Origin of the sequence: Aliihoeflea sp. 40Bstr573, assembly GCF_024105655.1 — a bacterium.
In the GTDB taxonomy this organism is placed as follows: Bacteria; Pseudomonadota; Alphaproteobacteria; order Rhizobiales; family Rhizobiaceae; genus Aliihoeflea.
This window is the reverse complement of record NZ_JAAAMH010000012.1, coordinates 1-113574: the sequence shown is the minus strand read 5'-3', so window position 1 is coordinate 113574 and position 113574 is coordinate 1. Positions and strand designations below refer to the sequence as shown.

General features: G+C 63.1%; 105 protein-coding genes, 2 tRNA genes and 2 pseudogenes (1 of these 109 only partly in view). 58 read left to right on the top strand and 51 right to left on the bottom strand.

Annotated features, from left to right (window positions below; genetic code table 11):
• A protein-coding gene (gene ppk2 / locus GTK01_RS15155) for a polyphosphate kinase 2 (protein ID WP_252927350.1) crosses the window boundary here: on the bottom strand, positions 1–52 show its 5' portion. 851 nt of this gene lie to the left of the window's left edge; the window shows 52 of its 903 coding nt (coding positions 1–52); it begins with the start codon at positions 50–52; its stop codon lies off the left edge, out of view.
• Between the two features lie 80 nt (positions 53–132).
• Here ppk2 and GTK01_RS15150 point away from each other — a divergent pair, with 80 nt between their 5' ends.
• Together GTK01_RS15150 and GTK01_RS15145 are read left to right on the top strand one after the other, a co-directional pair.
• Positions 133–1410, top strand: a complete 1278-nt coding sequence (locus GTK01_RS15150) for an ATP-binding protein (protein ID WP_371924357.1) — start codon at positions 133–135, stop codon at positions 1408–1410.
• Positions 1410–2234, top strand: coding sequence for a transporter substrate-binding domain-containing protein (locus tag GTK01_RS15145; RefSeq protein ID WP_252927346.1), 825 nt, complete (start codon positions 1410–1412; stop codon positions 2232–2234). The genes GTK01_RS15150 and GTK01_RS15145 overlap by 1 nt, the downstream gene beginning before the upstream one ends.
• A 1-nt stretch (position 2235) precedes the next feature.
• Here GTK01_RS15145 and GTK01_RS15140 read toward each other — a convergent pair whose 3' ends face one another.
• Positions 2236–2694, bottom strand: a complete 459-nt coding sequence (locus GTK01_RS15140) for a tellurite resistance TerB family protein (RefSeq protein ID WP_252927343.1) — start codon at positions 2692–2694, stop codon at positions 2236–2238.
• 163 nt (positions 2695–2857) lie between these two features.
• Here GTK01_RS15140 and GTK01_RS15135 point away from each other — a divergent pair, with 163 nt between their 5' ends.
• Complete coding sequence (locus tag GTK01_RS15135; RefSeq protein WP_252927340.1) at positions 2858–4513, top strand: lysine--tRNA ligase; 1656 nt, start codon at positions 2858–2860, stop codon at positions 4511–4513.
• On the opposite strand, the gene GTK01_RS15130 is transcribed toward GTK01_RS15135, so the two are convergent.
• From GTK01_RS15130 to GTK01_RS15085, 10 genes are all read right to left on the bottom strand, one after another.
• Complete coding sequence (locus GTK01_RS15130; RefSeq protein ID WP_252927337.1) at positions 4514–5197, bottom strand: thermonuclease family protein; 684 nt, start codon at positions 5195–5197, stop codon at positions 4514–4516.
• Position 5198: 1 nt separating this feature from the next.
• Complete coding sequence (locus tag GTK01_RS15125) at positions 5199–5834, bottom strand: helix-turn-helix transcriptional regulator (RefSeq protein WP_252927334.1); 636 nt, start codon at positions 5832–5834, stop codon at positions 5199–5201.
• Between the two features lie 66 nt (positions 5835–5900).
• Complete coding sequence (locus GTK01_RS15120; protein WP_252927331.1) at positions 5901–6518, bottom strand: 2-hydroxychromene-2-carboxylate isomerase; 618 nt, start codon at positions 6516–6518, stop codon at positions 5901–5903.
• A gap of 23 nt (positions 6519–6541) precedes the next feature.
• Positions 6542–7084, bottom strand: coding sequence for a thioesterase family protein (locus tag GTK01_RS15115; protein ID WP_252927329.1), 543 nt, complete (start codon positions 7082–7084; stop codon positions 6542–6544).
• 64 nt (positions 7085–7148) lie between these two features.
• Positions 7149–9365, bottom strand: coding sequence for a 3-hydroxyacyl-CoA dehydrogenase NAD-binding domain-containing protein (locus tag GTK01_RS15110; RefSeq protein ID WP_252927326.1), 2217 nt, complete (start codon positions 9363–9365; stop codon positions 7149–7151).
• 22 nt (positions 9366–9387) lie between these two features.
• Positions 9388–10596 carry an acetyl-CoA C-acetyltransferase gene (locus GTK01_RS15105; RefSeq protein WP_252927324.1) on the bottom strand — a complete coding sequence of 403 codons (1209 nt, stop codon included), beginning with the start codon at positions 10594–10596 and terminating at the stop codon, positions 9388–9390.
• Between the two features lie 19 nt (positions 10597–10615).
• Entirely contained in the window at positions 10616–11071 is a 456-nt protein-coding gene (locus GTK01_RS15100) for an OsmC family protein (protein WP_252927323.1), read from the bottom strand.
• Between the two features lie 9 nt (positions 11072–11080).
• Complete coding sequence (locus tag GTK01_RS15095) at positions 11081–12187, bottom strand: acyl-CoA dehydrogenase family protein (RefSeq protein WP_252927410.1); 1107 nt, start codon at positions 12185–12187, stop codon at positions 11081–11083.
• Between the two features lie 166 nt (positions 12188–12353).
• Positions 12354–14150, bottom strand: coding sequence for an acyl-CoA dehydrogenase C-terminal domain-containing protein (locus GTK01_RS15090; RefSeq protein ID WP_252927321.1), 1797 nt, complete (start codon positions 14148–14150; stop codon positions 12354–12356).
• 187 nt (positions 14151–14337) lie between these two features.
• The gene (locus GTK01_RS15085) at positions 14338–14790 is read right to left on the bottom strand and encodes a MerR family DNA-binding transcriptional regulator (protein WP_371924356.1); all 453 of its coding nucleotides are present in this window, start codon (positions 14788–14790) and stop codon (positions 14338–14340) included.
• Between the two features lie 376 nt (positions 14791–15166).
• On the opposite strand from GTK01_RS15085, the gene GTK01_RS15080 reads away from it, so the two are divergent.
• The 3 genes from GTK01_RS15080 (at position 15167) to GTK01_RS15070 (ending at position 20489) form a co-directional block, all read left to right on the top strand.
• On the top strand, positions 15167–18601 hold the full coding sequence (locus GTK01_RS15080) for a peptidoglycan-binding protein (RefSeq protein WP_252927319.1): 3435 nt from the start codon (positions 15167–15169) through the stop codon (positions 18599–18601).
• 178 nt (positions 18602–18779) lie between these two features.
• Positions 18780–19703 carry a TSUP family transporter gene (locus GTK01_RS15075; RefSeq protein WP_252927317.1) on the top strand — a complete coding sequence of 308 codons (924 nt, stop codon included), beginning with the start codon at positions 18780–18782 and terminating at the stop codon, positions 19701–19703.
• Positions 19704–20489, top strand: coding sequence for a TIGR02186 family protein (locus tag GTK01_RS15070; RefSeq protein ID WP_252927315.1), 786 nt, complete (start codon positions 19704–19706; stop codon positions 20487–20489).
• On the opposite strand, the gene pdeM is transcribed toward GTK01_RS15070, so the two are convergent.
• The 3 genes from pdeM to GTK01_RS15055 form a co-directional block, all read right to left on the bottom strand.
• Positions 20486–21196 (bottom strand): ligase-associated DNA damage response endonuclease PdeM, encoded by a 711-nt coding sequence (pdeM, locus tag GTK01_RS15065; RefSeq protein WP_252927314.1) that lies wholly within the window; start codon positions 21194–21196, stop codon positions 20486–20488. The two genes, GTK01_RS15070 and pdeM, sit on opposite strands and share 4 nt — an antisense overlap.
• Positions 21193–23673 carry a ligase-associated DNA damage response DEXH box helicase gene (locus GTK01_RS15060; protein WP_252927405.1) on the bottom strand — a complete coding sequence of 827 codons (2481 nt, stop codon included), beginning with the start codon at positions 23671–23673 and terminating at the stop codon, positions 21193–21195. The genes pdeM and GTK01_RS15060 overlap by 4 nt, the downstream gene beginning before the upstream one ends.
• A 79-nt stretch (positions 23674–23752) precedes the next feature.
• Positions 23753–24724 carry a methyltransferase domain-containing protein gene (locus GTK01_RS15055; RefSeq protein ID WP_252927311.1) on the bottom strand — a complete coding sequence of 324 codons (972 nt, stop codon included), beginning with the start codon at positions 24722–24724 and terminating at the stop codon, positions 23753–23755.
• 107 nt (positions 24725–24831) lie between these two features.
• Here GTK01_RS15055 and GTK01_RS15050 point away from each other — a divergent pair, with 107 nt between their 5' ends.
• Entirely contained in the window at positions 24832–25842 is a 1011-nt protein-coding gene (locus tag GTK01_RS15050) for a ligase-associated DNA damage response exonuclease (protein ID WP_252927308.1), read from the top strand.
• A complete protein-coding gene (locus GTK01_RS15045) occupies positions 25842–27446 on the top strand; it encodes a cisplatin damage response ATP-dependent DNA ligase (RefSeq protein WP_252927306.1) in 1605 nt (534 codons plus the stop codon). The genes GTK01_RS15050 and GTK01_RS15045 overlap by 1 nt, the downstream gene beginning before the upstream one ends.
• On the opposite strand, the gene GTK01_RS15040 is transcribed toward GTK01_RS15045, so the two are convergent.
• Positions 27447–28481, bottom strand: a complete 1035-nt coding sequence (locus GTK01_RS15040; RefSeq protein WP_252927303.1) for a hypothetical protein — start codon at positions 28479–28481, stop codon at positions 27447–27449.
• Positions 28482–28653: 172 nt separating this feature from the next.
• Between GTK01_RS15040 and GTK01_RS15035 the strand changes: the two genes are divergently transcribed.
• Positions 28654–29607, top strand: a complete 954-nt coding sequence (locus GTK01_RS15035) for a nitronate monooxygenase family protein (RefSeq protein WP_252927301.1) — start codon at positions 28654–28656, stop codon at positions 29605–29607.
• Positions 29604–30518: a DMT family transporter gene (locus tag GTK01_RS15030; RefSeq protein ID WP_252927299.1), complete on the top strand. Its 915-nt coding sequence runs from the start codon at positions 29604–29606 to the stop codon at positions 30516–30518. Before GTK01_RS15035 ends, GTK01_RS15030 begins: the two co-directional genes overlap by 4 nt.
• Before the next feature lie 39 nt (positions 30519–30557).
• On the opposite strand, the gene GTK01_RS15025 is transcribed toward GTK01_RS15030, so the two are convergent.
• From GTK01_RS15025 to GTK01_RS15015, 3 genes are read right to left on the bottom strand one after another with little or no spacing between them, the layout of a single operon-like run.
• The gene (locus GTK01_RS15025) at positions 30558–31358 is read right to left on the bottom strand and encodes a xanthine dehydrogenase family protein subunit M (protein ID WP_252927298.1); all 801 of its coding nucleotides are present in this window, start codon (positions 31356–31358) and stop codon (positions 30558–30560) included.
• 11 nt (positions 31359–31369) lie between these two features.
• Positions 31370–33724, bottom strand: coding sequence for a xanthine dehydrogenase family protein molybdopterin-binding subunit (locus GTK01_RS15020; RefSeq protein WP_252927296.1), 2355 nt, complete (start codon positions 33722–33724; stop codon positions 31370–31372).
• Between the two features lie 57 nt (positions 33725–33781).
• The gene (locus GTK01_RS15015; RefSeq protein ID WP_252927295.1) at positions 33782–34273 is read right to left on the bottom strand and encodes a (2Fe-2S)-binding protein; all 492 of its coding nucleotides are present in this window, start codon (positions 34271–34273) and stop codon (positions 33782–33784) included.
• 265 nt (positions 34274–34538) lie between these two features.
• Between GTK01_RS15015 and GTK01_RS15010 the strand changes: the two genes are divergently transcribed.
• Positions 34539–34614 (top strand) — tRNA-Thr (locus GTK01_RS15010).
• 146 nt (positions 34615–34760) lie between these two features.
• Here GTK01_RS15010 and GTK01_RS15005 read toward each other — a convergent pair.
• Entirely contained in the window at positions 34761–35330 is a 570-nt protein-coding gene (locus GTK01_RS15005) for a BA14K family protein (RefSeq protein WP_252927293.1), read from the bottom strand.
• Between the two features lie 333 nt (positions 35331–35663).
• Between GTK01_RS15005 and GTK01_RS15000 the strand changes: the two genes are divergently transcribed.
• The 7 genes from GTK01_RS15000 (at position 35664) to GTK01_RS14970 (ending at position 44315) form a co-directional block, all read left to right on the top strand.
• Entirely contained in the window at positions 35664–37241 is a 1578-nt protein-coding gene (locus tag GTK01_RS15000; protein ID WP_252927291.1) for an ABC transporter substrate-binding protein, read from the top strand.
• A 234-nt stretch (positions 37242–37475) separates the two neighbouring features.
• A complete protein-coding gene (locus GTK01_RS14995; protein WP_252927289.1) occupies positions 37476–38453 on the top strand; it encodes an ABC transporter permease in 978 nt (325 codons plus the stop codon).
• A gap of 31 nt (positions 38454–38484) precedes the next feature.
• Positions 38485–39438 carry an ABC transporter permease gene (locus tag GTK01_RS14990; protein WP_252927403.1) on the top strand — a complete coding sequence of 318 codons (954 nt, stop codon included), beginning with the start codon at positions 38485–38487 and terminating at the stop codon, positions 39436–39438.
• 5 nt (positions 39439–39443) lie between these two features.
• Positions 39444–40421, top strand: coding sequence for an ABC transporter ATP-binding protein (locus GTK01_RS14985; protein ID WP_252927287.1), 978 nt, complete (start codon positions 39444–39446; stop codon positions 40419–40421).
• A complete protein-coding gene (locus tag GTK01_RS14980) occupies positions 40418–41419 on the top strand; it encodes an ABC transporter ATP-binding protein (protein WP_252927284.1) in 1002 nt (333 codons plus the stop codon). Before GTK01_RS14985 ends, GTK01_RS14980 begins: the two co-directional genes overlap by 4 nt.
• Positions 41420–41497: 78 nt before the next feature.
• Positions 41498–42049: a DUF924 family protein gene (locus GTK01_RS14975; RefSeq protein ID WP_252927282.1), complete on the top strand. Its 552-nt coding sequence runs from the start codon at positions 41498–41500 to the stop codon at positions 42047–42049.
• A gap of 175 nt (positions 42050–42224) precedes the next feature.
• Positions 42225–44315 (top strand): long-chain fatty acid--CoA ligase, encoded by a 2091-nt coding sequence (locus GTK01_RS14970; RefSeq protein ID WP_305883893.1) that lies wholly within the window; start codon positions 42225–42227, stop codon positions 44313–44315.
• A 41-nt stretch (positions 44316–44356) separates the two neighbouring features.
• Here the strand turns inward: GTK01_RS14970 and GTK01_RS14965 are convergent, their stop codons facing one another.
• Both GTK01_RS14965 and pgi read right to left on the bottom strand, forming a co-directional pair.
• Positions 44357–45058 carry an HAD family hydrolase gene (locus tag GTK01_RS14965; RefSeq protein WP_252927279.1) on the bottom strand — a complete coding sequence of 234 codons (702 nt, stop codon included), beginning with the start codon at positions 45056–45058 and terminating at the stop codon, positions 44357–44359.
• Positions 45058–46608: a glucose-6-phosphate isomerase gene (gene pgi, locus GTK01_RS14960; protein WP_252927395.1), complete on the bottom strand. Its 1551-nt coding sequence runs from the start codon at positions 46606–46608 to the stop codon at positions 45058–45060. The genes GTK01_RS14965 and pgi overlap by 1 nt, the downstream gene beginning before the upstream one ends.
• 270 nt (positions 46609–46878) lie before the next feature.
• On the opposite strand from pgi, the gene GTK01_RS14955 reads away from it, so the two are divergent.
• The 3 genes from GTK01_RS14955 (at position 46879) to GTK01_RS14945 (ending at position 50609) form a co-directional block, all read left to right on the top strand.
• Positions 46879–48372 (top strand): PLP-dependent aminotransferase family protein, encoded by a 1494-nt coding sequence (locus GTK01_RS14955; RefSeq protein ID WP_252927276.1) that lies wholly within the window; start codon positions 46879–46881, stop codon positions 48370–48372.
• A 101-nt stretch (positions 48373–48473) separates the two neighbouring features.
• Positions 48474–50051: a trimethylamine methyltransferase family protein gene (locus tag GTK01_RS14950; protein WP_252927273.1), complete on the top strand. Its 1578-nt coding sequence runs from the start codon at positions 48474–48476 to the stop codon at positions 50049–50051.
• Between the two features lie 90 nt (positions 50052–50141).
• Positions 50142–50609, top strand: a complete 468-nt coding sequence (locus tag GTK01_RS14945; RefSeq protein WP_252927271.1) for a CoxG family protein — start codon at positions 50142–50144, stop codon at positions 50607–50609.
• 1 nt (position 50610) lies between these two features.
• Here GTK01_RS14945 and paaG read toward each other — a convergent pair whose 3' ends face one another.
• Together paaG and GTK01_RS14935 are read right to left on the bottom strand one after the other, a co-directional pair.
• The gene (gene paaG / locus GTK01_RS14940; RefSeq protein ID WP_252927269.1) at positions 50611–51411 is read right to left on the bottom strand and encodes a 2-(1,2-epoxy-1,2-dihydrophenyl)acetyl-CoA isomerase PaaG; all 801 of its coding nucleotides are present in this window, start codon (positions 51409–51411) and stop codon (positions 50611–50613) included.
• Between the two features lie 21 nt (positions 51412–51432).
• On the bottom strand, positions 51433–52587 hold the full coding sequence (locus GTK01_RS14935; RefSeq protein ID WP_252927266.1) for an Mrp/NBP35 family ATP-binding protein: 1155 nt from the start codon (positions 52585–52587) through the stop codon (positions 51433–51435).
• A gap of 146 nt (positions 52588–52733) precedes the next feature.
• On the opposite strand from GTK01_RS14935, the gene GTK01_RS14930 reads away from it, so the two are divergent.
• The 7 genes from GTK01_RS14930 (at position 52734) to GTK01_RS14900 (ending at position 60361) form a co-directional block, all read left to right on the top strand.
• On the top strand, positions 52734–53222 hold the full coding sequence (locus tag GTK01_RS14930; RefSeq protein ID WP_252927264.1) for a VOC family protein: 489 nt from the start codon (positions 52734–52736) through the stop codon (positions 53220–53222).
• A 38-nt stretch (positions 53223–53260) separates the two neighbouring features.
• On the top strand, positions 53261–54160 hold the full coding sequence (locus GTK01_RS14925) for a LysR family transcriptional regulator (protein ID WP_252927260.1): 900 nt from the start codon (positions 53261–53263) through the stop codon (positions 54158–54160).
• Positions 54161–54287: 127 nt separating this feature from the next.
• A complete protein-coding gene (locus GTK01_RS14920; RefSeq protein WP_252927243.1) occupies positions 54288–54767 on the top strand; it encodes a formate dehydrogenase subunit gamma in 480 nt (159 codons plus the stop codon).
• Positions 54764–56317: an NADH-quinone oxidoreductase subunit NuoF gene (locus GTK01_RS14915; RefSeq protein ID WP_252927240.1), complete on the top strand. Its 1554-nt coding sequence runs from the start codon at positions 54764–54766 to the stop codon at positions 56315–56317. The genes GTK01_RS14920 and GTK01_RS14915 overlap by 4 nt, the downstream gene beginning before the upstream one ends.
• A gap of 9 nt (positions 56318–56326) precedes the next feature.
• Positions 56327–59200, top strand: coding sequence for a formate dehydrogenase subunit alpha (gene fdhF, locus GTK01_RS14910; RefSeq protein ID WP_252927237.1), 2874 nt, complete (start codon positions 56327–56329; stop codon positions 59198–59200).
• A 5-nt stretch (positions 59201–59205) separates the two neighbouring features.
• Positions 59206–60033 (top strand): formate dehydrogenase accessory sulfurtransferase FdhD, encoded by an 828-nt coding sequence (gene fdhD / locus GTK01_RS14905; protein WP_252927234.1) that lies wholly within the window; start codon positions 59206–59208, stop codon positions 60031–60033.
• Positions 60023–60361 (top strand): formate dehydrogenase subunit delta, encoded by a 339-nt coding sequence (locus tag GTK01_RS14900; protein ID WP_252927232.1) that lies wholly within the window; start codon positions 60023–60025, stop codon positions 60359–60361. The genes fdhD and GTK01_RS14900 overlap by 11 nt, the downstream gene beginning before the upstream one ends.
• A 38-nt stretch (positions 60362–60399) precedes the next feature.
• On the opposite strand, the gene GTK01_RS14895 is transcribed toward GTK01_RS14900, so the two are convergent.
• The 7 genes and pseudogenes from GTK01_RS14895 to GTK01_RS14865 all read right to left on the bottom strand — a co-directional run bounded on the left by GTK01_RS14895 (position 60400) and on the right by GTK01_RS14865 (position 68733).
• Complete coding sequence (locus tag GTK01_RS14895; protein ID WP_252927229.1) at positions 60400–61860, bottom strand: aldehyde dehydrogenase family protein; 1461 nt, start codon at positions 61858–61860, stop codon at positions 60400–60402.
• Between the two features lie 839 nt (positions 61861–62699).
• Positions 62700–63404: pseudogene (locus GTK01_RS14890) on the bottom strand (ABC transporter ATP-binding protein); the annotation flags it as partial.
• Positions 63397–64128, bottom strand: coding sequence for an ABC transporter ATP-binding protein (locus GTK01_RS14885; RefSeq protein WP_252927225.1), 732 nt, complete (start codon positions 64126–64128; stop codon positions 63397–63399). The pseudogene GTK01_RS14890 and the gene GTK01_RS14885, both read right to left, overlap by 8 nt.
• Positions 64125–65087 (bottom strand): branched-chain amino acid ABC transporter permease, encoded by a 963-nt coding sequence (locus tag GTK01_RS14880; protein WP_252927223.1) that lies wholly within the window; start codon positions 65085–65087, stop codon positions 64125–64127. Before GTK01_RS14880 ends, GTK01_RS14885 begins: the two co-directional genes overlap by 4 nt.
• Entirely contained in the window at positions 65084–65950 is an 867-nt protein-coding gene (locus GTK01_RS14875) for a branched-chain amino acid ABC transporter permease (protein ID WP_252927221.1), read from the bottom strand. The genes GTK01_RS14880 and GTK01_RS14875 overlap by 4 nt, the downstream gene beginning before the upstream one ends.
• A gap of 80 nt (positions 65951–66030) precedes the next feature.
• Positions 66031–67227, bottom strand: coding sequence for an amino acid ABC transporter substrate-binding protein (locus GTK01_RS14870; protein WP_252927219.1), 1197 nt, complete (start codon positions 67225–67227; stop codon positions 66031–66033).
• Positions 67228–67284: 57 nt separating this feature from the next.
• Positions 67285–68733: an aldehyde dehydrogenase gene (locus tag GTK01_RS14865; protein WP_252927217.1), complete on the bottom strand. Its 1449-nt coding sequence runs from the start codon at positions 68731–68733 to the stop codon at positions 67285–67287.
• 158 nt (positions 68734–68891) lie between these two features.
• On the opposite strand from GTK01_RS14865, the gene GTK01_RS14860 reads away from it, so the two are divergent.
• Complete coding sequence (locus GTK01_RS14860) at positions 68892–69758, top strand: helix-turn-helix domain-containing protein (protein ID WP_252927215.1); 867 nt, start codon at positions 68892–68894, stop codon at positions 69756–69758.
• Between the two features lie 4 nt (positions 69759–69762).
• On the opposite strand, the gene GTK01_RS14855 is transcribed toward GTK01_RS14860, so the two are convergent.
• The 8 genes from GTK01_RS14855 to rpmH all read right to left on the bottom strand — a co-directional run bounded on the left by GTK01_RS14855 (position 69763) and on the right by rpmH (position 76451).
• Positions 69763–70029, bottom strand: coding sequence for a hypothetical protein (locus tag GTK01_RS14855; protein ID WP_252927213.1), 267 nt, complete (start codon positions 70027–70029; stop codon positions 69763–69765).
• A gap of 15 nt (positions 70030–70044) precedes the next feature.
• The gene (locus GTK01_RS14850) at positions 70045–71325 is read right to left on the bottom strand and encodes an amidohydrolase family protein (RefSeq protein ID WP_252927211.1); all 1281 of its coding nucleotides are present in this window, start codon (positions 71323–71325) and stop codon (positions 70045–70047) included.
• Entirely contained in the window at positions 71315–72568 is a 1254-nt protein-coding gene (locus tag GTK01_RS21100) for an O-antigen ligase family protein (protein WP_252927209.1), read from the bottom strand. Before GTK01_RS21100 ends, GTK01_RS14850 begins: the two co-directional genes overlap by 11 nt.
• A 65-nt stretch (positions 72569–72633) precedes the next feature.
• Positions 72634–73290: a ribosome biogenesis GTP-binding protein YihA/YsxC gene (yihA, locus tag GTK01_RS14840; protein WP_252927392.1), complete on the bottom strand. Its 657-nt coding sequence runs from the start codon at positions 73288–73290 to the stop codon at positions 72634–72636.
• 123 nt (positions 73291–73413) lie between these two features.
• Complete coding sequence (locus GTK01_RS14835; protein WP_252927207.1) at positions 73414–73965, bottom strand: fasciclin domain-containing protein; 552 nt, start codon at positions 73963–73965, stop codon at positions 73414–73416.
• 131 nt (positions 73966–74096) lie between these two features.
• The gene (gene yidC / locus GTK01_RS14830) at positions 74097–75923 is read right to left on the bottom strand and encodes a membrane protein insertase YidC (protein ID WP_252927205.1); all 1827 of its coding nucleotides are present in this window, start codon (positions 75921–75923) and stop codon (positions 74097–74099) included.
• Positions 75924–75943: 20 nt separating this feature from the next.
• The gene (gene rnpA / locus GTK01_RS14825; RefSeq protein WP_252927203.1) at positions 75944–76282 is read right to left on the bottom strand and encodes a ribonuclease P protein component; all 339 of its coding nucleotides are present in this window, start codon (positions 76280–76282) and stop codon (positions 75944–75946) included.
• Positions 76283–76316: 34 nt separating this feature from the next.
• Entirely contained in the window at positions 76317–76451 is a 135-nt protein-coding gene (gene rpmH, locus GTK01_RS14820; protein WP_024586493.1) for a 50S ribosomal protein L34, read from the bottom strand.
• Positions 76452–76741: 290 nt separating this feature from the next.
• On the opposite strand from rpmH, the gene GTK01_RS14815 reads away from it, so the two are divergent.
• The 4 genes from GTK01_RS14815 to GTK01_RS14800 all read left to right on the top strand — a co-directional run bounded on the left by GTK01_RS14815 (position 76742) and on the right by GTK01_RS14800 (position 80772).
• Positions 76742–77593, top strand: a complete 852-nt coding sequence (locus GTK01_RS14815; RefSeq protein ID WP_252927201.1) for a TVP38/TMEM64 family protein — start codon at positions 76742–76744, stop codon at positions 77591–77593.
• Positions 77594–77603: 10 nt separating this feature from the next.
• Positions 77604–79031: an NAD(P)/FAD-dependent oxidoreductase gene (locus GTK01_RS14810; protein ID WP_252927199.1), complete on the top strand. Its 1428-nt coding sequence runs from the start codon at positions 77604–77606 to the stop codon at positions 79029–79031.
• A gap of 18 nt (positions 79032–79049) precedes the next feature.
• Positions 79050–80537 carry an ATP-binding protein gene (locus tag GTK01_RS14805; RefSeq protein WP_252927195.1) on the top strand — a complete coding sequence of 496 codons (1488 nt, stop codon included), beginning with the start codon at positions 79050–79052 and terminating at the stop codon, positions 80535–80537.
• Positions 80538–80695: 158 nt separating this feature from the next.
• Positions 80696–80772 (top strand) — tRNA-Arg (locus GTK01_RS14800).
• Here GTK01_RS14800 and GTK01_RS14795 read toward each other — a convergent pair.
• Both GTK01_RS14795 and GTK01_RS14790 read right to left on the bottom strand, forming a co-directional pair.
• Positions 80743–82401 carry a recombinase family protein gene (locus tag GTK01_RS14795; RefSeq protein ID WP_252927193.1) on the bottom strand — a complete coding sequence of 553 codons (1659 nt, stop codon included), beginning with the start codon at positions 82399–82401 and terminating at the stop codon, positions 80743–80745. The genes GTK01_RS14800 and GTK01_RS14795 overlap by 30 nt on opposite strands.
• A gap of 71 nt (positions 82402–82472) precedes the next feature.
• Positions 82473–82673: a hypothetical protein gene (locus tag GTK01_RS14790; protein WP_252927190.1), complete on the bottom strand. Its 201-nt coding sequence runs from the start codon at positions 82671–82673 to the stop codon at positions 82473–82475.
• 252 nt (positions 82674–82925) lie between these two features.
• On the opposite strand from GTK01_RS14790, the gene GTK01_RS14785 reads away from it, so the two are divergent.
• Positions 82926–83570, top strand: a complete 645-nt coding sequence (locus GTK01_RS14785) for a DNA methyltransferase (protein ID WP_256483883.1) — start codon at positions 82926–82928, stop codon at positions 83568–83570.
• A gap of 133 nt (positions 83571–83703) precedes the next feature.
• Here GTK01_RS14785 and GTK01_RS14780 read toward each other — a convergent pair whose 3' ends face one another.
• Entirely contained in the window at positions 83704–84396 is a 693-nt protein-coding gene (locus GTK01_RS14780) for a helix-turn-helix domain-containing protein (RefSeq protein WP_252927187.1), read from the bottom strand.
• A gap of 511 nt (positions 84397–84907) precedes the next feature.
• Between GTK01_RS14780 and GTK01_RS14775 the strand changes: the two genes are divergently transcribed.
• From GTK01_RS14775 to GTK01_RS14765, 3 genes are read left to right on the top strand one after another with little or no spacing between them, the layout of a single operon-like run.
• Positions 84908–85594 (top strand): ParA family protein, encoded by a 687-nt coding sequence (locus GTK01_RS14775; protein WP_252927184.1) that lies wholly within the window; start codon positions 84908–84910, stop codon positions 85592–85594.
• A 1-nt stretch (position 85595) separates the two neighbouring features.
• Positions 85596–85952, top strand: coding sequence for a stability/partitioning determinant (locus tag GTK01_RS14770; RefSeq protein WP_252927182.1), 357 nt, complete (start codon positions 85596–85598; stop codon positions 85950–85952).
• 11 nt (positions 85953–85963) lie between these two features.
• Positions 85964–86737 (top strand): DUF2726 domain-containing protein, encoded by a 774-nt coding sequence (locus GTK01_RS14765; RefSeq protein ID WP_252927179.1) that lies wholly within the window; start codon positions 85964–85966, stop codon positions 86735–86737.
• On the opposite strand, the gene GTK01_RS14760 is transcribed toward GTK01_RS14765, so the two are convergent.
• The gene (locus GTK01_RS14760) at positions 86734–86919 is read right to left on the bottom strand and encodes a hypothetical protein (protein WP_252927176.1); all 186 of its coding nucleotides are present in this window, start codon (positions 86917–86919) and stop codon (positions 86734–86736) included. The genes GTK01_RS14765 and GTK01_RS14760 overlap by 4 nt on opposite strands.
• 561 nt (positions 86920–87480) lie before the next feature.
• Here GTK01_RS14760 and GTK01_RS14755 point away from each other — a divergent pair.
• The 9 genes from GTK01_RS14755 (at position 87481) to GTK01_RS14715 (ending at position 95689) form a co-directional block, all read left to right on the top strand.
• Positions 87481–88398, top strand: a complete 918-nt coding sequence (locus tag GTK01_RS14755; RefSeq protein WP_252927173.1) for an ArdC family protein — start codon at positions 87481–87483, stop codon at positions 88396–88398.
• Between the two features lie 132 nt (positions 88399–88530).
• The gene (locus GTK01_RS14750; protein ID WP_252927162.1) at positions 88531–88815 is read left to right on the top strand and encodes a type II toxin-antitoxin system RelE/ParE family toxin; all 285 of its coding nucleotides are present in this window, start codon (positions 88531–88533) and stop codon (positions 88813–88815) included.
• A gap of 17 nt (positions 88816–88832) precedes the next feature.
• A complete protein-coding gene (locus tag GTK01_RS14745) occupies positions 88833–89150 on the top strand; it encodes a HigA family addiction module antitoxin (RefSeq protein WP_252927158.1) in 318 nt (105 codons plus the stop codon).
• Between the two features lie 150 nt (positions 89151–89300).
• Positions 89301–89960, top strand: coding sequence for an RES family NAD+ phosphorylase (locus GTK01_RS14740; RefSeq protein WP_252927155.1), 660 nt, complete (start codon positions 89301–89303; stop codon positions 89958–89960).
• Between the two features lie 264 nt (positions 89961–90224).
• Complete coding sequence (locus GTK01_RS14735) at positions 90225–91178, top strand: DNA methyltransferase (RefSeq protein WP_252927356.1); 954 nt, start codon at positions 90225–90227, stop codon at positions 91176–91178.
• Entirely contained in the window at positions 91175–91636 is a 462-nt protein-coding gene (locus tag GTK01_RS14730) for a hypothetical protein (protein WP_252927152.1), read from the top strand. Before GTK01_RS14735 ends, GTK01_RS14730 begins: the two co-directional genes overlap by 4 nt.
• 14 nt (positions 91637–91650) lie before the next feature.
• A complete protein-coding gene (locus GTK01_RS14725; RefSeq protein ID WP_252927149.1) occupies positions 91651–92958 on the top strand; it encodes a hypothetical protein in 1308 nt (435 codons plus the stop codon).
• 5 nt (positions 92959–92963) lie between these two features.
• Positions 92964–94871 (top strand): DEAD/DEAH box helicase, encoded by a 1908-nt coding sequence (locus GTK01_RS14720; RefSeq protein ID WP_252927146.1) that lies wholly within the window; start codon positions 92964–92966, stop codon positions 94869–94871.
• Positions 94868–95689, top strand: coding sequence for a DUF3883 domain-containing protein (locus GTK01_RS14715; protein ID WP_252927143.1), 822 nt, complete (start codon positions 94868–94870; stop codon positions 95687–95689). The genes GTK01_RS14720 and GTK01_RS14715 overlap by 4 nt, the downstream gene beginning before the upstream one ends.
• 40 nt (positions 95690–95729) lie before the next feature.
• Here GTK01_RS14715 and GTK01_RS14710 read toward each other — a convergent pair whose 3' ends face one another.
• Positions 95730–96074 carry a hypothetical protein gene (locus GTK01_RS14710; RefSeq protein ID WP_252927141.1) on the bottom strand — a complete coding sequence of 115 codons (345 nt, stop codon included), beginning with the start codon at positions 96072–96074 and terminating at the stop codon, positions 95730–95732.
• 500 nt (positions 96075–96574) lie between these two features.
• Between GTK01_RS14710 and GTK01_RS14705 the strand changes: the two genes are divergently transcribed.
• Both GTK01_RS14705 and GTK01_RS14700 read left to right on the top strand, forming a co-directional pair.
• Positions 96575–96781, top strand: a complete 207-nt coding sequence (locus GTK01_RS14705) for a hypothetical protein (RefSeq protein ID WP_189424785.1) — start codon at positions 96575–96577, stop codon at positions 96779–96781.
• Positions 96782–96830: 49 nt separating this feature from the next.
• Positions 96831–97196, top strand: coding sequence for a hypothetical protein (locus tag GTK01_RS14700; RefSeq protein ID WP_189424783.1), 366 nt, complete (start codon positions 96831–96833; stop codon positions 97194–97196).
• 23 nt (positions 97197–97219) lie between these two features.
• On the opposite strand, the gene GTK01_RS14695 is transcribed toward GTK01_RS14700, so the two are convergent.
• Positions 97220–98812: a LamG domain-containing protein gene (locus GTK01_RS14695; RefSeq protein WP_252927139.1), complete on the bottom strand. Its 1593-nt coding sequence runs from the start codon at positions 98810–98812 to the stop codon at positions 97220–97222.
• A gap of 68 nt (positions 98813–98880) precedes the next feature.
• On the opposite strand from GTK01_RS14695, the gene GTK01_RS14690 reads away from it, so the two are divergent.
• On the top strand, positions 98881–99135 hold the full coding sequence (locus GTK01_RS14690) for a hypothetical protein (protein WP_189424780.1): 255 nt from the start codon (positions 98881–98883) through the stop codon (positions 99133–99135).
• Positions 99136–99146: 11 nt separating this feature from the next.
• Here the strand turns inward: GTK01_RS14690 and GTK01_RS14685 are convergent, their stop codons facing one another.
• The gene (locus GTK01_RS14685; protein ID WP_189424778.1) at positions 99147–100772 is read right to left on the bottom strand and encodes a type IV secretory system conjugative DNA transfer family protein; all 1626 of its coding nucleotides are present in this window, start codon (positions 100770–100772) and stop codon (positions 99147–99149) included.
• Positions 100773–100868: 96 nt separating this feature from the next.
• Here GTK01_RS14685 and GTK01_RS14680 point away from each other — a divergent pair, with 96 nt between their 5' ends.
• The 8 genes from GTK01_RS14680 to GTK01_RS14645 all read left to right on the top strand — a co-directional run bounded on the left by GTK01_RS14680 (position 100869) and on the right by GTK01_RS14645 (position 107351).
• Positions 100869–101639 carry a hypothetical protein gene (locus tag GTK01_RS14680; RefSeq protein WP_189424776.1) on the top strand — a complete coding sequence of 257 codons (771 nt, stop codon included), beginning with the start codon at positions 100869–100871 and terminating at the stop codon, positions 101637–101639.
• Positions 101636–102001 (top strand): ankyrin repeat domain-containing protein, encoded by a 366-nt coding sequence (locus tag GTK01_RS14675; RefSeq protein WP_189424774.1) that lies wholly within the window; start codon positions 101636–101638, stop codon positions 101999–102001. The genes GTK01_RS14680 and GTK01_RS14675 overlap by 4 nt, the downstream gene beginning before the upstream one ends.
• Before the next feature lie 313 nt (positions 102002–102314).
• Complete coding sequence (locus GTK01_RS14670; protein ID WP_189424772.1) at positions 102315–102668, top strand: hypothetical protein; 354 nt, start codon at positions 102315–102317, stop codon at positions 102666–102668.
• Positions 102665–104089 carry a relaxase/mobilization nuclease domain-containing protein gene (locus GTK01_RS14665; RefSeq protein ID WP_252927136.1) on the top strand — a complete coding sequence of 475 codons (1425 nt, stop codon included), beginning with the start codon at positions 102665–102667 and terminating at the stop codon, positions 104087–104089. The genes GTK01_RS14670 and GTK01_RS14665 overlap by 4 nt, the downstream gene beginning before the upstream one ends.
• A gap of 23 nt (positions 104090–104112) precedes the next feature.
• Positions 104113–104430: a type II toxin-antitoxin system HicB family antitoxin gene (locus GTK01_RS14660; RefSeq protein WP_252927133.1), complete on the top strand. Its 318-nt coding sequence runs from the start codon at positions 104113–104115 to the stop codon at positions 104428–104430.
• A gap of 56 nt (positions 104431–104486) precedes the next feature.
• Entirely contained in the window at positions 104487–105623 is a 1137-nt protein-coding gene (locus GTK01_RS14655) for a DUF3644 domain-containing protein (protein ID WP_252927130.1), read from the top strand.
• Positions 105624–105662: 39 nt separating this feature from the next.
• Positions 105663–106532 (top strand): phage exclusion protein Lit family protein, encoded by an 870-nt coding sequence (locus GTK01_RS14650; RefSeq protein WP_252927127.1) that lies wholly within the window; start codon positions 105663–105665, stop codon positions 106530–106532.
• Positions 106533–106670: 138 nt separating this feature from the next.
• The gene (locus GTK01_RS14645; RefSeq protein WP_252927124.1) at positions 106671–107351 is read left to right on the top strand and encodes a hypothetical protein; all 681 of its coding nucleotides are present in this window, start codon (positions 106671–106673) and stop codon (positions 107349–107351) included.
• A gap of 298 nt (positions 107352–107649) precedes the next feature.
• Here the strand turns inward: GTK01_RS14645 and GTK01_RS14640 are convergent, their stop codons facing one another.
• Positions 107650–108498, bottom strand: a complete 849-nt coding sequence (locus tag GTK01_RS14640) for an SDR family oxidoreductase (protein WP_252927120.1) — start codon at positions 108496–108498, stop codon at positions 107650–107652.
• 84 nt (positions 108499–108582) lie between these two features.
• On the opposite strand from GTK01_RS14640, the gene GTK01_RS14635 reads away from it, so the two are divergent.
• Positions 108583–108984, top strand: a complete 402-nt coding sequence (locus GTK01_RS14635) for a helix-turn-helix domain-containing protein (protein ID WP_243785034.1) — start codon at positions 108583–108585, stop codon at positions 108982–108984.
• 105 nt (positions 108985–109089) lie between these two features.
• On the opposite strand, the gene GTK01_RS14630 is transcribed toward GTK01_RS14635, so the two are convergent.
• The 4 genes and pseudogenes from GTK01_RS14630 to GTK01_RS14620 all read right to left on the bottom strand — a co-directional run bounded on the left by GTK01_RS14630 (position 109090) and on the right by GTK01_RS14620 (position 112261).
• Positions 109090–110219, bottom strand: a protein-coding gene (locus tag GTK01_RS14630) for an IS3 family transposase (protein WP_252927117.1) whose coding sequence is annotated in 2 segments (ribosomal slippage) — positions 109090–109976 and positions 109976–110219 — 1131 coding nt in all. Because the reading frame shifts where the segments join, the coding sequence is not laid out codon by codon here.
• A 202-nt stretch (positions 110220–110421) separates the two neighbouring features.
• Positions 110422–110976: pseudogene (locus GTK01_RS14625) on the bottom strand (integrase core domain-containing protein); the annotation flags it as partial.
• Between the two features lie 806 nt (positions 110977–111782).
• Positions 111783–111908 carry a hypothetical protein gene (locus tag GTK01_RS20985; protein ID WP_256483880.1) on the bottom strand — a complete coding sequence of 42 codons (126 nt, stop codon included), beginning with the start codon at positions 111906–111908 and terminating at the stop codon, positions 111783–111785.
• Between the two features lie 41 nt (positions 111909–111949).
• Positions 111950–112261 (bottom strand): hypothetical protein, encoded by a 312-nt coding sequence (locus tag GTK01_RS14620; RefSeq protein ID WP_252927114.1) that lies wholly within the window; start codon positions 112259–112261, stop codon positions 111950–111952.
• Positions 112262–113574 lie beyond the last annotated feature (1313 nt).

The window sequence follows — 113574 nt, the reverse complement described above, 5'->3', positions numbered from 1 at the left end:
CATCCAGGCGAACCGGCGCGATCGGATCGCCGGGCAGAAGCGTCGCATTCATCGGATATCCTTTCGATTTCCGGGGAGCATGCTATGTGGGGGCAAGGTTCCGGTCCAGCCGAAGTTCAGCGAGGGGCAAAGGTGGCAAGCGACAGTCCCACATCGTCCCTGTCTGCCCGGCGATCGGCGGCTCGCTGGCGCATGCGGCTGCGCGACAATGCACTGCTGCTAACCGTCGCTCTTGCCGCAATCGTTCTGCTTGCCGGTCTTTCGGGACAGGTCGCGGCGGGGATTGCAGCCGCGCTGGCAGTATTCGTCGCGGCGCTTGCGCCACGCGCCGGACCTGCCCGACAAGAGGCGAAAGCGCCGACCCTGGCCGCTGCCGCGCCCGACAACCTGCCGAGCGGATCGGAACTCGCGGCCGCAATCGCCGATCCTCTGATCCTGGCCGATCGGCACGGCGTCGTGATCTTCGCCAATGCCGCGGCCTCGCTCGCCTTTGGCCGCGTTCACCCGGGCGAGCTCGTCGCCCTGCGATTTCGCAGCCCCGAAATGCAGGAACTGATCGAGGCGGCGCTCTCCGGCATGGCCGTGCGGCCCGTGGACTATGGTGAACGGGTTCCGATCGAGCGCAGCTTCAAGGTCAGCGTCACGCGGATCGGCGAGGACGGGCGCTTCGCGCTCCATTTTCGCGACCAGAGCGAGACGCGGCGCATCGACCGGATGCGAGCGGATTTCATCGCCAATGCGAGCCATGAACTGCGCACGCCGCTCGCCTCGATCTCGGGCTTCATCGAGACGCTGCGCGGCCCCGCGCGCAACGATGCGGAAGCGCGCGAACGCTTCCTGCAGATCATGCACACGCAGACCGGCCGCATGGCGCGGCTGATCGACGACCTCCTGTCGCTGTCGCGGCTGGAGATGAAGCCGCTCGCCGGCGCCGGCACCACGGTCGATCTCGTGGCGCTGGCACGCGAGGTGACGGATTCGCTCGGCCAGATGATCCGCGAGAACGAGATGGCGCTGGAGCTCGACCTGCCTGCCGAGCCGGTCTTCGTCCTCGCCAATGCCGACGAGATCGTGCAGGTCGTCGAGAACCTCGTCGAGAACGCCTGCAAGTACGGACAGTCGGGCAAGCGCCTCGACATCGCGCTTTCGAACGACGAGGAAGAAGCTTCGCTTTCGGTGCGCGACCACGGGCCCGGCATTCCCGCCGAGCACATTCCGCGCGTGACGGAGCGCTTCTACCGCGTCGATGTCGAGACCAGCCGGGCACAGAAGGGCACGGGCCTTGGTCTTGCCATTGTCAAGCATATCCTGACACGCCACAAGGGGCGGCTGACCATCCGCTCCGCCCCCGGCGAAGGCGCGACCTTCACCCTTCACCTGCCGCTCGCCAAGGACCCGACGACCAGATGATGCGCGCCGCCCTTCTTGCCTTTTTTCTTTCGGCTCTTGTACCGGCCTTTGCGCAGAGCCCGCAGATTCCAAGCTTCTGGGACGCGCGGGAGCGCATCGAGCGACCGCAGATCGAGTTGCCGCGGCTGCGCTTCCTGACGACGGTCGATTTTCCGCCGTTCAGTTCGCTCGACGCCAACAATCAGTTGATCGGCTTCCATGTCGACCTGGCGCGAGACATCTGCCGCCAATTGTCGCTTGATGCCGTCTGCCAGATCCAGGCCCTGCCATGGGATGAACTCGTCCCGGCCCTGGAAAACGGCGACGGCGAGGCGATCATTGCCGGCCTGGCGCCGACGGCGGAACTGCGCGAACAGCTATCCTTCACGCGGCCCTACCTGAAGTTTCCCGCGCGGTTCGTGGCGGCGCGCTCGGCCGGCTTGCCGGAGCCCCTTCACCGCTCGATCCGGGGCAAGCGGGTCGGCGTCGTCAGTGGTTCGGCGCATGAAGCGCTCCTGCGGGCCCACTTTCCCGACGCGGTCGTCGTTCCATTCTCGCGCGCGGACTGGATGCTGCGTGACCTGAAGGCCGGGCGCATCGATGCGGCCTTTTCGGATGGAATGCGGATTGCCAACTGGCTGGCGGGCGACGAGCCTGACGATTGCTGCGCCTTCGTCGGCGGGCCGTACCTTGCCCCCGAATATCTGGGCCAAGGGCTGACGATCGCGGTAACGCGCGACAATGCGGACCTGGCAACCGCATTCGATTCCGCCTTGCGCGAGATCGACGCCAGCGGTCGCTTCGCAGAGCTGTATCTGCGCTATTTTCCGGTGAGCTTCTTCTAACTCAATCCTCGACGCGGTGGCGGATCGCGGCGGCTCGTTCGATGGCGGCGGCGGCGAGCGGATCGATGGAAAAACGCGCCTTGACGATGTCGAGGATGCGATCCTCCTCCTCGCGGATGTCGAGATCGATCGCGGCAACGTCGACAGCCAGAGCATAGGCCGTCTCACGCAAGCGCGGCGTCAGCGAGACGCGGATCGCCTCGAGAACGTCGGTCAGTCCGCCCTCAGCCGTCAGCGCCTTCTGGCAGTTCTGCGCAATACGCAGCGTTCCGGCCTGATCGAACCCGTCGAAGAGCGGCAGCGTGCGCACGATCGCGCCGATGCGTGCGAGCTCCTCGTCGCCCATGTCCCGGTCGGCCGCCGATGTGATGACCATGATGTAGACCATCGCCTCCTGCGGCGACAATCTGGTCGCAGTCTCGCGGACGCGGAAGGCTTCCTCGGGTCTTGTCTTCGCCATGACGCTCACCTCTCCTGGATCAGCTTCAAATCTAGGCAGAGCGACGCGAGACCGCAAATGCAAACCACCAGCATCGGGGCGCCAAAGATTGACGCTCGGCCCACACCCGCATAGACCAAGCCCGCCCGCTCCAGCGGGCTTCCAGAAAGCGGATAACGACAAGATGGCGACCACAGGATCGAACGCGCTCCATTTGACCCCGGAAATTCTCGAGGCAGCAAAGGCATCGAAAGCCTGGCCGTTCGAGGAAGCGCGCAAGATCGTCAAACGCTATGAAGGCAAGGACTGGCCGCAGACCATCCTTTTCGAGACCGGATACGGCCCCTCCGGCCTGCCGCATATCGGCACGTTCGGCGAGGTGGCGCGCACGTCGATGGTACGCCATGCGTTCCGCATCCTGACCGAGGACAAGGTGGCGACGAACCTCCTTTGCTTTTCCGACGACATGGACGGAATGCGCAAGATCCCGGAAAACGTGCCCGACCGCGCCTTTCTCGAACCGCACATGCACAAGCCGCTGACCGCCGTACCGAACCCGTTCGGCGGCGACTATACGAGCTTTGCCGACCACAACAACACGATGCTGTGCCGCTTCCTCGACACGTTCGGCTTCGACTACGAGTTCGCCAGCGCGACGCAGTACTACAAGGCCGGCAGGTTCGACCAGGTGCTGCTTCTGGCTGCCAAGCGCTTCCAGCAGATCATGGATGTGATGCTGCCGACGCTCGGGGCCGAGCGCCAGGCGACCTACAGCCCGTTCCTGCCGATCTCACCCAAGACCGGCCGCGTGCTCTACGTGCCGATGAAGAAGGTGGATGCCGAAGCCGGCACCATCACCTTCGACGACGAAGACGGAACCGAGACCACCCTGCCCGTCACCGGCGGTGCGGTGAAGCTTCAATGGAAGCCGGATTTCGGCATGCGATGGGCCGCGCTCGGCGTCGATTTCGAGATGTTCGGCAAGGATCACCAGACCAATGCCGTCATCTACGACCGGATTTGCGAAATTCTCGACGGCAAGGCGCCGGAGCACTTCGTCTACGAGCTCTTCCTCGACGAAAACGGGCAGAAGATCTCGAAGTCCAAGGGCAACGGCCTGACCATCGACGAGTGGCTGACCTATGCGCCGACCGAGAGCCTGGCGCTCTACATGTTTCAGCGGCCACGCCAGGCCAAGAAGCTCTATTTCGACGTCATCCCGCGTGCCGTCGACGAATACTACCAGTTTCTCGCTGCCTATCCGCGTCAGGACTGGAAGGAGCGGCTCGGCAATCCGGTCTGGCACATCCATGACGGCAATCCGCCCCAGATCGAGCTGCCGGTCACCTTCGCGCTCCTGCTCAACCTTGTCTCGGCATCGAATGCACATGACAAGGCGGTGCTGTGGGGCTTCATCTCGCGCCATGCGCCGGGCGTGACGCCGCAGACGCATCCCGAACTCGACCGGCTGACCGCCTATGCGATTCGCTACTTCGACGACTTCGTGAAGCCGACGAAAGCGTTTCGTGCCCCGGACGATGCCGAGCGGGAGGCCTTGGCGGCGCTTTCAAACGTCCTTGCGACACTGCCCGCCAATGCCGACGGCGAAGCGATCCAGAACGCGGCGCTCGACGTGGCGCGCTCGATCGAGCGCTACCAGGATCATGCCAAGAAGAGCCCGACCGGTGGTCCGGGCGTTTCGGTCGCGTTCTTCCAGATGATCTATCAGGTTTTGATCGGACAGGAGCGCGGGCCGCGCTTCGGCTCTTTCGCCGCGCTCTACGGCATCGACAACACGCGGGCGCTGATCGACAAGGCGCTCAAGGGCGAATTGCAGTAGTCAGTTCGAACCGGGCGCGGCACCGTGAATGCCGCGTTCGGCCTCGACCGCCGCTCTTTCTTCATCCTCGTAATCGCTTCCGGGCGCTGCGCGCGCCCAGCCCTGGGCGACCAGCCATTCGGCGGGATCGGCCGGGCCGAGCTTGCAGCGGCTGACAATCGTCTCGCCGCCGGGCGTTCCCGGAACGGTGCAGGCGATCGCACGGCCGCGCAGATAGTTGCGGAAGGCCGTGCGGGCATGGACGCCGCACGGCCACGACCGACCGCCGTCTTCGCAGGTCTCGCCAACGGCGACGATCTCGATTCCCTCCAGGGCGACTCGGTGGCCTTCCGCCTCGATCGTGCCGGCATCAACGGCGACAGGGCGATGAAGGAGCGTTTCGCGCGGTGGACGCGTCGCGGGGTCCTCCGGCGCGCCGAGCGGGCTCAAGGGTTCGCGCGGCGCCACGCGCTCGAGTTGCGTGATGTCGACGGGCGGAGCCGCGATGGTCGGCGCGATCGGGCGGCCGACGCGTTCGGCCTTGGGCGCCGGTGGCTGCGCCGTTTCCTCGACAGGCGGCGGCGGGTCTTGCGAAATCTCGGGCACGGAGGGACCGGACGCCCGTTCGCTCTGGCCCCAGCCGAACACGACGGCGCCGACGAGGACGAGGCCGCCGACACCCACCAGGAGCGCGGCTGGACGCATGCTACTGGCTCGCCCAGACGATCCGCGCCATCCAGACGATGTCGCCTGCCGGGATCGAGCGGTCGGGATGGTCCGGATTGAGCGACTGGAGTTCGACCGTCCTGGCGGATTTGCGCGCCAGCACCTTGGCCGTGACTTCGCCGCTGACCGTCTTGGCGACGACGCGGTCACCCTTTCGGACCTGCGCGGCCGGATCGACGATCAGCACATCACCGTCGCGATAGAGTGGCAGCATCGAATCGCCCTGCACCGTCAGCGCGTACGCTCCCTCGCCCGCGCCAGCCGGCAGCGTGACCTGATCCCAGCCATGGCCGGCGGGAAAGCCCGCATCGTCGAAATAGCCGCCGGCACCGGCCTGTGCGAAGCCGATCAGGGGCACCGTCGACGGCGCGGCGCGCGCCTCGCCATCGGCCTTAAGGAGGTCAAGCAAATCGTCGATCGAGGCGCCCGTCGCGTCCATGACTTTCGCCAGCGATTCCGTCGACGGCCAGCGTGGGCGGCCGTCGGCGGACTGGCGCTTCGACTTGTTGAAGGCGGTGGAATCGAGGCCGGCGCGCTTGGCCAACCCCGATGCCGACAGCGCGTTGCGCGCAGCCAGCGCATCGATCGCAGCCCATACCTTGTCATGGGAGAGCATGGCGCACCCCGCTAGAGGAAAATATACCTTGAGCGTGGTAACGCGACACGGGCCGCTTGTCCAGCCTCACGGCCGGTAGGCCGCTCGGCCCGTCGTCAGCATGGCGTCAAGGAGGTCGAGCCGGTCCTGGCCCCAGAACGGCTCGCCATCGAGTACGTAGACCGGAGCGCCGACGGCATCGCTCGACGCGGCGGCCTGCGTGTTGGCCCGGCGGCGGTCCTCAGCCTGCGCGGTATCGGCGGCGGCTAGGATCGCCTGTGCATCGTGGCCTTCCGCCGCGAGATAGGCGCCGAGCTGCCCGCGGTCGGCGATGTTCTCGTCCTTCGCCCAGACGCCCTCGTGGACGCGCCACAGATAGCCGGACGGATCGGCGCCCGCGTCCACGAGCGCGATGGCGACGCGATCGGCAAGGGCGGAATCGACGGGGAAGAATTTCGGCTCGAGATTGAGCATGAGCCCCCGCATCTCCCGGAAGCGCTGCAGTTCGATGCGGCGGTAGCGCTGGCGAAGCGGCGTGCGCTGGCCGAGCGGGACCGAGCCCGAATTCGCCCAGACGCCCATGATGTCGATCGGCTTGTAGCGGATCGTCGCGCCATGGCGCGCGGCGATCTCATGGAGAGCTTTGTGGCCGAGATAGGCGTATGGCGAGGAGCCGATGAGGTAGTAGTCGATGATGCGCGACATGTGGGTCTCCGTTCGGCCCGTAATCAAGCGGTCTTCGCCAGTTCGCGCAAGCCTTGATGCGAGGCCAAAAACGCCTCTTCCTGGCCCGAGAGCGGGCGCGGGGTGGCATCGATGCCGAGTTCGGCGATCAGTTCGTCGATCGGGACGAAGCGGCGGTTGCCACGGTCGTAGACGCCGGCTGTCGTCATGATGACGGCGGCGGTGCGGCCGTCCTCGTGCAGGAAGCGGTGACGGCCGATCAAATGGCGGTCGGTCCAGGTCTCGACGGTGGTGACGACCTCGAAGCGCTGCCACAGCTTGATCTCGCGAACATAGACGGACTGCAGACCGCCCATCATCGGCCCCCAGCCGCGCTCGCGTGCGAGCCCGAGGAAGCCGAGGCGCAGGAAGATGTCGACGCGGCCGACATCGGCCAGCATCATGTAGCGCGCATTGTTCAGATGCATGTTGCGGTCGATGTCCGACGGCAGGCAGCGGAACTTCAGACGGCTCTCGTCGCCCGGACGGAACGGTCCGCGCGATTTCGCCGTGGCCACCATGCGCGCGAGGCGCCCCCAAACATACATATCCACTTTCCCTCAATGAAAAGGCCGGGCGGTTGCCCGCCCGGCCGATCGATGTGGCGACCCGTCAGGCCGCTTTCTTCGTGCCCGCATAGGGATCGAAGCGCTGGTAGAAGGTCTCGCCCTTGGCGGCCATGTCCTTCAGGAGCGCTGGAACCTCGAACTCCTTGCCGTATTCGCCGCCAAGCTTCTCGGCGAGGGCAACGAAGTTCTTCACGCCCATTCCGTCGATGTAGGACAGCGCACCGCCCGTATAGGGTGCGAAACCGAAGGCGAGGATCGAGCCGACATCCGCTTCGCGCGGGTCGGTGACGATGCCCTCTTCCATGACGCGCGCCGCTTCAAGGGCGATGACGACGAGGAAGCGCTGCTTCAATTCCTCGACGTCGATCGAGTCGGCGTCCTGCTGCGGGTAGAGCGTCTTCAGGTCCGACCAAAGATGCTTCTTTGCCGGCTTGGCCGGATAGTCGTAGAAGCCCTTGCCGTTCTTGCGACCGTGCCGTCCGTGGGTGTCGACCATCGTGTTGATGAGTTCGAACTGCTTCGGATCGACGGCGCCCTCGCCCATGTCGCGGATGGTCTGCTTCATGATCTTCTGGGCGAGGTCGATCGCCGTCTCGTCGGTCAGCGCGAGCGGGCCGACCGGCATGCCGGCCATCTTGGCCGCGTTTTCGATCATCGCCGGGGGCACGCCCTCGATCAGCATCTTGAAGGCTTCCGACATGTAACGCAGCACGCAGCGATTGACGTAGAAGCCGCGCGTGTCGTTGACGACGATCGGCGTCTTCTTGATCGCGCGGACATAGTCGATCGCGGTGGCGAGCGCCTTGTCCTCGGTCTTTTCGCCAAGGATGATCTCGACGAGCATCATCTTGTCGACGGGCGAGAAGAAGTGGATACCGATGAACTTGTCGGGCCGCTTCGAGTTCTTCGCCAGGCCCGTGATCGGGATTGTCGAGGTGTTGGAGGCGAAGATCGCACTGTCCGCGATGACAGCCTCGGTCTTCTCGGTCGCGCTCTTCTTGACTTCCGAATCCTCGAATACGGCCTCGATGACGAGGTCGCAGCCTTCGAGCTTGGCATAGTCGTCGGTCGGCGTGATCAGCGAGAGGAGCTTTTCCTTGTCGTCCTCAGTGGCGCGGCCCTTCTTGATCGCACCGTCCATCAGGCCGGCCGAGTGCGCCTTGCCTTTTTCGGCTGACGCGGTGTCGCGGTCCAGAAGCACGACGGGGATGCCCGCCTTCGCGGTGACGAAGGCAATGCCCGCGCCCATGAATCCAGCACCCAGAACGCCGATCTTGGAGAACTTAGTCGGCTCAATGCCAGCAGGGCGACGCGCGCCCTTGTTCAATTCCTGCAGCGAGATGAAGAGCGAACGGATCATCATCGCCGCTTCGGTCGAGCGCAGGATTTCGGTGAAATAGCGCTGCTCGATCTTGAGCGCCGTATCGAAGGGCACGAGGAGGCCTTCATAGGCGCATTTCAGGATCGCGGCGGCTGCCGGATAGTTGCCGTAGGTCTCGCGGCGCAGGATGGCGATCGCCGGCGGCCACAGGTTCGCGCCGGCGGCCGAATAGACGGGGCCGCCGGGCAACTTGAAGCCCTTCTCGTCCCAGGGCTGCGTTGCCTTCAGACCGTTCTTGATCATTCCCTTGGCGGTTTCGATCAGCTTGTCGGGGGCGGCGATCTCGTGGATCAGGCCCATCGACTTCGCCTTTTTCGGCGAAAGGTTCTGGCCGGTGGTCAGCATCTGGAGAGCGGACTGCGGATCGGTCAGGCGCGGCACGCGCTGCGTGCCGCCGGCACCGGGGAAGATGCCGACCTTGACTTCGGGAAGCGCCATCTTGACGCTGTCGCTGTCGGCCGCCACGCGGCCATGGCAGGCGAGCGACAGTTCGAACGCGCCGCCCATGCAGGTGCCGTTGATCGCCGAGACCCAGGGCTTGCCGCTCGTCTCCAGCTTGCGCCAGAGCCACGACATGCGGCCCGCGCCGTCGAAGAGCATCTTCATGGCAGCGTCGGGATTGGTCGTCTTTTCCTTGGCGAAGATGCCGAGCATGCGGTTGAGCATGGTCAGGTCCGCGCCGCCGGAGAAGGTGTCCTTGCCAGAGGTGATGACCGCGCCCTTGATCGCGGCCTCGCCGGCGACCTGGTCGATGATCTTGTCGAGCTCGTCCATCACCTCTTCGGTGAAGACGTTCATCGAGCGGTCGGGCATGTCCCAGGTGACGAGCGCGATGCCGTCGGCATCGGTTTCGACGGTGAAGTTCTTGTAGTCAGCCATTGTCAAATCTCCTCCGCCCTAATCAAACGCGCTCGATGATCGTCGCGGTGCCCATGCCCGCGCCGATGCAAAGCGTGACGAGTGCGGTGTTCAAATCGCGGCGCTCCAGTTCGTCGAGGACGGTGCCGAAGATCATCGCGCCGGTCGCGCCGAGCGGGTGGCCCATGGCGATCGCGCCGCCATTGACGTTGATCTTGTCGTGCGGAATGTCGAAGGCCTGCATGTAGCGCAGGACGACCGAGGCGAACGCCTCGTTGAGTTCGAACAGGTCGATGTCGGAAAGCTGCATGCCGGCGCGTTCGAGGAGCTTTTCGGTCACGTCGACGGGGCCGGTCAGCATGAGTGCCGGTTCGGAGCCGATATTGGTGAAGGCCTTGATGCGCGCGCGCGGCTTCGACGACAGCTTCTCGCCGCCCTCCCTGGAGCCGAGCAACACAGCCGCCGCGCCATCGACGATGCCGGACGAATTGCCTGCATGGTGGACGTGGTTGATGGCCTCGACCTCAGGGTGACGCTGGATGGCGACGGCGTTGAAGCCGCCCATCTCGCCGGGCATCACGAAGGACGGGTTGAGCGAAGCCAGCGACTGCATGTCGGTGGACGGGCGCATGTGCTCGTCATGATCGAGAATGGTGAGGCCGTTCTGGTCCTTCACCGGCACGACCGAATTCTTGAAGTAGCCGTTCTTCCAGGCGTTCGCGGCGCGCTTCTGGCTCTCGACGGCATAGGCGTCCACGTCGTCGCGGGAAAAGCCGTACTTGGTCGCGATCAGGTCGGCGGAGACGCCCTGCGGCATGAAATAGCCGGGCAGGCCGACCGAAGGATCCATGAACCAGGCGCCGCCCGACATACCCATGCCGACGCGCGACATGGATTCGACGCCGCCCGCGACGACGAGCTCGTCCGAGCCGCCCGCGATCTTGGCCGCGCCGAGATTGATGGCATCTAGGCCCGATGCGCAAAAGCGCGACAGTTGGATGCCGGGCGCCTTCATGTCATAGCCCGCTTCGAAGGCCGAGGAGCGCGGGATGACCGAGCCGGCCTCGCCGACAGGGTCGACGCAGCCGAAGACGATGTCGTCGACATTGGCGGTATCGATCCCGTTGCGGTCGCGCACGGCTTCCAGAACCTTGGCGCCGAGGCGCACTGCCGGGACTTCGTGCAGCGAGCCGTCCTTCTTGCCGCGGCCGCGCGGCGTGCGCACGGCGTCATAGACGAATACGTCAGTCATCGGGGTTCTCCTCTGATCCTCAGAACTGGGGTTCGACCGTCACATCGGTCGTGACCGAATTGGCAATGAAGCAGGCGTCATGCGCCTTGTGATGCAACTCTTCGATGGTCGCTGCATCGCCGTCGCATTCGACGCGCGGGCGAAGCGTGACCTTGACGATGGCCATGCGGCCATGCGCATTCTTCGCCATCGTGCCCTCTGCCCGATCCATATAGGAACGGATGTCGATCTTCGCCCGTCTGGCAAAATCGAGAAACCACAGCATGTGGCAGGAGGCGAGCGAGGCGACGAACATTTCCTCCGGGTCGATGGCGGCGGCGTCGCTATGGGGTGCGGGCACGAGGGCGGGCGAAGCGGATGCCGCCAAGATCGCTCCGCCATCGAAGCGCAACTCGTGAACACGCGAATAGCGGCCTGCAAGGAAGTCCGCTCCGGCTTCCCGCGTCCAGCTCAGTTCGGCGACGTGCTGCGACATTCGTTCTCCTCAGAGCGAGCGGGCGATCAGGAGCTTCATGATCTCGTTGGTGCCGCCATAGATGCGCTGGACACGGGCGTCGCGGAACATGCGCGCGATCGGATATTCGTTCATGTAACCGTAGCCGCCGAAGAGCTGCAGACACTCGTCGACGATCTTGTTCTGCAGGTCCGACAGCCAGTACTTCGCCATGGAGGCGGTGACCGGGTCGAGGCCGCCGTTCACGTGGCGCGCGACGCAGTCATTGTAGAAAACGCGGCCGACCGTCGCCTCGGTCTTCAGTTCGGCAAGCTTGAATTGGGTGTTCTGGAAATCGATGACGGCCTTGCCGAAGGCCTTGCGCTCCTTGACGTAGTCGATGGTAAGCGACAGCGCGCGCTCGATCATGGCGATGGCGCCGGCGCCGATCTGCAGGCGTTCCTGCGGCAATTGCTGCATCAACTGGATGAAGCCCTGCCCTTCCTCGTGGCCAAGGAGATTGGAGGTCGGGACGCGCACATCGTTGAAGAAGAGCTCGGACGTGTCGTTCGATTTCAGGCCGATCTTGTCGAGGTTGCGGCCGCGCTCGAAGCCCTCGACCTCGTCGGTCTCGACGACGATCAGCGACGTGCCCTTGGCGCCGGCCGACGGATCAGTCTTGGCGACGACGATGATGAGGTTGGCAAGCTGGCCGTTGGTGATGAAGGTCTTGGAACCGTTGATGCGGTAGTGGTTGCCGTCCTTCTCCGCGCGCGTCTTGACGCCCTGGAGGTCGGAACCGGCGCCCGGCTCGGTCATGGCGATGGCGCCAATCAGCTCGCCGGATGCCATCTTCGGCAGCCACTTCTTTTTCTGCTCCTCGGAGCCGTAGTGGAGGATGTAGGGCGCGACGATGGAATTGTGCAGCGAGATGCCGAAGCCGTCGACGCCGACATGGCCGATCGCCTCGATGATGGCGCTCTCATGGGCGTAGGTGCCGCCCGAACCGCCATACTCTTCCGGCATGGAGGCGCAAAGAAGGCCCGCCTCGCCAGCCTTCTTCCAGCTCTCGCGGTCGAAGCACTCGGCCTTTTCGAATTCCTCATAGCGCGGCGCGATCTCGGCATCGAGAAACTTCTCGGCCATATCGTAGAGCATGGCGACATCGTCGCCGGCCCAATCGGGTTTTGGCAGGCCGAGAACTGTTGCGGGATGCGTTGCCAATAGGGTCTCCTCCGATGACCGTGCCCCCTCTTCCGGGCGCGGCCAAATTGGTAGCAAAAAAGTTCAAGCCTGAACAGATCAGGCCCGAACACGGCCGAGCTTAGAAGGCGTCCGCCGAAAGTGCCATCATGGAATCCGCGCCCGACGAAATGCGGGCGAGATGGGCCGACGTCTCGGGCATCAGGCGATCCATGAAGAAGCGCGCGGTGGCGAGCTTGTTCTCGTAGAACGCGGCCGAACCGTTGGCGCCTTCGCTAAGCTTTTCCTGCGCGGTCTTGGCCATCATGGCCCACATGTAGCCGAGCGAGACGAGGCCGAAGAGATGCATGTAGTCGGTCGAGGCGGCGCCGGCATTGTCGGGCTTGCCCATCGCGTTCTGCATCAACCACATGGTGGCGGCCTGGAGATCGTTGAGGCCCTTCTTCAGCGACTTGGTGTAGGGCGCCATCTTCTCGTCCGCGCGGTTTTCCTCGCAGAAGGCGCCCACATCCTTGAAGAAGGCCTGGACGGCGCGGCCGCCATTCTGGCCGAGCTTGCGGCCGACGAGGTCGAGCGCCTGGATGCCGTTGGCGCCCTCATAGATCTGCGCGATGCGGGCATCGCGCACGAACTGGCTCATGCCCCATTCCTCGATATAGCCATGGCCGCCATAGACCTGCTGCGCCATGACGGCATTGTCGAAGCCCTTGTCGGTCAGGACGCCCTTGATGACCGGCGTCATGAGGCTCATGTGATCCTCCGCCTGTTCGCGCTCCTTCGCGTCCTCGGAGCGGTGGGCGACGTCCGACTTCAGCGCGGTCCACAGGATCAGCGCGCGGCCGGCCTCGTTGATGGCGCGCATGGTCATCAGCTTGCGGCGGATATCGGGGTGGACGATGATCGGGTCGGCCTTCTTCTCCGGCGCCTTTGCGCCCGATAGCGAGCGGCCCTGGATACGGTCCTTGGCGTAAACGACAGCGTTCTGGTAGGCGATTTCAGAGATCGACAGGCCCTGCAGCCCGACGCCGAGGCGCGCCTCGTTCATCATCACGAACATGGCCTTCAGGCCGCCATTCTCCTGGCCGATCAAAACGCCTTCGGCCTCGTCATAGTTCATGACGCAGGTGGCGTTGCCATGAATGCCCATCTTCTCCTCGATGGAGCCGCAGGAGACGCCGTTCTTCTCCCCGGGATTGCCGTTCGCATCGAGCCTGAACTTCGGCACGATGAAGAGCGAGATGCCCTTGACGCCTTCCGGCGCGCCCTCGATGCGGGCGAGCACCAGGTGAATGATGTTCTCCGACATGTCGTGTTCGCCGGCCGAGATGAAGATCTTCTGGCCTGAAATCTTGTAGGTGCCGTCGCCGTTCGGCACGGCGCGGGTGCGCAGGAGACCGAGATCGGTGCCGCAATGCGGCTCGGTCAGGTTCATCGTGCCGGTCCAGACGCCCTCGACCATCTTCGGCAGATAGGCGTGTTTCTGCTCGTCCGAGCCATGGGCGAGGATCGCGGCGACAGCGCCTTGCGTCAGGCCGGGATACATCATCAGCGCCATGTTGGCGGATGACATGTATTCGCCGATCGCCGAATGGACCGTGTAAGGCAGACCCTGCCCGCCGAACTCGGCCGGCACGGAAAGCCCCATCCAGCCGCCTTCGCGATACTGATCGTAGGCCGTCTTGAAGCCCTTGGGCGTCGTCACCGAGCCGTCCTCGTGGCGGGTGCAGCCTTCTTCGTCGCCGACGCGGTTCAGCGGGTGCAGCACATTCTCGGCGAGCTTGGCGCCTTCCTGAAGGATTGCCTCCAGAACGTCCGGCGTCGCATCGGAGAAGCCGGCGAGATTGCCATAGCGCTCATAGCCGAGAACTTCATTCAGAACGAAAAGGGTGTCCGCGACGGGGGCCTTGTAGGTCGGCATGGCATTCCTCCGAAAGAAAGCTGAAAGCCCCTTTCCCGGTCCTGCCGGCGGGGCGCTGATCCGGAGAGGATGCCTATCAAACTTTGACGTTTGCGTAAACGTCAAAGTTTGATAGGCGCTGATCATCGCGCAACAAAAAAGCCGGCTCGCGAGGAGCCGGCTTCAGAAATGCTGAACGTCGGTTGGATCAGGCCGCGTTGGCGCGCTGACGCTCCTCGACCAGCGAGGCAATCCCGTCACGCGTCTGGCGCAGCTCCTCGATCGCCTCATCGAGCTGGCGGCGCTGTTCCTCCAGACGGGCGATCTGGCGCTCCGACTTGTCGAGGACGAAGCGGTACTGCTTCATGTTGGTGCCGCTCGGATCGTAGAGATCCATCATCTGCTTGATCTCGCGCAGCGAGAAGCCGACCTTGGTGCCGAAGGTGATGAGTTTGAGGCGCGCCAAGTCGCGGTGGGCATAAAGACGCGTCGTGCCTTCGCGCTTGGGCTGGATCAGCCCCTTGTCCTCGTAGAAGCGCAGCGTGCGCAGGCTGACGTCGAACTTGCGCGCGACATCGCCGATGCGCATCAGTTCGCTATTCTCGTCGCCCGATGCATTCGAAAAGGAGGCCACGTCAGTGCCGGCCGGCATGATGTTCATGTCAGATCCCGTGATTCTTGATTCGGTTCGCTTGTCGCGAAAATTTGTGGCGAGGCGAAGGACGCCTTCGCGAATAAGTCCCCTGCTTTCCGTAAGGCAAGCGAGGCATGGGGCGCGCATATAATCCGAGACGGAATGTGCTGCAAGTGCGAAACGTTCGGCTGCGCCACTTTGCGCAGCGACGCCTGGGCCAGCCACTCGACTTTGGTAAGTTTGGTTAACGGCTTGTTTACCATGGATGAGGAAAGGTGCTTTCCAGCGACTCACCGTGATCTGTCTCGTATTTCGTTCCTCACGGCGTGGATCCTCCGGCGCCGGGACGCGCCGGAACGTCAACGGGTCCGGCGATAGCCGGCAGAGGGCAACGGGCGGCACGATGACACACAAGCAGGCTTATCTCGATGCTTTGAACAGCGGCCGGCGGCGGCGCCCGACGACCTCGATCGATGATCTCAACCGCACACTGGCGGAACTCGAGTCACGCATTTCAGGACGCGGCGACGAGCCCGCGGCACCGATCGCGGCAGAAAAGCTCGCCGCAGACTTCGATGCGCAGCGTCGACGTGAGGAAAGCGTCGAAGCCGCCGGCTCGATCGCAGCGGAACTGAAACTCCTGCGCGACGACCTCAACGCCAAGCTGGCGACAGGCATCGAGCGCGAATTCGCCGCACTGAAGACGCAGATCGAAGGGGCCCGCGCCGCACCCACCGCGTGCCGCGCCGATGAAATCTCCGGCGAGGTCGACCGTCTCGGCGGCATGATCGACGCGCTCGCCGCCCGCGGCGGCGAAGACAATGCGATCCGTCTGCAGGCCGAGATGGAGGAAATCCGGCAGGCTCTCGCCGACGTGGCGCGCGAATCGACCGCCGAGAAGCGTTGGGACGATCTCGACCGTCGGCTCGACGCCTTTGCCGGCCCCGAATCCGATCTCGTAAAGGGCATCCAGAGCCGCCTCGAAGAACTCGGCAGCGTGGTATCGACCTTGCCCGAACCGGCTGCGATGCGTGCGCTCGACGAGAAGCTCAAGGTGCTCGCCGCCGCCATGGACCGCTTCGCGCAAAAGCAAGGCCCGCTCGGCGACGGCGCACTGTCGCTGATCGACGAGCGCCTCGACGAAATCTCCCGCGCCATCGCCGCCTCGGCCGGTGCCGGGCGCGGCCTCATCGTCGACGGCAAGCCGTTCGACCGCATCGAGGCGCGGATCGGCTCGCTTGCCAAGCAGATCGACGAACTGATCGAGGATCGTCCGACCGCCGACATCGGCGCGCAGATCGCGGCCATGAGCGAGCGGATCGACGAGATTGCCACCCGCGCCGCGATGCCGCACGAAGCGATGGCGCGGCTCGCCGAGCAGATGAGCGCCATTGCCGGCAAGGTCGACGCCATTCCCGCCTCGCCGGACATTTCGGAAATCTTCAAGGGCGTGGAAAGCCGCTTCGCCGCTTTCTCGCAGACCATCGACGAGCGCAGCGCAGCAGGCGCGGCAAAGAGCGAGCAGCTCTTCGCTGAGTTGGACCAGCGCCTGGGCGCGCTTGCCGAGCGGCTCGAAACGGTTCAGGCCGCTCCGTCTCATGACGCGCTGATGGCGGCGATGGACGAGCGGCTTGCCGCCTTCGCCGACAGTTTCGAAACACGTCTCGGCGGCATTTCGCAGCGCCTGGAAACGACGACCGCAACACTCGTCTCGATCGACCCCGATCTGGTCAAGAGCCTCGAGGCGCAGGTCGCGGGTCTGGCCGAAGCGATCCAGTCCCCATCACGCATACCGGCCGAGTTCGAGGATGTCGCGCCGCGTCTCGAGCGCCTGGAGCGCATCATCGCCGACAACCATGCCGCAATGCTCGAATCCGCGCGCGATGCCGCCGAACAGGCCGCGCGTGCACTCGGCACGACCGGCTCGCGCGACAACGACGTCGTGCAGGGCCTTGCCGACGATCTGCGCGCGCTCGAGGGGCTCGCGCGTCGCTCCGACGAGCGCAACACCAAAACCTTCGAGGCGATCCACGACACGCTCCTGAAGATCGTCGAACGCCTCGGCGCGATGGAATATGAGGGGCAGGAGGAGCATGAGCCCGCGCGCGTCGACATTGCAGCGGCGCCCGCGCTTCACGCCGATGTCGACGACATGTCGATGGAGCCGAGCCTCGAAGCGGACGACCCGACGATCACGGCAGCCGATGCGTCGGCCAGCACCGAACAGCGGCGCTCCATGATCGCCCGGGTCCTGGGTCGCAAGCGGCGGGAAAAGGACGATGCGCAAGCAGCGCCGGCCGTTGCGGCGCCCGAATTCGAACTCGACGCGCCGATCGATCCCGCGATCGTCAACCAGCCAATCGAGCCCGGCCACGGCTCGCCGGACTTGAACGCCATCATGCGCCGCGTTCGTGACGAGCGTTCGGTTCAGGGGAAGGAAAACACCGCACCTAACGTCGATGCCAAGGCCGACTTCATCGCGGCCGCACGTCGCGCCGCGCAGGCCGCAGCCGCCGAGGCCGAGGCCCTGAAATCCGGCAAGTCCGCCGACGGCTCGCAGCGCTTCAGCCTGGCCAAGCTCCTCAAGTCGAAAAACCGCGCCGTCTCGATGGGCATCATCGCGGTAACGCTCGCCCTTGCCGGCGTGCAGATCGGCAAGACGCTGACGAGCGAGGATGCGGTGGCCGCCGCGGAGCCTGCTGAAGCCGTGACACTTGCCGCAGTGGCAGCAGCGGAAACGTCCGAAAAGATCGAGCCGGCGCTAGACGCCGCCGAACCCACCGCCGTACGCGACCTGACCGCGATGGCGAAGACGCCAGCGCCGAAGATAGAAGCGGCGAAACCGGTGGCCGCTTCGGTCCAGCCGGTGGCGGCAGACGCCCCAATGGCGACCGCGTCGATCACGCCGGACGTGCGCAATCCCGCCCCTATCCAGCCGCAGCCGCAAGCCGCAGCAGCATCACCGACCGAGGAGGCGCCGCGCGTCGCTGCCGTGCCGCTGGAGGCTGGAAATGCCGTTCTGCGCGAAGCGGCCGAGGCGGGCGATGCAAAAGCGTGGTTCGAAATCGGCAACCGTTACGCCGAAGGTCGCGGCGTTGCCGCCGACATGAAGGCAGCAGCCGTCTGGTATGAAAGTGCTGCCAAGGCCGGCCTTGCGCCGGCGCAGTACCGCCTCGCCAACATGCTCGAAAAGGGAACGGGCGTCGAGCGCGACCTGCCGCGCGCGATCGACCTTTACGAACAGGCCGCCGCCAAGGGCAATGCGAGCGCCATGCACAATCTCGCCGTCCTCCACGCGATGGGCGCAAGCGGGCGCGCCGACAACGAGGCGGCGGCACGCAACTTCACAAGGGCCGCTGAACTGGGCGTGCGCGACAGCCAGTTCAATCTGGGCATCCTTGCCGCCAAGGGCGTCGGCATGAAGCAGGACCTCGCGGCCGCCTACAAATGGTTCGCGATCGTGGCCGAAGCCGGCGATGCGGATGCCGCAGGCAAGCGCGACGACGTCGGCAAGCTCCTTTCGCCCGCCGATCTCGACAAGGCAAAGAAAGCCGTCGAGCTGTGGTCGCCCAAGCCGCTCGACGAGGCGGCCAATTCCGTTACGGTACCGGAGGCCTGGACCGAAGACATGCAGGCGACCGCAGGGGTGGATCTGAACGCGGCGATCAAGCGGGTCCAGGCGATCCTCAACGCCAATGGCTACGATGCCGGCACGCCGGACGGGATCATGGGAACCAGGACCACGTCGGCCATCGCGTCCTTCCAGAAGGACAACGAAATGGAGCCGACGGGACGGATCGACGAGCCGCTGGTGCGCGCCCTTCTCGCGCTCGGCTGAGACCGTTCTGCCACCTTCTTGCAACCAAACGCCCGCCTCAATCGGCGGGCGCAACTTTTTGCGGCAAAGTAGGCGCCGGCGGTTTGACTTCGCCTCATTCAAAGCGCAAGAACAACCCTGCCTCGACCATGAAATCCAAGGGTAATCCCCCTTCCCGAACACTGAGCGAGATGAGCCGGTGGGCATCTATCTCCCGATCGCCGAATTGTCCGTCAACATGCTGGTTCTACTCGGCATGGGATGGGCGGTCGGCTTCCTGTCGGGCATGTTCGGCGTCGGCGGCGGGTTCCTGATCACGCCGCTTTTGATCTTCTACAACATCCCCCCCGCCATCGCAGTCGCAACGGGCGCCAACCAGGTTGTGGCCTCGTCCGTATCGGGCGTTCTCGCGCATGTGAAAAAGGGGACGCTCGACTTCAAGCTCGGCACGGTGCTGCTGCTCGGCGGCATCTTCGGCTCGACGATCGGCGTCTTCGTCTTTGCTTTCCTGCGCCGGCTCGGCCAGCTCGATCTGGTCGTCTCGCTGCTCTATGTCGGGCTGCTCGGCACGGTCGGGGGCCTGATGCTGGCCGAAAGCATCCGCGCGCTGCGGCGTGCCAAGGGCGGGCAGGCTGCAAGCCTGCGCAAGCCGGGCCAGCACAACTGGATCCACCGTCTGCCGCTCAAGATGCGGTTTCGCACTTCGAAGCTCTTCGTCAGCGTCATTCCCGTGCTCGGCCTGGGCGCCGCCATCGGGTTTCTCGCCTCGATCATGGGCGTCGGCGGCGGCTTCATCATGGTGCCGGCGCTGATCTATCTTCTCAAGGTGCCGACCAACGTCGTCATCGGCACCTCGCTTTTCCAGATCATCTTCGTGGCCGCCTACACGACGATCGTCCACGCCGCGACCAACCAGGCGGTCGACATCGTCCTGGCCTTCCTCCTGATGATCGGCGGCGTGGCGGGCGCGCAGTATGGCGCGCGCGCCGGGCAGAAGCTGCGCGGCGAACAGTTGCGCGCGCTGCTCGCGCTGCTCGTGCTGATGGTTGCGGGACGCCTTGCCGTCGACCTCTTCGTACCGCCAGCAAGCCCCTATTCGCTCGCGATCGCGGGGAGCATGTAGATGCGCGCGCTGCTGGCCGTCCTCGCCATCGTCGCGCCAATGGCTCCTGCACAGGCGCAGGACGCCGATGCGCCCGAATCCTTCCAGATCGGCCTGTCGACCAACCGGGTCGCGATCTCGTCCGACTTTTCGGGCGCGGACCTGACGATCTTCGGCGCGCTCGACAATGCCGACCAGATGCTCGCGCGGCAGGGGCGCTACGACATCGTCGTCGTGCTCGAAGGTCCGGCGCGGCCGATCGTCGTGCGCAAGAAGACGCGCGTGCTCGGCGTGTGGATCAATACCGAGTCGCAAAGCTTCACCAGCGTTCCCGTCTCCTACTCGGTTGCGACGACGCGGCCTCTGCAGGACGTGACGCAACCGCAGGTCTACCGCCAGCTTGCGCTGGGATCGGAAAACATCTTCCTGCGCGCGGTCGAGGAGGAAGGCCAGCGCGATCCGGCGAAGGTCGCGGAATTCACCGCGGCGCTGCGAGAGCAAAAGCGCGCTGCCGGCCTCTACAACGAGCGCGTGGGCGGCGTGCAGTTTCTCTCGCCGAGCCTTTTTCGCGCTACCGTTGCGCTCGCGCCCAACGTGCCCGTCGGCACGCACCGCGCCCGCGCCTTCCTCTTTCGCAACGGAACGTTCGTGAAGGAAACCTCGGCCCAGCTCACGATCGTCAAGGCGGGCCTCGAACAGCGCATCTATCGTACGGCACAGGAGAACGGGCTTCTGTTCGGAATCTTCGCCGTGTTCCTCGCCGTCGTCACCGGCTGGCTCGGCCGGATGATCTTCAAGCGGGATTAGTCGGCGCGCAGGAGACGTCGGTCCATCGGATAGACCCGATCGGTGCCGAGCATGTAGGCGACGAAATTGTTGGGGCAGAAGAGGTTCGCAAACGCGCGATCGAGGACGTTGAGCGCGCCCGTGAACGAGCCGAAGGCTGGCATGATCAAGCGGTTGCCGTCGGCGGCGAAGCAGCGGCGGCGCACCGAGCGGCCGCGCTGGACGATGCGCGCGCCCGGGTGGAGATGACCCGCGATTTCGCCGGCCAGCCGCCCGGCCGAAGGCTCGTGGCGGAAGACGACATTGCCGATGCCGAGCTCCTCTATGGTGGCGCCGGGCAAATCGGCCGGCTTTTCAGGATCGTGATTGCCGGCGACCCAGAACCAGTCGCGGCCCTTCATCAGCGCGAGAAGCTGGTCGCGATAGGCGGACGGCATCCGCGCGGCGCCGCCGATATCGTCGAAGCTGTCGCCGAGCGAGACAACCATCGCCGGATCGTAGTCCGCGATGACAGCTGCGAGGCGTGCCAGCGTCGCGGCGGTATCGTAAGGTGGGAGCATGTAGCCGCGGCGGGCAAAGCGCGAGCCTTTTTCCAGATGCAGGTCGGAGACGGCAAGCAGCTCCATTTCGGGGAAGTAGGCCACGCCGCGCGCATCGCAGACCACGCGCTCGCCGCGAACGGCAGTTTCGCTGGTGGCTGAAAAACGGCCCTGCGTCGTCACATTCATTGCGTACCCATTGCCTCGTCGATCAGACTGTCCGCGGCTTCGCCCAGAAGTTCCTCCTCGGCTCCACCCGCCACGCGCTCCTTGCCGATCTCGAGCATGACCGGAACGGCGAGCGGCGAAATGCGCGGAAGGTCCTTATGCATGATTCGACCCTTCACCCGCGAGAGCATCTCACCAAGCCTCCTGACATCCAGAAGCCCCGTGGCCGCATCCGCGCGCGTGGCGCGCAGCAGGATATGGTCGGGATCATGACTGCGCAGGACGTCATAGATCAGGTCGGCCGAGACCGTCACCTGCCGGCCGGACTTCTCCTTGCCCGGGTGGCGACGCTCGATCAAGCCGGCAATCACGGCGCAATTGCGGAAGGTGCGCTTCAACAGCCAGCTATCGGCGAGCCACGCGTCGAGGTCGTCGCCCAGCATGTCCTCGTCGAAGAGTTCGCCGAAGGTGAGCTTTCCCGAGCGATGCAGCGCGCCCATGTCGCGCAGGCCCCAGATCGCGATGGCGTAGTCGGTGGCGACGAAACCGAGCGGACGGGCACCGCCGCGCTCCAGCCGGCGTGTCAGCAGCATGCCCAGCGTCTGGTGCGCGAGGCGGCCTTCGAACGGATAGGCGACCATGTAAAACCGGTTGCCGCGCGGAAAGGTCTCGATCAGGAGATCGTCGCGGCTCGGCAGGACCGATTTCGCCTTCTGGATCGCCAGCCATTCGGCGACCTGTTCGGGAAGGCGGTGCCAGCGGGACGGATCTGCGAGCATGGCGCGCACCTCGGCGGCAAGATAGGTCGACAGGGGAAATTTTCCGCCGCCATAGGAGGGGACGAGCGCATCCGCTCCCGGCGCCGGCGTCACGTAGCATTCGTTCTCGCGGATACCGGCAAAGCGTACGACCTGGCCGGCAAAGATGAAGGTGTCGCCAGGCGTCAGCGTCTCGAGGAAATATTCCTCGATCTTGCCAAGCGAATAGCCGCCCGCCAAAGCGCTCTTCGTCTTTCCGCGCACGAGGCGGATGTTCAGCATCGGCGCCTCGACAATGGTGCCGACATTGAGGCGGTATTGCTGCGCGATCATGGGATGCGAGACGCGCCAGCGGCCGTCCTTCATCTGGCGGATGCGGGCGAAGCGCTCATAGGTGCGCAGCGCATAGCCGCCGGTCGCGACGAAATCGACGATCCGGTCGAAAGTCTCGCGGTCGAGGCCGACGTAAGGCGAGGCACTGACCATCTCCTGGTAAAGATCGTCGGCAAAGAAGGGCTCGGCGCAGGCCATGCCCATGACGTGCTGGGCGAGGACGTCAAGCCCGCCCTCGCCCACCGAGGGCGTGTCCTGCGCGCCGAGATAATTCGCGTCGAGCGCGGCCTGGCATTCCAGCACCTCGAACCGGTTTGCCGGCACGAGAATGGCGCGGCTCGGCTCGTCCATGCGGTGGTTGGAGCGGCCGATGCGCTGGGCGAGGCGGCTCGCGCCCTTCGGTGCGCCGACATGGACGACGAGGTCGACGTCGCCCCAGTCGATGCCGAGGTCGAGAGTCGACGTGGCCACGATGGCGCGCAGGCTGTTGGTTTCCATGGCCTTTTCCACGCGCCGGCGCTGGCCGACATCGAGCGAGCCGTGATGGAGCGCGATCGGCAGCGTGTCGGCGTTGACGTGCCAGAGTTCCTGGAAAAGGCGTTCGGCCTGGCTGCGCGTGTTGACGAAAAGCAGCGTGGTGCGGTGCGCCTTGATCGCCTCGTAGATCTCCGGGATCGAATATTGCGCCGAATGGCCGGCCCAGGGCACGCGCTCGGCGGATTCCAGGATGGTGATCTCCGGCTTTGCGCCGCCGGCGACCGTGATGCGGTCTGCCATCGCGCCAGGTTGGTTCTGGCTGACGAGCCAGCGGCGAAGTTCGTCCGGCTCGGCCACTGTCGCCGACAGGCCGATCGTGCGCAGGTCCGGTACGAACTTGCGCAGACGGGCAAGGCCGAGAGAGAGAAGCTGGCCGCGCTTGGAGGTGACCAGCGCGTGGAGTTCATCGAAGATCACGTAGCGCAGATCGGCGAAGAAGCGCTCGGCATCCTTCGAGGCCAGCATCAGCGCGAGTTGTTCGGGGGTCGTCAGGAGGATGTCCGGCGGTGCCTGCTTCTGGCGCTGGCGCTTGTGCGCGGGCGTATCGCCCGTGCGCGTCTCCATCGAGATCGGCAGACCCATTTCGGTGACCGGCCGGGTCAGGTTTCGCTCGATGTCGACGGCGAGCGCCTTCAGGGGCGATAGGTAGAGCGTGTGGACGCCCTGCGCCGCTGCGCCCGGCCTGCGCTTGCCGCGCCGCGCCAAGTCGACCAGGGACGGCATGAAGCCGGCGAGCGTCTTGCCGGCGCCTGTCGGTGCTATGAGAAGGACGGAACGGCCAGCTTCTGCCCGCGCGAGCAGATCGAGCTGGTGCGCGCGCGGCTGCCAGCCGCGCAGGGCAAACCAGCGCGTGAAGGCCTCGGGCAGCATTGTCGCGCCTTCGAGCGCGCCGTCGTCGAGCGGTCGGTTCACGGACGAGATGTAGCGCCGGGTCGGCGATGCGCCAAGGTCAGTGAGGGTGCGCGTCGAGGATGGGCGCTTCGTCGACCGACGCGTCCACACGTGCGGGCAGCGACCGACGCTCGGCGAGGACGATCAGGCCGGCGACGTCTGCGCCGCGGTCCCGCCGGATGATCGCGTCATTCATGTTGACGAGATCGAAGCCGTTTTCGGCGAGGAGGCGGCGCAGATAGTCCGGCGCGTGGGCGTAGCGGCGAGATTCGCCCAGTTGGAGATCGCCGGCGCCATCGTGACGCTCGACCGAGAAAGCGAAGAGGCCACCCGGCACGAGCGCGGCCGCGACCTCGGCGAAGATGCGCTCCAGCCGCCCGACATAGAGGAAGACGTCTGCGGCGGTGACGAGATCGGCCACGTTGCGCTCGGTCTCGAAGGTGAGAAGGTCCTGCCGTTCCAGCCGATCATAGACACCCTTGGCGCGCGCCTTTTTCAGCATGTTTTCGGACAGGTCGCCGCCTTGGAGGAAGCTCGTCATCGCGCGCAACCGCTCCCCCATCAGGCCGGTGCCGCAGCCCAGATCGAGCGCATGGGCGAAGCTGGTGCGGCCCGTCGCGCGCAGGGCGTCGGCGATCAGCTCGGGCACGCGGTAGCCAAGCTTCTGCACGAGTTCTGCGTCGAACTTGCCAGCATACTGGTCGAACAGCGTCTCGGCGAAGGCGCTCGAAATGCCGCCGGCATTCTCGATCGCGCCGACAAGTTCGAGCTTCAGGGCCGCCCCGAGCCGGTCGGCAGGGTCGTGCCGCAGCGCCTCGCGCCAGGCGTCGGCAGCGCCCGCGATCTCGCCTGCCGCCTCGCGCATCTCGCCGAGGCGGAACCAGCCCGTTGCCCAGCCGGGCGCAAGCGCCATCGTGTCGGCCATCAGTTCTGAAGCGGCGGCATGCTCTCCGGATGCGAACAGCATTTCAGCATAGTCCGCGCGCCGGTCGGCCGCGACGTTGCCGGACGAATACAAAATAGGCTTCATTTTCGAAGGGGCTCGCTGCCCATGATCGGGCGCGCGGCTTATCTGCCAATTCGAGCGCTTTCGCAATCCCTTTCCGTGCGGGCCGGAAATCCTATCTGTTGTGAACCATGAACCCGCACCATCTGCTGATCCCGCGTCCCGAAGGTCTCTACTGCCCGCCCGGCGATTTCTTCATCGATCCGGTGCGCCCGGTTTCGCGTGCGCTGATCACGCACGGCCATGCCGACCATGCGCGGCCTGGCCATGCCCATGTGCTGGCGACGCGGCAGACGCTCGACATCATGGGCATCCGCTATGGCGAGAATTTCGCCGGCTCGTCGCAACCGATCGATTTCGGCGAGAGCCTCGATATCAACGGCGTGAGGGTCTCGTTCCATCCGGCGGGGCATGTCCTCGGTTCGGCGCAGATCGCGGTCGAGAAGGACGGACTGCGAATCGTCGCGTCTGGCGACTACAAGCGGCGGCCGGATGCGACGGCGCAGGAATTCGAGCCGGTCGAATGCGACGTCTTCATCACCGAGGCGACCTTCGCGCTGCCCGTCTTCCGCCACCCCGACGACAGGTTGGAGATCGCGCGGCTCTTGAAATCCGTCCGGCAGTTTCCCGAGCGCGCGCATCTCGTCGGCGCCTATGCACTCGGCAAGGCGCAGCGCGTCATCAAGCTCATCCGCCAGGCAGGCCACAACGAGCCGATCTATATCCACGGCGCGCTACAGAAGCTGTGCGACTACTACCAGAGCCAGGGCATCGATCTTGGGCCGCTCGAACCGGCGACCATCGAGCGTGGGTCAAAATCGCAGTTCGCCGGGGCCATCGTGGTCGGCACGCCGTCCGCCTTCGCCGACCGCTGGGCGCGACGCTTTCCCGATCCAGTCGCCTCCTTCGCATCGGGCTGGATGCGGATCCGGCAGCGGGTGAAACAGCGCGGCGTGGAACTGCCGCTGATCATCTCCGACCATTCCGACTGGGACGAACTGATCGCCACGATCCGCGAGGTGAAGGCCGGCGAGGTCTGGGTCACGCATGGCCGCGAGGAGGCGCTGGTGCGCTGGTGCGAGCTCAACGGCATCAAGGCGCGTCCGCTGCATCTCTTCGGATATGAGGACGAAGCAGAGTAATGGACCGGTTTGCGGAACTGCTCGACCGTTTGCTGATCACCTCTTCGCGCAACGCGAAGCTGACCTTGATGCAGGACTATTTCCGCGAGGCGCCCGACCCCGATCGCGGCCTTGCTTTGGCGGCGATCACCGGCAATCTCTCGTTCAACGCGGTCAAGCCCGGCGTGCTGCGGTCATTGATGGCCGAGCGCATGGACGAGACGCTGTTCGCCTATTCCTACGACTATGTCGGCGACCTTGCCGAAACGGTCTCGCTGGTCTGGGGCATCGATGCGCAGGTCGAGGCCATTCCCGGCGGGGTGTCGCTTTCCGAAGCTGTCGAGCGGCTCCATTCGGCCAGCCGATCCGACGCGCCGAAAGTGCTCGCGGGCCTCCTCGACCGCATGGAGACGGCGTCCCGCTTTGCGGTCCTGAAGCTCGTCACCGGCGGGCTTCGCGTTGGCGTATCGGCCCGGCTCGCCAAGCAGGCGCTGGCCGATTACGGCAAGGTGCACGTCCACGAGATCGAAGAATTGTGGCACGGGCTGGAGCCGCCCTATCTCAGCCTTTTCGCCTGGCTCGACGGCAAGGGCGAGAAGCCTGTTCACGCCGCCCGCGCGATGTTCCGGCCGGTCATGCTGTCGAACGCAGTGGAAGAATCCGACCTGACGCGCATCGTACCGGCAGACTATGCGGCGGAATGGAAATGGGACGGCATTCGTGTCCAGGTGGTCTGCGAGGACGGTGTCGCGCGACTTTATTCACGCACCGGAGACGACATTTCGGGCACCTTCCCCGACCTTCTGGAATCGATGGATTTCAACGCTGCGATCGACGGCGAACTGCTCGTCGGCGCGCCCGGCGGCAACACCGGCACCTTCTCCGACCTGCAGCAGCGGCTCAACCGCAAGGTCGTGACGCCGAAGATCCAGAAGCAGTTTCCGGCCTTCGTGCGATGCTACGACCTTCTGCAACTTAGCGACGAGGATCTGCGCAAGCTGCCCTTCGCCGAGCGGCGGCAGCGGCTTGAGGCCTTCGTGGCGACGCTGGACGCGACCCGCTTCGACCTGTCGCCCCTGGTCGATTTCGCCGCGTGGGAGGAACTCGACACCATGCGCCAGACGCCGCCGCATCCGGTGATCGAGGGGGTGATGCTGAAGCGGCTCGACTCAACCTATGTGCCGGGCCGGCCAAAGGGTCCCTGGTTCAAGTGGAAACGCAATCCCTATACGGTGGATGCCGTTCTGATGTACGCGCAGCGCGGGCACGGCAAGCGCTCGAGCTTTTATTCGGACTATACGTTCGGCGTGTGGACCGGGCCGGGGGACCAGCCGGAACTGGTGCCGGTCGGCAAGGCCTATTTCGGCTTCACCGACGAGGAACTGAAACGGCTCGACAAATACATCCGCGACAACACGATCGACCGCTTCGGGCCTGTGCGATCGGTGCGGGCGGAGCCCGACCATGGGCTCGTCATCGAGGTTGCGTTCGAAGGACTCAACCGCTCGACGCGGCACAAGTCGGGCGTTGCCATGCGCTTCCCGCGCGTCTCGCGGCTCAGATGGGACAAGCCGGCCGGCGAAGCGGACCGGCTCGACGCGCTTTTGTCGATGCTCGACGGCTGATCACTCGGCCGGCCGCATGAGGATCGCGAAAATATCGACCCCGCGTCCCGCGCCCGTAACGTCGGTGTTGACGGTGATCGTGCTCGTATTGGCGGCGGAGCCTTGCGGCAGGGCGACCTCGAAGAGGTGATCCTCCTGCGTCGTCCCGACATCGTAACGCGTGCGTCCGCAATTGCCGAGGGCGCCGAAATCGCATTCGACCGAAATCTGCGTCCCCTCCCCTTCGATGCCGCGCGCGACGATGTTGAACACGACGCGCTGGCCGGCGAAACGATCGAGCAGGTTCTGGCCGACGGTGAACGCGATCGGCGCACCCGACGCGCCCGAGCGGATGCGCATATAGCTGCCGGCCTCGTCCTGCGTCGCCTCGGCCGATGCGCCTTCCGGCGGCGCGACGAGCTCGATATCCGCCGGCTCGAATATCGTGGTCCAGCCGGCATCGGCACTTGCGCCGTCGGCGGAAAGCGCGGGCGGGCCGGACTGGCCGCGGCTTTCGTTGATCGCGGCCTCAATCTGGCGCATGTCCGCGCCGATGAAATGGCCGAAATTGGCGTAGGCCCACCACAGTCCGGTGCCGATGACTGCCAGAATGACGAGGCCAGTGGCAATCGACAGCATGCGGCCGCTGCCGCGTTTCCTGGGCTTGCGCTCCCTTGCAGTTCGCGCCTGGTCGAGCCGGACGGGCCGGCGCGCGGGCGCGGCAAGCTCGGGCTCCAAACGCGAAGCCGCATCGACCGGCCCGACGCGTCGGTCTGCACGAAGCTCCGGCGCGACCGAAGGCGCCAGCGAGGCCGGCGCGGATGCGACGACCGGCTCGGGCGCCATCGCCGGGACATATTCCGTTTCGATCGCCTTGACGGTCGCCTGCAGAGCCTTGCGTCGCTTGATGGCGTTCTCGACCGTCAGTTCAGGCTTTTCCTTCAAGGAGCGGTCGAGTGCGGCAAATGCGGACCGATAGACCTTTTCACGGAAGGTCCGGTCGTCGTCATTTCCCTTGGCCAGGGCCCGTCTGATTGCTTGCTCGATCCCGTCCAAGCGGCACCCTTTTGTTGTTTACCGACCATTGACCATGATCGTTGCCACATCGTTAAACGTGCCGGGCGGCCGGTTCAATGGCGCGGCCAAGCCGAAAACCGGTTTCCACTTTTCGTGCCGATGCTCTAGTAACGACGTTTACGCAAACGTCAAATATCCATGGAGGACCCGAATGGCGCTGCCCGACATCCTTAAGACCAATCTGCGCATTCCCGTCGTCGGCTCGCCGCTCTTCATCATCTCCCATCCGCCCCTTGTGCTGGCCCAGTGCAAGGCGGGCATCGTCGGTTCCTTTCCGGCGCTGAACGCGCGCCCGGCATCGCAGCTCGACGAGTGGCTGGCCGAGATCACCGAGGATCTTGCGGCACATGATGCGGCCAACCCGCAGGCCAAGGCCGCGCCGTTCGCGGTCAACCAGATCGTTCACAAGTCGAACACGCGGCTCGAGGAAGATCTTGCGCTGTGCGTCAAGTACAAGGTGCCGATCGTCATCTCCTCGCTGGGCGCGGTCGAAGAGGTCAATCAGGCCGTGCATTCCTATGGCGGCATCGTGCTGCACGACATCATCCACGATCGCCATGCGCGCAACGCCATCAAGCGCGGCGCAGACGGGCTGATCGCGGTCGCAGCGGGAGCTGGCGGCCATGCCGGCACGCTCTCGCCCTTCGCCCTGGTCCAGGAAATCCGCCAGTGGTTCAACGGGCCGCTTTTGCTGTCGGGCGCGATCGCCAATGGCGGCGCGGTGCTTGCCGCCCAGGCTATGGGCGCGGACCTGGCCTATATCGGCTCGCCTTTCATCGCGACGCGGGAGGCGCGCGCGTCCGACGACTACAAGCAGATGATCGTCGATTCCAAGGCCGCAGACATCGTCTATTCCAACCTGTTTACCGGCGTCCACGGGAACTATCTGAAGGGCTCGGTCGAAAAGGCCGGCATGGACCCGAACAATCTGCCCGAATCCGACCCGTCCACGATGAATTTCGGCGGCGACAAGTCGAAGGCCTGGAAGGATATCTGGGGCTGCGGCCAGGGCATCGGCGCGGTCGATTCCGTGGTCGGCGCGGCCGAGCTGGTCGATCGGCTTGCCCGCGAATACCAGGACGCGAAGAAGAAGCTCGCAGCTTGAGCGACAGCGTCGCAAGGCACAGCCCGAAGGACGCGGCCGCTGCCGTCGGGCTGATGCTCCTTGCCTGCGCGCTGCTTGCCGCCACGACGCTCATCGCCAAAATGCTCGGGCCGGCGGGCGGCGACAGCCCGCTTCACCCGTTCCAGATTTCCGCAGGGCGCTTTTGCTTCGCCGCGCTTGTCCTGATGCCGTTTCTCGTCGCGGCGCGGCCGTCCTTCACCGGGACGCGGTGGACCAATCATGTCTTGCGGGTTCTGTTCGGCTGGGCGGGCGTGAGCGCACTTTTCGCCGCGTCCGGGCTCATGCGGCTTGCCGATGCCAACGCGATCTCGTTTCTCAACCCCGTCGTCGCGATGCTGCTTTCGATCCCGCTTCTGGGCGAGAAGGTCGGGCCGTGGCGTTGGGGAGCGGCGGCGGTCGCCTTCATCGGCGCGATGACCATCGTCCAGCCCGGTTCGGCCGCGTTTCAGCCGATCGCGCTGGTGGCGCTGGTCGCCGCGCTGTTCATGGGCGCCGAGGCAATCCTGATCAAGAAGCTCGCCGACAGCGAGCCGCCTCTGCGCATCCTGGCGATCAACAATTTCGCCGGCGCTGCCCTTGCCGCAACCGCGGCAAGCTTCGTGTGGGTCGCGCCGACACCGGGCCAATGGTTGCTCATGGCAACGCTCGGAACGACCATGATTTGCGTCCAGGCGCTGTTTATCCAGGCGCTTCGCCGCGGCGAGGCGAGCTTTGTGATGCCGTTTTTCTATCTGACGCTGATCTTCGCCGCAGGCTACGACTACGCGCTGTTTGCGGAAGTGCCTGCGCTCGCGAGCTGGATCGGCGCCGCGCTAATCATCGCCAGCGCGATCACCATCACATGGCGCGAACGGATCAGTCGCACGAAACGCGCCCGGACGAATTCGTAAGCCGAAGCGGGCGGGCGTTGCCGCCCGCCCGGTCGCATGTCAGCCGGCAGCCTTGGCGACAGCGCGCTTGGCCATCACCACCACGAGATTGGCGCGGTACTCCGACGAGGCGTGAATGTCCGACATCAGGTTCGATGAAGGCACCGTCGCGCCGTCGAGGGCGCTTGGCGCGAAGTTGGAGGCAAGCTTTTCCTCCAGCTCCTTGGCGCGGTAGACCCCGTTCTCGCCTGCACCCGTCACCGCAACGCGCACGCCGCCGGCGCTCTTGGCGACGAAGACGCCCGTCATCGCATAACGCGAGGCCGGGTTGCGGAACTTCTCGTAGCCGCAACGCTCCGGGGCGGTGAACTTCACCGCGGTGACGATCTCGTCGTCTTCCAGCGCCGTCTCGAACAGGCCGGTGAAAAAGGCGTCGGCCTTCAACTCGCGCTTGTTGGTCACGATCGTGCCGTCCACCGCCAACAGTGCGGCCGGATAGTCTTGCGCCGGGTCGTTGTTCGCGACCGAGCCGCCGATCGTGCCGAGATGGCGCACCAGCGGGTCGCCGATGTGGTTCGCCATGTAGTGCAGGGCGGGGCAGACGCTCTCGATCTCCTTCGACTGGGCGATGTCGGCATGGGTGGTGGCCGCGCCGATCTCGACTTCGCGGCCGGAGACCCTGATGCCCTTGAGCCCATCCACGTGCCGCAGGTCGATCAGGTCCGACGGGGCCGCGAGCCGCGTCTTCATGGCCGGGATGAGCGTCATTCCGCCAAGGAGATATTTGGCCTCATCGGCACCGGCGTGGACATTTGCGGCGTCCTCGAGGGAGGACGCGCGGTGATAATTGGTCTGGTACATGTGCGTTCCTCCTAGTGCCGCGTTGCTGCGTTGAGCGCCGCCCAGACCTTTTGCGGCGTGGCGGGCATCGTCAGGTCGTTGTTGCCGATCGCGTCGGTGATCGCGTTCATGACGGCCGGCGGGGAACCGATCGCGCCCGCCTCGCCGCAGCCCTTGATGCCGAGCGGATTGCCGGGGCAGATCGTCTCGGTCATCGGCACCTGGAAGGACGGCAGGTCGTCGGCGCGCGGCATGGTGTAGTCCATGTAGCTGCCGGTGACGAGCTGGCCGGTATTGCGGTCATAGGCGGCGCCTTCCAGAAGCGCCTGGCCGATGCCTTGCGCGAGCCCGCCATGAACCTGGCCTTCGACGATCATCGGATTGATGACGCGTCCGAAATCGTCGGCAGCGACGAACTGGACGATCTCGGTCTTGCCGGTCTCAGGATCGATCTCGACCTCGCAGATGTAGCAGCCGGACGGGAAGGTGAAGTTGGTCGGGTCGTAGAATGCACCCTCCTTGAGGCCCGGCTCCATGCCGCCCGGCAGATTGTGCGCGGTATAGGCGGCCAGTGCGAGCTGGAACCAGGGCACCGTCTTGTCGGTGCCTGCGACCTTGCACTCGCCATTCTCGATGACGATGTCGCCCTCATCGGCCTCCAAAATGTGCGCAGCGATCTTCTTCGCCTTGGCCTCGACCTTGTCGAGGGCCTTGACGATGGCCGACATGCCCACCGGACCGGAGCGCGAGCCGTATGTGCCCATGCCCATCTGCACCTTGTCGGTGTCGCCATGGACGATCGACACATTGTCCATCGGCAGGCCGAACCGGTCGCAGACGAGCTGCGCGAAAGTGGTCTCGTGCCCCTGGCCATGGCTGTGCGCGCCGGTCAGGACCTCGACCGTTCCGACCGCGTTCACGCGGACTTCGGCCGATTCCCAAAGGCCGACGCCGGCGCCGAGCGAGCCGACCGCCGCCGACGGCGCAATGCCGCAGGCCTCGATATAGCAGCTCATGCCGATGCCGCGCAGCTTGCCCCGGCTCTTCGCTTCCTCCTTGCGGCGGGCGAAGCCATCATAGTCGATCGCCTTCGTCGCGGCATCGATCAGCGCGTCGAAGTCACCGGAATCGTAATTCATGATCACCGGCGTCTGGTAGGGAAAGGACTTGATGAAGTTCTTCCGGCGCAGTTCGGCCGGCGAGATGCCGAGCTCGCGCGCGGCCGTCTCGACCAGGCGCTCCACCACAAAGGTCGCTTCGGGCCGTCCCGCGCCGCGATAGGCATCGACCGGACAGGTGTGCGTATAGACCGCCTTCACGTTGCAGTAGATCGCCGGGATCTCATACTGGCCGGACAGAAGCGTGGCGTAGAGATAGGTCGGCGTCGCGGAGGAGAAGAGCGACATGTAGGCGCCGAGATTGGCGATCGTGTCGGCGCGAAGCGCCGTGATCCTGTGGTCGGCATCGAGCGCGATCTCGGCCGTCGTCACGTGGTCGCGGGCATGGGCGTCCGTCAGGAAGCTTTCCGAACGGTCCGCCGTCCACTTCACCGGCACGCCGGTCTTCTTCGAGGCCCACAGGCAGGTGATCTCCTCGGGGTAGATGTAGATCTTGGAGCCGAATCCGCCGCCGACATCCGGCGCGATGACGCGCAGCTTGTTTTCCGGCGCAACATTATAGAACGCACTCATGACGAGGCGCGCCACGTGCGGGTTCTGCGAGGTCGTGTAGCAGGTGTAGTGATCCTCGGCCTTGTTGTAGTGGCCGATGGCCGAGCGCGGTTCGATCGCATTCGGGATCAGGCGATTGTTCAGGATGTCCAGCTTGACGCGGTGGGTCGCCTTCTCGAACGCGGCCTTGACGGCAGCCTCGTCGCCCACTTCCCAGTCGAAGGTCAGGTTGTTTTCCGCTTCGGGATGCACCTGCGGCGCGCCCGGATCCATCGCCTTTTCAGGCAGGATGACGGCCTCGAGTTCCTCGTAGTCGACTTCGACCGCTTCGGCGGCATCTCGGGCCTGAGCCTTCGTCTCTGCAACGACGATCGCCACGGCGTCGCCGACATAGCGCACCGTCTCCGTCGCCAGCGGCGACCAGGCGCCCATCTTCATCGGCGAGCCGTCCTTCGAATGGATCATCCAGCCACAGATGATGTTGCCGATGCCGTCGGCCTTCATTTCCGGGCCGGTCAGCACGTCGATGACGCCGGGCATCTGCCGCGCGGCGTCGGCGTCGATCCCGCGGATGCGCGCATGGGCATGCGGGCTTCTGACGAAGGCCGCGAACTTCATGCCGGGAACGACGAAATCGTCGGTGTAGCGCCCGGCGCCGGTGATGAATCTCTTGTCTTCCTTGCGCGCCACCCGGGCGCCAATGCCTTCAATTCCCATTTTCAGTACCTCCTCCGGTTACCGAATCGAGTGAACTTCCAAGGATCGGTCCGGCGGTCAGGCCGCCTGCGTCTCGTTCTTGCCGGCCATCGCCTTCGATGCGGCCAGGATCGCCTGGACGATGTTGTGGTATCCCGTGCAGCGGCAGATATTTCCTTCGAGATCGTTGCGCACTGTCTTCTCGTCCAGCCCTTCAGGATGACGGCGGACCATGTCGACGGCGGTCATGATCATGCCCGGCGTGCAGAAGCCGCACTGGAGACCATGATGTTCCTTGAAGGCGGCTTGCATCGGATGGAGTTCGGCGCCGGGGGCGAGGCCCTCGATGGTGGTGATTTCGGAGCCGGAGGCCTGGGCGGCGAGAATGGAGCAGGATTTGATGGCCTTGCCGTCCATGTGGACGACGCAAGCGCCGCATTGCGATGTGTCGCAACCGACATGGGTGCCCGTCAATCCGAGATTTTCCCGCAAATAATGTACGAGTAGGGTCCGGTCCTCCACACTACCCGAGACCTTGCGGCCATTCACGACCATTGAAACATCCGACATGCGTTCTCCCTCCATTTGAACTCCACGCCCGAAGGCATGGAGCGAAACTCTATCGCAGCTTGGCCAAGAGTCCACAGGCGCTGCAAGGACTTGCGACCATCGTCGCATCACATCGGCGGCACCTGCACCGCGCCCTTGCAGTCTTTCGCGCCGGTGCGGAACGTCGGCCGCGAAATTCAGCGCGGGGTGCTTGAATTTGCCGACCGATCCGGATATCAAGCGCTCACTTTCGAGCCCCCGACAATGCCCGGGCGGTTTTCGACGGGCCGCTTTAGCTCAGTTGGTAGAGCACATCATTCGTAATGATGGGGTCAGGTGTTCGAGTCACCTAAGCGGCACCACGATATCCTGCCTTGATATCCCTTCCATCACCCGCCGACATCGCCGTTGGGGATTCGATTGGCCGTTCAGGCGCTTCACACTCAGGCCAACCCAACAAAAAGGGGCGACCCGAAGGCCGCCCCTGTTGGTTTCGATCTGCCCGCACTTAGCTGTAGGGCGAGTAGCATGCCTTTCGCGGGCCATTGTAGGGCTGGAACGTGTTGTCCGAGGCGCGGTACGAACGGTAGCGGTCATAGCACCAGTCGACATGCGCCTGAGACAAGCGGCCAGGCCGGACGACGACCGTGCGCGAAGGCTGGCTTATCGCGCCGCTGACGATGGCACCTGCCACGAAGGCCGCGGCCGGGAACCAGAAGCCGTTGAACTCACGGTAGCCGGCACGGCGGTCACGGTAGCCGCGATGGCCGTTGTAGTAGCTGTAATTGCCGTCACGATAGAAGCCGCGGCGGGCCTGGCGAACGTCCTGGCGGAATTCGCGACGGTCCTGACGCATCTCCTGGCGGAACTCGCGGCGATCCTGGCGGCGATCCTGGCGGAACTCACGGCGGTCGCGACGCGTTTCCCGGCGGTTTTGGACCTCGATCACGTTCGCGTTCGTCACACCGGAATCGACGGCGCGGATGAGTGCGGGCGACGCACTCGCGGTTACGCTGGTAGCTGCCACGCCGGTAAATGCGACGGTCGCGGCACAGACAATCGAAAGAAACTTCTTCATCTCTCAAACTCCTTTGTCCTCAAAGACGCCTGGCTACAATGAAGGTTCCCACATGAACTCAACGTGAACCGCAACATGACAATTCGGTAATGCTCAAAATGACGGCGATATGTCGATGTTTACTCATGACGTCGATCGAAGCGCGCGCGTTTTCGAAGATCGCACTTGGACAAGACTTCCGCGACGGGGCTGCCGCAAGGTCATTTACGTTGCACGTTCAACGACTTTTCGCCCGCTTCCAATATGCAGAACGCTCTTTTATGGTACGCGCCAATCGTGGGAGGCGGAAAACGCCACTGCGGGGATATCTAAAAGAAAAACATGGGAGCAATCATGCGTAAACTTCTCTTGACGGCCAGCGTTCTGGCTCTCGCCGCCACGGCGATGCCGGCATCAGCCGAAACGATCCGCTGGGCACGCGGCGCCGACGCGCTGACGCTGGACCCGCATTCGCAGAATGAAGGCACCACGCACACCTTCGCCCACCACATCTACGAGACGCTCGTCTGGCGCGACACCGAAGGCACGCTGATCCCGCGCCTGGCGACCGAGTGGAACCTCAAGGAAGGCGACGACACGACGTGGGTTTTCAAGCTGCGCGAAGGCGTCACCTTCCATGACGGCGCCGAGTTCAACGCCGAAGACGTCGTCTTCTCGCTCGATCGCGCGCGTTCGGAGCGCTCGAACATGCGCCAGCTCCACGCCGACGTCGAAAGCGTCACCGCTGTCGACGACTACACGGTCGAGGTCAAGCTCAAGGGTCCGAGCCCGCTCTACCCGAACAACCTGACCAACACCTTCATGATGGACAAGACCTGGTCCGAGACGAACGACGTCGTCGAGGTGCAGGACTATGCCGGCGGGGAAGACAACTACGCCGTGCGCAACACCAACGGCACCGGCCCATACAAGCTCGTCTCGCGCGAAGTGGGCGTGCGCTCGGTCATGGAAGTGAACCCGGACCATTGGGCCGAGACCGATCCTGCCGTGACCGAAATCATCTATACGCCGATCTCCGATGCGGCGACCCGCGTCGCAGCGCTTCTCTCGGGCGAGGTCGACTTCGTTCAGGACGTGCCGGTGCAGGACATCGAGCGCCTCTCGTCGACCGACGGTATCAAGGTCGCGACCGGCCCTGAAAACCGCATCATCTACTTCGGCTATCGCCTCAGCGAGGAGCCGCTGGCGAGCTCGGACGTGACCGACAAGAACCCCTTCGCCGACCCGAAGGTGCTCGAGGCGATGCATCTTTCCATCGATCGCGACGCGATCAAGGAAGTCGTCATGCGCGGCAATTCGGTGCCGACCGGCGTCGCGATGCCGCCCTTCGTCAATGGCTGGACCGAAGAGCTCGACGCTTACCCGGCGCCGGACCTCGAGCGTGCCCGCGCTTTGATGGAAGAAGCAGGCTATGCTGACGGCTTCACCGTCACGCTCGACACGCCGAACAACCGCTACGTCAATGACGAGGCGATCAGCCAGGCGGTCGTCGGCATGCTCGGCCAGATCGGCATCCGCGTCACGCTCGCATCGCGTCCGGTCGCGCAGCATTCGCCGCTCGTCACCAATGGCGAGACGGACTTCTATCTGCTCGGCTGGGGCGTTCCGACCTTCGATTCGGCTTACATCTTCAACGATCTGATCCACACGAAGGAAGGCAATTACGGCGCCTACAATCCGTCGGGCTATTCCAATGCCGAACTCGACGAGAAGATCGAGTCGCTCGGCACGCAGACGGACATCGAGGCCCGCGACGCGACGATCGCCGAAATCTGGGCGACGATCCAGGAAGACCGTGTCCTCCTGCCGATCCACAATCAGGTTCTGGCCTACGCGACGAAGTCGAACTTCACCATCGACGTGCATCCGGAAAACCAGCCGAACATGTCGAACGTGACTATCGGCGAGTAATCTGCGCAACATTCCCAAAAGCCTGGCCCGCCGTGCAAGCAATTGCGCGGCGGGTCCGCATTATGGGCTTGATTATGGGGAATTGACTCGCCAAAAGGGCGCCTTTCGCGGCATCGGCGTCGGTTGCGTGCCCATCTCGCTGCCTGAACTTGCGTGCCGTCAGCACCCGTACCGACAAACCGGGAGCCTGGGCGTCGGCCTTTCCGACCCGCTCCCGTTCCGGAGACAAACAAGATGACAGCCTTTGTCATAAGGCGCCTGCTGCAATCCATCATCGTGATGCTGGCAGTCTCGCTCGTGGCATTCCTCGTCTTTCGTTATGTGGGCGACCCGATCGACTCCATGGTGGGACAGGATACCCGACTTGCAGACCGCGAAGCGATGCGCGAGCGCCTCGGCCTGAACGAGCCCTTCTACATCCAGTTCGCGACCTTCGTCGGCAATGCCGTGCAGGGCAATTTCGGCATTTCCTACCGGCTCCAGGAGCCGGTGACACGCCTCATCATGGAGCGTCTGCCCGCCACGATCGAGCTCGCCTTCGCATCCGCCACGATCGCGCTGGTGTTCGGCCTGTTCTTCGGCGTCTACACGGCATTGAAGCCCAAATCGCCGCTCACCTCCGTCGTGATGACGCTGTCGCTGGCCGGCGTCTCGCTGCCGACCTTCCTGATCGGCATCGGCCTCATCTACATCTTCGCCGTCGAGCTCGGCTGGCTGCCATCCTTCGGGCGCGGGGAAACGGTGATGGTCGGCGGCTGGCGAACGGGACTGCTAACCGAAAGCGGTCTGAGATCGCTCATCCTGCCGGCCATCACGCTCTCGCTCTTCCAGTTGACGCTGATCATGCGCCTCGTGCGCGCGGAGATGCTGGAAGTGCTGCGCGCGGACTATATCCGTTTCGCCAAGGCGCGCGGACTATCCAACCGGGCGATCAATTTCGGCCATGCGCTGAAGAACACGCTGGTGCCGGTGATCACGATCACGGGCCTGCAGCTCGGCTCGGTGATCGCGTTCGCGATCGTCACCGAGACGGTGTTCCAGTGGCCGGGCGTCGGCTCGCTCTTCATCCAGTCGGTGCAGGTGGTCGACGTGCCGGTGATGGCGGCCTACCTGATGTTCATCGCCTTCGTCTTCGTCGTCATCAACCTGATCGTCGACATTCTCTACTACATGGTCGATCCGCGCCTGCGCGTCGGCACTGGCAAACGGTGATCGCATGGCCACGCTTCCAGATCCCAAACTCATGGCCGCCGGCGATGGCGAGCCGATCGTTTTGTCCAAGCCCCCAAGCCGGCTCTACCGCGCCTGGGATTCGGACATCTTCTACTCTTACCGCCGCTCGCCGGTGACGATCATCGCCTCGATCGTGGTCGTCATCATCGTCGGTGCGGCGCTGCTGGCGCCATGGATCGCGCCCTACGATCCGTTCAATCCCGCCTCGCTCAATCTGATGGACGGCTTCACGCCGCCCTTCTCGGAAAGCCGGATGGGCAATTTCTATCTGCTGGGTACAGACAACCAGGGCCGCGACGTCTTCTCGACGATCCTCTACGGCTCGCGCATCTCGCTCTTTGTCGGCTTCTCGGCGACGCTGTTCGCCATGGCGCTCGGGATTTCGCTCGGCCTGGTCGCCGGCTACCAGGGCGGCACGGCCGACGCGGTCATCATGCGCATCGCGGACGTCCAGCTTTCCTTCCCGGCCATCCTGATCGCGCTTTTGATCTTCGGCATCGCGCGCGGCATCATCCCGCCTTCGCAGCAGGAGAGCATGGCTGTCTACGTGCTGATCGTCGCCATCGGCCTGGCCAACTGGGCGCAATTCGCCCGTACGGTCCGTGGTGCGACGATGGTGGAGCGGCAGAAGGACTACGTCTCGGCCGCCCGCATCATGGGTGTGCATCCAGTCCTGATACTGGCACGTCACGTCCTGCCGAACGTCATGGGTCCGGTGATGGTCATCGCGACGATCGGCCTTGCCCTTGCGATCATCGAGGAGGCCACGCTTTCCTTCCTGGGCGTCGGCGTTCCGCCCACGCAGCCCTCGCTCGGCACGCTGATACGCATCGGTCAGCAATATCTGTTCTCCGGCGAGTGGTGGATCCTGTTCTTCCCCGCCCTGACGCTCGTCCTGCTTGCGCTTTCGGTCAACCTTCTGGGTGACTGGCTGCGCGACGCGCTCAACCCGCGACTGAGGTAAGCGCCATGCAACCTGTTCTCTCCGTCAAGAACCTGACCGTCCAGTTCCCCACCCGTCGTGGCACGCTGACGGCGGTCGACAACATCTCCTTCGACATCATGCCCGGCGAAGTGCTCGGCGTGGTGGGCGAATCCGGCGCTGGCAAATCGATGACCGGCTCGGCCGTCATCGGCCTGATCGAGCCGCCAGGCCGCATCTCGAACGGGGAAATTCTGCTGCAGGGCGAGCGCATCGACAATCTCGGCCCCGACCAGATGCGACGCTATCGCGGCAAGCGCATCGGCATGGTTTTCCAAGATCCGCTGACCTCGCTCAACCCGCTCTACACGGTCGCCGAGCAGCTCATCGAGACGATCCGCACCCATATGCCTCTGTCGTCGGCCGATGCGCGCAAGCGCGCCATCAGGCTTCTCGACGACGTCGGTATCCCGGCGGCGGAGCGGCGCATCGACGACTATCCGCACCAGTTCTCGGGCGGCATGCGCCAGCGGGTCGTCATCGCGCTCGCTTTGTGCGCGGACCCGGCACTGGTCATCGCTGATGAGCCGACCACTGCGCTCGACGTTTCGGTGCAGGCGCAGATCATCGACGTGATGAAGAACATGTGCGCCGAATACGGTGCGGCGATCATGCTGATCACCCACGACATGGGCGTCATCGCGGAGACGGCGGACCGCGTCGCGGTCATGTATGCAGGACGCATCGCCGAGATCGGCCCCGTGCGCGATGTCATCACCGACGCAAAGCACCCCTACACGGCCGGGCTGATGGGCTCGATCCCGACGCTCGCCACCAACTCCGACCGCCTGACGCAGATTCCAGGATCCATGCCGCGCCTGTCGGCCATCCCGAAGGGCTGCGCCTTCAACCCGCGCTGCCCGCACGCCTTCGACCGCTGCTTCGTCGAACGTCCCGAGCCGATCGTCTCGGGCACCCGCCGCGTTGCCTGCTGGCTGCATGCGCCCGAGGAGCAAGCCGCATGACGACCCCAACACCTCTCGTTGAAGTCAACCACCTGTCGCGCCGGTTCGACGTCTCGAAGCCGTGGCTAAACCGCGTTATCGAGCGCACCGAAAAGGCCTATGTGCGCGCCGTCGACGACGTCACCTTCCGGATCAACAAGGGCGAGACGCTTGCGCTCGTCGGCGAGTCCGGTTCGGGCAAGTCAACCATCGCGCGGCTGATCGTCGGGCTGCTCGACCCGTCGGAAGGCGACATCCATTTCGACGGCAAGTCTTTGAAGAAGGGCCTCAAGGGCGCCGAGGCGCGGCGCCTGCGCCGCCGCTTCCAGATGATCTTCCAGGATCCCTTCGCCAGCCTCAACCCGCGCTGGCGCGTGACGGACATCATCGGCGAGCCGCTGAAGGTGTTCGAAGGTGGAATGTCGTCACTCGACAGGCGAAAGCGGGTCGGCGAACTCCTGACGCTGGTCGGCCTGTCGCCCGAGGACGGCGTCAAGTTTCCGCACGAGTTCTCGGGCGGCCAGCGCCAGCGCGTCGCGATCGCCCGCGCCCTTGCGGCGCGTCCGGACTTCATCGTGTGCGATGAGCCGACCTCGGCGCTCGACGTTTCGGTTCAGGCGCAGATCCTCAACCTGATGAAGGATTTGCAGGACGAATTCGGTCTCACCTTCCTGTTCATCAGCCACGACCTTTCGGTCGTGCGCCACATGGCGAACCGGATCGGCGTCCTCTATCTCGGCCGGCTTGCGGAAGTGGCCGATTCCAAGACGCTCTTCGCCAGGCCGCGCCATCCCTACACGCGGATGCTGCTCGACGCCGTGCCGGACCTCGAAATGACCGGCCGCAAGCGCAAGAAGGTCGAGGGCGAAATCCCGAACCCGATCGACCCGCCATCCGGCTGCGCCTTCCACCCCCGCTGCCCATTCGCAAACGAACGTTGCAGGGTGGAAATCCCGCAACTCCTGTGGAACGGTGAGGGCGAGACGGCTTGTCACGGTGTCGAGGAAGGCCGCATCTGACAGAACGCTTCGATGCAACGTGACGATGAAGAGCGGCGCCTGCCTGCGCCCTCTTCCAAGAACAAGAGGGAGGATGAGATGAAGCAGGGATGGCAAGACGGTGTTCTGTCTTTCTGGTTCGACGAACTGACTGCCGACGATTGGTACACCGGCAAGGCCGAGGTCGACGAGCAGATCAGGTCGCGCTTTTCCAAGCTCTACGAAGAGCTGAAGACCGGGCTCAACCCCGAGACGATCGACGACCCGCGCACCGCACTTGCCGCGGTGATCGTGCTCGACCAGTTTCCGCGCAACATGTTCCGTGGCCAGGCGGCGGCCTTCGGCACCGACAATCTCGCCATCGAGGTCGCACGAAACGCGATGGAAAATCGGCTCGATCATGGGCTGACCGGTACCGAGAAGCAGTTTCTCTACATGCCCTTCATGCATTCGGAGATTTCGGCCGACCAGGAGCGATGCGTCGACCTGTTCCGTTCGCTCGAAAATGAGGAGAGCCTGAAATACGCGATCGAACATCGCGACATCATTCAGGAGTTCGGACGGTTTCCGCATCGGAACAAGGCGCTGGGACGCGAGACGACGGACGCGGAACGCAAATTCATGGAAGGCCATGCTGGCTACGGCCAGTAGATCATTCCGCTGCGGCACGGCTTGCACCGCAACGAATTGTGGCCCTAGATAGGCGACGGCAACAAATTTCAGGATGCAGGCGGGCATCCGGCGCTGGGTGAGCGGGCAACTCAAGAATCCGGCCGCGTCAGTCGACCGATTCCGCCTCCATGCGCAACATTTTGAGGAGGACGAATTGGCCAAAGCGACCGAGAAGACGAGCAAGGCTTCGAAGGAAGACGTGAAGCCGGCTGCCGCGAAGGCGCCGGCGGCAAAGGCTGTGGCAACCGCCAAGCCCGCCGCTGCGAAGGCGAGCGCGAGCGCAAAGCCGAAAGCGGCCCCGGCCAAGGCTGCTGCCGCCAAGACGTCGACCCCGAAGACCACCGCCAAGCCGGCCGCTGCCAAGACGGCTGCGAAGAAGACCGAGGCCAAGAGCGCGAAGCCTGCCGCAGAAGCCGCAGCGGAAGCGCCGCCGGCTCCGAAGCCTGCCGCCAAGGCCGCAGCGAAGCCGGCCGCTTCCAGGGCAAAGGCATCCGCCGCCAAGCCCAAGCCGGCGCCATCGACAGCTCCGAAGGCCGAACCGGCTGCCGCCCCGGCAGCAGTTGCAACGCAAACGGCGGCAAAGGCCGACAAGCCCTGGCTGGCCAATTATCCGAAGGGCGTTCCGGCCGAGATCGCGCCGCTCGAATATCAGTCGCTGGGCGACCTGATGGTCGATTCCTGCCGCAAATACGGCTCGAAGCCCGCCTTCACCTGCATGGGCAAGTCGATCACCTTTACCGAGCTCGAGAAGCAGTCTGCCGCCTTCGCCGCGTATCTGCAGGGCAAGGGCCTGTCGAAGGGCGCGCGCGTCGCCATCATGATGCCGAACGTGCTGCAATACCCGATCGCGATGATGGCGGTGCTGCGCGCGGGCTATACGGTCGTCAACGTCAACCCGCTCTACACGCCGCGCGAACTCGAGCACCAGCTCAACGATTCAGGCGCCGAAGGGATCGTGATCCTGGAAAACTTCGCTGCGACGCTGCAGCAGGTCATCGGCCGCACGAAGGTCAAGCACGTCGTCGTCGCAGCGATGGGCGACCGCCTCGGGCTCAAGGGCATCGTCGTCAATCTCGTCGTGCGCCGCGTCAAGAAGATGGTGCCGAACTGGTCGCTGCCCGGCCACGTCGGCTTCAACGACGCGCTGAAGGAAGGCGCCAAGAAGACCTTCCGCAAGATCGACGTGGGTCAGGACGACGTCGCCTTCCTGCAATATACGGGGGGGACGACGGGCGTTTCGAAAGGCGCGACGCTGCTTCACCGCAACGTGCTGGCGAATGTCGCGCAGAACGCGCTGTGGGTCGAGGCCGCCTATTCGAAGAAGCCGAAACCCAAGGACGTCGTCTACATCTGCGCGCTGCCGCTCTACCACATCTATGCGCTAACGGTGAACGCGCTGATGGGCATGCAGCAGGGTGCGCAGAACATCCTGATCCCCAACCCGCGCGACATCCCGGCCTTCGTCAAGGAACTGCAGAAGACGCCGTTCCACGTTTTCCCGGGCCTCAACACGCTCTTCAACGCGCTTCTCAACAATGCCGATTTCCAGAAGCTCGACTTCAAGCCGCTGATCCTGACGTTCGGCGGTGGCATGGCGGTGCAAAAGCCGGTCGCCGACCGCTGGCAAAAGCTCACCGGGATCGTCATCGCCGAGGGCTATGGCCTGTCGGAGACGGCGCCAGTCGCGACCGCCAACCGGTTCGACGCCGACGAATTCTCAGGCACGATCGGCATGCCGATCCCCTCGACCGAGATCGTCATCCGCGACGAGGACGGCAAGGACGTGCCTGCCGGCGAGGTCGGCGAGATCTGCATTCGCGGGCCGCAGGTCATGGCCGGCTACTGGAACCGGCCGGACGAGACCAAGAAGGTCATGACCGATGACGGCTTCTTCAAGTCGGGCGACATGGGCTTCATCGACGAGCGCGGCTTCGTCAAGATCGTCGACCGCAAGAAGGACATGATCCTCGTCTCCGGCTTCAACGTCTACCCGAACGAACTGGAAGAGGTTGTCGCAGAGCATCCGGGCGTGCTCGAAGTCGCCGCCGTCGGCGTACCGGACGAGCATTCGGGCGAAGTGCCAAAGCTGTTTGTCGTCAGGAAGGACGAGAACCTGACGGAGCAGGAAATCATCGATTTCACGCGCGACAAGCTGACCGGATACAAGCGCCCGCGCCATGTGGAATTCCGCAAGGAACTGCCGAAGACGAATGTCGGCAAGATCCTGCGCCGCGAACTGCGTTAGAAGTCAAAAGGCCCGCTTCGGCGGGCCTTTTTCGTTCGTTGTTAGCTCCCGTCCAGGTAGCTCGGCAATTCCGCGATCGAGCCGAGCACCACATCTGCCAACGGCTCCAGCGTCGCGCGTGTGCCGGTGCCGCTGAGAACCGCGACGCGCAGGCCGGCGCAGGCCGCCCTGCCCGTCTCCATGTCATGGTTGTTGTCACCGACCATCGCAACCTCGGACGGCTTCAGGCCGACCATGTCGGCGAAGGCGATGATGACGTCGGGGGCAGGCTTGGGATTGGCGACCGCGTCATAGCCGAAGCAGGCATCGAAGAGCTGCGAGACGCCGAGCGTCGCCAGCGTCTGCTCGGCGCCGCGGGTCGAATCGTTGGTCGCGACGGCAAGGCGGAAGCCGCGTTCATGCAGCGCGGAGAGCGCATCGATGATGCCGGGGAGCGCGATGGCGCGGGCAGCACCTTCGACGGCCGTGACAGTGTCGAAATGGGCAACGCGCTCGCGCCGTTCAGCGGCGCTCGCCTGCGGAAACCAGCAATCGACGATCTGCGCGTTCGTGCCGGCCGCGAAGACGGAATCGGCGCGGAATTTTCCGACCTGGAAATCGTAACCGGCACGCTCGAGAAGCACGTTCGCCTCGGCGCGGTCACCCCCGGCGGCCTCCAGTGCCAGATGGTCGCCGACCGCGAACCAGGTCGCGTTGAAGTCGACCAGCGTGCCGTCCTTGTCGAACAGGATAGCCTTGATCATCACGCGTTTCCGCGCAGCGCATGGATGCGGGCGACGAGGCCGGCCGTCGAGCCGTCGCGGCCCGCGGCGTCTTGCCTGCCCTCAACGATCGGCAGGAGGCCGGTCGCAAGCTCCTTGCCAAGTTCCACGCCCCACTGGTCAAAGGCGTTGATCTCGAAAAGTTGCGCCTCGACAAAGACCCGGTGCTCGTAAAGCGCGATCAGCCGGCCGAGCGTGAAGGGATCGAGCTTACGGTAGAGGATCGTCAGCGAGGGTCTGTTGCCGGAGAAGACGCGATGCGGTGCGATCGTCTCGACCTTTGCGGCGTCCATACCCTTGGCGAGCATCTGCGCGCGGGCCTCCTCGAGGGTGCGGCCCCTCATCAGCGCTTCGGACTGCGCCAGGCAATTGGCCAGCAGGAGATCGTGCTGGTGCCTCAGCTCCGGCTCGTGACCTTCGGCGGCAACGAGGAACTCGACCGGCACGACGTCCGTGCCCTGGTGGAGAAGCTGGAAGAATGCATGCTGCCCGTTCGTGCCGGGCTCGCCCCAGACGACCGGGCCGGTCGGCGTTGCGACGGGCTCGCCATCGACGGTCACGCCCTTGCCGTTCGATTCCATGTCAAGCTGCTGCAGATAGGCGGGCAGGCGCGCGAGGCGCTGGTCGTAGGGGATGATCGCGCGCGAGGGGCATCGGCAGGCGACGCGGTTGAACCAGCCGATCAGGCCGAGCATGACCGGCAGGTTCTGCGCGAGCGGCGCTTGCGCGAAGTGGCGGTCGATGGAATGCGCGCCGGCCAGCAGTTGGTGGAAATTCTCTGCGCCCACGGCGATCATGATCGGCAGGCCGATGGCCGACCAGAGCGAATAGCGCCCGCCAACCCAATCCCAGAATCCGAATATGCGGTCTTCGCGAATGCCGAAGGCCCCGACCTTGTCGAGCGCGGTCGAGACGGCGGCGAAATGGTTCGGGACCGCCTCGTCGCCAAGCGCGTCCGCAATCCAGCGTTTTGCGGTTTCGGCATTCGTCATCGTCTCGATGGTGGTGAACGTCTTCGAGGCGACGATGAAGAAGGTCGTTTCCGGATCGAGGCCTTTCAGCGTGTCGGCGATATGCGCGCCGTCGACATTGGAGACGAAATGTAGACGCGGCCCGTCATGATAAGGTGCGAGCGCGAGCGTCGCCATGGCCGGACCGAGATCGGACCCGCCGATACCGATGTTGACGACATCGGTGATGCCGCCACCGCGCAATTCGCCCGCGAAAGCGGCCATCGCGTCCAGCACGCGGTGGATGCCGGGGACGATGTCCTCGCCCTCGACGATCAGCGACGCCTCACGCGGCAGGCGCAGTGCGGTGTGGAGGACGGCGCGCCCTTCGGTGATGTTGATCGGCTGCCCGGACAGCATCGCGTCGCGCCGCGCTTCAAGATCAGCCGCCTCGGCGAGCGCGATGAGGAGGTTGATCGTGTCGCCTTCCACTGCGCATTTGGAATAGTCCAGCAGCAGGTCGTCCAGCGTCAGCGAGAACGCCTCGAACCGGCCGGGATCGGAGGCAAAAAGGGCGCGCATGTCTACCGGCGCGCGGTTCGACTGATGCTCGATGATCTGTTCGCGGGCGGCTTCAAGCGTGGGGTCTGGCAAGCGGGGAACCTTCAAGGTGAGAGGTTGCGAAGGTTAATCAGCGCTCGTCTCGAAGCGCAAGGGCAGGCCTGCGCGTCAAGGACCAATCACTTTTGCACACTGGATGGATCAATAAATATCATTGGCGCAACCAATTGGACCAGACTTGATCCCGTTGGACCACAGGCATAGGCTAGTTTGCATGTGAAGGATATCGCCATGGCTGCTCGCACTGACCCCGCAATCTGGTCCGGACTGTTCCGAATCTCACCCGAATCCGGCCAGACGCTCCAGGCGCAGATCCGGCAAGCGATCGTCGCGGCCATTCTCGACCGCCAGATCGCAGCCTCCATGCCCCTTCCCTCCTGCCGGGTGCTGGCGGAAAAGCTGGGCGTGGCGCGCGGCACCGTCGTGCTCGCCTTCCAGCAGCTTGTCGACCAGGGTTTCCTGATCGCCAAGGAACGGCGTGGCCATTTCGTCAATCCGGAGATGCTGACCATGCCAGCACGCGCGCCCGGCGCGATCCGCAGATCAGATCCAACGCTCGACTGGAAGAGCCGGCGCAAGGTGGCAGCCTCCGAAATGCCGGAGCCGTCGAAGCAGGAAAACTGGATCAGGGCCTCCTATCCCTTCGTCTACGGTCAGTTCGATCCGGGCCTTTTCCCGACCGCCGAATGGCGCGAGTGCAACCGCATGGCGCTGGCGGTTCTCGAAATCCGCAACTGGGCGTCGGACATGGTGGACCGCGACGATCCGCTGCTGATCGAGCAGATCCAGGCGCGGCTCTTGCCCCGACGCGGCATCTTCGCCAATCCGGACGAGATCATCGTCACGCTCGGCGCGCAGCACGCGCTCTACATGCTGGCGACGCTGCTTATGGGTCGCGGCACCAAGGTGGCGATGGAGAACCCGGGCTATCCCGATGCGCGCTCCATCTTCCGGCTTTCCGGTGCCGAAATCGTTCCGGTTCCGGTCGACGGCGAGGGCATCGATCCCGACGCCATCCCCGACGATTGCGGCTTCGCCTTCGTGACGCCGAGCCACCAGTGCCCGACCATGGTGTCGCTGCCCGAAGACCGGCGGCAAAAGCTGATCGCCGACGCGCAGAAGCACGACCGCATCATCATCGAGGACGGCTATGACAGCCAGCTCGTCGACGACGCGCCGCAACAGGCGCTGCGCGGGATCGATCGTTCGGGACGCGTCATCTATGTCGGGTCGATGTCGAAGACGCTCGCGCCTGGCCTGCGCCTCGGCTACATCGTCGCCTCGGCCGAGCTGATCGCCGAACTTCGGGCGCTGCGCCGCTTCATGTTGCGCCATCCGCCGGCCAACAATCAGCGCGCCGTCGCCCTGTTCCTCTCGCTCGGGCATCATGAGGCGCTCGTGCGCCGGCTCTCCTCCGCCTTTCAGGAGCGGCGGGAGCGGCTGATCGGAGCGGTCTCGTCCTACCTGCCCGAATGGGGGATCACCGATACGCCGGGCGGCACATCGCTCTGGCTGGAAGGCCCGCACGGCACCAGCGGCAAGGCGCTCGCAGAACTCGCGGCCGCGCGCAGCGTGCTCATCGAGCCCGGCGCGCGCTTCTTCGACCAGCCAGAGCGCAATGGCCGCTTCGTGCGGCTCGGAATCTCGTCCATCGCACTCCAGCATATCGAGCCGGGCATTCGGGAACTGGCGACCGCGGCCGGGCGACGACCGGCCGCCGCCTGAACAGTCCGATTTGGTCCATCGGGCGCAATCCGGGTGGACTAACCGAGCCGGATTTTCAGCCGCATAGTTGAACCACCCTTTCCGGTTGGGTGGAGCGTCAGATGTCGGTCGTTCTCGAAGATCACGAAGCTCAAAGGTCGCGCCGCTCGGGCGGGCGCGAGGCGCGCCGGGCGATCCGCGCGGCTCCCCTCGCCGAAGACATCCGCCCCGTCCGCGCGGGGCTGGAAGGCGGGCGCTACAGGCCGCTCGATCGCGCCGACCTCGACCGCATCCACGAAGCCGTGCTGACCGTTCTGGAAACGGTCGGCTTTGCCAATGCGATCCCGTCCTGCCTCGAGGTGCTGACACGCGCCGGGGCGATCCATGGGCCTGACAGGCGCATCCGATTTCCGCGCCGGCTGGTGCTCGAAACCATCAAGTCGGCGGCTCGCGGTTTCACGCTTCATGGCCAGGAGCCAAGGCACGACCTGAAGCTCCAGGGCGCACGCGTCCACTACGGAACGGCTGGCGCGGCGGTGCATGTCGTCGACGTCGAAAAGCGCGAATATCGCGAGTCGCTGCTGCAGGACATCTACGACGCCGCGCGCATCGTCGACCGGATGGACAACATCCACTTCTTCCAGCGCCCGATGGTGCCGCGCGATATTCCTGATCCGTTCGAGATGGATCTGAACACGCTTTATGCCTGCGTGACCGGCACCACCAAGCATGTCGGCACCTCCTTCACGACCGCTGACAATGTGCGCCCAGCACTCGACATGCTCTACGCGATCGCCGGCGGTGAGGAGAACTTCCGCGCGCGGCCGTTCGTCTCGAACTCCAACTGCTTCGTCGTGCCGCCGATGAAATTCGCCGAGGATGCCTGCGGCGTCCTGGAAGAGTGCGTCAAGGGCGGCATTCCGATCCTGCTGCTCTCGGCGGGCCAAGCCGGTGCCACCGCGCCGGCGGCGATTGCAGGCGCGGTCGTGCAGGCGGTGGCGGAGGTTCTGGCGGGGCTCGTCTATGTCAACGCGCTGAAGCCCGGTCACCCGGCGATCTTCGGCACGTGGCCATTCGTCTCGGATCTGCGCACCGGCGCAATGTCGGGCGGCTCGGCGGAACAGGCGCTCCTGACCGCCGCTTGCGCGCAGATGGCGCAATATTACGACCTGCCAGGCGGATCGGCCGCCGGCATGGCCGATTCCAAGCTGCCGGACATCCAGTCCGGCTTCGAAAAGGGCATAACCGAGGTGATGGCAGGGCTGTCGGGGCTCAATCTGGTCTACGAGGCGGCGGGCATGCACGCCTCTTTGCTTGGCTTTTGCCTCGAAAGCCTGATCATCGACAATGACATGATCGGCCAGTGCCTGCGCTGCGTGCGCGGCATCGACATGGGGGAGGCAGCGCTGTCGATCGAGACGATCAGCGACGTCTGCCTCAACGGACCCGGTCACTATCTCGGCCATGGCCAGACGCTCGATCTGATGCAGCGCGAATATTTCTATCCCGCCATCGCCGACCGGTTCAGTCCCAAGGAATGGGCCGAGAAAGGCAAGCCGGACATTCTCCAGCGCGCCATCGCCGAGAAAAAGCGCATTCTCGCAACCCACTACCCGCGCCATGTCCCGCGGACGCTGGACGACGAGCTGCGCGCGCGGCACCCGGAGCTTCGACTGCCGCGCAGTGCGATGGGACATTAGCGCGCGCACAGCCGCTCTCACCTTCGTCGCATGGACAAGCGCCCGGCGCTGGGCTAGGCGTTTTGAACCGGAGCAAGGGAGGAGTCTGCAATGGCGATGATCATCGAAGGCGAAGAAAAGATCGAAGCGCCGGTGCAGCAGGTCTGGGAGGCGCTCAACGATCCAGAGATCCTGCGCGAATGCATTCCCGGATGCGAGAGCCTCGACAAGAAATCCGATACCGAGATGGCCGCTATCGTCTCGCTGAAGATCGGCCCCATCAAGGCCCGCTTCAACGGCGAGGTCCAGCTTCTCAACCTGAACCCACCGCACTCCTATACGATCCAGGGCGAAGGCAAGGGTGGTATCGCCGGCTTCGCCAAGGGCGGCGCCGACGTCTCGCTCAAGGAAGACGGCGACGCCACCATCCTCACCTATGCCGCCAAGGCCGATGTCGGCGGCAAGATGGCCCAGCTTGGCTCGCGCCTAATCACCTCGACTTCGAAGAAGCTGGCAGGCGAATTCTTCTCGAATTTCAATGCGAAGGTGAGCGGGAAGCAAGCCGAGGCTTCGGCGTAGACTAGGTCTTTCGCGCCGCGCGGAAGTCTGCCGGGCGCTTTTGCAGGAAGGCTGCGACGCCTTCCTTGTAGTCGTCCGACATGCCCGCCTCGCGCTGGTACTTGCGCTCGGCGTCGAGCTGCGCGTCGAGCGAATTGCTTGATGCCTCGTGGATCGCCTTCTTGGTGAGCGCATAGGCGTTGGTCGGCCCCTTGGCAAAGGCCTCGACCAGCTTGACCGCCTCGTCCATCAGCTGGTCGTCGTCGACGGCTTTCCAGATCAGCCCCCAATTCGCAGCATCCTCAGCCGAGAGCGGCTCGGCGGTCAAGGCGAGTGCCTTGGCTCGCGCTTCGCCAAGGTGCCGGGTCAGCCAGTAGGTGCCGCCGGCATCTGGAATCAGGGCAATCTTGGAGAAAGCCTGGATGAACTTCGCCGACTTCGCGGCGAGCACGATGTCGCACGAAAAGGCGATGTTGGCGCCCGCGCCCGCTGCCACGCCGTTGACCGCGCAGACGACCGGCTTTTCCATCGCGCGCAGCTTGCGCACCAGCGGATTGTAGAAATTCTCCAACGTCTTGCCGAGATCGGGGCGCTCGCCCATCATCGCCGGGTCGCGGTCCGAAAGGTCCTGGCCGGCGCAAAAGCCGCGTCCAGCGCCGGTCAGGAGGACCGCGCCGCAATCGGCATCCTGCTCGCATTCCTCGAGCACGGCGCGCAGCGCAAGATGCTGCGCCTCATTGAACGAATTCAGCCGATCCGGCCTGTTGAGCGTGATGACGGAATAGCCGTCCCGCTTCTCGTGTATGACAACGTCCTGGCTCATTGCCCCTCCCCTTCCCCCGATCTATTCGAAGACGATCTTCGGCGTCGCCGCCTCGCTGGCCGCCACTTCCGCGCGTAGCCGCGCGAGCACCTTTTGCGCAATAGCGCGATAGACGCCGGCCTGCGGGCCGGTCGGGTCGGATACGACCACCGGTGTTCCCGCGTCCGACGTCTCGCGCACGTCCATCGTCAGCGGCACGGCGCCCAGGAAGGGAACGCCAAGGCGTTCCGCCTCGCGCTCCGCTCCGCCATGGCCGAAGATGTCGTAGCGCGCGCCGGTGTCCGGCGCGATGAAATAGCTCATGTTCTCGACGATGCCGAGCAGCGGCACATCAACCTTCCTGAACATGTTCAGGCCCTTGCGCGCATCGATCAGGGCCAGATCCTGCGGTGTCGAGACGATCACCGCGCCGGCAAGCGGCACGTTCTGGGCCATGGTCAGCTGCGCGTCGCCAGTGCCGGGCGGCATGTCGACGACGAGCACGTCGAGCTCGCCCCATTGCACCTCGCGCAGCATCTGCGTCAGCGCCGACATGACCATCGGCCCGCGCCAGATCATCGGCGTCTCTTCCTCGACCAGGAAGCCCATCGACATGACCTTGACGCCGTAATTCTCCATCGGCTTCAGCGTCTTGCCATCGACCGTCTCCGGCTTGCCCTTGATGCCGAGGAGGCGCGGCATGGACGGGCCGTAGATGTCGGCATCAAGCACGCCGACCTTGAGGCCGAGGGTGGCAAGGCCGAGCGCGATATTCACCGCAGTCGTCGACTTGCCGACGCCGCCCTTGCCGGACGCGACCGCGATGATCGAGCGGATGCCGGGAACGCCGCGCTTGCCGGATTGGGTCGAAGGCGGTGCCGCCGGGGGTGTGGGCCTCGGCGCGGGTTTGGGCGCGGCGCGCGGGGGCGCCGCTTCCATGCCGCCGCCCTTCTTCTCCGCCGTCAGCGCGACGACGGCACCAGCAACGCCGGGGATCGCCTTGACCACGCGCTCGGCCGCAGCCCGCAGTGGCTCCAATTCCTGCGCGCGGGCAGATGGTACGGTGATCGAGAAGAACACCTTGGAATCGGCGATGAAGATATCCGAAACGAGCCCGAGCGAGACCAGATCGCCCTCGAAATCGGGGCCCTTCACGGTCTTGAGTGCTTCGAGGACGGCTTCCTTGGTGACGGTCATGATGCGCGTTTCGCTGGAATGGACTGATGAGCAGATAGGCCATTATCGCCCGCGAACCAAGCACCGAAGTTTTTCGTCGGCCGATGTCGGGACCGAAACGGCACGTGCGTCCTTTGTGCGAACGGCAAGCAGGCAAGGAGTTCGACATGCAGGACAAGCTGACCACATGGCTGTGGTTCGACACCGAGGCCGAGGAAGCTGCACGTTATTACGCCTCCATTTTCCGCAACGCCGAACTTGGCGAAGTCGTCTTGGCGGCGGGCGGCGGCGAGCCACACACGAGGGAAGGCCAGGTTCTGACGGCCGCATTCCGGATCGAAGGCCACGGCTTCGTCTGTCTCAACGGCGGCCCGCATCCCGGCGCGGCGCGCTCGGACAGCGTGTCGTTTCAGGTGCTCTGCAAGGACCAGGCGGAAGTCGACGAATACTGGAACAAGCTCTCGGCAGATGGCGGGCAGGAGGTTCAGTGCGGCTGGGTGAAGGATCGCTACGGCTTTTCGTGGCAGATCGTGCCGGAAATCCTGCCGCGCCTGATGGCAGGTCCCGATCGCGAGAAGGCCGCGCGCGTCACCGCAGCCATGATGAAGATGATCAAGCTCGACATCGCCGGGCTGGAAGCAGCCGCGCGCGGCTGAGGCTATCGCGGCCGCGGCGAGCACGATAGGGTCCGGCCATGATCGACCGGCTGGAATTCTTCATCGCGCTCGCAAGGGCGCAGCATTTCGGCCGCGCGGCCGAGGAACTGGGCATCACCCAGCCGACGCTTTCGGCCGCCATCAAGGCGCTGGAGGACCAGCTCGGCGTGATGCTCGTCAAGCGCGGATCGCGCTTCCAGGGATTGACCGCCGAGGGCGAGCAGGTTCTCGTCTGGGCGCGGAGGATCACCGGCGACGCGCGGACCATGAAGGAGGAGATGCGCGCGGCGCGGCACGGTCTTTCGGGCCGCATCCGCATTGCGGCGATCCCGACGGCACTCGCCATGATCCCGCGCCTGACAACGCCCTTTCGCGAGCACCATCCGGGCGTCACCTTCTCGGTCCTGTCGCGCACCTCGATCGAGGTGCTGACACTGCTTGGCAATTTCGACATCGATGTCGGCATCACCTATCTCGACAACGAACCGCTCGGCCGCGTCGTCTCGGTGCCGCTCTATTCGGAACGCTATCAGCTCATCACCGCCGCCGGCACCGAGTTTTCCGACCGCAAGTCGGTCACCTGGGCCGAAGTTGCCAACCTGCCGCTCTGTCTCCTGACGCCCGACATGCAGAACCGGCGCCTTATCGACCAGCATCTGGCCGAAGCGGGCAGCGTGGCGCGGCCGACGCTCGAGTCCAATTCGATGATCGTGCTGTTCTCCCATATCCGGACGGGCAAATGGTCCTCGATCATGCCGCTCAACCTTGCCGAGACCTTCGGCTTCGCCGAGCCGATCCGCGCCATCCCGATTGTCGAGCCGGACGCCAGTCATCTGGTCGGTCTCGTGGCCGCCGACCGCCAGCCGCACACGCCGCTCGTCGCGGCGCTTCTGGACGAGGCGATGACGCTGGCTGGCGATTTCGGCCCACGGCACTGACCTAGTCTGCTCTCAAGGCGCTTCGATAGATTTCTTCTATCAAACGACGAGACGGCTTTATTGATTCCGGAGCATTTCTGCGGCTTCATCGAAATCGCAAATATGCCTTGATCAGGGAGGGCGCTGCGTGAGGATGCAGCAGGCAAGTACCCAGATCGCAGCGAGAACCGCTGCCATCATCGCTGAACATCAGGGGCTGGAAGGCCCGCTGCTGCCGATTCTGCACGGCATTCAGGACGAGTTCGGCTACGTGCCGCAGGACGCCCTTCCAGTGATCGCCGACGCGCTGAACATCTCCAATGCCGAGGTTCATGGCGTCGTGACCTTCTATCACGACTATCGCCGCGAGCCCGCCGGCCGCCACGTCGTCAAGCTGTGTCGCGCAGAAGCATGCCAGTCGATGGGCGGCGATGCGCTGGCCGCGAAACTTGAGGCGCTGCTCGGCATCGGCTTTCACGAGACGTCGGCCGACGGCGCGGTCACGCTCGAACCCGCCTACTGCCTCGGCCTTTGCGCCTGCGCGCCCTCCGCGATGGTCGATGGCGAGGTGATCGGCCGTCTCGACGCCGAGCGGATCGAGGAAATCGCGCGCGAGGTGCGGGCATGACGACCATCTACATCCCCCGCGATTCCGGATCGCTGGCGCTTGGTGCCGAGAAGGTCGCAAAGGCGGTCGCGGCCGAGCTTGCCGCGCGCAGGATCGATGCGAAGATCGTGCGAACCGGATCGCGCGGGCTTTACTGGCTGGAGCCCATGGTCGAGGTGGAGACGTCGAATGGCCGCGTCGCCTATGGGCCGGTTCGTCCATCCGATGTCGCCTCGCTGTTCGATGCGAATTTCCTTGCCGGCGGCGAACACGCGAAATCGCTCGGCAGGCCGGAGGACATTCCGTTCCTTGCCAAGCAGACGCGTCTTACCTTCGCGCGCTGCGGCATCATCGATCCGGTTTCGCTCGACGACTACCGCGCTCATGGCGGGCTCGCCGGGCTCGAGAAGGCCGTCGCGATGACGCCGCTCGAAATCGTCCAAACAGTCACCGAATCCGGTCTGCGCGGGCGTGGCGGTGCGGGCTTTCCGACCGGCATCAAATGGAAAACCGTCCACGACGCGCCGGGCGAGCGCAAATACATCGTCTGCAACGCCGACGAGGGCGATAGCGGCACCTTCGCCGACCGAATGATCATGGAGGGAGACCCCTTCGTGCTCATCGAGGGCATGGCGATCGCCGGCATCGCGACGGGCGCGAACAAGGGCTACATTTATCTGCGCTCGGAATATCCGCACGCCGTTGCGACCATGAACGCAGCGATCGAGGTCGCGCGCGGTGCCGGCGTATTGGGGTCGGGCGTGCTCGGCTCGGCACATGCATTCGACATGGAAGTTCGCGTCGGCGCGGGCGCCTATGTGTGCGGCGAGGAAACCTCGCTCCTGAACTCGCTCGAAGGCAAGCGCGGCGTCGTGCGTGCCAAGCCGCCCCTGCCTGCGTTACAGGGACTCTTCGGCAAGCCGACCGTCGTCAACAACGTCATTTCGCTGGCCTCCGTGCCAATCATTCTCGACAAGGGCGCCGCGCATTACAAGGATTTCGGTATGGGTCGCTCGCGCGGCACCATTCCGATCCAGATCGCTGGCAACGTCAGGCATGGCGGGCTGTTCGAGGCCGCGTTCGGCATGACGCTGGGCGAGATCATCGACGAGATCGGCGGCGGCACGGCGTCGGGCCGTCCGGTCAAGGCGGTGCAGGTCGGCGGACCTCTGGGAGCCTATTTCCCGCGCGCGCTGTTCGACACGCCGTTCGACTACGAGGCGTTCGCGGCCAGGGACGGGCTGATCGGCCATGCCGGCATCGTCGTCTTCGACGACAGCGCCGACATGCTTTCCCAGGCGCGGTTCGCGATGGAATTCTGCGCGGTCGAATCCTGCGGCAAGTGCACCCCATGCCGCATCGGCTCGACACGCGGCGTCGAGACGCTCGACCGGATAGGCGCCGGCATCGAGCCGGAGACGAACCTCGCGCTCATCTCCGACCTTTGCAACACGATGAAGTTCGGTTCGCTGTGCGCGCTTGGCGGCTTCACGCCCTACCCCGTCATGAGCGCGATCACCCACTTCCCCGACGATTTCAGGCCGCGCGAAGTCGCGGTCGCAGCCGAATAGGAGAGCCAGATGGGTCTCGTCCACGAAACCGACTACGGCACGCCCGCCGCGAAATCCGAAAAGCAGGTCACGCTGACGATCGACGGTCGCTCGGTCACCGTGCCTGAGGGCACGTCGATCATGCGCGCTGCGCTGGAACTCGGCACCGAGATCCCCAAGCTGTGCGCGACCGACATGCTGGATTCCTTCGGATCCTGCCGCGTTTGCGTCGTCGAAATCGAAGGTCGGGGCGGCACGCCCGCCTCCTGCACGACGCCCGTCGCGGAAGGCATCTCCGTCCGCACGCAATCGAACAGGCTTGGCGCGATCCGGCGCGGCGTCATGGAGCTTTACGTCTCCGACCATCCGCTCGGCTGGGATTCGAATTCGGGGCTCGGAGGCAGCGAGTTCGATGCGGTCTTGAAGTCGGTCGGCCTCACCGAAAACCGCTACGGCACGGCCGGCCGCAACCATGTCGCGCCCGGCAACGGCTCGCTCAATATCGACTATATCGCGCGTGACACCTCCAACCCCTATTTCGCATACGACCCGGCGCAGTGCATCGTCTGCTCGCGATGCGTTCGCGCCTGTGAGGAGGTCCAGGGCACTTTTGCGCTGACGGTGGAGGGCCGCGGCTTCGAATCCCGCATCGCCGCCGGGCCGACCAATTTCCTCGAATCCGAGTGCGTTTCCTGCGGCGCCTGCGTGCAGGCCTGCCCGACGGACGCGCTGCGCGAGAAATCCGTGCTCGAAAAGGGCATGCCGACGAGTTCGGTCGTCACGACCTGCGCCTATTGCGGCGTCGGCTGCTCGTTCAAGGCGGAAATGCAGGGCGAGGAACTGGTGCGCATGGTGCCGTGGAAGGACGGCAAGGCCAATCGGGGCCATTCCTGCGTCAAAGGCCGCTTCGCCTACGGATATTCGAACCACAAGGATCGCATCCTCAATCCGATGGTCCGCGAGAAGATCGGGGACCCGTGGCGCGAGGTGTCGTGGGATGAAGCTTTCGCCCATATCGCCAAGGAATTCCGCCGCATCCAGTACCAGTACGGCAAGGGCGCGATCGGCGGAATCACTTCCTCGCGCTGCACCAACGAGGAGACGTATCTCGTTCAGAAGCTGATCCGGCAGGGCTTCGGCAACAACAATGTCGACACCTGCGCGCGCGTGTGCCATTCGCCGACCGGCTACGGCCTCGGCCAGACCTACGGCACGTCCGCCGGCACGCAGGATTTCGATTCGGTCGAACAGACCGACGTCGTGATGATCATCGGCGCCAATCCGACCGACGGGCATCCCGTCTTTGCCTCGCGGCTGAAGAAGCGCCTGCGGCAGGGCGCGAAGCTGATCGTGCTCGACCCGCGTCGCACCGACATCGTGCGCTCGCCCCATATCGAGGCGCAGCACCATCTGCCCTTGAAGCCGGGCACCAATGTCGCGGTTCTGACCTCGCTTGCCCATGTCATCGTGACCGAGGGCCTCTTCGACGAGGCGTTTATCCGTGAGCGCTGCGACTGGTCGGAGTTCGAGGACTGGGCATCCTTCGTCGCCGAGGAGCAGAACTCGCCGGAAGTCGTCGGCGCGCTTGCCGGGATCGACCCCGACGAAATACGCGGCGCCGCGCGTCTTTACGCCCGGGGCGGCAATGGCGCGATCTATTACGGGCTCGGCGTGACCGAGCACTCCCAGGGCTCGACCACGGTCATGGCGATCGCAAACCTTGCCATGGCAACAGGGAACATCGGCCGGCCGGGCGTGGGCGTGAACCCGCTGCGCGGGCAGAACAACGTGCAGGGCGCTTGCGACATGGGCTCGTTCCCGCACGAGCTTCCCGGCTATCGGCACATCTCGGGCGACGCCGTTCGCGACATCTATGAAAGCCTTTGGGGCACCAAGCTCGACAACGAGCCGGGGCTGCGCATTCCCAACATGCTCGACGCCGCCGTCGAAGGCACGTTCAAGGGCATCTACATCCAGGGCGAGGACATCCTCCAGTCCGATCCGGACACCAAGCATGTCTCGGCCGGCCTTGCCGCCATGGAGTGCGTGGTCGTCCACGATCTCTTCCTCAACGAAACGGCGAACTACGCCCACGTCTTCCTGCCGGGCTCGACCTTCCTCGAGAAGGACGGAACTTTCACCAATGCCGAGCGCCGCATCAACCGCGTTCGCAAGGTGATGGCGCCGAAGAACGGGCTTGCCGACTGGGAGGTGACGCAGAAGCTCGCCCAGGAAATGGGGCTCGACTGGAACTACGGCCACCCGTCGGCGATCATGGACGAGATCGCCAAGACCACGCCGTCCTTCCAACTGGTGTCGTATGACTATCTCGACAAAATGGGCTCGGTTCAGTGGCCCTGCAACGAGAAGTCGCCCGCCGGGACGCCGATCATGCACATCGACGGCTTCGTGCGCGGCAAGGGCAAGTTCATCCGCACGGAATATGTCGCCACCGACGAAAAGACCGGGCCGCGCTTCCCTCTGCTTCTCACAACGGGTCGAATCCTGTCGCAGTACAATGTCGGTGCGCAGACGCGGCGTACGGAAAATGTCGTCTGGCACGACGAGGACCGGCTCGAGATCCATCCGCACGACGCGGAGAACCGCGGTCTGCGTGATGGCGACTGGGTACGGCTGGCGAGCCGCGCCGGCGAGACGACGCTGCGCGCGCTGATCACCGAGCGCGTCGCGCCGGGCGTGGTCTACACGACGTTCCATCATCCGAACACACAGGCCAACGTCATCACGACCGACTTCTCCGACTGGGCGACCAACTGTCCCGAATACAAGGTGACCGCGGTTCAGGTCACACCGTCCAACGGCCCGTCGGACTGGCAGGTGGACTATCAGTACCAGGCGCGGCAGAGCCGGCGGATCGCACGGCCGCTGGAGGCGGCGGAGTAGGCTCGATGGAGGCCCGCCCCCCGATCACCGCCGTCTCCCGCCTCGCGCATCGTACGACCGGCAGCTCGACCGCGGACCGCAACGTCCCCGAGGAAACGCCGGTCGCGCTGTCCTATGGCGGGACGACGCATGCGGTCATGATGGCCTCGCCCGCCGACTTCGAGGACTTCGCGATCGGTTTCTCGCTCACCGAAGGCATCATTGCCTCAGCGGACGAGATCGAGGCGATCGACATAGAGGATCACGGCGCGGGCATCGATATTCAGATTCGGCTCCTCGACAAGGCGAACACGCGCTTTGAGGCGCGCCGGCGTCGCCTTGCAGGGCCAGTCGGCTGCGGGCTGTGCGGCATCGAATCCATCGATGAGGCGATGCGTGCCGTGCGCGGTGTTTCCGGTTCGGCGCTGACGCTTTCGCCCTATGAGATCACGCAGGCCGTGCGGCTTCTTTCCAAGGTTCAACCGTTCCACAAGGAGACTGGGGCCGTCCACGCCGCCGGGTTCTACGTACCGGGCCGCGGCGTCGTCTTCGCGCGCGAAGACGTCGGTCGGCACAACGCACTCGACAAGCTCGCCGGCGCATTGGCGCGAGCCGGAGTGAATGGTTCGACCGGCGCGGTCGTCGTCACGAGCCGGGTTTCGGTGGAGATGGTGCAGAAGACGGCCGCCATCGGCGCGTCGTTCATCATTGCCGTTTCGGCACCGACGGCGCTTGCAATCCGCACGGCCGAAGAGGCTGGCATGAGCCTTGTCGCGCTGGTGCGCGGCGACGAATTCGACATCTTCACCCACCCCGAACGCCTGACGCCCGAAAGCAGCACCCATGTCGCATGAGGCCTTCAATCCCTATACGAAGCTGATCCGCATGGCGAACCAGATCGGCACCTTCTTCGAATCGAAGCCGCACGATCTCGGCGTCGCAGGTGTTGCCGAGCACATCAACAAGTTCTGGGAGCCGCGCATGCGCGGTCACTTCTTCGAGGTGGTCGACAAAGGTGGCGAAGGCCTGAAGCCCATCGTTCTGGAAGCTGCTGCCACGATCCGCCGCCCCGGCCAGCCGGTCAGCCCGGAACAGTCGCACCAGGCCAATGCCGGAGTGCCGGGCGACAAGGGCGAGGCATCCGGCGAGACTAAGTCGCGCATCGCCGCATCGCAGGGCTAAGGAAAAGGCCGGGCATTGCCCGGCCTTCTGGTTTTTGATCAGAACATCGGCGGATAGGGCCGACCACCGCGGTCGAGCGTGATCCAGCGCGTCTCGGTGAAGGTTTCCAGCGACCAACGGCCGCCATGCTTGCCGACGCCCGATGCCTTGAACCCGCCGAACGGGACGTGCGGCTCGTCATTCACCGACGAACAATTGATGTGGCAATTGCCGGTGTCGAGCTTGTTGACGATCGCAAGCCCCCGTCCTTCGTCGCGCGTCATGACGCCGGCGGACAGACCGTATTCGGTATCGTTCGCGATCTCGATCGCTTCTTCGTCGGTACGGAACGGGATGACCGGCACGACAGGGCCGAACGTCTCGTCCTGGTAGATCTTCATGTCCGGCGTCACGCCGGTCAGGATCGTCGGCTCGACGAAGCGGCCCTCGATCTTGCCGCCGAGCACGACCTTCGCGCCCTTGGCGATCGCGTCGTCGAGCTGCTCCTTCACCTTGGCGACCTGCTTGTCGTTGATGAGCGGGCCGATGATGTGCTCTTTGCTCTTGGTCGGATCGCCGACCTTGAGCTTCCTGGCGCGCTCGACGAACTTCGCCAGGAAATCGTCGAAGATCTTCTCATGAACGAGGACCTTTTCGACCGACATGCAAATCTGGCCCTGATGCATGAAGGAGCCGAAATTAGCGGCCTGCGTAGCGCGCTCCATTTCGGCATCGTCGCACACGATCAGCGAATCCTTGCCGCCGAGTTCGACGCAGCACTTCTTCAAATGCGCGCCGGCCTTGGCCGCGATCTGCCGGCCGACCGCCGTCGATCCGGTGAAGGAGATGCCCTTGACATAAGGGTTCTCGATCAGCTCGTCGCCAACTTCCTGGACATTGTCCCGCGAGCAGGTGACGACGTTGAAGACGCCCTTCGGCAGGCCCGCCTCCTCGAAGATTTCGGCGAAGAGCAGTCCACCGAGGTAAGGCGTTTCCTCGGACGGCTTGAGGACGATCGTGTTGCCCGCGACCAGCGGGAAAAGGAAGCCGCGCGCGGTGAGAATGCAAGGGAAGTTCCAAGGGCTGATGACCGAGACGACGCCCATCGGCCGGCGCACCGCCATCGAGACCTTTCCGTATTCGGACGGCATCACATCGCCGATCGGGTTCCAGACGGACGCCGCTGCGGCGTGGAACACTTCAGGCACATAGCCGGTCTCGAACATGCCCTTGCCGAACCACCCGCCGCCTTCGGCCTGGATGGCATCGATGATCTCCATCTTGCGGCGCTCCCAGATCTCAGCCGCCTTGTGAAGGTAGTGGGCGCGCTTGGAGAAGGGCAGCGCAGCCCATTCGGGGAATGCCTTGTGCGCGGCGTCGATGGCCGCTGTCGTCTCGGCCCGGCCCGAATCGGGCACCTCAGCCCAGACCGAGCCATCAGCCGGGTTCAAATCCTTGAAGGACTTCTTCGTCGCGGACCAGCCGCCACCGATATACATGCCTTCGAAAACACGAGCCATTTTCAAGCCTCCTTATGCTTCTTCCGCTTTTTGGGGGATTTCTGTTTCGGTTTGGATTCGGCGTCCAGCTTCGCCGCTGGTTGCGGCAGGATCGTGAACGCGGCGAGTGTTTTTCGACGCGCGGCGACATGCTGCGCCTGAATGGCGGCGGCGCGTGCCACGACGTCGGAAAGGTCGATGCGCTGCGGCGCTGCGGGCATCTGCGTCTCGTCATCGTCGATGTCGAAGCCAGCACTGTTGTGTCCAACGAGGCCGTGGCCGCCATTGAGCTTCGCCGCCGGCGCGACGACCGGCTTGCGCGGCAGGACGGGTCGCTCGATCGGCTTGCGGCGGTCGGCAACATGCTGGGCGAGCCGCTTTGCAGCCTGGTCGGCGAGCGCGGCGGCATCGAGCGTAAGTTCCGCGCGGCGTGGTTCGATCGAAGGTGTGACGAAAGCCGGGCGCTGCGGTGCCTGCGTTGCGCGGACGATTGCCGCGTCGCGGGTCAGGCGGTTCGTCGCCACATGCGCCGCGAGCCGCTCCTGTGCGCGCCGCGCCAGTTCCGCCGCCTGAGCGGACATCCGGCCAGCGTCGATGGAGGCTGGTTTCGGTTGTATCGCCTCCCTGGCTGCCACGTCCCACGGGTCGGGACCGGACTTCGGGTCGTAACGGCCCGCAAAGGCGCTCGGCGCGGGGCTCTCGCGTCGCAGGTAGCGCACGAAAGCCGTCTGGATCGCACCGGCACGCCTTGCCAGGTCGCCCGCCATCCGCGCCACTGCCTCGAGAGTGGCAGGCAGCGCCATGAAGGGCGGCAGCGAAATGCCGCGCCTTGCGCTTCGCTTGGCGTCTTCGGACTTTCCACCACCGAGATAGGCATTCACCACGGCAGGGTCGCTCATCAGATTGACCGCCGTGTCCTCTCCGGTGATGAGGCCGTTCTCGACTAGATAACCCCTGTCGGCGATGCGCAGGCTGAGCTTGGCGTTCTGCTCCACGAGCAGGATGCCCACGCCGGTGGCGGCCACTGCCTTCAGGGACTTGAAAAGCTCCTTCGACAGAAGCGGCGAGAGGCCGAGCGAGGGTTCGTCGAGCATCAGGATGTCGGGCTTCGACATCAGCGCGCGGCCGATCGCGACCATCTGCTGCTCGCCGCCAGACATGGTGCGCGCGATCTGCCCCTTGCGTTCGGCGAGGCGGGGGAAGAGCTCGTAGATGCGTTTCAGCGTTTCGCTTTCACCATGCCGGGCGCGACCGGCAAAGGCGCCGAGCTGCAGGTTCTCGGCCACCGTCAGGTCGCCGAAGATGCCGCGACCTTCCGGCACGAGGGCAATGCCCTCCTCGACGATCCGGTGCGCCTTGACGCCTCGGATCGGCTTTCCGTTCATCGTGATCTCGGTCCCGGGCTCGGTTTTCACCAGGCCTGCGATGGCCTTGAGCAGGCTGGACTTACCGGCGCCGTTCGCACCGAGAATGACGCAGATTTCGCCCTTGGCGATTTTCGCGGACACGCCTTCGAGCGCGAGGTGGCGGCCGTAGCGGACGCCGAGATTCGTCACCTCAAGCATCGTCGTCGTCCCCCAGATAGGCGCGAACGACTTGAGGGTCGGATAGCACGTCGGAAACGTCCCCTTCGGCGATCTTGGTTCCGGTGTTCATGACGACGCATCGGTCGCAAAGCGTGCGGATCGCGTCCATCACATGTTCGACCATGATGATGGTGCGGCCTTCGCGGCGCAGATCGTCGATCAGCGCAATGCCGATCTGCAGTTCGGTCGGGTTGAGGCCGGCAAGCCATTCGTCGAGCAGCAGCACGCGCGGGTCGGCGGCCAGCGCGCGCGCCAGTTCGATGCGCTTCTGGTCGATATAGGTCATCGACGCGACAGGCATGTCCGCCCTGCCCTCGAGCCCGACGCGAGCGAGCAGCTTGCGGGCGAGCGCACGGGCGTTCGTTCCCCACAGCCGGTTGCGCGCGAAGACGGCGCCAGCCATGACGTTTTCCTCCGCCGTCATCGACGGCAGGATGCGCACAAGCTGGAAGGTGCGCGCGACGCCCTGCCGGGCGATGTGGTGCGCGGCGTGGCCGGAGATGCGCTCGCCTTTCAGCCGGATCTCGCCGGCGCTCGGGCGCAGCGCACCGGAAATCAGGTTGAGCATGGTCGTCTTGCCGGACCCATTCGGCCCGATCAGACCGAGAAGTTCGCCCTCGCGGACATCGAACGAGACATCGTTGACGGCGATCAGACCGCCGAACTTCTTCTGAGCGCAGTCGACGGAGAGGATGGCATTCATGCGACCTTCTCCTCGAGGACTTTCTTTTCAGACGACTTCGTCCGTGCGCGCAACTGCTCCAGCCGTCCCGTCACGCCGTCCGGAAGGAGATAAACGATTGCGAGGAAGGCGAGACCCATGACGATCGGCGTGTGGTTCGGGAACTGGGCCGAGACCTGATCGAACAGGATGGTGAAGGGGATGACACCGACCAGCGGACCCCACAGACGCTTGGTGCCACCGAGCAGCGCCATGATGACGACGAGGAATGAGATCATCGGATTGAACGCCGATGGCGGCTCGATATAGGCGTAGCGGGGCGCGGAGATCGCGCCGGCGATGCCGATGAAGGCGCCGGAAATCATGAAGAGGATGATCTTGGCTCGGGCAGTGTCGATGCCGACATGGCGCGCCACCGTCTCGTCATTGCCGATGATCTTCATGGCGAAGCCGAGACGCGAGCGTCCGATCAGCCAGCCGGTGACGAAGACGGCAACCGTCAGCGCGAGCAGCATCCAGTAGATGTGCACCTCGGTGAAATCGGTGAAGACGTAGAGACCCATGCGGGTCGAGACCTTGGTCTGCGTCCATGACACCAACTGGCGGACGAGTTCGGCGAGACCGAGCGTGAAGATGACGAAATAGACGCCCGAAAGCCGCAGCGTCGCAAGGCCGACCAGCCCGGCCAGAACGGCCGCAACCACGCCGCCGCCAAGAACGAGGGCGAAGAACGGCACGTGATCGACCCACAGCCCGACAGTATAGGTGCCGAGGCCGAAAAAGGCGGCTGTCGCGAGCGAGATGTAGTGCGTCGGGCCGGAAAAGAGCGTCCACGCCGTGCAAAGCGCCGCATAGAGCATCAAATTGACGCCGAGCGAGAGATAGTAGCCCTGGCTGAAGAGGGGCAGCGTCGCGAGTGCAGCGACGGCAATCGCGCCCAAAAGTCCGATGCGAATTTCCGATTGGTCGAGCGTCATCATGACGTCTGCCTCCCGAACATGCCCTGCGGGCGGAAGAGGAGGACGATGATGAAGAGCGCGTAGGTCGCGGCGATGGTCAGACCCGGGTCGATGAGGCTGGCGACGGCCGTTTCGGTGACGCCGAGAATGAGCGCGGCGAGCACCGCGCCGCGAATGTCGCCCACGCCGCCCATGATGACGATGATCAGCGCCTTCATGGTGAAGACCACGCCCATCGAGGCGTTAAAGGTGTAGAAGGTGGACAGCAATGCGCCGCCGCAGGCCGTCAGCGCGCCGCCGAGCGCGAAGGCGAAGGCCGCCGTCTTCGCCACGTCGATCGCGACGAGCCTGGCCGAATTCGGATCGACGGCGACGGCGCGCACGGCCGTTCCGTGCCGCGTCCGGTAGAGGAAAAGATAGAGCCCGACGGCGATGACCACCGCCGCGCCAAAGGCGACCACGCGGTTGAGGCCGAACGGATTGCCGAGGATCATGAAGCGCTCGGCGAGAAAAGTGTAGGAGAAGTAGGAGCCGCCGAAGGCGAGCAGCATCAGGCCTTGCAAAAGAAAGAGCAGGCCGAAGGTCGCCAAGATCGAGTCCACCTCCAGCATGCCGCGGTTCTTCGCCCGATCGACCAGCGGCTTCAGAAGGATCGAATAGATCGCCCAGTTGATTGCGAAGGCCGCCGGCGCGATGACGAGCAGCCCGACGAGCGGGTTGATCTGCATGGCGGTGAACAGCCAGAAGGCGATGAAGCAGGCCGCGACGAAGGTCTCTCCATTGGCAAGGTTCATGATGCGTGCGACGCCATATTGCAGCGTCAGCCCCAGCGCGATCAGCGCATAGGTGCCGCCCAGCAATATGCCTGTGACGATGATCTGCATTCTCTAAGCTACCATACTCGCTTCGCCTCGAAGGCGGGGAGCGCCATCCCGGAACCGCCGGGATGGCGCTTGCTGAAGGCTTATTCCCAGCCGTCCTTCTTGACCGGCTCGACCGCCCCATCGATGCCGTTGGCAGCGACGCCGTAGAAGACGCCGTCCTTCCACTGGCCGACGGTCCACAGATTGCGGTTGACGTTGTTCTCGAACTTCACCTCGCCCATCACCGTATCGAAGGTGCCGGTCTTGATGGCCTCGACGACCGCTTCGCGGTCTTTCGTGCCGGCTGCCTCGATCGCCTGCTCGAGAACCTGGAGCCCCGAATAGGTCACCGCACTCGCCCAGTAATCGGCGTCCGCGCCCGTCACTTCCTTGTGCCTGGCGCGGTATTCCTTGATCTTCTCGTCATCGGGATTGGTGCCGCCAGCGCCCATGATGCCGTTGGCGACCGCGCCGAAGCGGCCGGCGAAGGCGGGGAAGGACGTGCCGACGCCGACGTAGAAGGCCCCGACGTCAAGACCTTGGATCTGCGCCTGCTCGGTGAGGGCGAAGGTGTCGCCCGGATAGGAGAAGCCGACGAAGGCATCAGGCGTCGCAGCCTTGGCCTGGCTGATGATCGGAGCGACGTCCTGCGTGCCGAGCGGATAGGACGCCTCGTAGACGATCTCGAAGCCGGCCGCTTCGAGTGCCGGCTTGCCGGCGCCCGCAAGTTCCAGGCCGAACGCGTCGGCGACATGGACAAGCGCGACCTTGTTGCCGATCTCGCCGGCATCATGCAGTTTCTTCAGGGCCGCAGCGGTGCCTTCCGCCAGTTCCTTCGAGGTACCCAGCATCCAGAAAGAGTTCGGCCAGCGGCCGGCGAATTCCTCGACGCCATCGGTGATCGCGCTCGTCGTGATGTGCGGATAGCCATAGCGTGCGATGATCGGCGCGGTCGCAACGTTGAGACCGGTGGAATACGGCGTGACGATGAAGTCGACCTTGTCGACCGTTGCCAGGCGCTGGATGTTCTGGACGGCAGTCTCGGCCGAGGTGCGGTCATCATATTCGACCAGCTCGATCTTCATCTGCTGGTCGCCGACCTGAAGGCCGCCGCGCTCGTTCACGTCATGAACCCAAAGCTGGATGTTGGGCCAGTGGCTGACGGTCGCGCCGGCGGCAAGCGGACCAGTCTTGGGCGCGCTCGCGCCGATCTTGATGGTTTCCTGTGCGGCCGCGTGGCCGACGAATGCCAGCGTCGCGGCGCCGGCTGCAAGTGCGATGAACGTACGTCTGATCATTTTCTGTCTCCTCCCGTTTGTTGCCAATTTCCGGCAGCTTCCTGCCGGCAGTCCTTCTCAGATCGGATAGTCGAGCTTTCCGTTCTGTATGGTGATCCACCGCAGTTCGGTGAATTCCTCGATACCCGCCCGGCCGCCGAACCGCCCATGTCCGGACGATTTGACACCGCCGAACGGCATTTGCGGCTCGTCGTGAATTGTGGCCGCATTGATGTGGCAGATGCCGGTTTCGAGCCGATGGGCGAGAGCGAGCGCGCCCGTGACGTCGCGACTGAAGACCGCCGCCGACAGCCCGTATTCGGTATCGTTGGCGATCGAGATCGCTTCGTCGACCTCGGAGAAGCGAACGAGCGCGGCCACCGGGCCGAAGCTTTCCTCGTAGTAGATGCGCATGTTGGGCGTCACGCCATCGAGGATCGTGGCGTCCAGCCAGACAGAGCGCTGCTCGCCGCCGATGACAAGGCGCGCGCCCTTTTGCACGGCATCGTCGATCAGCGCCTTGACCCGTTCGGCGGCCTGCTCGCTGATCATCGGGCCGATCGCGCTCGCGCCGTCGCGGGGGTCACCGAGGTTCATGCCCGAAACGACGGCCGCAAGCTTTTCGAGGAACGCGTCCGCCACCCTCTCCTGCACGACCAGCCTTTCGGTCGACATGCAGATCTGGCCCTGGTTGAAAAAAGAGCCGAAGGCTGCGGCGCGCGCGGCCTCGTCGAGATCGGCATCTTCGAGGACGATCAGCGGGGCCTTGCCGCCAAGTTCGAGCAGTACCCGCTTCAGGTGCCGCGCGGCCATTTCCGCGATGATCCGGCCCGAGCGGGTCGAGCCGGTGAAGTTGACGCGGCGCACGGCGGAATGGGCGATCAGCGCCTCGACGATCTCGGCCGCGTGATCCTCCTGGTTGTGAACGACGGCGATGGCGCCCTCCGGCAGGCCGGCATCGGCGAAGATCTCGCAGACCAGCGCGTGCGTGCCTGGACACAGCTCCGATGCCTTGAAGACGACCGTGTTGCCGCAGGCGAGCGGCGTCGCGATGGAACGCACGGAAAGGACGATCGGCGCATTCCACGGCGCCATTGACAGAACGACACCGCAGGGCTGGCGGATCGCCATGGCAAAGGAGCCCGCGCGGTCGGCGGGAATGACCTCGCCGGCCATCTGCGTGGTCAGCGCCGCCGCCTCGCGCAGGATGGCCGCACCCAGCCGGCAGTTCAACTCACCCCAGGCGCGTGTACCGCCGGTCTCGGCGCAGATTCTCGAAATCAGCTCGTCGCTGCGTTCAAGGAGAATTTCGGCGGCCCGGTTGAGGATCGCGCGGCGCTCCGATGGTGGAGTTTGCGACCATTTGGGAAAGGCGGCGGCGGCGCGGTTGGCCGCGTGGCGGGCCTCGGTGATCGTCGATGCGTGAACCCGCGTGACGACCGTCCCCGTCAGCGGGCCGATCCGCTCCAGATAGGGTGCCTCGGCGGCCTCCCCTACGGGCGCCGCGATCCGCGCTGCCTTTGCCAATTCATCCTCCCGCGAAGCGGAATTCCCGCTTCAGCCGCCACGGCTCCTTCGGAGCTCCGTTCTCCCGGCGACGATGCGATTGAAGCGCAAGCCGATGGCACTTGATATGAGAAAAACTGGCGATCTATTGTATAAATCCGGCAGAGAAGGACGATCGGATGGACGTCTACACTATCGATTGCGGGCTGCATGCGCGCTTCTGGTCCTTCAACGGGCCGGCCAGCGAGGTTGCGCGCCAACTCGTGCTCTTGACCGATGGAAGCGGCGAGGCAGAGGCCGGCGGCCAGAGGCTCACTATTTCCGCTCCGGCCCTCCTTTGGCTTGGCGACCTCAAGCCCGGGCGTCTACGGCTCGAAGCCGGCACGACGGGCCTGCGTGCGCGGATCGGCGACGGCACGCTGGTCGAGGCGATCGGCGACGAGGCTCAGTCCGTCGGCCTGCGCTATCTTGTCGACCGCGACTTCACGCTATCGCTTGAAGACCATGCAGAAGCGTCGGGCATCATCGAGCGCTGCCTGACAGCGGTCATCACGGAGCGGCGCCAGCCGCAGGAGGCTTCGGCGCTGCTCCTTTCGGCACTGCTGCGCATCGTGCTTGTTTCCATGTTGCGGGTGTCGGGAGGCCGGGAATCGCTGCCAGGCATCGGCGAGCGCATGAGCCTCCTGCAGCGCTTCCGCCAGCTGGTGGAGATGAATTTCCGGAATCACTGGCCGGTCGCGCGCTATGCCGCCGCGCTCGGCGTTTCGCCAGACCGGCTGCACGCGATCTGCACCGACGGTATCGGCAAGACGCCGAAGGCACTCGTTTCCGAGCGGCTGGCGCGCGAGGCGATGCTGCGGCTGGAACGTTCATCGCTTACGATCCAGCAGCTCGGCCACTCCCTCGGGTTTTCCGATCCGGCCCATTTTTCCAGCTTCTTCCGCAAGATGACCGGAACGCCGCCAGGCCGTTATCGCCGTGCCGTCATCGACGCCCAAGCTGATCGGCCTTCGCTGCATACGCCGAGCTTCGCCGAATGGCCGTAAGAAATCAGTAGTTTCGCTGGACGGGTACGAATACCGGACGATAGACGACGGCAGGGGTGCGTGACCAGCGGTCGAACTCGGCGCGGCTGGCGCGCGCCTCAGCGCGCCGGTCGAGATCGATGCGTTGCAAGCAGGCCGCGAACGCATCGGTTCCGGTTCGGAAGCCGTAGGCGCGGCAGGCTTCGTTGTCTAGCGCCCGGCGCTCCTCCGGCGTGATGGTCGTGCAGGCCGCAAGACCAATCGCGAGAAAACCAAGAACGGCAGATCGCATCTGGATCTCCTCAGCCTAGTGGGCTGCGTGCCGCCGACGGACGCTTGGCGGCCGCCCATCGATCGACAGGCGGGAATCGTTGCGCTTCTTGCGGGACACGACCTTGCCCTTCGAGACCACGCACAGCCTATCGGGACGCAGGCGCAGCGCCTCGATCGGATTGCCCGCGTCGAGGATGACGAGGCTTGCGACATTCCCGACCTCGAGCCCGTAGCCCTCGAGCCCCATAATCGCAGCATTGTCCGTTGTCACCATGTCGAAACAGCGGCGCATGTCGGCCGGGCTCGTCATCTGCGCCACGTGAAGGCCCATGAAGGCGACGTCGAGCATGTCGGCCGTGCCGAGCGAATACCAGGGGTCGAGGACGCAATCCTGACCGAAGCCGACACGGATGCCAGCCTTGAGCATCTCGGGCACGCGGGTCATGCCGCGGCGCTTGGGATAGGTATCGTGACGGCCCTGCAGGACGATGTTGATAAGTGGATTCGGCACCGCCGACACCTCCGCCTCCGCCATCAGCGGCAAAAGCTTGGAGACGTAGTAATTGTCCATCGAGTGCATCGAGGTCAGATGCGAGCCGTTGACCTTGCCGTTCAATCCGAGACGCTTTGTCTCGTAGGCCAGCTGCTCGATGTGACGCGACAGCGGGTCGTCGGTCTCGTCGCAGTGCATGTCGACGCGCAGTCCACGCTCGGCCGCGATTTCGCAAAGCTCGGTCACCGAGCGGCGCCCATCTTCCATCGTGCGCTCGAAATGCGGAATGCCGCCGACAACGTCGACGCCCATGTCGAGCGCCCGGATGGTATTTTCGCGCGCGGTGGGGTCGCGGTAGAAGCCATCTTGCGGAAAGGCGACGAGTTGCAGGTCGAGATAGGGCGCCACGGTCTTCTTGACGTCCAGCAGCGCCTCCACGGCCAGCAGCCGGTCGTCGCAGGTATCGACGTGGGTGCGGATGGCGAGGAGCCCCATCGAGACCGCCCAGTCGCAATAGGCAAGCGCTCTCTCCTTCACTGCCTCATGCGTCAGGAGCGGCTTCAACTCGCCCCAAAGGCCGATGCCCTCCAGAAGCGTGCCCGACGCGTTGATGCGCGGCGTGCCGTAGGACAGCGTCGCGTCCATGTGGAAGTGCGGGTCGACAAAAGGAGGTGCGACGAGGTCGCCAGCGGCATCGATCACTTCGCCCGCCTCGGCCTCAAGCCTCGGCTCGATCGCTGCGATCCGGCCGCCGCGAATGCCAATATCGGCGACGCGGCTGTCTGCCAGTGTCCCGCCTTTGACGATCAGATCAAATTCCATGCCGCCTTTCATCTCCAGCCTGAACAGTCATGCCGGCCAGTATGGCCGCCTCCCGCGCGCCATCGTCGCGAGCCTCACCCGCGGCCATCGGCTCGCCAAACACCAGATAGGACGCGACGATCGTTCCGTAGATATAGAGCGTGTCGAGAATGTCGTGCCCGAAATTCACGTTGAGCATGCCGCTGCACACATAAGCGAATGCCAGGACGAGCATCATGCCGAACCCGAACTGTGCCGTCCCGTCCCGGTTTCGGCCATGCCAGCCGACGGCGGCTGGCACGAGCAGAAGTCCAAGAACAGCGATCAGACCGAGGATGCCGGACCGAACCTGAGCATTGAGAAGGAAATTGTGCATGTGCGAATACTGGATCGTCACATCGGAATTTGCCGTATGGGCTGCAAGCGTGGCTGAAACGCTCTTCGGTCCGTAGCCGAAAATCGGCCGCTCCTGGACGAGATCGACGCCGATCTGCCACATCAACAGGCGTTGGCCGAGCGAGCTGTCGAGATCTCCGCGCTCAAGAAGCGCCAGGTCCGATTCGAGCGCGCCGACGCGGTCTTCCAACGCCGAGAATGTCAACGCGCCGACGATCGCGACAAGGGCCAGACTGGCGGCCGTATAGCTCGCGAGCCGCCGCGTGCTCCATCGGCTGCCCATCGCTACCACCGGGATGAAGGGGGCCAACAGGATCACCGGCCAAAGAGTGCGCATGCCTGACAGCATCAGCGCCGCAGCGGCCGCGAGCGCGCCGAAGATCGCTAGAATGCGCCGACGTTCGCGGCGACGAACGGCCGACATGATGCAAAGCCCGTAAAGAACGGCGCATACGACCGCGAATGGACCGGGATTGCCAGCCAGACCGGTTGCACGAGTGACGTCCAGGAACACGACCTGGCAAACGGCAAAGATCGCCGCCGCGAAGGCTCCAGCCACCGCGCCGATCTCGACCCAGTCCTCGATCGCCTCGCGCGGAGAGAAGGCAAGCCGCGAGAAGACCAGGACCACGGCAAGGAAAGGCAGGTTCTCGACCGATCCGATGACGCCGCGCGGCGTCGGCTCGTTCACAACCATCGAGATGAATTCGGCGAGGAAATGAAGCGCGAACGCACCTGCGATCCAGAGGACCGGACTTGGCGCTCTGACCTCAAACTGGCGGCGGGCGGCAAGAAACAGTCCCCAGACAATACCGCAGATGAACAGAACGGTGATACCGCTGCCGATCGCTCCGCCGCCGCCAATCACCGCCGCGGTATACCAACGATTCGACCGATCGCGACCGGAATTCCGAGCAGATTCGAGGTCGTGGTTCACGAGAAGCAGGCCCCGACGATCGCTTCGCGCAATTCATCCATACCCTCGCCCCTTTCCGACGATGTCGCAAGCACCGTCGGATAGGCGGCGGCGCGGCGCCTGATCTTGAGGGTCGTCTCCTCGATCAGCGGCTGGACAGCCGCGGTCTTGATCTTGTCGGTCTTGGTCAGGACCACCTGATAGGAGCAGGCCGCCTTGTCGAGGAGATCCATCACATCGGAGTCGATCTGCTTCACGCCATGGCGGGCGTCGATCAGAAGATAGACGCGCTTCAGCGTCACACGGCCCTTCAGATAGTCGAAGACGAGCTTGGTCCAGGCGTCGACCTGCGCCTTCGGCGCCTTGGCAAAGCCGTAGCCCGGCATGTCGACCAGCGCCATGGGTGGCAGGTCACCGGGCTGGCCGGAATAACCGTCGGGCACGAAATAGTTGAGTTCCTGGGTACGGCCGGGGGTGTTCGACGTACGCGCCAGCCCCTTCTTCGCGACAAGCGCGTTGATCAGCGACGACTTGCCGACATTCGAACGGCCGGCGAACGCGATCTCGGGCGGACCTTCCGGAGGCAGGAATTTCATCGACGGCACGCCGCGGATGAAGATCCAGTTCTTCGGAAACTGGATGGCCTCGATCGGAGCCGGGCGCGGCTCTTCCATATCGCTCAACGTCGAGTCTCCGTGGCCATGATCATCACGGATGGCATTGAGGTTTCAAGCCGGCTTGTCAACCGGAAGTCTGGGGAAGCCCGACCGCAAATTTGCGGCCGGGTTCACAGACCCTTAGGGCAGGAGCACACGGTTGACGACATGGATGACGCCATTCGACTGGTTGACGTCTGCCGTGGTGACCACGCTCGTCGTGCCGTTGCCGTCCATGACGGCGACGCCGCGGCCGGACGGAACGACGGTCAGCGTGCCGCCCTGGACTGTGGTGAGCTGCGCTTCGCCACCGCCAGCATTGGCGCGGCGCAGGAGCTCCGGGCCGCTCAGCTTGCCAGGCACGACATGATAGGTCAGCACGCCGCTGAGCTGATCCTTGTTCTCAGACATCAGCAGCGTTTCGACCGTGCCTGCAGGCAGCATGGCGAAGGCGTCATTCACTGGCGCGAAGACGGTGAACGGGCCGGGACCAGACAAGGTGCCGGCCAGATCGGCAGCCTTCACGGCCGCTACAAGCGTCGTGTGGACAGGTGAGTTCACCGCGTTCTCCACGATGTTGCGCTCGACGAGCATCGGCGCGCCGCCCACGGTCGGATTTTCCTGCGCCATCGCAGGCGCGGCCAGTCCGAGCGCCACGGATACCAGAAGGGTGGTGATCGAAAGCTTCTTCATCTTGCCTCTCCCAAAAGCGTTGTAGTCGACACCCAAGGTACGGCATCGCGACGTCGCCGGTTTCGGCCATCACCGAAGCGTGACAACGAAAAAGCCCCGCACGAAGCGGGGCTTTTCGAAGCGGTGCCGGATTATTCGGCAGGCTCTTTCGATTTCCTCCGGAACAAGCCCTTCAGATTGTCCCAAAGCTCGATCTTTGCGCCCTGGCGCTTCATGATCAGCCCCTGCTGGAGAACCGAAAGCGTGTTGTTCCAGGCCCAGTAGATGACCAGACCCGCCGGGAAGGTCGCCAGCATGAAGGTGAAGACCACTGGCATCCAGTTGAAGATCATCGCCTGCGTCGGATCGGGCGGGGTCGGGTTCATGCGCATCTGCAGGAACATGGTGATGCCCATGATCAACGGCCAGACGCCGATCATCAGGAAGGATGGAACATCGTAAGGCAAAAGGCCGAACAGGTTAAACAGCGAGGTCGGGTCCGGGGCCGACAGGTCCTCGATCCAACCGAAGAACGGCGCATGACGCATTTCGATGGTGACGTAGATCACCTTGTAGAGCGCGAAGAACACCGGAATCTGCAGAAGGATCGGCCAGCAGCCGGCGATCGGATTGATCTTCTCCTTCTTATAGAGCTCCATCATCTCCTGCTGCTGCTTCATCCGGTCGTCCGCATATTTTTCGCGGATTTCCATCAGCTTGGGCTGCACCTTCTTCATGTTCGCCATCGACACGTAGGACTTGTTGGCGAGGGGGAAGAAGATGAGCTTGACGAGAACGGTCGTGGCGAGGATCGCGACGCCGAAATTCCCGAACAGGCGGAAGAACCAGTCGATGACGAAGAACATCGGCTTGGTGATGAAATAGAACCAGCCCCAGTCGATCAGGAGCTCGAACTGGCGGATGCCGTGCTCGTCCTGATAGCCGTCGATGACGTCGACGACCTTGGCGCCGGCGAAGACGCGGGTCTCGATATCGGCCGACTGGCCGGGGGCAATCGCGACCGCGTCGGACAGATAATCCGCCTGATAGCGCACGCGCCCGTCCTCGAAATAGGAATAGCGCGGCTGGAACGCCTGGCCGGTGGACGGCACCATCGCCACGGCCCAGTACTTGTCGGTGATGCCGAGCCAGCCATCGTTGCTCTTGCCGGGCGTGATCTGTCGATCCTCGGCAAGCGTCGAATAGTCGATTTCCTGCAGGCCTTCCTCGCCGGTAACGCCGATGAGGCCTTCGTGCAGGACGAAGATGCCCGCGATCTGCGGCGTGCCGACGCGCGTGATGCGGCCATAATTCATCAATTCGACCGGCTCGCCGCCGGAATTCGTCACGCTGTCGGAGAACGTGAACATGTAGTCCGCGTCGACCGATATGGTGCGCTCGAAGGTCAGGCCGGCATCGTTGGTGTAGGTCAGCGTGACGGGGCTGTCCTGCGTCAGTTGCGGATTGCCCTCGACGCTCCAGACCGTCTGCGGTCCGGGAACCGCGCCGGCGTTGCCCTGCGCGACATAGCCTGTCTCGGCATAATAGCCGTCAGCGAGGGGCGACGGATTCAACAGCGAAATATTGGGCGAATTCGGCTCGACGGTGACGCGGTAATCCTTGAGGAGAAGGTCGTCGAGGCGCGCGCCGGTCAGATTGATCGAGCCCGAAAGACGTGGCGTGTCGATCGCGATGCGGTTGGTTCCGGCGATCGCGGCCTCGCGCGTCTGGGGAGCGGCGCCTGCCGTCCCGCTGCCGGGAACCTCGGCCGCCGTGCCCGGCGCCGCCGGAACGTCTCCACCACCGGCTACACCGCCGGCTGACTGGCCCTGAGGGGTCGTCGCCTGCTGTTGCTGCGCCTGGATCTCGGCGGCCTCGCGCTGCGCCTCGATGCGGGGGTTCATGTAGAACACCTGCCAGAGCGTCAGGATCACGACGGAAAGCGCGATCGTGATGAAGAAGTTGCGGTTGTTTTCCATCAAGGAATCCCTATCCCCGCTCAGCGAAATCGGCGGGAGAGCTCTGCCTTCAATTCGTCGAACGGCGTCTTGAGCAGTTCGCGGCGGCCGACGATCACATAGTCGGTGCCGGGCGCCATGTCACGCGCCGCCTGGACGCGAACGGCTTCTTTCAGGCGACGGCGGATGCGATTGCGAACCACCGCATTGCCGACTTTCTTGGTGACAGTGAAGCCGACGCGCGGTTCGCCCGCGTCGTCACGCCGCAGCGCCTCCAACAGAAAAAGCCGCCCCCGGCGCTTCTCGCCCCGGCGAACGGCCAGAAACTGGGCGCGCTTCTTCAAGCGCGCCGGTGCATTCTTCTGCGGCCGGTCGGTCAACCCCTTTGCCCTTCGGCATCCGGCTTCGCGAAAATTATGCGGACAAGCGCTTGCGGCCGCGGGCGCGGCGTGCAGCGATGACCTTCTGACCACCCTTGGTGGCCATGCGCGCGCGAAAACCATGGCGGCGCTTGCGGACGAGTTTGGACGGCTGGTAAGTACGCTTCATTTATTTAATACCGCGGCGTGCGGCCCTTCTTGGTAGCTGTCTCATCGGACGAGGAGCTTCGGCCGGCCATGGGCAACATAAGTCGCGCCAGAACCGGGGCCCGAGCGTGCGCGGCTTATAGAAAGAACGCAGCGCCGAGTCAATCAAAGCCGGAGCGGCGATGGCGCGACGGTCACGGCGGGGTGAGGCGCGCCCCGGCCCACGTCAATAGAGCTTGAGACCCGCCGTGCGCCATTGCTGGCGCCCCGTGCATGGGCCATGTGTAACTGCGTCAACCGCAGGAGCAGTCCTTGCCAGCCAAACTCGCCGATGCCAAAGCCATGAACGACATGCCGCGACCTTCTCTTCGCGCCGTGGCATCGAACCCGCGCGAGCGGACAAAGGACCACGCCATGGCCGCCGGCCGGTCACGATCCATCTGGCGCTTCATCCCGCTGGCGATCATCGCCGGGGGCCTCGCGATCGGCTACGCGCTCGGCTGGCACGAACATCTGAGCCTTGGCAAACTTGCTGCGCGCAAGGATGAGTTGCAGGCCTACGCCGCTTCCTACGGCGTTCTCGCCCCTTTGCTGTTCGGCCTTCTCTACATGGTGGCGACGGCCTTTGCCTTTCCTGCAGCCGGAGCGCTGACCGTCTTCGGCGGCTTCCTGTTTGGCTGGGCAGTAGCGGGCGCGGTCGTCGCCGTCTCGGCCACGATCGGCGCGACGCTGATTTTCCTTGCCGCCCGCTCCGCGCTTGGCGATGCGCTTCGCAGCCGCGTGCGGGGCCGTGCCGCGGCGCTGTCGAAGGGTTTCGAGGACAATGCCTTTGGCTATCTGCTTGTCCTGCGCATGACCCCGGTCCTGCCCTTCTTCGTCGTCAATGTCGCCCCTGCCCTCTTCAAGGTGCGCCTGTCGACTTATGTCGCGACGACCTTTCTCGGCATTCTGCCCGGCACGTTCGTCCTCGCCTATCTCGGCGCCGGCGTCGACAGCGTACTCACCGCGGCCAACGAAGCGGGCGAAACGCCGACCCTTTCCGACATCGTGACCCCGCAGATTACCCTGGCTCTGGCAGGCTTGGCCCTGCTGGCCATTTCGGCCATGCTGGTGAAAACCTACTGGACCCGCAGGACCGCTGCAAAGGGGTCCGCTGCCGACTGAACGGACGCCCATGCCGAAACATCTTTCGCCCGATATTTGCATCATCGGCGCCGGGTCCGGCGGCCTGTCGGTCGCGGCAGCGGCCGCTGCCTTCGGTGTCGAGGTGGTGCTGGTCGAGCGCGGGAGGATGGGCGGCGATTGCCTCAACTATGGCTGCGTGCCGTCTAAGTCGATGATCGCCGCAGGAAAGCGCGCTCACGCCATGCGCACCGCCTCGACCTTCGGCATCGGCGCGGTCGAACCTGCGATCGATTTTTCGGCAGTTCACGCCCATGTCCGCGCCGTGATCGACGCCATCGCACCCAACGATTCCGTCGAGCGCTTCAAAGGGCTCGGTGTCACGATCGTTCAGGCGGAGGGCCGGTTCGTCGATGAGCGAACGCTGGCAGCGGGCGAAACCCTCATCACGGCCCGGCGCTTTGTCATCGCGACCGGCTCCTCGCCTGTCATCCCGCCAATCCCGGGCATCAACACGGTCGAAGCGCTGACCAACGAAACCATCTTCGACCTCGCGGAGCGGCCCGAGCATCTGGTTATCATCGGCGGCGGTCCGATCGGGCTCGAACTCGCCCAGGCGCATCGCCGTCTCGGCGCGCGCGTCTCGGTCGTCGAGGCGCAGGCCTGTCTCTCGCGGGAGGACCCGCAGCTTGCCGCCATCGCGCTCGACACGCTGCGCGAGGAGGGCATCGCGCTTCACGATCACCATTCCGTCACACGGGTGGAGCGTACCGAATCGGGTCTGCGGCTCTTCGCCAAGCCTGCAAGCGGCGAAGAGATCGCGATCGAGGGCTCGCATCTTCTGGTCGCCACCGGCCGGGCGCCGAACATCGCCTCGCTCAGCCTCGATGCCGCGAAGATGCGCTTCGACAAGAAGGGCGTCGCCGTCGATTCGGGCCTGCGCAGTTCGAACCGGCGCATCTATGCGATCGGCGACGTCGCCGGCGGGCCGCAATTCACCCATGTCGCGAATTACCATGCCGGCATCGTGATCCGTGCGCTCCTGTTTCGTCTGCCGGGGAAGGTCGACTATTCGGCGCTGCCGCGCGCAACGTTCCTCGATCCCGAGTTGGTCCAGATCGGCCTGACGGAAGGCCAAGCACGGGAAGCGCATGGGAACGTCCGCACACTCACCTGGCCTGTCCACGAAAACGACCGCGCCCAAGCCGAACGCGAGACGAAGGGCCTCATTAAGCTGATGGCGGACCGGCGCGGGCGCGTCGTCGGCGTCTCGATCCTCGCGAAAGGCGCATCCGAGATGGGCAATTTCTGGTCGCTGGCGCTGTCGCAGAAGGTGCGCCTGCGCGACCTCACCGGCTTCGTCTCGCCCTATCCGACCGTTGGAGAAATTGGCAAACGCGCCGCCGTGTCCTATTTTGGAGAAATGGCCCGCAAGCCCCTGATCCGGCGAATCGTCCGCCTCCTTCGGGTGTTTGGCTAAGGGTCAAGGAGACGCGGCGTGAGGGACAGCGAAGCAGACGGCAACTCCAAGACGCTCGACAAGCGCGCAAGCGTCGCGCTCGGGCGCGGCCTGTCGACGAAACTGCTCGTCCTCACCATGCTCTTCGTGCTCATCGCGGAAGTGCTGATCTTCATTCCATCCATCGCCAATTTTCGCCTGCGCTGGCTGGAAGAAAGACTGAGCACAGCGGCCGCCGTCGCCACGGTTCTCGTCGACGAAGACACCTCCACCCTTTCGCGCGCGACGCAGGACGAGGTGCTGGCATCGCTCGGCGCGAAGGCCGTCGCGGTGCGTGATGAGGGCATGTCGCAGCTTCTCGTCGCGGCCGAAATGCCGCCGCAGGTCGACGAGCACATCGCGCTCGCGGCCACCTCGCCGCTTGCCGCCGTGCGCGGCGCCCTCTCGACGGCGCTGTGGGGTGGCGACCGCATGCTGCGCGTCTTTGGCCCGGTCGGCGACAGCGCGAAGGAATTCGAGCTCATCATTCCAGACAAGGGCCTGCGAAAGGCGATGATGATCTATGCACGCAACGTCGCAATCTTGTCGCTCATTATCTCGGTCATCACCGCTGGCCTCGTCTTCTGGGCGATCAACCGCATGATGATCCGCCCCATCCGGCGCATGACGCATTCCATGCTCGCCTTTTCCGCCGCGCCCGACGACCCGGGGCGCGTGATCCGGCCCGGTCGGCGTTCCGACGAGATCGGCATCGCGCAGCACGAACTGGCATCCATGCAGGGCGAATTGCAGCGCACGCTCGGCGAGCAGCGGCATCTGGCCGAGCTCGGCCTCGCCGTCTCCAAGATCAATCACGATATGCGCAACATGCTGGCGGCGGCGCAGCTGATGTCCGACCGACTGCGCCTCATCGACAATCCGACCGTCCAGTCCTTCGTGCCGAAGCTTGTGCGCACGCTGGACCGGGCGGTTTCCTATTCGGAAGGCGTGCTCGCCTATGGCCGCACGCAGGAGGCGCCGCCCTCGCGCCGCAAGTTGCGGCTCGCGCAGATGGTCGACGATGTCGGCGAAATCCTCGGCCTTCAAACCGAGGGCGACATCGAATTCGTCAACGCGGTCGATCCCTCGCTCGAAGTCGAGGCGGACGCGGACCACCTCTTCCGGGTCCTTGCCAATCTTGCCCGCAACGCCGTCCAGGCGATGCAGACCGACACCGAGACCGCGATCGTCAAGCGGCTGACCATCGGCGCCGGACGCGAAGGAACCGTCTCCAAGATCACCATCGAGGACACCGGACCGGGCCTGCCCAAGCGGGCGCGCGAAAATCTCTTCGCCGCCTTCCGCGGCGCGGCGCGCAGCGGTGGAACCGGTCTCGGCCTCGCCATCGCGCACGAACTCGTGCGCGCCCATGCCGGCACGCTCGAGCTGATCGAGACGCGCGGCGGCCGCACGATCTTCGAAATCTGCATCCCCGACCAGCCGATCGCACTCGACGAGGCGCGCAAGTCAATTCGCCGCCCGGCCTGATCGCCGAACCCGCGCGCCAGCCCGCCGCCGCCTGCCCAAACGGAATGCGGGGCTTCGCTTTTTTCTGGAAACGACGCTTGCTTTTCGACGGCTCAATGGCTAGGTAACGGCCACTTCACGTGCCGGTCCGCCGGCACCGCGATCGCCACGATCGCTGCGCGCCCGTAGCTCAGCTGGATAGAGCACCAGACTACGAATCTGGGGGTCAGAGGTTCGAATCCTTTCGGGCGCGCCACTTACGAACAAAACTGGGAACTCCGGCCGGAGCCATCCCTTTCCCCATCACAAGACGTTCAAGAACCGACGTCCGTCCGTGAATGCGGATTTCCGTATCATCGACTTCCACATTGTCGATGAGCGCGCGCAGATACGAACGCCGGAACGGAATCGCGCCGTCCAGCACATTGGCGCGCATGACTGCAACGGCGGTCTCGATCTTGTCCTCGGTGATGCGGGCATCCGGCCGCAGTTCCGCTACGGCGCGATCATGGGCGATCTGTGCAATGTCACGCTCCGTTTTCACCGCCGCAATCCGGTCTTTCAGCGTAGGATCGCCCGGATCGGCAATCCCGCTTTCGATCGCCTGATAGAGGCGCTTCAACCGTTCCTCGGCATCGTTCAGCTTGTCCTTGAGCGCTCGCAGGCGCTGCGCATGATCTTCATCGCGCGCCGTCTGGCGTTCCATCAGACCCGTCAGCAGCTTTTCGACGTGGCGGGGCGTCAGGAGCTGATCGGCAATTCTATCGGTGACGACCGTGTCGAGCTTGTCCATGGGGATCGCGCGGCCCTTGCAGGCCGACTTGCCCTTCTGGGCGCACGTCGCACAGGCATAATAGCGATAACGCCCCGACTTGCCGGTCCGCAGCGTCATGCCCCCGCCGCAACTCGCACAGGTCGCAAGCCCGGTTAGCAGGATCGGCCCGGTTACAGTACGCGGCGCGGTGGATTTCGGATTCCGGGCCTTGAGCTGCGCCTGCACCGCGTCGAATGTCTTGGCATCGATGATCGGATCGACCGGCACCACAACTTGTTCCGATTCCGGCTTGGCCTCTCTGGTCTTCCAGACCTTCGTGTTGAAGCGATGCTCGCCCTTGTAGGTGGTACAGGTAATGAGCTTGTGCAGCGGGCCAATGCCCCACCGCGCCCCGCGACGGGTCCGATAGCCATGATCGTTAAGCCATGTGGCTACGGCCTTGACGCCCATCGGGCCGGACGTGCCGTCCCCTTCCCTGATGAGCTTGAAGATCAGCCGCACGGCTTCGGATTCGACCGGATCAATGGCGAGCTTCTTCTTGGTCTTCGCGCCCCGCTGTTCGGCGGCGACGATAGCGTAGCCATAGGGCGCCGCCGCGCCGTTCCAGAACCCCTGCCGCGCATTCTCCTTCATGGCGCGCAGGACGTGCTTGGCGTTTTCCTTGGACTGGTACTCGTCAAACAGCGCAAAGACCTGCCGGACCATGACGCTCATGGGATCATCGCCAAGGTCCTGCGTGATCGAAACCAGCCGGACATTGTGCTTGCGCAGCTTCCGGACATGGTATTCCAGCGCGAAGTGGTCGCGCGCGAACCGGCTGAAGGAATGGACCACCACGGCGTCGAATGGTGCGCCACCGCCTGTCGCGATATCGAGCAGGCGTTGCAACTCAGGCCGCTTGTCATCGGTGCCGGACAAACCCGCATCGACAAACTCGGCCACCACGTTCCAGCCCCGCGCCTTGCAGAAGGCTACCGCCTGATGGCGCTGATCAGGAATCGAAAGATCACTCTCGGCCTGCCGTCCTGTCGATACGCGCATATAGAGCGCCACACGCTGCGGCGCTTCTTTCTCGGCACCGGCAACAGTCGCAGTCAACGGACCAGCCATCGCAATCACCCCCGAACGGTTCTTCTTTGCTCAGCGCAATTATGGCAAAAGATTGAGTCCATTTCCTGTCCTCAGTCACCACGTTGCCTGCTTTTCTTAGGTTTTTCAGTCTCTTCGGCCAGAATGGCGCGCAATTGGTCTCCCAAAAAAGCCTCCACGACATCCAACTCGGCATCCGTCACCGGCATGTCCGCCGGGAAGTCGTCGGATACGCGCAACTCCGGCTTCTCCCGAAGCGTGACCGGACCGAGGCTGTAGAGATCGACGCGCATGACGTGACCATGGCGCACGGCTCGCCAAGCCGATTGCCCACAAGCTGGTCACTCTGCGTTGCATGAAGCGGCGCTGTCTCTTGCACCCGCCAGCCGCCGCGTTTTCTTCCGGCCGCTTATGTCTGCCCGTGCCGCCGCCGCAATGGCCTGCCCGCTCCGTTCGGCGATGCCTCCCGTGTGGGCCATGCAGCGCCGCCCTCTCCGGCCAGCCCTGTCAGCGTCATGAAAACGCTTGAACGACAGGAGTTCGCCTTGAAACACACCACTTTCCCCCGCAACACGATCGCCCAGGGCGATTGCATCGATCTGATGGCAGCAATGCCCGCCCGCTCGGTGGACTTCATCCTCACCGATCCGCCCTATCTGGTTCGCTTCAAGGATCGCACGGGCCGCAGCCTCGCCAACGACGACAACGCCGACTGGCTGGAGCCGGCCACCAAGCAGATGTTCCGGGTGCTAAAGAACGACAGCCTCTGCGTCAGCTTCTACGGCTGGACCCAGACCGACCGCTTCATGAGCGCATGGCGTGCAGCGGGCTTCAGCATCGTTGGTCACATCGTCTTCCGCAAACGCTACGCCTCGAAAGCGCGCTTCGTCAGCTACACGCACGAATCGGCTTACGTGCTGGCGAAGGGCCGTCCCGCCCTGCCGGACAATCCACCCGCCGATGTGATCGACTGGGTCTATACCGGAAACCGCCTACATCCGACGCAAAAGCCCGTCGCCTCACTGACGCCCCTGATCGAGGCATTCTGCCCGGAAGGCGGGCTGGTGCTCGACCCCTTCTGCGGCTCCGGCTCAACGCTTGCCGCCGCCCGATCCGTAGGCCGTGCCTATGCGGGAATCGAGCTGGATCAGGGATACTTCCACACAGCCAGTGACCGTATGGCCGCATAGACCGCCAGCCTTGGCCCCGGTTGGCGCAGGAGGCCATCCCGCGCGAACCGGGCCGAATCCCCCGCTCGCCAAGCAATACCGCACTCTCCGCCCCATTTGCGGGCCGGAATCGGTATCGTCGTTGCGGCAGTGATCATCGGCCGGCAGGCAAAGGCGGGAGACCCGCCAGCGGATCGGTTTTCATAAAAGCCCTGAAAACCCCATCCATGCAGCGCATCGCCCACATATCGACCGGGATATGGGCGCAGATGCCCTTCTTATAATCTCTGAACCTATATTTCTGTGACTCCAGTGTCGCCCCTGGTTTCCGGGCGCTATCGGGCCACCGCCGCCGGTGATGCCGGGCAACCAGCCGCGTACAGAGCCGCACGACAAGCCCCACGCAGAGGCGCGAGCGGCTGCCCGCCAGAACATCAACGCCGATATAGCCCTCCCGCTCCAGTTGCCGCAGATAGCGCTGCACGGTTCTGCGGCACCGCCCCAAGGCCCGTGCGAGATAGGAAACCGTCACCACCAGCGACCGGCCTTCGCGGTTGATGCGGTAGGTAATCTCCGCAAGTTTCCGGGCACAGCGCCGTGCGCCGTCGCAGAGATTGGGATCGTTCTCCAGCCGCGCCGACAGTTCCGGCACATAGGCGCCCGTATCCTTAGGCGTGGGTTGGCGTACCGGCTCACGCGCTGCATAGCGGTGACAGGTTTGCAGTGAGCGCCGGGGGCGATCGGCGTCAGCAGTACGGCGTATCGGCGGCGCGGCGGGCCGTCCCTCAACGGTTCTGCGTTTGAGGTTCTGGTGCGCCTCGATAAAGGCTGCTTGATCCAGCGTCATGGTCTTCTCCTTTCAGGTTGGAGAAAACCCCCGAGATTAGGTCGCACGAAACCGTCGCAAAAAATACTTGCGCCGATCAGCCTATTCTGCAATATTGGGATTGTTCACTTCCCCAATACACAGTTTTTGTGAGACCCGCTTCGGCGGGTTTTCCTCTTTTAAGTCATATATACTCCAGAACAATATGGAAATTTCTTCTGTCGCTCGTTTCGAGCCAAGTTGTAATTGTCCGTAATGTGACGCCGCATGGCAAGTCTGTTGCTGGATCGCGCAGATATTGCGCGTTTCGCCAGGCGCCTCCTTCCAAAATCCGCCAGAACCCGCCGAATCAAAGAGAATAAATAGATTCTCGTGCGCGCGAGCATATCTGGTAGCTTCTTGATAGCTATCCGATAGCTACCGGCAAGTTATCCGGAAGCTATCTGGTATTATTTAGAAATGCTTTTGTTATCGGATAGCTATCTGGTATTTTTATTTGACGTTGTTTTAATTCATGCCCCGTGAGGCATTCATGCCCGTTATTTCTTTTGCCAATCCCAAAGGGGGAGCCGGAAAAACCACCTCTGCCCTGCTACTCGCCGGAGAGCTTGCCGCCAAGGGCGCGCGCGTGGCCATCATCGATGCCGATCCAGAGCGCTGGATATCACAATGGGCAAAGCTGCCCGGCAAGCCTCAGAACATCGAGATCATAGGGGACGTGACCGAAGATTCGATTGTCGACCACATCGACAAGGCTGCCCGCACCGCGCAGTTCGTCATTGTCGATCTGGAAGGGACGGCGAGCCTGATGGTCGCCAACGCCATCGGCATGTCCGACCTGGTGCTGATCCCGACGCAGGGCGCGTCAATGGACGCCAAGGGCGCCGCCAAGACCATTCGGCTTATCCGCAATCAGGAGCGTATGGCGCGCCGCTCCATATCCCACGCCATCCTGCTGACGCGCACCAGCGCCGCGATCGCGTCGCGCGCCCTGCGCAATGTCCGCGATCAGCTCGATAAGGCCGGCATCGAAGTGCTGGACACATCGATTGTTGAGCGTGCCGCCTTCCGGGATCTGTTCGACTTCGGCGGGCTATTGTCTGATCTGTCCGCTGATCAGGTCTCCAATGTTGAGAAGGCGCGTGAAAATGCCCGTGCCTTCGCCGGTGAAGTCATTGCACGTTTGAAGGCGGGTGCCGGCGCCGCGAAGGTGGCCTGACATGGACAAGCAACGCGCTGACCTTGGCTTTGCCGACGCGCTGGACGAGTTTGATCCTGCCGAATGGCTCCCGGCTGCCGCTTCCGCCAATGACAAACCGGCCCCCGTCGAAACAAGCAGGGCGGCAGAAGCAGCAGGTTTCCGGAGCCGTGAACCGAAAGCTGCGCCGCTGGTAGCCAAGCCGCCTGACCCGCCGCGGCGGCGACGCACCGGACGAAACGCGCAGTTCAACCTCAAAGCCAGGCCTGAGACGATCGAAGCTTATTGTGCGATCGCTGATAGCCAGGGCTGGGGGCTGGGCGAGACGCTTGAGCACGCGGTGGCGCTGCTGGAGCGCGAGTATACCCAAAAGAGTTGAGGAGGCGGCTTTTGGAACTGCTCATCCTGTTATTAATTGGATACGGAGCCGGTTACTGCCATCGGAACCGAAGTGCGAAGCTTCAGATAGATGCGCGCGTTCGCGAAATCAGCGAGCTTCTCCATCAACTCAATGTGCTGGAATACGCTGAAGCTCAACGTCTTCACAGAGAAGAGGGACGCAAGCAATTTGCTGAGGAAAATGACGTTCGCGACCCAGAGAATCAAAAAAGGTTCATTGAGAATGTGACTTTGCGCGCCGTCCGCCCTGTCAATAAAGAAGCCGTAGGAATAATGTACGCCATCGAAGATTGGATATACGAATATAAGCGGGGTTGGCGGGTTGGTTTCGAAGTTTCGATGGGCGCCTTCATAAAAACTCCATACGACCCGGAGAATGAAGCGCAACGAAAATCCCACGACAAGGCGTTCAGCTCCTACAATAGCAAGCGTGTCGATTTCCTACTCATTGACAGAAAAGGTCAGCCCAAGTTGGCCGTAGAATATAATGGAACCGGCCACGACCTATCCGATGACGCGGATGACAGGATGGAAGTCAAGCGTCTGGCGCTGGAACGTGCGGGCATTCCATGTATCGAGATAGAGGCGCACACTTCTGGTGAAGAAGTCATGAGGATGCTGACGAAGATACTCCTCCCACGTCCGAAAGCTCCGAAAACCAAGACGACGGCACCTCAACCGCTACCGACACAGGTATCCGATCCGCCCGGCCTGCCCGAGTCGCTCGCATCGTTCATCTATAGAGACCGAGATGGTGGGGGCTAGAGCCCCCGACCCGGTCCCGCTGCAATCGCGCGGGATATGTTCTCCAGCGTGGCCAGGTTGTTCCGACGCTCCGGCGTACCGGTGGCGGTACGCGCCAGGGCCAGTGTCGCCTGCCGGAACAGGCACCGCAGTTCGGTTTCAGTGCGGGATTGCAGTTCGGCGATGGTCATCAGCTTGTTCATCTTCGTTCCTCCTTGTTGACGAGGCCCCGGTCATCAGAGCCATTCCGTGCTTGCCCACACACACAATCGGCACCGGAATGGATCGCCATGGCTGGCGGTCGAGGATAACTGGTGGAAGAGAAGGGGACGGGCTGTGCGCCGTCGTCGGATTTGAAATTCCCCTGAAGTCAGAATCTGCGTGCGCATCCGGCAGGCCGGACCGGGCTATAGGCGCCGCGGCGCCCCGAACCCCGAGGTGTCGGGTCTCGGCCATGCGGTAACTATCCCTTGCGTGAAGAAGAGGGCCGGGCGGGCTTGCCCCGCCTTCGGCCGGCGGTGCGGGCGTTGCCCGCTTCATTGCGTTTGGAAGAGGGGCCTGCGGCCCCGTTTGGCCGTCAAGGCTTTCATCCTCCGCTGACGCTGCGGACGCCGCCGGGGCGTTCCCCAGCCTTCCGCACTGCGTTTGTGCAGGCCGGGTGATCCCCCTTTCCCCGGCGGCGGCCCTGACCGCCGCCACCCCGCTCATTGCCGCTCTGGCTAGTCGGGTTGCATGCGCAACCCGCTTTCAAAGGAGAAAGGCAAATGAAAATCGATATTTACCAACGTGTGACCGATCAGATCGTGGCCGAGCTGGAAAATGGCGTGCGGCCATGGCTCAAGCCGTGGAACGCCGAACATGCCGCCGGACGCATCACCCGACCGCTGCGCGCCAATGGCGTCGCCTATCGTGGAATTAATATCCTGATGCTCTGGGCGTCCGCCGTGGAAAAGGGCTTCGCCGCACCGCTGTGGCTAACCTACAAGCAGGCGCAGGAACTGGGCGGACAGGTACGCAAAGGCGAGAAGGGGAGTCCCGTTGTCTATGCCAACACCATCACCAGAACCGAGCAGGACGCCGACACTGGCGAGGATGTCGAACACAACATACCGTTCATGAAGGCTTATACGGTTTTCAACGCCGAGCAGGTGGACGGGCTGCCGGCTCATTTCTACGCCTTGCAGGAGCCGGCCCTTGACCCCGTGGCGCGCATCGAGAAGGCAGAGATGTTCTTTGCCGCGACTCGTGCCGATATCCGCCATGGCGGCAATCAGGCCTACTATGCCATAGGCGAGGATCGCGTGCAGATGCCGCCGTTTGAAGCGTTCCGCGATGCGCAAAGCTACTATGCGACCCTCGCGCACGAGCTGACCCACTGGACGCGCCACCCGAGCCGGCTGGATCGCAGCTTTGGCCGCAAGAAGTGGGGCGATGAAGGATATGCGAAAGAGGAACTGGTCGCCGAGCTGGGCGCGGCCTTCTTGTCGGCTGACTTGGATATTACCCCGGAACCACGCGCCGATCATGCCAGCTATATCGCCTCATGGCTGAAGGTGCTGAAGGATGACAAGCGGGCGGTCTTCACCGCAGCCGCCCATGCGCAGCGTGCTGCTGATTATCTAACTAGCTTGCAGCCCGAAGCCAAAGCCACTGAAACCGCACCCGAGAAGGTCGCCGCGTAAGCGGCGGCCTTTGGCGAGAGCAGGGGCAAAAAATTCGGCGTTCGCCTTGAGCGAACGCCGGGTCGCTTGCAAGCAAGCGGCAGAAAATTGACGATTGACGTACAGCGTCAATCTAATGTATTATCAGGGAGCATGATTCAGAGCTATCGCGATAAGAAGACGGAGCAGTTTGCGGCAGGGGACTTCGTCAAAGCCTTTCAAGGTTTTGAGGCCCAAGCCGCACGCAGGCTATCGGTCCTCAATGCCGCCCCGTCGCTCGATACGCTCCGCGCTCTGCCGGGAAACCGGCTGGAGGCCCTGAAAGGCGATCGTGCCGGGCAGTATTCCATTCGCATCAATCAGCAATGGCGCATCTGCTTCGAGTGGCCGGCCGGCGAACCCGGACCGCACAATGTTGAAATCGTGGACTATCACTGAGGAAAGGAGATCAGGCCATGTTCATGAGAGCTGTTCACCCCGGCGAAGTCCTCAAGGACGAGCTGGAAGCTGCCGACATCACGCCGACCGAGTTCGCGCGTCAGATCGATGTGCCGCCAAACCGTGTCTCACAGATCATCGCCGGCAAGCGCGCCATCACCGGCGATACGGCGCTGCGCTTTGGTCACTGGTTCGGCACCGATCCGCAGTTCTGGCTCAACCTGCAAGCCCAGCACGAGCTGGCGCTTGCCGATCAGGAGACTGGCGATGCGATCCGGCATCTTCCTACCAGAACGGCGCATGCACCCGGCAGTAGCCACCCGCAACCGGGCTGAGAGCGCTGGTAAGGCCCAGAGGCACAGGGGACTATCGAACGAGTGACCGCTTTCCGATCATGGCGCAGCTATTGGGATTTCAGGGCGGCGGTCAGCCGCCAACTTCGATTTGTCAGAACGCCAGAGGTTGAGGCATTCCTGGAGGCGGTATTGGCCACCAGTCGCGACCGCCAGGTGGATTTGAACGAAGGCACGGTTCTTTGGCGATCACAGCTCGGCCATAGCTGGCGTGAGGACGGAGAAGGCGATGCCGCCGTAGAAGTCCCGTGCGCCCACCCGCCGTCGCGCATGAGGCCGCTCCGGGATCGCGCCTCCGATGGTCGGGCGAATCCTCGCGGGATCCCCTGTCTCTATCTGGCCAACCGAAAAGACACCGCCATTGCCGAAGTGCGACCGTGGATCGGCTCGTATGTGTCGGTGGCCCAGTTCAAGCTCCTTCGTCAATTGAGGATCATCGACTGCGCCCGCGGTCATGATCGACAGCCGCTGTTTCTGGAGGAGCCGGCGCAGGAAAAGCGGACAGAGGCCGTGTGGGCGCACATCGATCGGGCTTTCTCCGAACCGATGACCCGCGGGGATGATACCGCCGATTATGTGCCGACACAGATCATTGCCGAGCTCTTCAAAAGGGAGGGTTTCGATGGCGTCGGCTATAAGAGCAATTTTGGTGAAGGGTTCAACCTCGCGATCTTCGACCTCGACGCGGCAGAACTCCTGAACTGTGGGCTATACCGCGTCGATAAGGTCGAGCTTCGCTCCTCTGAGCAGGACAATCCGTATTTTGTGCGGAGGCCGGCTGGGACAGGGTGATGGGGGCCATGCATCATTCCCGCTCTGACAGCGCGCCAGCGCAGTCCCAGAAGGCGCAACGGCAGCGAAAGAGCGCGACGCGGAGTAGTTTCCATTTTGTTCTTTTCAAATGTGTATCCATTGGGCACACTGGAAACATGAAGGATTCGGGATTTCGTATCCGCGTGGAACGCGACCTGCGCGACAAATTTGTTGATGCCTGTCGATCGAGCGACCGTCCGGCGGCACAAGTGATACGGGAATTTATGAGGGGGTATATTGATCGTGTTGAAAGCGATGCCGGAAAGCCCATCGGTCATCCAGCCCGAACAAGAAAAAGAAGAAAGGACGGGCCGCATGACGAAATCGTCTAGCGTAAAAAAAACTGCCAAAGTCACTCGGCTTCAGCGCGACGTTAATGTTGACATCGCGAAGATGGACAATTTGAAATACATGCGCCGCCTGGAAGACGAATCCATGCAGCTCATCGTCACGTCGCCGCCATATAACATCGGGAAAGCCTACGAGAAGAAGCGGTCTCGGGAGACCTATATCGAAGAGCAGGCCGCATGTATCGCGGAGGCCGTGCGACTGCTGCATCCGCGAGGATCAATTTGCTGGCAGGTAGGGAACCACGTTGACAGCGGCGAGATTTTCCCACTCGATATCCTGCTCTATCCCATATTTAAGAACCACGGACTATTCCTGCGCAACAGGATTGTCTGGACGTTCGGACACGGACTCCATTGCCAGAACCGCTTTTCCGGACGGCATGAGACGATACTCTGGTTCACGAAGTCGGACGATTACGTCTTCAATCTGGATCCCATTCGCGTCCCGTCAAAATACCCAAACAAAAAGCACTTTAAGGGGCCGAACAAGGGCAAGGTATCTAGCAATCCACTTGGCAAGAATCCTTCCGACGTATGGGAGATTCCGAACGTTAAGTGGAACCATGTCGAGAAAACCGACCACCCTTGCCAGTTCCCGGTCGGGCTTGTCGAAAGGCTGGTTCTCGGCCTGACAAATCCCGGCGACAACGTGCTCGACCCATACGTCGGTGTGGGGTCGTCGGCAATTGCTGCAGTTAAACACGATAGAAACGCCTATGGCTGCGACCTAGACCAATCATACGTAGACATCGCCTGGGAGCGCATTCACGAGCTGAGAAGCGGCACGCTCCGGACGCGACCGATGAACAAGCCGGTCTACGAACCAGATCGCGGGGAAAGCGAATGAAATTCGTTGCAACCTATTCCCATCATCACGGGGTCGACATCTGGAAGGACCGCGACCTGTATGAATGGGTGACGGACATATTTGAAGCGCCCAGAATCGCCGTGGCACCGCGCTCCACCAGCGATATCCGGCAGCACGTAAAGACCGAGTTGGAGAAGGAGGGGTGGGCATTCGACGTGCGCGTCGATCCGGAGGCCGATCTAACAGTTTTTGCGAAGAAGGCGGATCTCGTTCTGCAGATACAGACGGGAAATATCAGTCGATACGCTTATGACTTGTTAAAAATTCAGCATATGTATGCCCGAAAGAATATTGACGCAGCCGTTCTTGCCGTTCCAACCAAAGAAGCAGCATCCAATATTGGTAGCAATGTTGCAAATGTGGAGCGCATCTGGAACGAGCTAAAGATACTCGATCGAATTATCACTGTGCCGCTCATGATCGTGGCGTTCGAATAGGAAGAGGAGGGGAAATGTACCGAACCAACACGGTAGCGCTGCAGGAGCGAAAAGAGACGATTAAGCGAGCTGTGGGGGCTTCGAAGCAGACTCATCCGTTTCATGAGTATCAAAATGCCAGAACTGACTTGCCCGTCATTCGGCTTGAAATTGGTTTACCCGTCTACCGCATGGAGAACTACCGTACGCGCACGGCGCAATTGAAGTTCATCCATGATCACGGCAAGGATGCAGAATTCTTCCGCACCGGCTTGGAGAATGAGGCTGCACAACAGGCGCAGCATGACCTGCTTGTCACCTTCGCGAAACAGGGCCGAGCGGCGTCGGTCTCTCCAATCATCGAGGAGCTCAAAACGGAAGAGCAGCGCGATCCCCTGCTTCTTTCGGCGAGTGGCGTGGTCGTCAATGGAAATCGGCGGCTAGCAGCCATCAGGGAGCTCTTCACAGAAGATCCGCAAAGCTATCGGCATTTCAGTCACGTTGATTGCGCCATACTGCCGGAGAACGTGACTGCAGAGGAAATGCGAGAGATTGAAGTCCGACTGCAGATGCGGCCGGAAACCAAGTTGCCTTACGAGTGGGTCAATGAGTCGCTTGCGATTCAGGAGCTCATGCAGAGCGGCCGCAAGACGGACAACATTGCCGATCTGATGAAGAAGAAGCGGAAAGATGTTGAGCGGGCTGCTCGCGCGCTTACCGAAGCCGAGCTCTACCTCAAAGAATGGTTGCGGGAGCCCGGTGAGTATCAGCTTGTCGAGGATGGGCAGCAATTCTTCAACGATCTTGCTAAGGCATTGGAGAACAAGGAGGGCGAAGCCCTTGAGGTGAGTAGACGGATCGCATGGTCCCTGTTTTCAAGTAACTCACGAAATAAGCTGAGCCGTCGTGTTTATGATTATGGCTTCAGCTTCGATCGGCGTACCGACGAAGTTGTTTCTCAGGTGGTGGATCGACTTGGGATCGAGCTGACCGCCCAGGAAAGTGAAGAGGCGACCGAGGATCAACTCGACATCGATCTTGGAGATGATGAAGGCGAAACCACGCTAGAACCCTTGATTGAGGCTTTTGATGACGCCGGGCAGCGAGATACCGTCTCCGATGCCCTCGTAGCAGTTTGCGACAGCATTATTGAACGAGACAAACAAGGGGAGATCGGCAGGAGAGCGCTGGCGGCTGTTCAAGCGGCAAATGCAAAATTGCAGGAAGTGGATTTGAGCAAGGCAGATCCCGACACGTACGCCTCCATTGCACCGCAGCTCGAAAGCGTGATCGAGCGAGCGACAAAACTTCGCGAGTCCCTCCAGGCCTACCAGAAAAGCTAAGGTCCATGCGCGGATTGAATGAAGCTGAGGTTTTTATCCGGTATGACCGTGATCAACAGCGCGGCACCCTATCGATTGATGCGGCCTCCGCTCAAACCTCGTTGTGGGACCGCCTCAGACAGAGCAGCCTAGGGCTGACTGAAGACTACGCTCTTCAGCAAGATTCTATATCCCTGCCTTGGCCGTCTGTTCTGGCGCTCGTGCGGGAATACGCTCCTGCGCAGAAGCGACTGGGATTCAGATTTCGGCCGCTGGACGAGGCGAAAACCCGTATCGAAGAGTTCCTCGTGCAGTATCGTGCAGCACGCGCTGCCCAGAAAACCGAGCCACAGAAGCTATCCGCGGCCGAGATCGAAGAGCGTTTGAGGGAGCTGGGCTTCAAGCGGGATCGGCCGTTGAGAGACTTTCAGATACGCGATTTGCAGCGGCTATTGTCCCTTCCTAATGGCGCAAATTTTTCTGTGCCGGGAGCCGGGAAAACAACTGTCACATTTGCCCTGCATCTTCTAACACGGCAACCAGAAGACCACATCTTGGTGGTTGGGCCGAAGAGCGCCTTTCCCGCTTGGAGTGAGGTTATTGGCGAGTGTATTGGGCCTGACGCGCCTGACTGGGTAACAGAACCGTTCACAGTGCTGACGGGAGGCGCCGATGCCATTCGGCGCCTTTTGACGTCAGGGAAACGGCGGTTTGTTATCAACTACGAGCAGTTGATCAACGTACAGGACACCATAACCTCCTACCTGCTTCAGAATCCCGTTCATCTGGTCTTAGATGAATCGCATCGAATGAAGGGTGGTTTGGCGGTTAAGCGCGGTGCTGCTCTTCTTAACGTTGCTAGCCTACCAAAGCGGCGTGACATTTTGAGTGGCACACCCATGCCCCAATCCCCTTCGGACATGCAATCGCAACTTGATTTCCTATGGCCAGGAGTCGGATTGGGGTTACGAATCGCAGGCGGGACGCCTCCAAAGGAGGTGATCGGAAATCTTTACGTGCGGACCACGAAGGCTGACCTGGGACTTCCGCCAGCCAAGCGACATTTCATTCAGTCGGAAATGGGGAGGGGGCAAGCCGCACTTTACGCTATTACGCGCGACGAGACCTTGCGCAATCTTAGCTCGTTGCGAACGGGGAGCGGTGTCGACATTGTCCGAGCCCGGCGCTCCGTCATGCGTTTGCTCCAGCTCTCGGCTAACCCCGTCCTCGCGCTTCGTGGAATAATGGAAGATGCCCCGAGCGTGCATTCCGGCATAGTCCAGCAGGTACTCGAGGATGGCCCTTCACCAAAGATGTGCGATGTTCAGGAACTCGCCCGGCGGTTAGCTGCTGAGGGTCGCAAGACGGTGATCTGGACCATCTTTACTGACACCATTGAACAGATGGCGCGTATGCTCGCGGAGCTGAACCCGGTCACCGTTTACGGTGCGATCCCTTCTGGGGACGTCAGCGATCCTCAAACCCGCGAAGGGAAGATCCAGCGCTTCAAGACGGACCCTTCATGTATGGTGTTCATAGCCAACCCGGCTGCGGCGGGAGAAGGCATCAGTCTGCACCACGTTTGCCACGATGCGATTTATCTGGATCGCAGCTATAATTCGACCCATTTTCTTCAATCAATTGACCGCATCCATCGCTTGGGTCTACCGCCGGGCACCGAGACCAATATCCATATCTTCCAGACTAAGGCCCCTATGGGCCTAGGCTGCGTCGATCACTCAGTCAGTAGGCGCCTCCGCACAAAGCTCCGGGCGCTGCAGCAGCTTCTTGATGACGAGGATTTGCATCGCATAGCTCTAGACGAAGAGAACGCGGACGAGCCCATCGACTATGACATCAATCCTGACGATCTGGTCGATTTGATAGAGGAACTAGAAGGGCGCGCAGTTTACAGCGAGGAAGAAGGTGAATGACCGGCATCGCCTTCGATCGCTGCTTTTCGGCCGGAGCCTACACTGCGCTCGATATGATTTGTCGAGCAGCAGAGCGACATCCCGACTTGACCCTGCCTAACATCGTTGAGCTTTTGCTGAAGACGGATGCCGACTCCACTGGTCTTGATTTTCCCGCTGCATTGCATCTGAAGGCCGTCGCGGGTGTTGAGCACTCCTGGCGAGAGACCCGTACATCCGTACAGGAAATTTCATTTTTGCTCCTGGAAATCCATAAGCCTTGGTGGCTCAGGCTTGCGCCATCGGGCAGAGAACGTCTCAAGCCGGTACTCACGCCGAACGAGCTGCAATGCCTGAGGCGAGCCGGCCTTTACGATCCGAATCCAGATGCCGCTGTTGTCTCGTGGTGGGACCGACTAGCCGCCCTTACGCGAGGTTTGGTGGAGGTGGAGCGCATGGAGCAAGCGCGTAGCGCAGAACGGCTATCGTTGGAGCGTGAGCGCGCAAGATTGCTATCGTTGGGGCTAGCGGTTGAGCCCGAGTGGGTCGCCTTAGAAGACAACTCTTTAGGCTACGACATCCGGTCATACGATATACAAGATGGCGCAATTGTCAGCCGCCTGATTGAAGTCAAGAGCACTTTGGCTGACAGCTTCCATATCAGCCGGAACGAATGGCGAAATGCGGATAGTGCCGCGACCCAGTACGTCTTCCACATCTGGAAAATGCCTGACGAAGAGCTTTGTGAATTGCCGGTCACGGCCGTCAGGCCGCACGTTCCACACGATCTAGGCAACGGTCGGTGGCAAGACACGCTCGTCAGTCTCACAGGCATCTGAACTCGGAGTGAAGCCTCTCCATAGATCGCACGCCGAGTTGTCACAGACCAGCCCAGTAACGCGCACTCGCCGCGCGACCCTTCTTGAGAAGCGCTGCAACATGACGCTGCATATCCCGAAAATGGTCGCGCTCCCGTTTGGCCAGATCGGCCGCACCTGGATTAGTCGCGATTAGTCGAGGCGAAACTCCTCTAGCGACATTCTCAGCGAAGGCATCCGACATCAGTATCTCGAATATCTCGCTACATGGTGCATCAGGGCCCGCGTAGGATAGCACCAGCTTCTGAGCATCAGCGATCAACTCCCGCGCCAGCCCCAATCCATCAATGATGCCGTGATCGTCTTCGAAAGCGGCATACTCCAGCGTGATTGTGCGCTCCTTCATAGCTTTCTCCGTCAGCGTAGCTGTCTCGCGGCGCCAGAGCCCGATCGTTTGCCCGCTGCGGCCCGGCGTGCGGCCCAGCACACTGCGATGGCGCTCCGGTCACGGTCTGACAGGGCCTAGATACGCTTCCGACGCTTCGGGTTCTTGGTCACGGATTGGCCAAGCTATTGATCCGGCTGGAAGATCGCCCCCCTATTTTCCGTAATGATTATTATCGCACCGGAATTTCGTGCCCGCTGGCGCGGCGCGCGCATGTCCATCCCATCTGCCCGGACGGCGGCAGATCAACCCGGCCCGCTCCTGCGGTTCCCCGGTCATCCTTTGCCTGTCCCTTTCGCCCGTTGCTTCATTTGATGCTCGGTTCTGGCGGCCGTCGCCTTGCCGTCAATGACGCTGCCCGCTCCATTCGCTGCGCTCCCGTGTTGGTCTTGACGGCGGCGGCTGATGACGCCCGCCCGGCCTTTCGCATCGAAGCAACTTTGAACGAAAGGAACTGAAAAATGACCGAGAAAACGAACCGCAAGATGCCGAACCTGATCGCCTACCACGTCACCGAGGGCGAAGACGGCAACTGGACCCGCATCGGCGCCGCCTGGGATCACGAAGACGCCAAGGGGCTCACCCTCCAACTGGAAATGGTTCCCGTCGCCTTCACTGGCCGCATCGTCCTCCGCGAACCGAAACCCAAGCAGGAGGCGGGCGCGTAAGCGCCCCCTCACTTCCCCGCAAACGGACATCCAGATGGAGGATCACGCCATGGACACGACAGCCGGTCAGGCCGACCGCCCCCTCACCGAAGCCGACAAGCGCGAAGGTTTCATCCGCGCCACCGGCGGCTTCGCCCGCGCCGAACAACGATGGGCCGAACGCGCCGCGCGCGGCATGACCGACGCCGAACTGGCCGAGGCACTCTCCTTCGAACTGGGCATATTCGGCGGCTCCGGCGGCCCGGACCGCCTCTCCCTCACCTATCAGGGCGCGGGCCTGAAAATCTGGATATCGTGGAAAACCCACAACCATGTCACGATGATGCCGACCTTCGTAGGGCGCACCACCGTTGCCATGGCGCGCCTCGTCTACGGCATCGAAGACCCGGCGGATGCGCAGCTTGCGCTGTTCTAACCGCCATCCTCCGGCGCGCCACCTCAACGACGGACGCACCTGATTAGTCGCCCCCATTCCATGGGATCATCTTTCAAGTCATCGTCAGCCACGCCATTGCTAAAGCCGAACATCATCGCATTTTGTGCGTTGGACTCTGATGAAGACCAATAATTATAGCCAGATTGCTCGGCAACGTTGCCTGTGGGATTACCTGCATTCCAAATCAGGTCGAGCTCGGCTATCGCCGGCAAATACCAGTCATCGTAACCATGAGCCGACAGCCCGTCGCAATACATCGCCGCCTCGTACGGCGCGCCGGCATCGGCCAGCGCCACCAGCCCCGCCGTATTGCCCGGCCCGTCCGTGGTGCTGGTGAAGCCGGTCGAGGTGTAGTTCGCCGTGCCGTTGTTCCATGTCGTGGTGGTTTCATGCGCGGCGGCGCTGACATAAACATCCGTGCCGCCGATGGCCCCGGCATAATAGGTGCCGTCGCTACATTGATCGCCGACATTCGGGCAGCAAGTCGGGCCATCCAGCGCTTTGCCGATCCCGATCCAGCTTGCCCCGTCGCAATATTGCATGACGCCGCATCGCGTATTGTAGAAAAGCGCGCCCTCGTTTCCTTGCGGTGCGGTGCAGCCTTCGCCGGAATTACCCCCGGTGGTCAAGTAAAGCCTTTCGACTTCCGCGCTGCCAAGCGGCCTGTCATATACACGAACATCATCGACCGTGTAGTCGGCGAAGACCGACCTCAACAGGTACCACGTTTGGTTCCCGTCCGGTGTAGAGGAAGGAATGGTGCCAACAAAGTCCAAGTCCACTTGCTGGCCATCGACATAGCCTTTCAGGCGCATCTCATTGGAACTTTGAGTGCCATCAAAGACCAGTACGTAGTGATGCCACTGGGCATCATCGAGTGAATAGCCTGCCGCCTCCCACCAGCCGGGAGGCGAGCCGCCCGGTGCCGCGACCGCGAAATAAACCTCGCCGTCGCCGTTGGGCGAAATATGAAAACCGTCTGTATTGTCACCGTGATTCCCAAGATAGACGGTGCTCCCGGCACTGTCCTTCTTGATCCAACCCGCGACCGTCACGCGGGCGACGCCTTCGGCGGCAGGCAGCACACCGCATTCCACGTCATTATTCCCTGCCGAATGGATGGCGGTGCCGTCGCGGCCTGGAACTGAGGCAGCCGGTCCGCCGGATACCACACAGTCAACGCCTCCCACCTCGTCCACAAATGGCCCGGCACCGGCATCATCGAGTTTCCAATGATGAACAAGGCCAGCCGCAGGCGGTACCATCATTGGACCCATCGCCTGCCACGCATTGCCCGCACATCCCTGCAATACCCGGTGGTCAGTATTATAGAAGATCGTCCCCTCATCGCGCGTGGGACTGCTGCAACCGCCGCTGCCCGTTCCGGCCCCGTGCATCGCAATCCAGCCCGAGCCATCGCAATATTGAAGCATCCTGTGATCGCTATTGTAGATGATTGTCCCGGCCGGTCGGGTTTCGGGGGCAAGGATCGTCGTGCCGTTCGGTACGACGTCGCAGTCAGCCCATGCCGGCACCGCCGACAGGGACATCAAGCCCAACCCTAACAATAACGATACGGCGCGTCTCAAATACATCCCCATTATGCGCATTAATAAAGTTTCTATTGTACAATAGAATATCGCCAAAAGTCATGGGGAAATAGATGCGCATTGAATCAGCAGAAAAGAAGCGATACGACGTTATTATATTTGAATCCTTCACCTATCGCGGCAAGACGCGGAACAAACCGCACAGGGTCGGCACGGCCCTGCCGTCGGTGAAGGGCGGCCTGGTCATGTTCATTCCGCCCGGAATTGCGATTACCGGGCGGGTGCTGATCGTGCCGGAGAAAACGCCGCTGGATGAAATCGACCTGATCGAAGCCTATGAAAGCGCGGCGGACGAGCACGGCGTCTGATTGCTGCCGGTTCAGTATTTCACACGGTATTTCGGCCACGGCGTCGGCGGATCGCCCTCAACCGGATTGGTGTTCACCCAGTCCTGCCAGGGGATGACCTCCCAGAACGGCACGCGCCGCGCCATGATCGGCGGGTTGTTCTGCACGAACAGGATTTGCGCATCGCGGGGAAGCTGCCGTATCTCATCGGGGGAAAGCAGTGGCCGCCCCGTCTCGCTGAAACTTTCTCCGGCGGCGTCGTCCATAGACCGGCCGAGATTATAGCTATTGGTGACGACCGTACGGTTGCCGAGCGCCGCCGAAAGTTCCTTCGCCAGCTCGTGGTTCTGCACCGCGAAATACTGCACCACCTCGGACTGCGACAGGATCGTTGCGGTGGCCTCGCGCCCATAGACGCGGCGCAGCTCGGCCAGCTCCTGCACGATCATCCATACCCGCACGCCCAACCCCGGCAGGGCGGTCAGGCTCTCGGTCAGGTTATGGATACGGCCCATGTTCGACGCCTCATCCAGCAGGAACAGCACCTGATTATTGCCGCCCTGCCGCGCCACCGCATCGATCGCCTGCCGCGCCAGCAGCCCCAGCCATGCGCCGTTGGTCTGAATTTCATCCTGCGGGATGACGAGATAGATGCTGGTCGCGCCGCTCTTCAACTCCGCGAAATCGAAATCCGATCCGCTGACGCAATCGGCAAGCCAGCCTGACGGCTCGAATATATCGACCGCCTGCACCGCCCCTTCCCGAAAATCGCCGAACTGCTCCGGGTTGCTCGCCTTCAGCCGCGCAAGGTCTTCGGCCAGGTCGGCGACGACGCCACCAAGCGCGTCCGAGCCTGCCATATCGGTCAGCGCATCGTCCATCCGCGCGGTGGATTGCAGGATGCGCCACAGCTCTGGCAGTGTGTTGGTGGCCGGGTCTTCGCGCGTGGCGAGATAGAGCATCAGCGCACGCAGCAGCTTGCGCGCCCCCTCCCGGAAAAACCGGTTCTTCGCATCGGTCTCCGGCTCCGGGACGAGCTGGAGCGCAAGATCGCGCACCGCGCCGGTCAGGCCGCGCCGCTGGTTGTCATCTTCATAAAGCGCCACCAGAACCGCCAGCGGATTGAACCGGTGCTGCGGCAGGCCGTGCAATCCCCACGGATTGAGGATGCAGACCTTCTGCCCGAACGTCTCATGCCGGTGCCAGGCCGTCATCCCGGCCAGCTCACCCTTGGGGTCGGTGACGAACACGCTGCCCTGCCAGTGCAAGAGGTTGGGCGTCACGACCGACACCCCCTTGCCCGTTCGTGCGGGCGCGACGGTCAGGAGGTGCGCCTTGCCGTTGTGAAAGATCAGCTTGCGGTCATGAACGCCGAGGAATAGCCCGTCCTGATCGTACAGTCCGGCCTTGGCGACATCTTTTCGGCTGGCAAAGCGCGCCTGACCATAGACACCGCTCGGCGTATTTGCGGCCGCGATCTTGCGCGCCTCGTCCCGGTTCTGGCGCATGATCCGCGTCGCGCCATACAGCACGATCGCGCCGGTCCCGCCGAACAGCAACTGCCCCGGACCTTCCGGCGAGACTGATGCCGCCCAGAACAACGCCGCACCCGCGAGCCATGCCGGAATGCTCGATTTGCGCTGCCCGGTATTCGCCATGTGACCGCTCCGTCAATTTGTGCATTATGGGAATGAGCGTGCCGCACGGATCGCGCACGCGTATTGGGCACGAGCTGGTCAGACTGAAACGGAGCAATGACGGGCACGCAGGCAGCGATAGCGACGGAGCAGACGCGGTTCGATCAGGCTGATCGCAATCGCATTCGCCGATGCCTGCTGCGCTACATGGAAGAAAATCGTATCGGCGTCCCGACGCTGCAAAAGCTCATTGCCGAGGCCAACGACCTGACCCTCGACCGCTTGCCGCTGAAGACGCTGCAACGGTTCCTCGCCGATACCCATCGCTCCAACGATATCATGGTCAGGTTCTGTCAGCGCTTCGCAGCAGACCTCGCCGATGACGATCCGCTGGACAGTTTCGGCGAAGCGCTGATCGGCTTCTGGGGCGCGACGGCCAGCGTCCGTAACTGGCAGGCACTGGCCCCCGACATGATCGGCACGTTTGAGGGTCGAGCCGAGGAAGCGGTCACCGGCCTGCGGATGGGACAGGATTCATGGGTACCGTTCTCCGCCTTGACCGTCGAGGCCGTCCCGGCGCAGCCCTACGCCCGCGCGGCAGAGACGATCAGCAACTGGAGCCGCACGGTATCGCCGGACCCCGGCGACCATGTGCGCCGATCTTACGAAGGCGTCCTGCTTCATCCGCCGGGAGCCTTGCTGCTGGCGTTGCGCAACAGCCTCACCGGCGCACCGCGCCTTTACTGGCTGGACGCTTTCGACGGGCCGCGCCTGACCGGCTACGGCCATGAAACCGCAACCCCCATTGAGGACCGTCCGGTCAACGCGGCCGCCTTCAGCTCCGCCCGCGTGATCTTCGATCGCGTCGGGCCGGAGGGGGAAACATGAGCGGCGCGGCACCACGACGCGCCCCCAAAACCCGCCCCGACGACAGTGAGGCAGCGGACAGGCTCGATCACGCCCTGCTGAAAGCGGCCTATGCCGCCGACCGCGATGCGGTGATCGCGGCGCTGGAGGACGGCGCCGACGTAAACGCGCAGGATCGGGCCACCGGCCTTGCTGCACTGCACATAGCCGTGGGCACGAACAACCTGTCCCTCGCCCGCATGCTGATCGAGGACTGGCGCGCCGCGATTCAGCCCGATGGAAACGGACGCTGGCCAACCGTCATCGCCGCGCGTTGTCGGGTGGACGAAGACCTCTCCGATTACATCGCCGAAGCCGAAGAAATGGCCCAGTCATCAGAGTGACCAGAATTTGACCAACGGCCTTATATTGTTGTAAACTCATTCAAATTCCCGGATTGAGCATGCCCTGACATGTTCCTTAAGAAGTCCCTAATCTTGTTCTGGGATAATTAATCTTAACATTAGCATGGGTTGCAAGATGTGCGCGGAGTCTCCGCGCCATCTTGGCAAGGGGGGCTCAAAAGCCGCCCCCCGTTGCATCCCCCAGCTTGTCGGTCCCGCCCGGCATCGAGCCTGTTCGGGACCGATCGCAGCGTTTCGACGCTGCACCACGACCAAGGGAAGCGCGTCCTTGGATGCGCGGAAGGGGCCGGCGATGACAAGTAGCGGCAGCGATACCCGTCAGCGTCAAACGACGTTGACGGCGCGGTTCAACGATCAGGAAGCCGAGGCGATCCGGCAGATAGCCGATCGCGCGGGTGTCCCCGTGGCTTCCTACCTGCGTGCCGCAGCGTTGAACCGATCGCCTGGCCGTGCCATCCGCCGGCCTACGGTCAACCATGAAACGGCTGCCCGTCTTCTCGGCAATCTTGGGCGGATCGCGCAGACTCTGCGCGCCGCCGCCGAGGCGGGACAACTCGATCCGGCAGAGCCGACCGTTGCCGCCGCGCTCCGCGATATTGCCGAGATGCGCACCGTCTGCTTCGAGGCCCTGGGGAGAGAGCCATGATCCTCAAAGGCAGCCAGCGCGCAGGCGGACGCGACCTCGCCACGCACCTCTCGAATGAATACGACAATGAGCGTATCGAACTCGCATCCGTGCGCGGGACGGTCGCGGATGATCTCCACGGCGCGTTGGCCGAATACGAGGCTGTGGCGACAGGCACGCGGTGCGTGAAGCCGCTCTACAGCCTGTCGATCAATCCGTCCGCCCCGCTTTCGCGGGCGCAGTACATGGCGGCCATCGACCATATCGAGGATAAGCTCGGGCTGAACGGGCAGCCGCGCGCCATCGTCTTTCATGTGAAAGACGGGCGCGAGCATTGCCATGTCGTCTGGTCGCGCATCGACATCGACAACATGAAGGCTATCCCGATCAGCCATGACCACATGAAGCTGCGCACATGCGCCCGCGAACTGGCCCATGCCTATGGCCTTACCCTTCCCCACGGCCTCGCCGAAGACCGTGGCGACGCGCGCTTCGAGAAGACGCCCGAAATCAGCTTCGCCGAAAAGGCCATGGCGGAGGCCAGCGGCATCACGCCGGAGGCCCGCCGCACTGCCATCACCGCGCTCTACCGCAATTCCGACAATGCGGAATCCTTCCGCGTCGGGCTGGAGCGCGCCGGTTATATCCTCGCCCAGGGCGAGCGCCGCGCCTATGTCGTCGTTGACCGCGCCGGCCATGTTCATGCCCTCGCCCGTCAGATCGACGGCGTCAAAACGCGCGAGCTGAAGGTGCGGTTGGCGGGCCTGCCGCCGGTGAACCTGCCCGATGTCGAGCAGGCCCGCGCGCAGCAGGCCGAGCACGACAAGGCGCTGGCCGAACGGCTGCGTGAAACGGCGCGCGCCCGTGGCGCGAAGTCCGCCGCCGATCTTGCCGCGAAGCAGGAGGCGCGGCGGCGCAAGGTCATCGATGCCAAGCGGCAGGCGCTGGAGGTGATCCAGCGCGCTGAAAAGCTGTCCCTGCACGCCACCCATAAGGCAGAGCAGGGCAAGCTGTTCAACAGAGTTGCCGGCAAGGTCTTCGCACTCTTTGACCGCGTACCGGCCCTGCGCTCCGTCATCCTGCCGTTACGGCGCAATCCGGCGATCAATGCCGGCGAGCGTCACAGGATCGAGAGTGAAGCGCTGGAGCGCCGCCATGCGCGTGAACACCGGTCGATCGATCGCCGCGCCAAGGCGCTCGACATGATCGATGCGCGCGAGCGGCGCGGTCTGATCCGCGATCTTGTCCGGCAGGCCCGCGCCGAAGATCATGTGCGCGAAGCACAAGTCCGGCAGCGTAAAGACGAAATCAGGGATACAGCGACCGATATTACCAAGGATAGCCGCGAGGAAAGGCGTGCGCGGGTGCAGGAACTTCTGGCCGAAGGGCGGCGGAAGAGCCAGAACCCGTCTCACGATCGCGGCAGAGGCCGCTCGCGGTAACACATAGATAAGGAGGTTTGAGAATGGACAGGACAACCCGGCGCTACGTCGCCGTCATCATGAAGGAACCGGACGCGCCGTATGTCGCCACCGTTCCTGATTTCGGCGCCATGCTGACCACCGGTGACACGGTGGAAGAAGCGAAAGCCAACCTGCCGGACGCGGTCGCAACCTATCTCGAAGGCATAGGAACGGATGGCCGCAATTTGCCGGAATCTCGCAGCCGCAGGGCCGTGCTCGCTTCTATTGATGAAGCGGTTGTAGAAGATTACGTGATTGAGATTGACGTTACTCCTGAATCCAAGCCAAGTTTTACGGAACAAAATTCGCTTAGACGGTAGATTCAGGCGGAGGGGGCTTGGCACGACGACCGGGAAATACGCTTGAGAAGTGGGAAGTGGCGATCGTCAAGGCGATGCTTGCGAAGAAGTATGTGCCGCAAGACATTCAGGCGTACTTTTCCCGCCCAACCCGTTCTATCAATCATGCCCGAATATCGGAAATTCGGGACGGGACAAAGCACAAAGCCATAAAGGCAGCATCTGACGCCGAACTGGATGCATTTCTGAAAGCGTGGCCGAATGTTGATCCAGCGACCGGCCTCCATCTGCAAGGGGACGAACTGCTGGTCAAAGCTCGTGAGGCGATGATCGCGGCCGTACATACGTTCAACAGCGCCGGGCTGCACTTCCGCGCCGAACTGTTCATCGTCACGTCCATTATCGCTTGGACCTACCTGCTGCACGCCTACTACAAGCGAGAAGGTGTCGATTACCGCTATAAGAAGGGTGGCGTGGTCCAGAAAACGCCGAGCGGCGCCGATAAGTACTGGGAGCTAGGACAATGCCTCGCCCATGGCAAATGCCCGCTCGACAAAGGCGTCATCAACAATCTGAGCTTCCTCACAGAGATCCGTCATGAGATTGAGCATCGCTCAACCAACCGCATAGATGACGCACTAAGCGCGAAGCTCCAAGCCTGCTGCATCAATTTCAACGATGCGATCAAGCAGCTTTTCGGCAAAGAATTTGCGCTGGAGAAAAGGCTGCCGATCGCGCTCCAGTTCGTAACCTTCGACGGCGCACAACGCGCCGGATTGGTCGGTGCGGAATTGCCGCCACACATTGCCACGGCGATGGATAATTTTCAGGATGCTCTGACCGAGGAAGAACAGAGCGACCCGAAATTCCGATACCGGGTCGCATTTGTGCCGAAGGTATCAGGCAAAGCGTCAAAATCCGATCTTGCTGTTGAGTTCATCAAGCCCGGCTCACCAGAAGCGGAAGCCGTCGAACGCGTCCTCCTGAAAGAGGTTGAGCGTCCGAAATATCGACCGTCAGAGATCGTCGCGAAAGTCAGGGCTGCCGGATACCCGGCCTTCAATATGCACGACCATACCCTGCTGGCACGGCAACTGGACGCCCGGACACCTGGCAAGGGCTTTGGCGTGATGATTGCCGGCACTTGGTACTGGTACGAGCATTGGTTTGAAAAGGTGCTGGAGAAGCTGGCCGAAGGCTGGACCCGCCCCTGACCGGAATTGGACTGAATTATCTATGCCAACCACAAGCAAGTGACTGAACCTTTCTTTCGGTATGCAGCCCGAACGCCGTTCAACATTGCGCCCGAACGCGGCGGGGAACTTGCGGAGGAGATTTTTGGCTCCGGAAAATGGAACCTTCTTCCAAGCGAAACAGCGGCGAACTTCTATGCGGTGCCTGCCGACAAAGCGATTTATCTCTCGTACGCGGGGCTCGGGAGCCTGTGGTGCATCGCCTACGCGGCCTTCCATGTTGCAGACATCACTTCCCGAGCACAACGAGCGCTCAAACAACCCGTCCAGACCGAGATCAATATTGCGGAAGAGTGTGCGGCCCGAAATATTCCCGGCTATATTGCTTATGCAAAGGCGCTTTACCGGGCAGATCAGGATTGGCCAAACGACCTCCCGCCGCCGTCGATTTGCCCCGAGTTTGATACGCAAGAAGGTCGAGTGAACAATGTCTTCTTTGGCGCCCTAAGCTGGATCATCCTTCACGAGATTGCCCACATTCATCACGGTGATGTGAAATTTCTTCCCAAAGACCTCCTCGTGAAGCAGGAATACCGTGCCGATGCCTTCGCCACGCGATGGATTTTGGACAGGGCGGGAAACGGTCTCCAGCGAGAATTTCGTGTCCTAATGATCGTGGTTGCCCTGACCTGGCTATTTTTGTTTGAGCAAACGGTAGGCGCCGGAAATGACCATCCCGCTGCAATCCTGCGATTCCGCGAAGCTGTGGATATATTCCAGACGGGACACCGAAGCGTGGGTCTTGAGAACGCCGGATATGTCCTGAAGGCTCTGCTTGATCCCACCACGCCGGCCCCGCAATTCGATACATCACAGGAGGCGTTCGACTGGATTAGTAGTCGGCTGGAGGCCTTGTTTCCAGCGACATGAGCGGTTGTCAGCGAGGGCTCGTTGCAGAATTGTGAAGCGCCAGCATAGTGCTGCCGCCGAATCATACTTCTCGCTGTACGGGATTTAACGACTTATAATCGCCCGAGGTCGATATGCGTTTCGATGCGGGGGGGGGGCATGACGCGCTTATACAGATTTACAGAAGAACATTATGGGAAACTGGCGCGATCTAAAGTGAAATCGGTCGAGGCCGGTGTCTTGTACTATCTCTTCAGCGGCCGCAATGCGTGGCATTCGACTTGGATCACCCGATACACCGAAGGGTGCATGCACTCTGACCTTGAGAGCGCGAAGAACACGGCCGAGCGTCAACGAACGCAAGGATCCGTTTTCTATATCGCAGAGCTCCCTGCCTTAGTGTTCCGCAGCGCGGCAGGCGCTATCGTGATATCGGAGATCAACAGCGGAAGCCCGCTGTCGGGCTATTCTGCCGATGCTATCCAAGATGATGTGCCGGACGGTAGCAAGAAGATCAAGGGCGCTCGCGACCGCTACATTGCCCGCGGGGTGCCGATGCTGGGTGCAGCGCTGTCGTTCGATCGGATGAGTCGATTCTGGAAGCAGCGTCCGCCTTGGCACAATGCGGTGATCGTCGTCGCCTCTGATAATCCAAAGCATGTGTTCGTCCCGCTGCGGACGTCAAAGCTGCAATCATGGCGATCCTGGTCAAGTGGCAGCCTCTACCGCCTGGGATGGGGCAGCGTGACAGACCGATATGGGAATACCGCAATGAAGCCAGTCCGCACCCTTGCGGCGCATTTCGATAACAATGAATGGTCTGCTCTTGCGGAAGCCTAGCCAGTTGGAATGCACCGTGATCTGCCATGCCAGAAGCGCGCGTAGTTGTTATCTTCGCAGTTTTGCGAATTGTGTTTTAAAAGCAATAGTATAGCAGTTCCCAGTTTCATCCTCTCCGGCGCGCCAAATCTCCACCATTCCGGAACAAAACCGGGCACGAAGGTCGGCTATCGACCCCTTGTGCGCTTCCGGACTGGTCTCACCCAACCCGGAAGCGATCATTCTTGACGCGTTGCGGAGGCAGCCATGCCTCATCGCGTACGGCAGTCCGGCGCATGAGCGGTCAGGGTCTGTTCGTCTATGATTTGAGGGCCGCAGCCACCGCATCCGACAGCCGGGTAGTCGGACGCCCGATCAGCGCCGAAAGCTGGCCTTTGTCGTCGAACAGCGCTCCATTGGAGGCGTCGATGTCGAAGGCGGCCAGAGCACCGGCGAAATCTGCAGGTATACCCACACCCTTCAGCACGGCGGCATATTCATCCTGCGGCAGGTTCTTGTAGGGGATGTCCTTGCCAGTCTGTTTGGAGATCTCCGCCGCGAGATCAGCCAGCGTATAGGCGTCGTCGCCAGCCAACTCGTAGACCTTGCCGTCATGGCCCTCGCCAGTCAGCACGACGACGGCGGCCTCGGCCAGATCGGCGCGCGTTGCCGACGAGATGCGGCCCTCGCCCGCGCTGCCGACAAATGCGCCGGCCTTCACCGCGCCGGGGACCGAGACCGTGTAGTTTTCCGTGTACCAGCCATTGCGCAGAACAGTGTTGGCGATGCCCGACTGTTTCAGGAGGCTTTCGCTTTCTACATGCTCGGGTGCAAGGCTCAGTGACGACGTATCGGCATGGAGTAGGCTCGTATAGACGATGCGCCTCACGCCGGCCTTTTTGGCGGCGTCGATGATATTCCGATGCTGCGCGGCCCGCTTGCCGACCTCGCTGGAGGAAACCAGCATCAGCGTCTCGACGCCTTGCAGCGCCCGGTCGAGGGTTTCGGGCTTCTCGTAATCGGCTGCGCGCACTTCGACGCCGAGGTCGGACGCCTTCTCGACGCTGCGCGCCAGCGCGACGATCTGGCTGGGCTCAATCTTCTGCTTGAGCTTCTGGACGATGAGGCGGCCCAACTGGCCCGAGGCTCCGGTTACGGCGATGGTCATGGCGAGTGACTCCTTGTCTTGATGATCCAAAGCCATGATATAGGCTCATACTAACGCAAAGTAAGTACGCACAGGAAGGTAAGTATGAACATTCACGATGACGGCACGGCGATCGGGCTTTCCGACAAGGTGCATGGCGAGCTTCTGTCGGCAGGTTGTCCTTCGCGCGACGTGCTCAAACATGTGACCAGTCAATGGGGTGTTCTGGTGCTGATCGTGCTGGAAGGAGGAACGCACCGCTTTTCTGAACTGCGCCGCAAGATTGGCGGCGTGAGTGAGCGCATGCTGGCGCAGGCGCTGCAATTGCTGGAGGCGGACGGGTTCGTCTTGCGCCGCGCCTATCCCGTTGTGCCGCCCCATGTGGAATATTCATTGACCCCCCTTGGCGAAGAAGTCGCGGAGAAGGTACGGATTCTGGCCGATTGGATCGAAATCAACTTCCATCGCATTCCTGCAAGCGGAGGGAATGCTGAACCGCCGGGATAGCCTGCGGTGGCAGCGTACTGAACTCTGCCGTTTTGATGAATGACCGCTTCGCTGAGACTCTGGACCAGAAACTGAATAGCCCCGAGTTTCGTGGACGCCCTCGGGTTACATTTCCTGCTGCCGTTCAAACTCTACGGGTGACAGCATCCCGTTCCTGACGTGCTTGCGCTTCGGGTTGTAGAACATCTCAATGTAGTCGAACACGTCCTGCCTTGCCTGCTCGCGTGTTCGGTAGGTCCTGCGCCGTATCCTCTCGCGCTTGAGGAGATTGAAAAAGCTCTCCGCCACGGCATTGTCATGGCAGTTGCCGCGACGGCTCATCGAGTGCTCAAGATTGTGGTGCTTCAGGAACGCCGCCCAGTCCATGCTGGTGAATTGCGAGCCTTGATCGGAATGGACCAGGACCTTGCTCTTCGGCTTTCGACGCCACACCGCCATGAGCAAAGCCTGCAGCACGACATCAGTAGTCTGCCGGCTCTGCAGCGACCAGCCGATCACGCGGCGCGAGAACAGGTCGATCACCACAGCCAGATAGGCAAAGCCCTCCTGGGTCCTGATGTAGGTGATATCTGTCACCCACGCCCTGTCCGGCGCATCGACATCGAACTGCCGGGCAAGGGTGTTGTCGACCACAACTGACGGCTTGCCGCCATAGTATCCGGGCCGGCGTTTGTAGCCGATCTGCGCCTTGATCCCGGCCAGCCTGGCGAGACGGGCGATGCGGTTGGCGCAACTGCTCTCTCCTTGATCAAGAAGGTCGTCGTGCAGCTTACGATAGCCGTAGACCCTGCCGCTCTCCTTCCAGGCCTTGTTGAGAAGCTCGGTCTGACGTGCGTCTTCTCGAGCCCGCTTGCTCAGCGGGTTCTTCAGCCAGGCATAAAAGCCGCTGGGTCGGATGCGCAGGCAGCGGCACATCGCCCGCACCTTGAACTGCTGGCGATGCTGGGCAACGAACGCGTATCTCACCTTGCATCCTTGGCGAAATACGCGGTGGCTTTTTTTAGGATGTCGCGCTCCTCAGTAACGCGCGCCAACTCCTTCTTCAGGCGTCGGATCTCGGCTGCCTGATCGTCATCTGTCGAGACCGACGGCTTCGAGAACTTCCTGCGCCACGCATAAAGTGAATGCTGACTGACCCCGAGCCGCTTCGAAACCTCTGCAACGGGATAGCCCCGCTCGGTGATCTGCGCGACCGCGTCACGCTTGAACTCATCAGTGAAATTGCCAGACCGCATCAGGGCCTCCTTGCCTCAAATTTAGGGAAGAAGGCGTCCACAAATCTAGGGGCTATTCAAACAGGCGGTCTCGCCCCCAAACGCTGGTCACTGCTACAAGAATTATAGAGCGCCTACAATGACATAGCGGTGCCCAGTTTCATCCTCACCGGCGCGCCATTTCGGTACTGTACGACCCGGAGACATGGGTAACAGTTTGTACCTAAGACATAGGTGACAACCTCGTGCCGAACGGGTTGTCGATGGTCTGCAAGGTCCTCTGTTCCAGATCGATATATCCCAGATCATAGTGCATGAAGCCGACGAGCCAAATGCCGTCGTCGACTTCGGTGATTCCCAATCTCTGGCCGGCGAGCACGGTCGAGACGTTGATCTTCTTCCGTGCCATGCAGATACGGCCGCAGGCGGTGACGAGGATGTCCCTGTCGTGGAGGGGATAGTCCACCTCGGGCAACCCCTCATACGGTCTTGAAGAGGGTGTATAGGCTTCGGCCGGCGTCTTCATGGCGAGCGCCTCGTGGGGGCGTTCCTCGTTGAACTCGCTGACGAAGTCGTCGAAGCGGCCCTGCTGCTGAAGGGCGTTCATGCCGGGCGGACGCGCCGTCTCCTGCTTGAGGGTGCGGTGCATGCGTTCATGGCGACCGTTCTCCTGCGGGTTGCCTGGCCTGATGCGCTCGATGGCGATGCCAAGCCGTAACCAGAAGACCGACAGTTTCGACAGATTGTAAAGCCCGTTGGGGCTGGCGAAGGGCAGGCCGTAGCACCTCCGGAAGGAATGAGTGGAGGCAGCCGAGACATCGGTGCGCGCAGCTTTTCGCTGCAGGCGCGCACCGATCGAGGTGGCCATGGCCAGTCGAAGGATCTCTAGAATGTGAATGTTCACAACCCATTCCGGAGACCGACCATGACCAGCCCCAATATTATACCCGCCGATGCGGTGTTGGTAGCGATCGATATCGCTAAGCTTCGCAATGAAGTCCTGATCGAAGCCCCCGGCCATAAACGGGGAAGATGGCGTTTCCGGGCCTCCGGAATGAGGTGGAAATCGCCAATGTGATCGCTTACCTCGAGGCGGACCCGAAACCCTTAAGGTAATACAGCCTCGCCACGGCTATCGCGCGTCAGTGCGAAGCTCTCCCAGGCATAGAGGCCGAGGAAGGCGCCGAGAGAAAGCGACATTAACAACGTCATTATGCGATGGGCAATGGATCTTGCGCTTTCTCTGTTCATTTGACATGCGCACAGAACCTGGCCCAGGCATGGACTTCCGGATTTAGAAAAAGGACCGCCCGGTGGCGGTCAAAGAGACTACAGGGTGCCGAGGCGACTGGGCAGGCAACCAGTTTCTGCCAATTTCAAATGTACCGCAACGTCATATGCTAGTCTTGCCCATATGAGGCAGGCTGCGAGCGAGTGGGCCATCCTGACACGCACAAGCGGTGCTGGGCCGGATCGGTTTGGAGGGAACGCTCAGCCAGCCCCGCTTGCGATTGCGTCGCCACGCGCTTCCTGCCATCCGAAACGTTGACTTAATCTTCAGTCACCCACCCTTGCGATGCGGTGTTATCTCACGAGAAACCAGTAGATGGCGAGATAGGGGACTGAGACGACGAGCGCGAGACCGAGCCAAAGTTTCCAGTCACCTTTGCCGATTAAGTGGTCTTCCGGGTCAGAATCGTTCTGACGCATGGCCTGATCCTGCCGCTTCTCCCGTCAATTTATCAGAAAGCTCATCCACCACAATTACCCCGCCCGTCCGCGGGAAGACGACAGTCCTCATCAAGAAGGTATTCGATCGCCGCGAGATGAACGAACGCGGCTCGATCTCCATCCGACGCGGGCCGGTCGATTACGGACAGCATGTCGCGCAGCCCCCGCTCCAAACCGATGACCGCCGTCTGCAAATGCCGGTCACGGCTGATCCGCTGACAATGGGCCTCCTTGATCGAGGCGAGATGTTCGATCGCGCGCCGCATCGCATTGGCATCAACCGCCCGTGCTTGGAGTGTTTCCCTGATCTGCTTTAGCTCGCTGCTGTTCATCGTTCCTCGCAAGCGGCAAGTTTACCAATCCTACCCCGCCCTCACAATCACCCGCTCCCACCGGGGAAAGGACACACTGCTATGGATCCGACCGTCCTGGCCTGCGCTGCCCGGCTGCTCCACTTGTTTTGCCAGACCGAGGTCGGCACTGACAAGCTTGCCGAGCCGGTCACGTAGATGAGCGTCGACGAGGTGCTGGCGCAGCAGTGCTCCTGGTCGAGCCGATTCGGTTCGTCCGCTGCGGAGCGTAAAATTTTCATGCGCGTGACCCTGGCCGATCTGAAGCGCGAGCTTAATCTGCGCGGGTCGAGACAATGGACAAGAACCTCAGGGTCGGCTCGCCTATCTCCTTCTCAAGCGGCGCCGCTATGAGCAGTTCGTCGCCGCCCTTCGTGGTGACTTCCCAATCTCGCCATACAGTTCTTCCAGATATGACGATCGCATCATAAATGCGGACGACTGAAGGTTGACTTTCTCATTTCGGGTGGCAGGAAGCGCGCGGCGACGGCAATCGCCAGCGGGGCTGGCTACGCGGGCCCTCCAAGCCGAGGCTGGCCCCGCACCGCGTCCTATTGATCTGCGAAACTTGTGCGACTGGGCCGGTGGACGGGAGCTTTATGATGCGGCCGACGCTAGGCTCATCTTGAACGAATGCGACGGAATGGAGCGTAATGTTCTCATGGGTGACCGACCAAAACCCGCGAACAGTGAGGACCGCCCTTCGATGCCGCGGAGTGTGGGGCCGCTCGAGCGAGAGCGGCGTAATGTTCGGCACACCGGCTGCAACTTGCGGGTCAGACTTTAACCGCCATCAGCCGAGCCTCCATTCGCCGCCGGCAACATCGTGCTAAGGATGGAGACGGTCGACATCACGTTCTGGTTGGCCTGAGGCAGATCGAAGCACGGAATATCTGCGGCGTACGGCCGCCTTTTCAGCATCCGTCTTCGCCGCCAGTGTCGGGGCGCCATTGCGCAGGTCGTCATCGCTCCGAGGAACGCAGCCTGCAACGCAGGCTCAAACTCGACGGACAAGGGGCCTTCAATCCGCTGCCGGGCGGTCGGTCGACGAGCCATCTCCACATTTCCTTGCATGACAAATGGAAAGTGCTAGAACCAGCAACCTAAGAGGAGACTTTGCTTTGCTCGAAGAAATTTCCCTGCCCAAAGTGAGCCAGGACCAGAACATTGAACTAGCGTTCGTGGACAAAGGTTGACTGCGGAATCTGGTTTTGATTCAAGGCTTCCATTTGGAGGCAGCCTTGGGCGAACGGATTGGTTTGACGGACGAGGAATGGGCGCTGATCGGTCCGCTT

Bases quoted from the DNA above. Each gene is read 5' to 3' on its own strand.
- GTK01_RS15145 (WP_252927346.1), top strand. From the start codon at position 1,410: ATGCGCGCCGCCCTTCTTGCCTTTTTTCTTTCGGCTCTTGTACCGGCC.
- GTK01_RS15140 (WP_252927343.1), bottom strand. From the start codon at position 2,694: ATGGCGAAGACAAGACCCGAGGAAGCCTTCCGCGTCCGCGAGACTGCG.
- GTK01_RS15135 (WP_252927340.1), top strand. From the start codon at position 2,858: ATGGCGACCACAGGATCGAACGCGCTCCATTTGACCCCGGAAATTCTC.
- GTK01_RS15130 (WP_252927337.1), bottom strand. From the start codon at position 5,197: ATGCGTCCAGCCGCGCTCCTGGTGGGTGTCGGCGGCCTCGTCCTCGTC.
- GTK01_RS15125 (WP_252927334.1), bottom strand. From the start codon at position 5,834: ATGCTCTCCCATGACAAGGTATGGGCTGCGATCGATGCGCTGGCTGCG.
- GTK01_RS15120 (WP_252927331.1), bottom strand. From the start codon at position 6,518: ATGTCGCGCATCATCGACTACTACCTCATCGGCTCCTCGCCATACGCC.
- GTK01_RS15115 (WP_252927329.1), bottom strand. From the start codon at position 7,084: ATGTATGTTTGGGGGCGCCTCGCGCGCATGGTGGCCACGGCGAAATCG.
- GTK01_RS15110 (WP_252927326.1), bottom strand. From the start codon at position 9,365: ATGGCTGACTACAAGAACTTCACCGTCGAAACCGATGCCGACGGCATC.
- GTK01_RS15105 (WP_252927324.1), bottom strand. From the start codon at position 10,596: ATGACTGACGTATTCGTCTATGACGCCGTGCGCACGCCGCGCGGCCGC.
- GTK01_RS15100 (WP_252927323.1), bottom strand. From the start codon at position 11,071: ATGTCGCAGCACGTCGCCGAACTGAGCTGGACGCGGGAAGCCGGAGCG.
- GTK01_RS15095 (WP_252927410.1), bottom strand. From the start codon at position 12,187: ATGCTCTACGATATGGCCGAGAAGTTTCTCGATGCCGAGATCGCGCCG.
- GTK01_RS15090 (WP_252927321.1), bottom strand. From the start codon at position 14,150: ATGCCGACCTACAAGGCCCCCGTCGCGGACACCCTTTTCGTTCTGAAT.
- GTK01_RS15085 (WP_371924356.1), bottom strand. From the start codon at position 14,790: ATGAACATCATGCCGGCCGGCACTGACGTGGCCTCCTTTTCGAATGCA.
- GTK01_RS15080 (WP_252927319.1), top strand. From the start codon at position 15,167: ATGACACACAAGCAGGCTTATCTCGATGCTTTGAACAGCGGCCGGCGG.
- GTK01_RS15070 (WP_252927315.1), top strand. From the start codon at position 19,704: ATGCGCGCGCTGCTGGCCGTCCTCGCCATCGTCGCGCCAATGGCTCCT.
- pdeM (WP_252927314.1), bottom strand. From the start codon at position 21,196: ATGAATGTGACGACGCAGGGCCGTTTTTCAGCCACCAGCGAAACTGCC.
- GTK01_RS15060 (WP_252927405.1), bottom strand. From the start codon at position 23,673: ATGCTGCCCGAGGCCTTCACGCGCTGGTTTGCCCTGCGCGGCTGGCAG.
- GTK01_RS15055 (WP_252927311.1), bottom strand. From the start codon at position 24,724: ATGAAGCCTATTTTGTATTCGTCCGGCAACGTCGCGGCCGACCGGCGC.
- GTK01_RS15050 (WP_252927308.1), top strand. From the start codon at position 24,832: ATGAACCCGCACCATCTGCTGATCCCGCGTCCCGAAGGTCTCTACTGC.
- GTK01_RS15045 (WP_252927306.1), top strand. From the start codon at position 25,842: ATGGACCGGTTTGCGGAACTGCTCGACCGTTTGCTGATCACCTCTTCG.
- GTK01_RS15035 (WP_252927301.1), top strand. From the start codon at position 28,654: ATGGCGCTGCCCGACATCCTTAAGACCAATCTGCGCATTCCCGTCGTC.
- GTK01_RS15025 (WP_252927298.1), bottom strand. From the start codon at position 31,358: ATGTACCAGACCAATTATCACCGCGCGTCCTCCCTCGAGGACGCCGCA.
- GTK01_RS15020 (WP_252927296.1), bottom strand. From the start codon at position 33,724: ATGGGAATTGAAGGCATTGGCGCCCGGGTGGCGCGCAAGGAAGACAAG.
- GTK01_RS15015 (WP_252927295.1), bottom strand. From the start codon at position 34,273: ATGTCGGATGTTTCAATGGTCGTGAATGGCCGCAAGGTCTCGGGTAGT.
- GTK01_RS15005 (WP_252927293.1), bottom strand. From the start codon at position 35,330: ATGAAGAAGTTTCTTTCGATTGTCTGTGCCGCGACCGTCGCATTTACC.
- GTK01_RS15000 (WP_252927291.1), top strand. From the start codon at position 35,664: ATGCGTAAACTTCTCTTGACGGCCAGCGTTCTGGCTCTCGCCGCCACG.
- GTK01_RS14995 (WP_252927289.1), top strand. From the start codon at position 37,476: ATGACAGCCTTTGTCATAAGGCGCCTGCTGCAATCCATCATCGTGATG.
- GTK01_RS14990 (WP_252927403.1), top strand. From the start codon at position 38,485: ATGGCCGCCGGCGATGGCGAGCCGATCGTTTTGTCCAAGCCCCCAAGC.
- GTK01_RS14985 (WP_252927287.1), top strand. From the start codon at position 39,444: ATGCAACCTGTTCTCTCCGTCAAGAACCTGACCGTCCAGTTCCCCACC.
- GTK01_RS14980 (WP_252927284.1), top strand. From the start codon at position 40,418: ATGACGACCCCAACACCTCTCGTTGAAGTCAACCACCTGTCGCGCCGG.
- GTK01_RS14975 (WP_252927282.1), top strand. From the start codon at position 41,498: ATGAAGCAGGGATGGCAAGACGGTGTTCTGTCTTTCTGGTTCGACGAA.
- GTK01_RS14965 (WP_252927279.1), bottom strand. From the start codon at position 45,058: ATGATCAAGGCTATCCTGTTCGACAAGGACGGCACGCTGGTCGACTTC.
- pgi (WP_252927395.1), bottom strand. From the start codon at position 46,608: ATGCGCGCCCTTTTTGCCTCCGATCCCGGCCGGTTCGAGGCGTTCTCG.
- GTK01_RS14955 (WP_252927276.1), top strand. From the start codon at position 46,879: ATGGCTGCTCGCACTGACCCCGCAATCTGGTCCGGACTGTTCCGAATC.
- GTK01_RS14950 (WP_252927273.1), top strand. From the start codon at position 48,474: ATGTCGGTCGTTCTCGAAGATCACGAAGCTCAAAGGTCGCGCCGCTCG.
- GTK01_RS14945 (WP_252927271.1), top strand. From the start codon at position 50,142: ATGGCGATGATCATCGAAGGCGAAGAAAAGATCGAAGCGCCGGTGCAG.
- paaG (WP_252927269.1), bottom strand. From the start codon at position 51,411: ATGAGCCAGGACGTTGTCATACACGAGAAGCGGGACGGCTATTCCGTC.
- GTK01_RS14935 (WP_252927266.1), bottom strand. From the start codon at position 52,587: ATGACCGTCACCAAGGAAGCCGTCCTCGAAGCACTCAAGACCGTGAAG.
- GTK01_RS14930 (WP_252927264.1), top strand. From the start codon at position 52,734: ATGCAGGACAAGCTGACCACATGGCTGTGGTTCGACACCGAGGCCGAG.
- GTK01_RS14925 (WP_252927260.1), top strand. From the start codon at position 53,261: ATGATCGACCGGCTGGAATTCTTCATCGCGCTCGCAAGGGCGCAGCAT.
- GTK01_RS14915 (WP_252927240.1), top strand. From the start codon at position 54,764: ATGACGACCATCTACATCCCCCGCGATTCCGGATCGCTGGCGCTTGGT.
- fdhF (WP_252927237.1), top strand. From the start codon at position 56,327: ATGGGTCTCGTCCACGAAACCGACTACGGCACGCCCGCCGCGAAATCC.
- fdhD (WP_252927234.1), top strand. From the start codon at position 59,206: ATGGAGGCCCGCCCCCCGATCACCGCCGTCTCCCGCCTCGCGCATCGT.
- GTK01_RS14900 (WP_252927232.1), top strand. From the start codon at position 60,023: ATGTCGCATGAGGCCTTCAATCCCTATACGAAGCTGATCCGCATGGCG.
- GTK01_RS14895 (WP_252927229.1), bottom strand. From the start codon at position 61,860: ATGGCTCGTGTTTTCGAAGGCATGTATATCGGTGGCGGCTGGTCCGCG.
- GTK01_RS14885 (WP_252927225.1), bottom strand. From the start codon at position 64,128: ATGAATGCCATCCTCTCCGTCGACTGCGCTCAGAAGAAGTTCGGCGGT.
- GTK01_RS14880 (WP_252927223.1), bottom strand. From the start codon at position 65,087: ATGATGACGCTCGACCAATCGGAAATTCGCATCGGACTTTTGGGCGCG.
- GTK01_RS14875 (WP_252927221.1), bottom strand. From the start codon at position 65,950: ATGCAGATCATCGTCACAGGCATATTGCTGGGCGGCACCTATGCGCTG.
- GTK01_RS14870 (WP_252927219.1), bottom strand. From the start codon at position 67,227: ATGATCAGACGTACGTTCATCGCACTTGCAGCCGGCGCCGCGACGCTG.
- GTK01_RS14860 (WP_252927215.1), top strand. From the start codon at position 68,892: ATGGACGTCTACACTATCGATTGCGGGCTGCATGCGCGCTTCTGGTCC.
- GTK01_RS14855 (WP_252927213.1), bottom strand. From the start codon at position 70,029: ATGCGATCTGCCGTTCTTGGTTTTCTCGCGATTGGTCTTGCGGCCTGC.
- GTK01_RS14850 (WP_252927211.1), bottom strand. From the start codon at position 71,325: ATGGAATTTGATCTGATCGTCAAAGGCGGGACACTGGCAGACAGCCGC.
- yihA (WP_252927392.1), bottom strand. From the start codon at position 73,290: ATGGAAGAGCCGCGCCCGGCTCCGATCGAGGCCATCCAGTTTCCGAAG.
- GTK01_RS14835 (WP_252927207.1), bottom strand. From the start codon at position 73,965: ATGAAGAAGCTTTCGATCACCACCCTTCTGGTATCCGTGGCGCTCGGA.
- yidC (WP_252927205.1), bottom strand. From the start codon at position 75,923: ATGGAAAACAACCGCAACTTCTTCATCACGATCGCGCTTTCCGTCGTG.
- rpmH (WP_024586493.1), bottom strand. From the start codon at position 76,451: ATGAAGCGTACTTACCAGCCGTCCAAACTCGTCCGCAAGCGCCGCCAT.
- GTK01_RS14810 (WP_252927199.1), top strand. From the start codon at position 77,604: ATGCCGAAACATCTTTCGCCCGATATTTGCATCATCGGCGCCGGGTCC.
- GTK01_RS14795 (WP_252927193.1), bottom strand. From the start codon at position 82,401: ATGGCTGGTCCGTTGACTGCGACTGTTGCCGGTGCCGAGAAAGAAGCG.
- GTK01_RS14790 (WP_252927190.1), bottom strand. From the start codon at position 82,673: ATGCGCGTCGATCTCTACAGCCTCGGTCCGGTCACGCTTCGGGAGAAG.
- GTK01_RS14780 (WP_252927187.1), bottom strand. From the start codon at position 84,396: ATGACGCTGGATCAAGCAGCCTTTATCGAGGCGCACCAGAACCTCAAA.
- GTK01_RS14775 (WP_252927184.1), top strand. From the start codon at position 84,908: ATGCCCGTTATTTCTTTTGCCAATCCCAAAGGGGGAGCCGGAAAAACC.
- GTK01_RS14770 (WP_252927182.1), top strand. From the start codon at position 85,596: ATGGACAAGCAACGCGCTGACCTTGGCTTTGCCGACGCGCTGGACGAG.
- GTK01_RS14760 (WP_252927176.1), bottom strand. From the start codon at position 86,919: ATGAACAAGCTGATGACCATCGCCGAACTGCAATCCCGCACTGAAACC.
- GTK01_RS14755 (WP_252927173.1), top strand. From the start codon at position 87,481: ATGAAAATCGATATTTACCAACGTGTGACCGATCAGATCGTGGCCGAG.
- GTK01_RS14750 (WP_252927162.1), top strand. From the start codon at position 88,531: ATGATTCAGAGCTATCGCGATAAGAAGACGGAGCAGTTTGCGGCAGGG.
- GTK01_RS14745 (WP_252927158.1), top strand. From the start codon at position 88,833: ATGTTCATGAGAGCTGTTCACCCCGGCGAAGTCCTCAAGGACGAGCTG.
- GTK01_RS14730 (WP_252927152.1), top strand. From the start codon at position 91,175: ATGAAATTCGTTGCAACCTATTCCCATCATCACGGGGTCGACATCTGG.
- GTK01_RS14725 (WP_252927149.1), top strand. From the start codon at position 91,651: ATGTACCGAACCAACACGGTAGCGCTGCAGGAGCGAAAAGAGACGATT.
- GTK01_RS14720 (WP_252927146.1), top strand. From the start codon at position 92,964: ATGCGCGGATTGAATGAAGCTGAGGTTTTTATCCGGTATGACCGTGAT.
- GTK01_RS14715 (WP_252927143.1), top strand. From the start codon at position 94,868: ATGACCGGCATCGCCTTCGATCGCTGCTTTTCGGCCGGAGCCTACACT.
- GTK01_RS14710 (WP_252927141.1), bottom strand. From the start codon at position 96,074: ATGAAGGAGCGCACAATCACGCTGGAGTATGCCGCTTTCGAAGACGAT.
- GTK01_RS14705 (WP_189424785.1), top strand. From the start codon at position 96,575: ATGACCGAGAAAACGAACCGCAAGATGCCGAACCTGATCGCCTACCAC.
- GTK01_RS14700 (WP_189424783.1), top strand. From the start codon at position 96,831: ATGGACACGACAGCCGGTCAGGCCGACCGCCCCCTCACCGAAGCCGAC.
- GTK01_RS14695 (WP_252927139.1), bottom strand. From the start codon at position 98,812: ATGTATTTGAGACGCGCCGTATCGTTATTGTTAGGGTTGGGCTTGATG.
- GTK01_RS14690 (WP_189424780.1), top strand. From the start codon at position 98,881: ATGCGCATTGAATCAGCAGAAAAGAAGCGATACGACGTTATTATATTT.
- GTK01_RS14685 (WP_189424778.1), bottom strand. From the start codon at position 100,772: ATGGCGAATACCGGGCAGCGCAAATCGAGCATTCCGGCATGGCTCGCG.
- GTK01_RS14680 (WP_189424776.1), top strand. From the start codon at position 100,869: ATGACGGGCACGCAGGCAGCGATAGCGACGGAGCAGACGCGGTTCGAT.
- GTK01_RS14675 (WP_189424774.1), top strand. From the start codon at position 101,636: ATGAGCGGCGCGGCACCACGACGCGCCCCCAAAACCCGCCCCGACGAC.
- GTK01_RS14670 (WP_189424772.1), top strand. From the start codon at position 102,315: ATGACAAGTAGCGGCAGCGATACCCGTCAGCGTCAAACGACGTTGACG.
- GTK01_RS14665 (WP_252927136.1), top strand. From the start codon at position 102,665: ATGATCCTCAAAGGCAGCCAGCGCGCAGGCGGACGCGACCTCGCCACG.
- GTK01_RS14660 (WP_252927133.1), top strand. From the start codon at position 104,113: ATGGACAGGACAACCCGGCGCTACGTCGCCGTCATCATGAAGGAACCG.
- GTK01_RS14645 (WP_252927124.1), top strand. From the start codon at position 106,671: ATGACGCGCTTATACAGATTTACAGAAGAACATTATGGGAAACTGGCG.
- GTK01_RS14640 (WP_252927120.1), bottom strand. From the start codon at position 108,498: ATGACCATCGCCGTAACCGGAGCCTCGGGCCAGTTGGGCCGCCTCATC.
- GTK01_RS14635 (WP_243785034.1), top strand. From the start codon at position 108,583: ATGAACATTCACGATGACGGCACGGCGATCGGGCTTTCCGACAAGGTG.
- GTK01_RS20985 (WP_256483880.1), bottom strand. From the start codon at position 111,908: ATGCGTCAGAACGATTCTGACCCGGAAGACCACTTAATCGGCAAAGGT.
- GTK01_RS14620 (WP_252927114.1), bottom strand. From the start codon at position 112,261: ATGAACAGCAGCGAGCTAAAGCAGATCAGGGAAACACTCCAAGCACGG.